The organism is Salinisphaera aquimarina (assembly GCF_042643355.1).
Taxonomy (GTDB): Bacteria; Pseudomonadota; Gammaproteobacteria; order Nevskiales; family Salinisphaeraceae; genus Salinisphaera; species Salinisphaera aquimarina.
The window spans coordinates 113813-228150 of the sequence record NZ_JBHRSS010000010.1 but is presented as its reverse complement, the minus strand read 5'-3'; the positions used below and the strand labels follow the sequence as shown (position 1 = coordinate 228150).

The 114338-nt window shown below is 64.8% G+C and carries 107 protein-coding genes and 2 riboswitches (2 of these 109 running past the window's edge); of the genes, 42 read left to right on the top strand and 65 right to left on the bottom strand.

Features of this window, described 5'->3' with window-relative positions; translation table 11 throughout:
• The 19 genes from ACFOSU_RS20415 to ACFOSU_RS20325 form a co-directional block, all read right to left on the bottom strand.
• On the bottom strand, window positions 1–39 hold the start of the coding sequence (locus ACFOSU_RS20415; RefSeq protein ID WP_380691864.1) for a dihydrofolate reductase. It extends 471 nt beyond the left edge of the window; the window shows 39 of its 510 coding nt (coding positions 1–39); it begins with the start codon at window positions 37–39; its stop codon lies beyond the left edge, outside the window.
• 94 nt (window positions 40–133) lie between these two features.
• Window positions 134–1672 (bottom strand): ATP-binding protein, encoded by a 1539-nt coding sequence (locus ACFOSU_RS20410; protein WP_380691862.1) that lies wholly within the window; start codon window positions 1670–1672, stop codon window positions 134–136.
• An 18-nt stretch (window positions 1673–1690) separates the two neighbouring features.
• Window positions 1691–3415 (bottom strand): putative bifunctional diguanylate cyclase/phosphodiesterase, encoded by a 1725-nt coding sequence (locus ACFOSU_RS20405; protein ID WP_380691861.1) that lies wholly within the window; start codon window positions 3413–3415, stop codon window positions 1691–1693.
• 243 nt (window positions 3416–3658) lie between these two features.
• Window positions 3659–4465, bottom strand: coding sequence for a thymidylate synthase (locus ACFOSU_RS20400; RefSeq protein ID WP_380691860.1), 807 nt, complete (start codon window positions 4463–4465; stop codon window positions 3659–3661).
• On the bottom strand, window positions 4462–5253 hold the full coding sequence (lgt, locus tag ACFOSU_RS20395) for a prolipoprotein diacylglyceryl transferase (protein WP_380691858.1): 792 nt from the start codon (window positions 5251–5253) through the stop codon (window positions 4462–4464). Before lgt ends, ACFOSU_RS20400 begins: the two co-directional genes overlap by 4 nt.
• Window positions 5254–5298: 45 nt before the next feature.
• Window positions 5299–5829, bottom strand: a complete 531-nt coding sequence (locus tag ACFOSU_RS20390; RefSeq protein WP_380691856.1) for a GNAT family N-acetyltransferase — start codon at window positions 5827–5829, stop codon at window positions 5299–5301.
• A gap of 38 nt (window positions 5830–5867) precedes the next feature.
• Complete coding sequence (locus ACFOSU_RS20385) at window positions 5868–6803, bottom strand: carbohydrate kinase family protein (RefSeq protein WP_380691855.1); 936 nt, start codon at window positions 6801–6803, stop codon at window positions 5868–5870.
• Between the two features lie 178 nt (window positions 6804–6981).
• Window positions 6982–8478: an aminomethyl-transferring glycine dehydrogenase subunit GcvPB gene (gcvPB, locus tag ACFOSU_RS20380; protein WP_380691853.1), complete on the bottom strand. Its 1497-nt coding sequence runs from the start codon at window positions 8476–8478 to the stop codon at window positions 6982–6984.
• Between the two features lie 225 nt (window positions 8479–8703).
• Window positions 8704–9210 (bottom strand): thiol peroxidase, encoded by a 507-nt coding sequence (gene tpx, locus ACFOSU_RS20375; RefSeq protein ID WP_380691852.1) that lies wholly within the window; start codon window positions 9208–9210, stop codon window positions 8704–8706.
• A gap of 32 nt (window positions 9211–9242) precedes the next feature.
• Window positions 9243–10628: an aminomethyl-transferring glycine dehydrogenase subunit GcvPA gene (gene gcvPA / locus ACFOSU_RS20370; protein ID WP_380691851.1), complete on the bottom strand. Its 1386-nt coding sequence runs from the start codon at window positions 10626–10628 to the stop codon at window positions 9243–9245.
• A 69-nt stretch (window positions 10629–10697) separates the two neighbouring features.
• Window positions 10698–11093 carry a glycine cleavage system protein GcvH gene (gcvH, locus tag ACFOSU_RS20365; protein WP_380691850.1) on the bottom strand — a complete coding sequence of 132 codons (396 nt, stop codon included), beginning with the start codon at window positions 11091–11093 and terminating at the stop codon, window positions 10698–10700.
• 62 nt (window positions 11094–11155) lie between these two features.
• Complete coding sequence (gene gcvT / locus ACFOSU_RS20360) at window positions 11156–12268, bottom strand: glycine cleavage system aminomethyltransferase GcvT (protein ID WP_380691848.1); 1113 nt, start codon at window positions 12266–12268, stop codon at window positions 11156–11158.
• A 56-nt stretch (window positions 12269–12324) separates the two neighbouring features.
• Window positions 12325–12405: riboswitch (glycine riboswitch) on the bottom strand.
• Between the two features lie 22 nt (window positions 12406–12427).
• A riboswitch (glycine riboswitch) is annotated at window positions 12428–12517 on the bottom strand.
• 58 nt (window positions 12518–12575) lie between these two features.
• Window positions 12576–13784 (bottom strand): UbiH/UbiF/VisC/COQ6 family ubiquinone biosynthesis hydroxylase, encoded by a 1209-nt coding sequence (locus ACFOSU_RS20355; RefSeq protein ID WP_380691846.1) that lies wholly within the window; start codon window positions 13782–13784, stop codon window positions 12576–12578.
• Window positions 13781–15028, bottom strand: a complete 1248-nt coding sequence (ubiH, locus tag ACFOSU_RS20350) for a 2-octaprenyl-6-methoxyphenyl hydroxylase (protein ID WP_380691845.1) — start codon at window positions 15026–15028, stop codon at window positions 13781–13783. The genes ACFOSU_RS20355 and ubiH overlap by 4 nt, the downstream gene beginning before the upstream one ends.
• Window positions 15025–16377 carry a Xaa-Pro aminopeptidase gene (pepP, locus tag ACFOSU_RS20345; RefSeq protein ID WP_380691844.1) on the bottom strand — a complete coding sequence of 451 codons (1353 nt, stop codon included), beginning with the start codon at window positions 16375–16377 and terminating at the stop codon, window positions 15025–15027. Before pepP ends, ubiH begins: the two co-directional genes overlap by 4 nt.
• Window positions 16377–16931, bottom strand: coding sequence for a UPF0149 family protein (locus tag ACFOSU_RS20340; RefSeq protein WP_380691843.1), 555 nt, complete (start codon window positions 16929–16931; stop codon window positions 16377–16379). The genes pepP and ACFOSU_RS20340 overlap by 1 nt, the downstream gene beginning before the upstream one ends.
• Window positions 16932–16998: 67 nt before the next feature.
• Entirely contained in the window at window positions 16999–17436 is a 438-nt protein-coding gene (mrtJ, locus tag ACFOSU_RS20335) for a JDVT-CTERM system glutamic-type intramembrane protease MrtJ (protein ID WP_380691842.1), read from the bottom strand.
• Window positions 17437–17441: 5 nt separating this feature from the next.
• A complete protein-coding gene (locus ACFOSU_RS20330; protein WP_380691840.1) occupies window positions 17442–18707 on the bottom strand; it encodes a JDVT-CTERM domain-containing protein in 1266 nt (421 codons plus the stop codon).
• On the bottom strand, window positions 18704–19078 hold the full coding sequence (locus ACFOSU_RS20325; RefSeq protein WP_380691839.1) for a hypothetical protein: 375 nt from the start codon (window positions 19076–19078) through the stop codon (window positions 18704–18706). Before ACFOSU_RS20325 ends, ACFOSU_RS20330 begins: the two co-directional genes overlap by 4 nt.
• Before the next feature lie 164 nt (window positions 19079–19242).
• Between ACFOSU_RS20325 and argE the strand changes: the two genes are divergently transcribed.
• The 10 genes from argE to ACFOSU_RS20275 all read left to right on the top strand — a co-directional run bounded on the left by argE (window position 19243) and on the right by ACFOSU_RS20275 (window position 27744).
• Window positions 19243–20412 carry an acetylornithine deacetylase gene (argE, locus tag ACFOSU_RS20320; RefSeq protein WP_380691838.1) on the top strand — a complete coding sequence of 390 codons (1170 nt, stop codon included), beginning with the start codon at window positions 19243–19245 and terminating at the stop codon, window positions 20410–20412.
• Between the two features lie 95 nt (window positions 20413–20507).
• Complete coding sequence (argA, locus tag ACFOSU_RS20315) at window positions 20508–21896, top strand: amino-acid N-acetyltransferase (protein WP_380691837.1); 1389 nt, start codon at window positions 20508–20510, stop codon at window positions 21894–21896.
• Between the two features lie 11 nt (window positions 21897–21907).
• Complete coding sequence (locus ACFOSU_RS20310; protein ID WP_380691836.1) at window positions 21908–22660, top strand: 16S rRNA (uracil(1498)-N(3))-methyltransferase; 753 nt, start codon at window positions 21908–21910, stop codon at window positions 22658–22660.
• A 292-nt stretch (window positions 22661–22952) separates the two neighbouring features.
• On the top strand, window positions 22953–23903 hold the full coding sequence (gene gshB, locus ACFOSU_RS20305) for a glutathione synthase (RefSeq protein WP_380691834.1): 951 nt from the start codon (window positions 22953–22955) through the stop codon (window positions 23901–23903).
• 9 nt (window positions 23904–23912) lie between these two features.
• Window positions 23913–24644 (top strand): energy transducer TonB, encoded by a 732-nt coding sequence (locus ACFOSU_RS20300; protein WP_380691833.1) that lies wholly within the window; start codon window positions 23913–23915, stop codon window positions 24642–24644.
• 110 nt (window positions 24645–24754) lie between these two features.
• Complete coding sequence (locus ACFOSU_RS20295; protein WP_380691832.1) at window positions 24755–25309, top strand: YqgE/AlgH family protein; 555 nt, start codon at window positions 24755–24757, stop codon at window positions 25307–25309.
• A gap of 32 nt (window positions 25310–25341) precedes the next feature.
• A complete protein-coding gene (gene ruvX, locus ACFOSU_RS20290; protein ID WP_380691831.1) occupies window positions 25342–25806 on the top strand; it encodes a Holliday junction resolvase RuvX in 465 nt (154 codons plus the stop codon).
• Entirely contained in the window at window positions 25803–26303 is a 501-nt protein-coding gene (pyrR, locus tag ACFOSU_RS20285; RefSeq protein WP_380691829.1) for a bifunctional pyr operon transcriptional regulator/uracil phosphoribosyltransferase PyrR, read from the top strand. The genes ruvX and pyrR overlap by 4 nt, the downstream gene beginning before the upstream one ends.
• Window positions 26300–26767 carry an ACT domain-containing protein gene (locus ACFOSU_RS20280; protein ID WP_380691828.1) on the top strand — a complete coding sequence of 156 codons (468 nt, stop codon included), beginning with the start codon at window positions 26300–26302 and terminating at the stop codon, window positions 26765–26767. Before pyrR ends, ACFOSU_RS20280 begins: the two co-directional genes overlap by 4 nt.
• Window positions 26764–27744 (top strand): aspartate carbamoyltransferase catalytic subunit, encoded by a 981-nt coding sequence (locus tag ACFOSU_RS20275; RefSeq protein ID WP_380691826.1) that lies wholly within the window; start codon window positions 26764–26766, stop codon window positions 27742–27744. The genes ACFOSU_RS20280 and ACFOSU_RS20275 overlap by 4 nt, the downstream gene beginning before the upstream one ends.
• 95 nt (window positions 27745–27839) lie before the next feature.
• On the opposite strand, the gene ACFOSU_RS20270 is transcribed toward ACFOSU_RS20275, so the two are convergent.
• Window positions 27840–28220, bottom strand: a complete 381-nt coding sequence (locus ACFOSU_RS20270) for a hypothetical protein (protein ID WP_380691993.1) — start codon at window positions 28218–28220, stop codon at window positions 27840–27842.
• Here ACFOSU_RS20270 and ACFOSU_RS20265 point away from each other — a divergent pair.
• On the top strand, window positions 28104–28754 hold the full coding sequence (locus ACFOSU_RS20265; RefSeq protein WP_380691985.1) for a DUF2726 domain-containing protein: 651 nt from the start codon (window positions 28104–28106) through the stop codon (window positions 28752–28754). The two genes, ACFOSU_RS20270 and ACFOSU_RS20265, sit on opposite strands and share 117 nt — an antisense overlap.
• A 61-nt stretch (window positions 28755–28815) precedes the next feature.
• On the opposite strand, the gene ACFOSU_RS20260 is transcribed toward ACFOSU_RS20265, so the two are convergent.
• The 6 genes from ACFOSU_RS20260 to ACFOSU_RS20235 all read right to left on the bottom strand — a co-directional run bounded on the left by ACFOSU_RS20260 (window position 28816) and on the right by ACFOSU_RS20235 (window position 34759).
• Entirely contained in the window at window positions 28816–29910 is a 1095-nt protein-coding gene (locus ACFOSU_RS20260; protein ID WP_380691825.1) for a succinylglutamate desuccinylase/aspartoacylase family protein, read from the bottom strand.
• Window positions 29911–29989: 79 nt separating this feature from the next.
• Window positions 29990–30895, bottom strand: coding sequence for a 30S ribosomal protein S6--L-glutamate ligase (gene rimK, locus ACFOSU_RS20255; protein ID WP_380691824.1), 906 nt, complete (start codon window positions 30893–30895; stop codon window positions 29990–29992).
• The gene (locus ACFOSU_RS20250; protein ID WP_380691823.1) at window positions 30892–31353 is read right to left on the bottom strand and encodes an ATP-dependent zinc protease family protein; all 462 of its coding nucleotides are present in this window, start codon (window positions 31351–31353) and stop codon (window positions 30892–30894) included. Before ACFOSU_RS20250 ends, rimK begins: the two co-directional genes overlap by 4 nt.
• 94 nt (window positions 31354–31447) lie before the next feature.
• Entirely contained in the window at window positions 31448–32542 is a 1095-nt protein-coding gene (locus ACFOSU_RS20245) for a PilT/PilU family type 4a pilus ATPase (protein WP_380691822.1), read from the bottom strand.
• Window positions 32532–33707 carry a PilT/PilU family type 4a pilus ATPase gene (locus ACFOSU_RS20240; RefSeq protein WP_380691821.1) on the bottom strand — a complete coding sequence of 392 codons (1176 nt, stop codon included), beginning with the start codon at window positions 33705–33707 and terminating at the stop codon, window positions 32532–32534. Before ACFOSU_RS20240 ends, ACFOSU_RS20245 begins: the two co-directional genes overlap by 11 nt.
• 5 nt (window positions 33708–33712) lie before the next feature.
• On the bottom strand, window positions 33713–34759 hold the full coding sequence (locus ACFOSU_RS20235; protein WP_380691820.1) for a type IV pilus twitching motility protein PilT: 1047 nt from the start codon (window positions 34757–34759) through the stop codon (window positions 33713–33715).
• A gap of 70 nt (window positions 34760–34829) precedes the next feature.
• On the opposite strand from ACFOSU_RS20235, the gene ACFOSU_RS20230 reads away from it, so the two are divergent.
• The 3 genes from ACFOSU_RS20230 to ACFOSU_RS20220 all read left to right on the top strand — a co-directional run bounded on the left by ACFOSU_RS20230 (window position 34830) and on the right by ACFOSU_RS20220 (window position 37236).
• Window positions 34830–35528: a YggS family pyridoxal phosphate-dependent enzyme gene (locus tag ACFOSU_RS20230; RefSeq protein ID WP_380691819.1), complete on the top strand. Its 699-nt coding sequence runs from the start codon at window positions 34830–34832 to the stop codon at window positions 35526–35528.
• Between the two features lie 151 nt (window positions 35529–35679).
• The gene (gene rpiA, locus ACFOSU_RS20225; protein ID WP_380691818.1) at window positions 35680–36342 is read left to right on the top strand and encodes a ribose-5-phosphate isomerase RpiA; all 663 of its coding nucleotides are present in this window, start codon (window positions 35680–35682) and stop codon (window positions 36340–36342) included.
• Between the two features lie 30 nt (window positions 36343–36372).
• Window positions 36373–37236, top strand: coding sequence for an MBL fold metallo-hydrolase (locus tag ACFOSU_RS20220; protein WP_380691817.1), 864 nt, complete (start codon window positions 36373–36375; stop codon window positions 37234–37236).
• A gap of 24 nt (window positions 37237–37260) precedes the next feature.
• Here ACFOSU_RS20220 and ACFOSU_RS20215 read toward each other — a convergent pair whose 3' ends face one another.
• From ACFOSU_RS20215 to ACFOSU_RS20205, 3 genes are read right to left on the bottom strand one after another with little or no spacing between them, the layout of a single operon-like run.
• Window positions 37261–38616, bottom strand: a complete 1356-nt coding sequence (locus tag ACFOSU_RS20215) for a sensor histidine kinase (RefSeq protein WP_380691816.1) — start codon at window positions 38614–38616, stop codon at window positions 37261–37263.
• Window positions 38613–39308 carry a response regulator transcription factor gene (locus ACFOSU_RS20210; protein ID WP_380691815.1) on the bottom strand — a complete coding sequence of 232 codons (696 nt, stop codon included), beginning with the start codon at window positions 39306–39308 and terminating at the stop codon, window positions 38613–38615. The genes ACFOSU_RS20215 and ACFOSU_RS20210 overlap by 4 nt, the downstream gene beginning before the upstream one ends.
• 53 nt (window positions 39309–39361) lie before the next feature.
• Window positions 39362–39730, bottom strand: a complete 369-nt coding sequence (locus tag ACFOSU_RS20205) for a PepSY domain-containing protein (RefSeq protein ID WP_380691814.1) — start codon at window positions 39728–39730, stop codon at window positions 39362–39364.
• Window positions 39731–39841: 111 nt separating this feature from the next.
• Between ACFOSU_RS20205 and ACFOSU_RS20200 the strand changes: the two genes are divergently transcribed.
• The 4 genes from ACFOSU_RS20200 (at window position 39842) to moaCB (ending at window position 43300) form a co-directional block, all read left to right on the top strand.
• Window positions 39842–40135: a PepSY domain-containing protein gene (locus tag ACFOSU_RS20200; protein WP_380691813.1), complete on the top strand. Its 294-nt coding sequence runs from the start codon at window positions 39842–39844 to the stop codon at window positions 40133–40135.
• A gap of 165 nt (window positions 40136–40300) precedes the next feature.
• Complete coding sequence (locus tag ACFOSU_RS20195) at window positions 40301–41527, top strand: MFS transporter (RefSeq protein ID WP_380691812.1); 1227 nt, start codon at window positions 40301–40303, stop codon at window positions 41525–41527.
• A 106-nt stretch (window positions 41528–41633) separates the two neighbouring features.
• The gene (locus ACFOSU_RS20190; RefSeq protein ID WP_380691811.1) at window positions 41634–42383 is read left to right on the top strand and encodes a molybdenum cofactor biosynthesis protein; all 750 of its coding nucleotides are present in this window, start codon (window positions 41634–41636) and stop codon (window positions 42381–42383) included.
• Entirely contained in the window at window positions 42380–43300 is a 921-nt protein-coding gene (gene moaCB, locus ACFOSU_RS20185) for a bifunctional molybdenum cofactor biosynthesis protein MoaC/MoaB (RefSeq protein ID WP_380691809.1), read from the top strand. Before ACFOSU_RS20190 ends, moaCB begins: the two co-directional genes overlap by 4 nt.
• Window positions 43301–43326: 26 nt before the next feature.
• Here moaCB and modC read toward each other — a convergent pair whose 3' ends face one another.
• From modC to modA, 3 genes are read right to left on the bottom strand one after another with little or no spacing between them, the layout of a single operon-like run.
• Entirely contained in the window at window positions 43327–44430 is a 1104-nt protein-coding gene (gene modC, locus ACFOSU_RS20180) for a molybdenum ABC transporter ATP-binding protein (RefSeq protein ID WP_380691984.1), read from the bottom strand.
• Window positions 44427–45116 carry a molybdate ABC transporter permease subunit gene (gene modB, locus ACFOSU_RS20175; RefSeq protein WP_380691807.1) on the bottom strand — a complete coding sequence of 230 codons (690 nt, stop codon included), beginning with the start codon at window positions 45114–45116 and terminating at the stop codon, window positions 44427–44429. Before modB ends, modC begins: the two co-directional genes overlap by 4 nt.
• A gap of 17 nt (window positions 45117–45133) precedes the next feature.
• Window positions 45134–45961 carry a molybdate ABC transporter substrate-binding protein gene (gene modA / locus ACFOSU_RS20170; RefSeq protein ID WP_380691806.1) on the bottom strand — a complete coding sequence of 276 codons (828 nt, stop codon included), beginning with the start codon at window positions 45959–45961 and terminating at the stop codon, window positions 45134–45136.
• A 302-nt stretch (window positions 45962–46263) separates the two neighbouring features.
• On the opposite strand from modA, the gene ACFOSU_RS20165 reads away from it, so the two are divergent.
• Window positions 46264–46566, top strand: a complete 303-nt coding sequence (locus ACFOSU_RS20165; protein ID WP_380691804.1) for a hypothetical protein — start codon at window positions 46264–46266, stop codon at window positions 46564–46566.
• 265 nt (window positions 46567–46831) lie between these two features.
• Window positions 46832–47350, top strand: a complete 519-nt coding sequence (locus ACFOSU_RS20160) for a hypothetical protein (RefSeq protein WP_380691803.1) — start codon at window positions 46832–46834, stop codon at window positions 47348–47350.
• Between the two features lie 105 nt (window positions 47351–47455).
• On the opposite strand, the gene ACFOSU_RS20155 is transcribed toward ACFOSU_RS20160, so the two are convergent.
• From ACFOSU_RS20155 to ACFOSU_RS20145, 3 genes are all read right to left on the bottom strand, one after another.
• The gene (locus ACFOSU_RS20155) at window positions 47456–48298 is read right to left on the bottom strand and encodes a DUF1223 domain-containing protein (RefSeq protein ID WP_380691802.1); all 843 of its coding nucleotides are present in this window, start codon (window positions 48296–48298) and stop codon (window positions 47456–47458) included.
• Between the two features lie 87 nt (window positions 48299–48385).
• On the bottom strand, window positions 48386–49864 hold the full coding sequence (locus tag ACFOSU_RS20150) for a sensor histidine kinase (RefSeq protein ID WP_380691801.1): 1479 nt from the start codon (window positions 49862–49864) through the stop codon (window positions 48386–48388).
• Window positions 49864–50616, bottom strand: a complete 753-nt coding sequence (locus ACFOSU_RS20145; RefSeq protein WP_380691800.1) for a winged helix-turn-helix domain-containing protein — start codon at window positions 50614–50616, stop codon at window positions 49864–49866. Before ACFOSU_RS20145 ends, ACFOSU_RS20150 begins: the two co-directional genes overlap by 1 nt.
• Before the next feature lie 237 nt (window positions 50617–50853).
• On the opposite strand from ACFOSU_RS20145, the gene ACFOSU_RS20140 reads away from it, so the two are divergent.
• The 16 genes from ACFOSU_RS20140 (at window position 50854) to ACFOSU_RS20065 (ending at window position 67654) form a co-directional block, all read left to right on the top strand.
• A complete protein-coding gene (locus ACFOSU_RS20140) occupies window positions 50854–51168 on the top strand; it encodes a pentapeptide MXKDX repeat protein (protein WP_380691799.1) in 315 nt (104 codons plus the stop codon).
• 87 nt (window positions 51169–51255) lie between these two features.
• Complete coding sequence (locus tag ACFOSU_RS20135) at window positions 51256–52116, top strand: cytochrome b/b6 domain-containing protein (RefSeq protein WP_380691983.1); 861 nt, start codon at window positions 51256–51258, stop codon at window positions 52114–52116.
• On the top strand, window positions 52109–52894 hold the full coding sequence (locus tag ACFOSU_RS20130) for a molybdopterin-binding protein (RefSeq protein ID WP_380691798.1): 786 nt from the start codon (window positions 52109–52111) through the stop codon (window positions 52892–52894). The genes ACFOSU_RS20135 and ACFOSU_RS20130 overlap by 8 nt, the downstream gene beginning before the upstream one ends.
• Entirely contained in the window at window positions 52891–53493 is a 603-nt protein-coding gene (gene msrB, locus ACFOSU_RS20125) for a peptide-methionine (R)-S-oxide reductase MsrB (protein WP_380691797.1), read from the top strand. Before ACFOSU_RS20130 ends, msrB begins: the two co-directional genes overlap by 4 nt.
• A gap of 52 nt (window positions 53494–53545) precedes the next feature.
• On the top strand, window positions 53546–54271 hold the full coding sequence (gene msrA, locus ACFOSU_RS20120; protein WP_380691795.1) for a peptide-methionine (S)-S-oxide reductase MsrA: 726 nt from the start codon (window positions 53546–53548) through the stop codon (window positions 54269–54271).
• A gap of 384 nt (window positions 54272–54655) precedes the next feature.
• Window positions 54656–56188 carry an NAD(P)H-dependent oxidoreductase gene (locus ACFOSU_RS20115; RefSeq protein ID WP_380691793.1) on the top strand — a complete coding sequence of 511 codons (1533 nt, stop codon included), beginning with the start codon at window positions 54656–54658 and terminating at the stop codon, window positions 56186–56188.
• On the top strand, window positions 56185–56859 hold the full coding sequence (locus tag ACFOSU_RS20110; protein ID WP_380691792.1) for an acetoacetate decarboxylase family protein: 675 nt from the start codon (window positions 56185–56187) through the stop codon (window positions 56857–56859). The genes ACFOSU_RS20115 and ACFOSU_RS20110 overlap by 4 nt, the downstream gene beginning before the upstream one ends.
• Before the next feature lie 319 nt (window positions 56860–57178).
• A complete protein-coding gene (gene dctP, locus ACFOSU_RS20105) occupies window positions 57179–58237 on the top strand; it encodes a TRAP transporter substrate-binding protein DctP (RefSeq protein ID WP_380691791.1) in 1059 nt (352 codons plus the stop codon).
• 69 nt (window positions 58238–58306) lie between these two features.
• Window positions 58307–58843 carry a TRAP transporter small permease subunit gene (locus ACFOSU_RS20100; RefSeq protein ID WP_380691790.1) on the top strand — a complete coding sequence of 179 codons (537 nt, stop codon included), beginning with the start codon at window positions 58307–58309 and terminating at the stop codon, window positions 58841–58843.
• Complete coding sequence (locus ACFOSU_RS20095) at window positions 58840–60150, top strand: TRAP transporter large permease (protein ID WP_380691789.1); 1311 nt, start codon at window positions 58840–58842, stop codon at window positions 60148–60150. Before ACFOSU_RS20100 ends, ACFOSU_RS20095 begins: the two co-directional genes overlap by 4 nt.
• A gap of 104 nt (window positions 60151–60254) precedes the next feature.
• Window positions 60255–61508, top strand: coding sequence for a cytosine permease (gene codB, locus ACFOSU_RS20090; RefSeq protein WP_380691788.1), 1254 nt, complete (start codon window positions 60255–60257; stop codon window positions 61506–61508).
• A 168-nt stretch (window positions 61509–61676) separates the two neighbouring features.
• Window positions 61677–63530, top strand: a complete 1854-nt coding sequence (locus ACFOSU_RS20085) for an ABC transporter ATP-binding protein (RefSeq protein ID WP_380691787.1) — start codon at window positions 61677–61679, stop codon at window positions 63528–63530.
• A gap of 111 nt (window positions 63531–63641) precedes the next feature.
• Window positions 63642–64721 carry an alpha/beta fold hydrolase gene (locus ACFOSU_RS20080; protein WP_380691786.1) on the top strand — a complete coding sequence of 360 codons (1080 nt, stop codon included), beginning with the start codon at window positions 63642–63644 and terminating at the stop codon, window positions 64719–64721.
• 50 nt (window positions 64722–64771) lie between these two features.
• A complete protein-coding gene (locus ACFOSU_RS20075; protein ID WP_380691982.1) occupies window positions 64772–65725 on the top strand; it encodes a DMT family transporter in 954 nt (317 codons plus the stop codon).
• Between the two features lie 109 nt (window positions 65726–65834).
• Window positions 65835–67103, top strand: a complete 1269-nt coding sequence (locus ACFOSU_RS20070) for an ATP-binding protein (protein WP_380691784.1) — start codon at window positions 65835–65837, stop codon at window positions 67101–67103.
• Window positions 67103–67654 carry a response regulator transcription factor gene (locus tag ACFOSU_RS20065; protein WP_380691783.1) on the top strand — a complete coding sequence of 184 codons (552 nt, stop codon included), beginning with the start codon at window positions 67103–67105 and terminating at the stop codon, window positions 67652–67654. The genes ACFOSU_RS20070 and ACFOSU_RS20065 overlap by 1 nt, the downstream gene beginning before the upstream one ends.
• Here ACFOSU_RS20065 and ACFOSU_RS20060 read toward each other — a convergent pair.
• The 4 genes from ACFOSU_RS20060 to ACFOSU_RS20045 form a co-directional block, all read right to left on the bottom strand.
• Window positions 67651–69069 (bottom strand): PepSY-associated TM helix domain-containing protein, encoded by a 1419-nt coding sequence (locus ACFOSU_RS20060; RefSeq protein WP_380691782.1) that lies wholly within the window; start codon window positions 69067–69069, stop codon window positions 67651–67653. The two genes, ACFOSU_RS20065 and ACFOSU_RS20060, sit on opposite strands and share 4 nt — an antisense overlap.
• Window positions 69066–71261 (bottom strand): TonB-dependent receptor, encoded by a 2196-nt coding sequence (locus ACFOSU_RS20055; RefSeq protein ID WP_380691781.1) that lies wholly within the window; start codon window positions 71259–71261, stop codon window positions 69066–69068. Before ACFOSU_RS20055 ends, ACFOSU_RS20060 begins: the two co-directional genes overlap by 4 nt.
• Before the next feature lie 87 nt (window positions 71262–71348).
• On the bottom strand, window positions 71349–72062 hold the full coding sequence (locus ACFOSU_RS20050; protein WP_380691780.1) for an RES family NAD+ phosphorylase: 714 nt from the start codon (window positions 72060–72062) through the stop codon (window positions 71349–71351).
• Entirely contained in the window at window positions 72059–72484 is a 426-nt protein-coding gene (locus ACFOSU_RS20045) for an antitoxin Xre/MbcA/ParS toxin-binding domain-containing protein (protein WP_380691779.1), read from the bottom strand. Before ACFOSU_RS20045 ends, ACFOSU_RS20050 begins: the two co-directional genes overlap by 4 nt.
• 158 nt (window positions 72485–72642) lie before the next feature.
• Between ACFOSU_RS20045 and ACFOSU_RS20040 the strand changes: the two genes are divergently transcribed.
• Both ACFOSU_RS20040 and ACFOSU_RS20035 read left to right on the top strand, forming a co-directional pair.
• A complete protein-coding gene (locus ACFOSU_RS20040; RefSeq protein WP_380691778.1) occupies window positions 72643–73893 on the top strand; it encodes a dienelactone hydrolase family protein in 1251 nt (416 codons plus the stop codon).
• Between the two features lie 52 nt (window positions 73894–73945).
• Window positions 73946–74827 (top strand): DMT family transporter, encoded by an 882-nt coding sequence (locus ACFOSU_RS20035; protein WP_380691777.1) that lies wholly within the window; start codon window positions 73946–73948, stop codon window positions 74825–74827.
• Window positions 74828–74876: 49 nt separating this feature from the next.
• On the opposite strand, the gene ACFOSU_RS20030 is transcribed toward ACFOSU_RS20035, so the two are convergent.
• From ACFOSU_RS20030 to ACFOSU_RS19995, 8 genes are all read right to left on the bottom strand, one after another.
• Window positions 74877–76523, bottom strand: coding sequence for an alpha-keto acid decarboxylase family protein (locus ACFOSU_RS20030; RefSeq protein ID WP_380691775.1), 1647 nt, complete (start codon window positions 76521–76523; stop codon window positions 74877–74879).
• Window positions 76524–76655: 132 nt separating this feature from the next.
• The gene (locus tag ACFOSU_RS20025; RefSeq protein WP_380691774.1) at window positions 76656–78452 is read right to left on the bottom strand and encodes an IucA/IucC family protein; all 1797 of its coding nucleotides are present in this window, start codon (window positions 78450–78452) and stop codon (window positions 76656–76658) included.
• 13 nt (window positions 78453–78465) lie between these two features.
• A complete protein-coding gene (locus ACFOSU_RS20020; protein ID WP_380691772.1) occupies window positions 78466–79041 on the bottom strand; it encodes a GNAT family N-acetyltransferase in 576 nt (191 codons plus the stop codon).
• Between the two features lie 55 nt (window positions 79042–79096).
• Window positions 79097–80437 (bottom strand): lysine N(6)-hydroxylase/L-ornithine N(5)-oxygenase family protein, encoded by a 1341-nt coding sequence (locus tag ACFOSU_RS20015; RefSeq protein WP_380691770.1) that lies wholly within the window; start codon window positions 80435–80437, stop codon window positions 79097–79099.
• On the bottom strand, window positions 80430–82016 hold the full coding sequence (locus ACFOSU_RS20010) for a pyridoxal phosphate-dependent decarboxylase family protein (protein ID WP_380691769.1): 1587 nt from the start codon (window positions 82014–82016) through the stop codon (window positions 80430–80432). Before ACFOSU_RS20010 ends, ACFOSU_RS20015 begins: the two co-directional genes overlap by 8 nt.
• A gap of 209 nt (window positions 82017–82225) precedes the next feature.
• The gene (locus ACFOSU_RS20005; RefSeq protein ID WP_380691768.1) at window positions 82226–84436 is read right to left on the bottom strand and encodes a TonB-dependent siderophore receptor; all 2211 of its coding nucleotides are present in this window, start codon (window positions 84434–84436) and stop codon (window positions 82226–82228) included.
• Window positions 84437–84930: 494 nt separating this feature from the next.
• Window positions 84931–85752, bottom strand: coding sequence for a thioesterase family protein (locus ACFOSU_RS20000; RefSeq protein ID WP_380691767.1), 822 nt, complete (start codon window positions 85750–85752; stop codon window positions 84931–84933).
• Window positions 85753–86004: 252 nt separating this feature from the next.
• On the bottom strand, window positions 86005–86661 hold the full coding sequence (locus ACFOSU_RS19995) for an HAD family hydrolase (RefSeq protein WP_380691766.1): 657 nt from the start codon (window positions 86659–86661) through the stop codon (window positions 86005–86007).
• Between the two features lie 175 nt (window positions 86662–86836).
• On the opposite strand from ACFOSU_RS19995, the gene ACFOSU_RS19990 reads away from it, so the two are divergent.
• Window positions 86837–87313, top strand: coding sequence for a septal ring lytic transglycosylase RlpA family protein (locus ACFOSU_RS19990; RefSeq protein WP_380691765.1), 477 nt, complete (start codon window positions 86837–86839; stop codon window positions 87311–87313).
• 12 nt (window positions 87314–87325) lie between these two features.
• Here the strand turns inward: ACFOSU_RS19990 and ACFOSU_RS19985 are convergent, their stop codons facing one another.
• The 18 genes from ACFOSU_RS19985 to ACFOSU_RS19900 form a co-directional block, all read right to left on the bottom strand.
• Window positions 87326–88984, bottom strand: coding sequence for an FAD-binding dehydrogenase (locus tag ACFOSU_RS19985; protein ID WP_380691763.1), 1659 nt, complete (start codon window positions 88982–88984; stop codon window positions 87326–87328).
• Between the two features lie 221 nt (window positions 88985–89205).
• Entirely contained in the window at window positions 89206–90000 is a 795-nt protein-coding gene (locus tag ACFOSU_RS19980; protein ID WP_380691981.1) for a M23 family metallopeptidase, read from the bottom strand.
• 129 nt (window positions 90001–90129) lie between these two features.
• The gene (locus ACFOSU_RS19975; protein ID WP_380691761.1) at window positions 90130–90540 is read right to left on the bottom strand and encodes an MAPEG family protein; all 411 of its coding nucleotides are present in this window, start codon (window positions 90538–90540) and stop codon (window positions 90130–90132) included.
• Between the two features lie 48 nt (window positions 90541–90588).
• Window positions 90589–91716, bottom strand: coding sequence for an acyl-CoA dehydrogenase family protein (locus tag ACFOSU_RS19970; RefSeq protein WP_380691760.1), 1128 nt, complete (start codon window positions 91714–91716; stop codon window positions 90589–90591).
• A 22-nt stretch (window positions 91717–91738) separates the two neighbouring features.
• The gene (locus ACFOSU_RS19965) at window positions 91739–92929 is read right to left on the bottom strand and encodes an acetyl-CoA C-acyltransferase (protein WP_380691759.1); all 1191 of its coding nucleotides are present in this window, start codon (window positions 92927–92929) and stop codon (window positions 91739–91741) included.
• 112 nt (window positions 92930–93041) lie between these two features.
• Window positions 93042–95927 (bottom strand): bifunctional diguanylate cyclase/phosphodiesterase, encoded by a 2886-nt coding sequence (locus tag ACFOSU_RS19960; protein WP_380691757.1) that lies wholly within the window; start codon window positions 95925–95927, stop codon window positions 93042–93044.
• A gap of 222 nt (window positions 95928–96149) precedes the next feature.
• Entirely contained in the window at window positions 96150–96941 is a 792-nt protein-coding gene (locus ACFOSU_RS19955; protein WP_380691756.1) for an Abi-alpha family protein, read from the bottom strand.
• A gap of 32 nt (window positions 96942–96973) precedes the next feature.
• Window positions 96974–98233 carry a DUF445 domain-containing protein gene (locus ACFOSU_RS19950; RefSeq protein WP_380691755.1) on the bottom strand — a complete coding sequence of 420 codons (1260 nt, stop codon included), beginning with the start codon at window positions 98231–98233 and terminating at the stop codon, window positions 96974–96976.
• Between the two features lie 199 nt (window positions 98234–98432).
• Entirely contained in the window at window positions 98433–100205 is a 1773-nt protein-coding gene (locus ACFOSU_RS19945) for a sodium:solute symporter family protein (protein ID WP_380691754.1), read from the bottom strand.
• A gap of 9 nt (window positions 100206–100214) precedes the next feature.
• Window positions 100215–100484: a DUF4212 domain-containing protein gene (locus ACFOSU_RS19940; protein WP_380691753.1), complete on the bottom strand. Its 270-nt coding sequence runs from the start codon at window positions 100482–100484 to the stop codon at window positions 100215–100217.
• A 303-nt stretch (window positions 100485–100787) separates the two neighbouring features.
• Window positions 100788–102956 (bottom strand): malate synthase G, encoded by a 2169-nt coding sequence (locus ACFOSU_RS19935; RefSeq protein WP_380691751.1) that lies wholly within the window; start codon window positions 102954–102956, stop codon window positions 100788–100790.
• A gap of 120 nt (window positions 102957–103076) precedes the next feature.
• A complete protein-coding gene (locus tag ACFOSU_RS19930; protein ID WP_380691750.1) occupies window positions 103077–104558 on the bottom strand; it encodes a RimK family protein in 1482 nt (493 codons plus the stop codon).
• Window positions 104559–104592: 34 nt separating this feature from the next.
• Window positions 104593–105057: a GNAT family N-acetyltransferase gene (locus tag ACFOSU_RS19925; RefSeq protein ID WP_380691749.1), complete on the bottom strand. Its 465-nt coding sequence runs from the start codon at window positions 105055–105057 to the stop codon at window positions 104593–104595.
• 74 nt (window positions 105058–105131) lie between these two features.
• Entirely contained in the window at window positions 105132–105815 is a 684-nt protein-coding gene (locus ACFOSU_RS19920; protein ID WP_380691748.1) for a type 1 glutamine amidotransferase domain-containing protein, read from the bottom strand.
• 57 nt (window positions 105816–105872) lie between these two features.
• The gene (locus ACFOSU_RS19915) at window positions 105873–106865 is read right to left on the bottom strand and encodes a zinc-dependent alcohol dehydrogenase family protein (protein WP_380691747.1); all 993 of its coding nucleotides are present in this window, start codon (window positions 106863–106865) and stop codon (window positions 105873–105875) included.
• Window positions 106866–106886: 21 nt separating this feature from the next.
• On the bottom strand, window positions 106887–108269 hold the full coding sequence (locus ACFOSU_RS19910; RefSeq protein WP_380691746.1) for a dihydrolipoyl dehydrogenase family protein: 1383 nt from the start codon (window positions 108267–108269) through the stop codon (window positions 106887–106889).
• 260 nt (window positions 108270–108529) lie between these two features.
• The gene (locus ACFOSU_RS19905; RefSeq protein WP_380691745.1) at window positions 108530–109867 is read right to left on the bottom strand and encodes an ATP-binding protein; all 1338 of its coding nucleotides are present in this window, start codon (window positions 109865–109867) and stop codon (window positions 108530–108532) included.
• Entirely contained in the window at window positions 109864–110595 is a 732-nt protein-coding gene (locus ACFOSU_RS19900) for a response regulator (RefSeq protein ID WP_380691743.1), read from the bottom strand. Before ACFOSU_RS19900 ends, ACFOSU_RS19905 begins: the two co-directional genes overlap by 4 nt.
• A gap of 218 nt (window positions 110596–110813) precedes the next feature.
• Between ACFOSU_RS19900 and ACFOSU_RS19895 the strand changes: the two genes are divergently transcribed.
• The 3 genes from ACFOSU_RS19895 to ACFOSU_RS19885 form a co-directional block, all read left to right on the top strand.
• Window positions 110814–111407, top strand: a complete 594-nt coding sequence (locus ACFOSU_RS19895) for an EF-hand domain-containing protein (RefSeq protein WP_380691742.1) — start codon at window positions 110814–110816, stop codon at window positions 111405–111407.
• Window positions 111408–111495: 88 nt separating this feature from the next.
• Entirely contained in the window at window positions 111496–113025 is a 1530-nt protein-coding gene (locus tag ACFOSU_RS19890) for an efflux transporter outer membrane subunit (protein WP_380691741.1), read from the top strand.
• Window positions 113022–114338 carry the 5' portion of an efflux RND transporter periplasmic adaptor subunit gene (locus tag ACFOSU_RS19885; RefSeq protein WP_380691740.1) on the top strand. The gene runs 36 nt beyond the window's last position, so only the first 1317 of its 1353 coding nucleotides appear in the window; it begins with the start codon at window positions 113022–113024; the stop codon falls past the right edge of the window. Before ACFOSU_RS19890 ends, ACFOSU_RS19885 begins: the two co-directional genes overlap by 4 nt.

Sequence of the window (114338 nt, the reverse complement as noted above, 5' to 3'; positions counted from 1 at the left end):
CGCCGCGATGAGCGTGATCCTGGGGGTTATCTTCGACATACAGGTCTTCGTTGCCAATCGAGCGGCGATCGGTGTTCATGTTCCCGACGCAGCCCGGCCGCGCCTCGCGCTGTGCCGACGCAAGCGCGCAAGCTCAGGCCGTGCTGCCGTCGTCGAGGTCGTTCAACGTGATCCGGAACCGCGTACCTTCATCACCGGTCTCCAGCACCCGCAGATCGCCGCCGTGGCGGCGACAGACGCGCTGGCACAGCGGCAGCCCGATACCGGTACTGTGGCCGCCGGCATCCTTGCTGTGGAACGGTGAAAACGCGACGTCCGGGGCGCTGATACCGCGCGCATTGTCGACGTAGTCGAGTTGCACGCGGTCCAGCTCGTCGGCGTCCTCGGGTATCGCGATGCGGATATGCGGAGGCACGCCGTCGCGCCGATAACGGATGCTGTTGTCGATGAGATTCTGAAACAGGGCCCGCAGCTGATCGGCGTCGCCGACCACGGTGCCCAGGGCACCCACGTCGAACTGGGCACCATGCTCTTCGATGAGCACCGCCAGATCGGCGCGTGCCTCGTCCACGACCGCCTTCACATCCAGACTCTGCCCGGCGGTCGTCGCGGTTTCGATTCGGGCCAACCGCAGCATGCCGCCGACCATCGACTGCATGCGCTCGGCCGCAGACTGCATACTCTCGAGCTGCCGGCGGCCATCGTCACTCAGGCGCGGCGCTTCCTTGGTCTGTAGTTGCTGCGCGTAGTGCTGCATCTTGCGCAGAGGCTCACGCAGATCGTGCGCCGCGGCGAGCAGACCACCGTCGCCGATCGATGCATTCGGGGTGCGATCCGCTGCCCGCGTCGCCGCCGCGGCCGGGCCGTTGCCCGACAGAATCACCAGCGTGAATCCATCGAGCCGGCCATCGGTGGCACGCAGGGGCAACAGGCTGGCATTGCGCACATGGCCGCCGCGCTCTTCCATGCTCTTCACGCGCAGTGTGACCGTTCCCTGCGGACGCACGCAGCGATGCAGCGCAACCGACCAATCGACGCCGTTGACCGGCATGAGGCAATCGGACAACAGCCGCCCGGGCGGGTCTTCGACATCGCAGCCCAGCCAGTCGGCGGCACTTTCACTCACGCGGCTGACACGACCGCCCAGATCGACGCCGATCCAGGCCGGCTCGTCGTCGGCACGGGCGAGATTGGTACGATGCGCGGCCACCAGATTGTCGTTGGAATTGATCGCGTCGAGTGCCCGGCCGGGCGCGGTCGCGCGAATCAGCACGATGAAGCCCATCACATCGTCGTTGGCGTCCATGCGCGGCTGCAGGTCGAGCGTGCACACGCGGCGCTGGCCGCTGCGGGTCATGAGCCCGCCGTCGACCCGAGCGCGCCCCCTGGCGCTGGCTTCGAACAACGCCCGCGGCAACACTGCCTCGAAACGTCGCTCTTCCGGAAACAGGGTTTCCAGGCGCTGAGTCTCGACCTGGCTGGCGATATGGCCGAGCAGTTTCTCGGCGCTGGCATGCCATTCTTCGATCACGCCGGTGGCATCGAGCAGACACACCGCCGCCCCCGGCAGTTGCTCGAGCAAGAGGGCGAGCGCAGCCGTTCCCAGCGACTGCGCGCGCGCGTCCGTATCATCGCTGAACATCGTGTTCACGGCGCTCTTTGCTTCTCCCATACCTGACGTCCGGTCGCGCTAGTGATTTGATACGCGCTGGTACGGCGCCCCAGCCTGCAACAGGCGCGTGCAATCTGCCACCGGCAGACCCGGCGCATAAAAAAATCCCTGGCCGAAAGCGCATTTGTTGTCGACCAGAAACTGGCGCTGATCATCGGTCTCGACACCTTCGGCTATCACCCGCAGACCGAGACTCGATCCAAGCGCGATAATCGCCCGTGCCATGGCTCGGTCGCGGGCATTGTCGGCCACCCCGCGCAGAAAACTCAGATCGATCTTCAGTGAATCCACCGGCAGCCGGGTTAGATAACTCAACGACGAATAGCCCTTGCCGAAATCATCTATAACGACCTGTACGCCCAAATTCTTTAGGTCTCCGACCAATGGGTTGGTATCGTTGGGCCCGAGCATGAGCGCGTTTTCGGTGAATTCCAGCTCCAGCAGCTGCGGCGGCATGGCCAGCGTCTTGAGCAGCTGCTGGACCATCGGCAGGAAATCCTCGTCGCGGGCATGCTGGGACGACACATTCACCGCCAGCACGACGTTGCGCTCGATCACGCCGGCGTCGCGCCACGACAGATACTGACTGCAGGCCGTGGTCAGCGCCCAGCGGGTCAGCGCCCGAATACAGCCGCGCGCCTCGGCCAGAGGCACGAACTCTTCCGGCGGAATCGCGCCGAGTCTGGGGTGCTGCCATCGCGCCAGCGCTTCGAGCCCGATCACACTGCCACTCTCGAGATCGAACTGCGGCTGGTAGACCAGATGCAGCTCGTTACCGTCGATCGCGGCGCGCAGTTCGTTTTCCAAGCCCACGCGCGACGAGCGCCGGCCATCGTTCTCGCCGTCGTACCAGTGAAACGTGTCGCGCCCGCCCTGCTTGGCCAGATACATGGCGGCATCGGCGTTGTTGATCAGCGTGCTGGCATCGCTGCCGTCCTGCGGATAGAGCGCGATACCGATCGACGTGGTCACGAAAATCGAATGGCTGTCGATCGACACCGGCTTGCGGAACATCTCCAGCACCGAATCGATCATCGCGTCGAGGGTCGCTCGATCGCCACTGTCGACGACGGCCACGAACTCATCGCCGCCGAGCCGCGCCAGCAGGGAGAATTCACCACATTCGGATTTCAACCGCCGCGCGGCTGTATAGAGCGCCTTGTCGCCGACGCCGTGGCCCAGGCTGTCGTTGATCGACTTGAAACCGTCGAGATCGAAATACATCACCGCGAAGGCATGCTGCTCGCGCTTGGGGCGATCGAGCATGAAGGCCATGCGTTCGAGCAGCACGCTGCGATTGAACAGGCCGGTGACCTGATCATGGCGCGCGAGATAGGTGAATTTCTTCTGGCTTTCGTGATGCTGGATCGAATAACGGATGGCCCGTTCCAGCAGCGCCGCGCTGAGCTCGCTCTTGGGCAGAAATTCGGCGGCGCCGGCTTCCATCACCGCGAGGTCGATTTCGTAGTCGTCATAGCCGCTCATGACCACGATCGGGGCATCGAAATTCGCAGCGGCCGGACTGCGGATGATGTCGAGGCCGGTATGGCCGTTGAGCTCGTAGTCCAGCAGGCAGATATCGAAGTCGCCCGTGCGCATGGCCGCGAGGCCATCGCTGTAATTGCCCACCATCGTCAGTTCGTATCGGCACCGCTGCGCACTGGACAATAAATCGGCGATCAGCAAGCGATCTTCAGGATCGTTGTCCACGATCAACACGCGTATCGTTCGGGATTGCGACATGAAAGCCGGGGCAGTCAGCGGAGATTCAGGCAAGTGTAGCCTGAAAAGTGCTTTCAAGTCGTGCCGGTGTCGATGTCAGCGCACATCTGTCAACCCGTCACAACAGCCGGTGTTACCCGGCGCCAGCCGAACCCGACTTTACCCGCGCTTATTGCCAGGCGTGATCGCGCCCACGCGCCGGCAGGCGAGCAAATGCATGTCGCGACATGCGCCGGACGAGCCGATGCGCGGCGACGTCGGCGATCACACTGCGATCGGTGCGCGAATACCCGCGTGGCTCTGGTAACCGTCGAGTCGTATGTCGTCGAACCGGAACGCGAACAGATCGTCGATATCCGGGTTGAGCCACAGCGTAGGTGCGTCCATGGGGCTGCGCTCAAGCTGACGATCGGCCTGCTCCAGATGATTCAGATACAGATGCGCATCGCCCAGCGTATGCACGAATTCACCCACGCCAAGCCCGCAGACCTGGGCGATCATGTGGGTCAGCAAGGCATAGGAGGCGATATTGAACGGTACGCCCAGAAAGATATCCGCGCTGCGCTGATACAACTGGCAGGACAGCCGGCCGTTGGCGACATAGAACTGGAACAGGGCATGACAGGGCGGCAACGCCATGTCGTCGACCTGGGCGGGATTCCAGGCGGAGACGATATGCCGGCGCGAATCCGGATTGCGCGTGATCGACTCGATCACTTTTGCCAGCTGATCCACGCTTTCGCCGTTCGGGGCCGGCCAACTGCGCCACTGATAGCCGTAGACCGGGCCCAGATCGCCGTTCTCGTCGGCCCACTCGTCCCAGATCGAGACCCGGTTGTCCTTGAGATAGGCGATGTTGGTATCGCCGGCGATAAACCACAGCAGTTCGTGAATGATCGAGCGCAGGTGCAGCTTCTTGGTGGTGATCGCCGGAAAACCTTGGGCCAGATCGAAGCGCATCTGGCGGCCGAACACCGAACGCGTACCGGTGCCGGTGCGATCGCCTTTCTCGATGCCGTGATCGCGCACCTCGCGCATCAGATCGAGATACGGCGCCTCCACGATGCTCATGCGGTGGCCTGTCGACGGCCATAGGCCAGCGCCAGCAACAAGATACCGCCGAGGATCATGGGCGTGCACAGCACCTGCCCCATGGTCATCCAGTCGAAGGCGACAAAGCCCAGGAACGAATCGGGCTGGCGAAAGAATTCGGCAAAGAAGCGCAGGCAGCCATAGCCGATGAGAAACAGCCCCGACACGGCCATGCGCGGGCGCGGTTTGCTGGCGAACCACCACAGAATCGCAAACAGCAACAGGCCTTCGAGGCCGGCTTCATACAACTCCGAGGGATGGCGCGGCTGGGGGCCGATATGCGGGTAGATCATCGCCCAGGGCACGTCGGCGACCCGGCCGACCAGTTCGCCGTTGATGAAGTTGGCGATGCGACCGAAGAACAGACCGATCGGCACGATGGGGGCGACGAAATCGGTGATATCGAAGAAATGTCGGTTGGTGGTGCGAGCGAACCAGCCGGCGGCGGCGAACACGCCCAGCATGCCGCCGTGAAAGGACATGCCGCCCTGCCAGATATAGAACAGTTGCAGCGGGTTATCGAGCAGCAGGCCGGGCTGATAGAACAGCATATAGCCCACGCGTCCGCCGATCACCACGCCAAGCACGACATAGAACAGGAAATCGCCGACTTCCTCGCGGCTCCAGTGCACATGCGGCTGCTTGGTGCGCACGATGCCCATGCCCCAGCCGATCAGAAAGCTGAGCAGGTACATCAGCCCGTACCAGTGCACGGCCAGCGGGCCGATGGCAAAGGCGACGGGGTCGATATCGGGGTGTACGAACATGGCAGCGGATTCTAGCAGGAGAGGATGACAGGCGGCGTGGCCGTTTCAGCGCGTCCAGGCATACATGTAGACATCACGGGGAATCCGGCTGTCATCGATGTTCGGCCGCTCGGACCAGCGGGCGAGCACGCCTTCGCAACGCATGCCGATTTTTTCCAGCACGCGGACCGAGGCCGTGTTTTCCACGTCGCAGGTAGCGGAGAAGCGATACACGTCATCGATGTCGCGGGCCGCGTCGAGCACCGCGCGCGCCGCCTCGGTAGCAAATCCCCGGCGCCAGTGATCCTTTGCGACCACGTAGCCCATCTGCATGCCATGTTCGTCGAACTGGCAGGCAATGGTGCCGATGATACGGGCTTCGTCGTAAAGCTCGATGCCCCAGCAGTAATCATCGCCATCGTCCCAGCCGGCGGTCACGTCTTCGATGAACGCCTCACTGTCGGCCAGGTCGACGTGCATTTCCCAGTCCATCAGGCGGGTCACCTCGCGGTCGCCGGCGAAAGCGAACACCGCCGGCGCGTCGGCGGCCACGAGCGGGCGCAACGTCAGCCGCTCGGTGCGACAGGTGGTCGGCATGAAGATCATCGCGGCGCTCGCAACGGGGCCGGCCAGCGCTAGCCTAGATCGCGGTCGAATTCCTGCTTGTAGCGGGCGGCGAAATCATCCATGGAAAACCGATGATTCTGAGTGCCGGGACGCTCGATCTTGATCGCGCCCATGAGTGAGGCGACCCGGCCGATGGTGTCCCAGTCCATGCCCTGCTGGAGACCATGAATGAGCCCGGCGCGATAGGCGTCGCCGCAGCCGGTGGGGTCGGCCAGCGCCGTGGGGGATGCGGACGGAATCTCGTAGGTCTGACCACCGGCGCGGATGATCGAGCCGCGCGGACCGCGGGTGATGATCAGGGCCTTGAGCTGGCCGGCCATCTCGTCCACCGACATGCCGGTGCGCTCGCGCATCATCTCGGACTCGTAGTCGTTGACCGCGACATAGCTGGCCTGCTCGATGAACGTCTTGAGTTCCGCGCCGTTGAACATGGGCAGACCCTGACCCGGATCGAAGATGAAATCGATACCGGCTTCGGCGAACTGGGCGGCGTGCTGGATCATGCCGTCGCGCCCGTCGGGCGAGACGATGCCCAGAGTGACGCTGCCGTCGGTCGGTACGGTCTGCTCGTGGGCGTAGTTCATCGCGCCCGGATGAAAAGCCGTGATCTGGTTGTCGTCGAGATCGGTGGTGATATAAGCCTGCGCGGTATAGGCGTTGTCGATCTGCTTGAGATGCGCGCGGCTGACCTCGTGCTTGTCCATCCACTCGGCGTAGTCGTCGAAATCGCTGCCGACGGTACCCATGGGTGCGCCTTCGCCGCCCAGCAGCTTGAGGCTGTAAGCGATGTTGCCAGCACAGCCGCCGAACTCGCGGCGCAATTCCGGCACCAGGAACGACACATTCAGCATGTGCACGCGATCCGGCAGGATCTCGTTCTTGAAGTGGCCGGTATAGACCATGATGGTGTCGTAGGCGAAAGAGCCACAGATCAAGGCAGACATAGACTGTCCTTAAGATAAATCGAATGTATATCGCGCTCTCGGCATGACACCGCGAGCACGACCAGAGAGGAGCGCGAGCGCCTCCCTCCTTCGGAAACCCATTCCTGAAGTGCCCGCTGCAAGCGGCAGGGACATTCGTGAATCAGCCGACCATGATGCCATAGTCGGCGCGCCGCGATCAGGCGTCGGCCGCGATCGCCGATTGCGCTCGCAGATCCAGGTTCTTGGCAGCCGCGACTTCGTCGAGCCGGCGTACCGGCAGGCTCACCGGCGCGTTCTTGAGAATCTGCGCATCGTCCCTGGCCTCGGCCCAGATCGCCACCATCGCAGCGACAAAACCGTCCAGTGTCTCGCGCGACTCGCTCTCGGTCGGCTCGATGAGAAAACACTCCGGCACGAGCAGCGGGAAATAGATGGTCGGCGCATGAAACCCATAGTCGAGCAGGCGCTTGGCGAAATCGGTGGCGGTGACGTCGAGCTGCTGTTTCTGGCGCTTGAGCGTGACGATGAACTCGTGGCTGGCCCGGCGTTCGGGGAAAGCCACGTCGAAGCCGTGCTCGCGCAGGCGTGCCATCAGATAGTTCGAGTTGAGGGTGGCAAACTCGGCCACCCGGGTCATGCCTTCGGCACCCAGAAGACGCGCATAGACATAGGCACGCAGCAGTACGCCCGCGTTGCCCATGAACGCCGACAACCGGCCGATGGTATGGGGCACGTCATGTTCGGTAAGCCAGCGATAGCGCGCGCCATCGTCCTCACCGTCCTTGCCGACGACCGGAATCGGCATGAAATCGCGCAGGCGCTTGCCCACCCCGATCGCGCCCGAGCCCGGCCCGCCACCACCGTGCGGCGTGGAAAACGTCTTGTGCAGGTTCATGTGGATGACATCGAAGCCCATGTCACCCGGACGGACCTTGCCCAGAATCGCGTTGAGGTTGGCGCCGTCGTAGTAGAGCAGCCCGCCGGCCTCGTGCACGATCCTGGCGATCTCGAGGATGTCCTGCTCGAACACGCCCAGCGTGGACGGATTGGTGAGCATGATGCCGGCGGTCCTGGGCCCGACCGCCTGCTTGAGCGCGGCCACGTCGACGTCGCCATCCGAATCGGTGGGGATCTCGCGCACGGTGCATCCGCACATCACGGCGGTGGCCGGATTGGTGCCGTGGGCGGCGTCCGGCACCAGAATCTCGGTGCGCTCGGTATCACCACGCGACTCGTGATAGGCCTTGATCATGGCCACGCCGGCAAACTCGCCCTGCGCGCCGGCCATCGGAGTGAGCGACACGGCGGCCATGCCGGTGACCGTGGTCAGCATCTGCTGGAGATCGAACAGACAGGCCATGAAGCCCTGGCCGTGACTCACCGGCGCCAACGGATGACGATTCAGGAAACCGGGCAGCGATGCCAGCGTGTTACAGGCCCGCGGGTTGTGCTTCATCGTGCACGAGCCCAGCGGGTAGAAATGCGTGTCGATAGAGAAATTGAGCTGCGACAGCCGCGTGTAGTGGCGTACCGCATCCATCTCCGAGACCTCCGGCAGCCCGAGCACGGATGTGCGCCGCAGCGCCGCCGGTACGTTCGCCATCGCCTGCTCGCGGCTCGGCGCATGGGCCGGCGCCTGGGCACGGGCCTGGCGACCGGGACGGCTGTATTCGAAGATCAGTTTTTCGGTCATGGCGTTTCGACTGCAGCGTTTGCTGATATGTGGGTTTGCGGCCGGGAATACTTTTTATCCGCAGATGAACGCAGATAGACGCAGATGAAGAAAGTCAGCGCGCCACTCGCGGATGATGGCTGACCCGTCGAGCGTTGCGCTTGGAAAAATCTTTCTATCCCGCTCTTTCTCTTGTATCTGCGTTTATCTGCGAACAGATTTCTTCAGACGTATTCCCGGAGAAGCTCAGACCTTGAGCGCGGCCAATGCGTCTTCATACTTCGGTTCCTGAGCGAGTTCAGGCACCAGTTCGCTGTGCAGCACCACGTCGTGCTCGTCGGCGACGATCACTGCGCGCGCACATATGCCGGCCATCGGCCCCTCGGCCATGAGCACGCCGTAGTCCTCGGCGAAGCGCTTGTCGCGCATCATCGACAGGGCCACGCCGTTGTCCAGCCCTTCAGCGGTACAGAAACGGCTGTGCGCGAACGGGAGATCCGCCGAGATCTGGAACAGCACGACATTGTCCAGCGCGTCGACCTCGGCGTTGAAGCGCTTGACCGAGAGCGCGCAGGTCGGCGTATCCATGCTCGGAAAGATATTGAATATCTTGCGCTTGCCCGCGTAATCGGCGAGCGAGACATCAGCCAGCTTGGCGGTGGTCAGGGTGAAATCGGCGAGGCTGTCGCCGGGCGCAGGCAGTGTGCCGGCCACGGCACAGGGGGTACCGCGCAGGGTGATGGTCTGGCTCATGAACAATCCTTGTAACGGGGTATGACGAAAAATCAGGCCACCGAGGCCGCGGCGCGCGCGTCGAGCACATCGCTCAAAGCACGGGCGTAGGCATCGAGGTCGGCATCGGTCTTGGTTTCGGTCGCGCAGACAAGCACGCAGTTTTCGAGCGAGCCAAAGAAGGGCCGGAGTGCGAGACCGCCGAAGATATCCTTCTCGGCCAGCGCCTCGAGCACCGCGTCGGCAGCGGCCGGCAGTCGCAGCACGCACTCGTGGAAACAGGGGCCATCGAAGACTCGCTCGACGCCGTCGATCGCAGTCAGCCGCTCGACCAGCGCCTGGGTGTTGGCCACCGACGCCGCCGCCACGCTTTCCAGCCCCTGCGGCCCGAGCAGGCTCATATGGATGGTCGCCGCGGTGACCAACAGGCCCTGATTGGTGCAGATATTCGAAGTCGCCTTGGAGCGACGGATATGCTGTTCGCGCGGCTGCAGGGTGAGTACATAACCGTCCCTGCCCTCGATATCCTGGGTGCGTCCGACCACGCGGCCCGGCATCTGGCGTACATGCTTTTTGCGACAGCAGAGAATGCCGAAATACGGGCCGCCGCCGGCCATCGGCGCGCCCAGCGGCTGGCCTTCGCCAACCACGATATCCGCGCCCTCGCCGCTGCCCCAGCGCCCCGGCTCGGCGAGCAGCGCCAGCGCGACCGGATTGATCACGCCGATGGCAATGGCGCCGTTGGTGTGGGCCCAATCGGTGAGCGTGTTCACGTCTTCGAGCCCGCCGAAGAAATTCGGCTGCGGTATCACCAGCGCGGTCACGTCCTCCCCGGCCCAGCGCTCGAGCGCGTTCAAATCGACGGTACCGCTGGCAGGCTCGTATTCCAGGGCTTCGAACACGACGCCCTGATTGGCACAGATGTTGTGCGCGACCTCGCGATAGAACGGATGCACGCCGGCCGGCATGAGCACGCGATTGGACCTGGACTTGCGGTTGGCGCGCACGGCCATGAGCACGGCCTCGGCCAGCGCGGACGCGCCGTCATAGAGCGAGGCGTTGGCCACGTCCATGCCGGTAAGCCCGCACATCATGGTCTGGTATTCATAGACCAGCTGCAGCGTGCCCTGGCTGGCTTCGGGCTGATACGGCGTATAGGCGCTGTAGAACTCGCCACGGGTCGCCACTTCCCAGACCGCCGCCGGAACATGATGCTCATAGGCGCCGGCACCGATAAAGCACAGCCCGCCGGCGTCGCGCGCGGCGCGCTCGTGCATGAGCCGGGTGATCGCCTGTTCGCTGGCGCCCTCGGGAATGCCGTCGAGCGAGACGTTGCGCAGGCTGGGGTCGATCTCGTCGAACAGATCGTCGATCGCCGCCACGCCCACCGCAGTGAGCATGGTCTGGATATCATCATCGGTATGCGGAATGAACGGCATGATGTCTCGTGAATTCGCGGAACGCGCAGCGCCAGCGGCTGCGTCCATAGGGCCAGTGCGGGCGGTGGATCAGTCTTCCTCGTCCTCGACCACGGCCTGATAGGCGTCGGAATCGAGCAGATCATCGAGCGCGTCTTCGTCCTCGACGCTGAGCTTGAACAGCCAGCCTTCGCCGAACGGATCCTCGTTGACCAGTTCCGGCGAATCCGCCAGTTGCTCGTTGATCTCCGCGATCTCGCCGGCCACCGGCGCATAGATATCCGACGCGGCCTTGACCGACTCGACCACGGCGACGCCGTCGCCGGCACTGACCTTGGTTCCGGTTTCGGGCAGTTCCACGAATACCAGGTCGCCGAGCGCCGACTGCGCGTAGTCGGTGATGCCGACCGTGACCGTGCCGTCGCCGTCATTGCCGATCCATTCGTGGGTCTTGGTATAGAACAGTTCCTTGGGGATATCGCTCATGGTTATTCCTTGTAATGGCTCGTGTCCGACACAGGTCAGGCCAAGGTTAGTGGTAAAGGATGTCAGTCGTCGATACGGCTCTTGCCGTTACGCACAAAGGGATAGGCGACGATACGCGCGGGCAGCCACTTGTCGCGGATCTGTACCTGAACGCTGTCCTGCCAGTCGACGGGCACACGGGCCAGGCCGATCGAGCGCGACAGGGTGGGCGCGTAGCTGCCGCTGGTGACCTCGCCTTCGGCAGCCTTGGCGTCGTCGTTCTCGCTGTCGGCCTCGCGCACGGCAGAATGCGAGCGCATCACGCCACGACCTTCGAGCACCAGCCCCACGAGCTTCATGGGCACGCCCTCGGCCTTGGCGTGTTCGAGTGCGTCGCGGCCGATGAATTCGCGCCCCTCGGGGTCGAACGCCACGGTCCAGCCCAGCCCGGATTCGAGCGGGGTGCGGTCCTCGTCCATGTCCTGGCCGTAGAGATTGAGCCCGGCCTCCAGGCGCAGCGTGTCGCGCGCACCCAGACCCACCGGCGCCACGCCGGCCTGGCGCAGGCGTTTCCACATGCCGGGCGCGTCGGCAACGGGCAGCACGATTTCGTAGCCGTCTTCGCCGGTATAGCCGGTGCGACCGACCGAGATATCGCCTTCGACCACGGCATTGAACGGTTTGAGCTTCGCGGCGCGCGCGGCGAGATCGTCGTCGAGCACCTCGCCGGCGAGCTCACGGGCGCGCGGGCCCTGCACGGCGATGATCGCCAGATCCTCGCGATGATCGATCTCGACCTGGCGCTCGCGCGCCTGGCTCTGCAGCCAGGCCAGGTCCTTTTTCGTGGTCGCCGCATTGACGACGACGCGATAGAAGCCGCCGCCCAAGTGGTAGACGATCAGATCGTCGATCACGCCACCGCGGGTATTGAGCATGCAGGTGTAGATCGCGCGGCCGGCGTCGTCCGCCTTGGCAATATCGTTGGCCATGACATAGCGCAGAAACTCGCGCGCCTCGTCGCCGTGGATATCGACCACCGCCATATGCGAGACATCGAACATGCCGGCGTTATCGCGCACGGCCTTGTGCTCGGCAATCTGGGAACCGTAGTCGATGGGCATGTCCCAGCCGGCGAAATCGACCATCTTGGCCTCGAGAGCGACATGCGCGTCGTAAAGCGGAGTGCGTTTGGCCATGCGGGTTCTCTCGTTACCAGGAAATGACGGACACGAAACGACCAAGGCTTTTGCCCTGTCGCCCCTCTGTCCTGGCACCTGAGAGATTTGCCCCGTCGGTGAACCGCTCGCGGCGGCTGCTCTCCAGAGTCGATCTTGTCCGGCCGTTGTTATCAGCCGGACGGTCGCGCGGTCCGTGTTGCCTGAGCGTTTCCGGGCGGTGTGCGCCTTCGGCGGCGGGTCCAGCCCGCTCTCTCCCACGCGATTCGCGATCGAAACCCGACTATACCGATGCGCTCACGCCGCGCCAAGCCGGTAAAGACCCGGCTCAGCGCAGCAGACGCGGGCCGTCGGCCGCCAGACCCACCGCATGATGGATCATCAGCTGGCGGACGGGCGCCAGCCCGGCCGCGCTGGCGATCGCCTGTTCGCGCAGCTGTCGCAGCCACGGCAGGCGACTGCCATAGACCCGCTTGAGCGCGTCGGTGGCGCCCATCATCAACAGGTTTTCGGCCATGCGCGCACGCTGATAGCGCTTGAGATAAGTCAGATCACCGGCATCGCGACCCGCCTCGCGGCCGGCCTCGAGCGCGCCCACCAGTTCGGCCACGTCGAGCAGACCCAGGTTGACCCCCTGCCCGGCCATCGGATGCAGCACATGGGCGGCGTCACCGGCCAGCGCGATGCGGTGATCACAGTAGCGTTTTGCGTGCAGCAGTTTCAGCGGAAACGCCGCGCGCGTATCCATCTTCTCGATTTTGCCCAGCACCCCGCCGCTGGCCTCGGTCAGACGCGCACAGAAAGCATCGTGATCGAGTGCTTTCAACTCGTCGGCCAGCGCCTCGTCGGCGTGCCAGGCCAGCGAGCAGCGCCCGTCCGACAACGGCAGGAAAGCGACCGGCCCGGTTTCGGTGAAGCGTTGCCAGGCGATATGGCGATGATGCTTCTCGGGGGTCACCGCGCCGACCGTGCAGCGCTGGCCATAGGCCCAGCCGGTCGTCTCGATGCCGGCAAAACCGCGCACCGGCGAATTGGCGCCTTCCGCGCCGACCACCAGCGCAGCGGTGATCACGCTATCGTCATCCAGGCGCAGGCAGGCGCGATCGGGCTCGATCTCCAGATCCGCGAGCATGGCCGGACAGAACACATCGACGCTGCCCAGCGTCTGCCAAGCGGTGTCCACCACCAGTTCGTTCTCGACGATATGACCGAGTTCGGGCAGGCCGATGGCCGTGTGTTCGAGAAACAGTTCGGCATGGCCACCCGCATCCCAGACCTTCATCCCGGTGAAGGCACAGGCGCGGGTGCGCTCGACCGTCTCCCACAGCCCCAGATTGGCGAGCACGCGTCGCGGGCCCGGCGCGATCGCCGACAGGCGCAGATCGTAATCGGCCTGGGCATCGAAGCGGCCGGGCTGTTTCGCCTCGATCAGGGCCACCGCAAATCCGGTCTGTTCGAGCGCGACCGCGAGCACCGCGCCCACCATGCCACCGCCGACCACGGCAACGTCGTAGCGGGGTGCGCCGGCGCGGCTCATGACGACACACCGGAGTCGATACCGGGCGCCACGGCCATGCCCATGCTGCGACGGGCCATGTCGTGACGGATCGCGGGCAGCAGCGACAACCCGACCAGCCCGGCCGCGCGGGCGCCGCCCAGGCCCGGCAGGCGGTTGGAAAAAACGCGCACGATCGCATCGGTGAAATTGGCGACCCGATGCTGATCGGGCGCGCGCGCCTCGGCCCAGGCCGCGAGCAGATCCGCATTGCCCGGGTCGAGATCCGGGTCCGCATCCAGGCGTTCGCGCAGCATGGCGGCCAGCACCAGCGCATCGCGAATAGCCAGGTTGAAGCCCTGGGCGGCCGCCGGGTGCAGCGAATGCCCGGCGTTGCCGATCAGCGCCGCGCGCGTGGAAACCGCGCGATCGCAGAGCACGCGGGCCAGCGGGTAGCTGCCGCGCGGGCCGTCGAGGGTGAGCTGGCCCAGACGCTGCCCGAAAGCCTCCTGCAGCGCGGCGGTGAAGGCGTCGTCGTCGATCGCGCACATGCGTTCGGCGGCTTCCGTTGGCAGCGTCCATACCACCGCACAGCTGTCGCGGCTACGCGGCAACACGGCGACCGGGCCGTCCGGGGTGAAGCGCTCAAAGGCACAGCCGTCGTGCGGGCGCTCGGGGCGCACGATGGTGATCAGCGCGCGCTGGTGGTAATCGTCCACGCGCGCGCCGATCCCCAGCGCTTCGCGCACCGAGGATTTCGCCCCGTCGGCACCGATGAGCAGGCGCGCGCTCAGAGTCTGCGGCGCCTCGGTTTCGGCGTGGGTGAGCGTGATCTCGACCTGCTCGCCGCCCTCGGGATAACGCAACGCCTGGAAACGCGCCGGCGCGATCACGTCGACTTTCTCCAGCTCGGCGAGGCGCGCGCGCAGCGCCGCGATCATGGCCAGATTGGGCAATACATAGCCCAGCGCCGGCAGATCGTATTCGTCGGCAGCCACGCGCACCGTGCCGAAGCTCGCTTTCTGGGATACATGCAGGCGCTTGATAGGCGCGGCATCGCGGGCCATGGCCGACCACAGATCCAGGCGCTCGAACAGTGCCCGCGTGCCCCAGGCGATGGCCGTGGTGCGCGCGGCCATATTGGCATCGGCGGGCGCGTCGAACGGCACCGCCTCGATGAGCGCGATCGACAGTCCGCTGTCGGCAAGCGCACAGGCCAGACTGGCGCCGGCCAGGCCGCCGCCCACCACCGCGATATCGTATTCGCGCTGCCGCGATCCGCTCATCCGTCGGTGCCCGCCATCAGCGCCTCGATGGCGTCGATGTCCTTGGGCACATCAGCCGTAAGCACCTCGCAGCCGTCGTCGGTAATGACGACGTCGTCTTCCACGCGAATACCGAGGTTCCAGTACGCCGACGGCGCGGTTTCGCTGCCGGCGCGCACGTACAGTCCCGGCTCGACGGTCAGCACCATGCCCGGTTCGAGCAGGCGCCATTCCTCGTCGCTCTTGTAGTCGCCCACGTCGTGCACGTCCATGCCCAGCCAATGGCTGGTGCCGTGCATGAAAAACGCACGATAGCGCTCGGTTTCGATGACGTCGTCGGCGTCTCCGGCGAGCAGGCCCAGCTCGATCATGCCCTCGACCAGCACCCGCAGCGCGGCCTGATGCGGCGCGTTGGCGGGCACGCCGGGGCGGGCCGCGGCGATCGCTGCCTTGTTGGCCGCCAGTACGACGGCATAGAGCCGACGCTGGGCATCGCTGAACGTGCCGTTGACCGGAAACGTGCGGGTGATGTCGCCGGCATAGCCGCGATATTCGGCGCCGGCATCGATGAGCACCAGATCGCCGTCCGCGATCTGGGCGCTGTTCTCGATATAGTGCAGCACACAGCCGTTGGCGCCCGCGCCGACGATGCTGGGGTAGGCCCAGCTCATGCCATCGCGCTCGAACTCATAGTGCAGCACGGCCGCCAGCTGGTACTCGTACATGCCGGGCGTGGCGGCCTGCATCGCGGCGACGTGGGCGCGCGCCGAGGTGGCGGCGGCTTCGCGCAGCAGGCGGATCTCGTCGGACGACTTGCGCAGACGCATCTCGTGGAGAATCTTGTCGAGCGCGACGATATGCTCGGGCGGCTCGCCCCGCCGGCCCTGGCTGCGCATGTTTTCCAGCGCGCGCAGTACGCCGTGCTCGAAATCCGGGTGCTCGCCGAGGGTGATATAGAGCCGTTTGCGGCCGTTGAACAGGCGTGGCAGCCAGGTATCGAAATCGTCGATCGCCAGTGCCTTGTCGGCGCCGTACCAGGCCATGGCGCCCTCGACGCCGGCGCGATGGCCGACCCAGGTCTCCTGCTCGACGTTGCGCTCGCGACAGAACAGCAGATAGTCGCCCTCGGCAAAGCCCGGCGCGAGTACCGCCACCGCTTCCGGTTCACAGAACCCGGTCAGGTAGCGAAAATCGCTGTTGGGCCGGTAGGGATAGTCCACATCGTTGTTGCGATTGCGTTCCGGCGTGGCCGCGATCACGGCGATGCCGTCGTCACCGAGGATCTGTCTGAGCCGGCGTCGGCGGGCGCTGTGATCGGGCTGATGATCGACATGGCGCAGATGGCTCTGGTCGCGTAGCGGCGCAGCCATCAATGCAGCGACTCCCGCTTGGCCGGGCCTTCGCGTTTGGGCTGCAGTTCCAGGAAAATCATCTGTACCCCGACGCGCACGTATTCCACCAGCTCGGCGTAGTCGCCTTCGGCCGACTCGCCGTCGCTGTCTTCGGCGGTCAGACCGGCGCGCGACAACTCGGTGAGATCACCGACCACTTCGCGCACCTCGGCCGACAGCCGCGACAGATCGAATTCGCCGTCGGCGCTCAGACCATAGAGAAAGCCCGCACACCAGCGCGCCAACGCCTGCACCCGGCGTTCGAGTTCGACCTCGTCGTCGGGCAGCAGCGGCTTGAAACTCAGGTCGGGGTCGAACAGTCCTTCCAGCGTCATCTCGCGCAGGGCGTCGAGCGCGCTGTCGAGCATGTCGGACTCGACGTCCTCGACCGCCTGGGCGCCTCGCGCCGCGTTGTCGATACACAGCATGCCGGTGAGCGTGCCGTGGACCTCGCCCGGTGTCTGTACCGACTTGGCCTGGGTCAAGCCGTGCTGAAGCGCTTCGAAAATATTGCTGGAACTGGATTCGGTCATTTATTGCCTCTTTTGCAGAGGCGAATGGTATCAAAGCCACTGCGCAACGGGCGCCGCGTACGACCGGCTACGCCGGCGACAGCAACACCAGATAAGCGAGATTGTAGAGCGCGTGCAGCAGGATCGGCGCCACCAGCCGCGGATGACGTTCATAGGCCCAGCCGAAAACCAGCGCCGGCACGATCGTCGCCAGCGCCCAGGCCGGCGCGTGCCGGAACAGATGCACGAGACAGAACATCAACGCTGTCAGGACGTTGGCCAGAGTCAGGCCGGCCAGACGATAGCTGCCGCGTGTAGCCAGGGCGTCCTGCAACCCGGCCCGGAACACGATCTCCTCGAGTACCGGTGTCACCAAGATCAGCAGCACGATCGGCGTCCAGCCCGGCCAGTGCAACGCCAGTTGCAGTGGCGTGATCCCGGCGATGATCGCCACCGCCGGCAAGGCCGCCGCCAGGGCCGCGAGATACAGCGGATCGGCCCACAAAGCCGGCCGAGGTGCCGGCACGTGAATCAGCCGCGGCGTCTACGCCGCAGTCCCAGCGCGCCCGCTGCGCACAACAGCAGGGCAAACCAGAGCGGGTCGAAGCGCGCATCCGCAGCGATGGTGCAACCACCACCACCGCCGCCGTTATTGTCATCATCGTCGCCGCTGCGCGCCGTGCCGTTACCCGAATCGCCGGCCACGTTGACCGTGTTGACATCGCGGCTGACATCGTCGGGCGCGCCCGCAATCGCCGCGCTGTCCACGTCCGGACAGCGGGTGCCGTTGATCAGCTGCCAGCCGATATCCTCCAGCACGCAGGCGGACAGGCCGATGCCGCTGGTGACGCCGTCGTGCCCGGTGGCGACCGGTTCCATGATCTGGTCCGGATCGAGCGATGTGTCCCAGTGGGAAATCGAGCTGCCCGGCTCGACGGTCGCCGGCGCGTACAGCATGACGCGTCCCTGGTTGAAGCCGGCGTCGAGCAGCGTCGCCGCCTGGCTGGAGGTGTTGGCATCACTCCAGACGACGTTCGGGCCGTTGGTGAGCGACTGCCGGCGCTGGGCATCTGTGAGCGCCGGCCACAGCGGCTGATTCGCAAACGACAGATCCTGGATGAAGCTACTGAAGATATCGGGCAGTCGGGCCCCGTTACGCGCGGTCGCGGGGAACTGGCCCGCCTGTATGTTCGACGTATCCTGCAAGGCCACCAGCGAGACGAATCCCAGACCATGGGTAAGCTCGTGCACGGCCGTACTGATGAAGTTCACCTGCCCGCGCGGACGCGCGCCATCGAGGCCGTAATACCAGGTGGTGCCCTGCAGACAGGTCGCATCACCTGCATCCAGCGCCGAATTGAATACCGCGCCGATATCGTCGCGGGTACCGCTCAAGCGCGAACCGCTCTGCGCATTGGCCAGGGCCACAGGGTAGAAGACATCGCTACGTCGCGCGCCGGCAAAATTGGCGGTCGAGATGGTGGGCGCCGCGCTGCCCAACTGGGCCTGATTGAGGCGACAGCCCATATTGTTGAACTGTGCGGCGATACGAATCGGCACGGCGCTCGCAATACGACTGCCGAGGATGTCCGCGGCATACTGCAGCGCGATCAGACGTTGTTGGCCCAGGGTCTCACCCCGGTTGCCCCCGATCGGCGCCACCGGCGTCGGGTTGTTGAGACCTTCGTTCTGACCGTCGCCAACCACCACGTTCATGGTAGCCGCCTGCGCGCTGCCGAGAACGCTCCCCATCAAGAGAATCAGACACTTGATCCGCATGCGATAGCCGTGGGTCATTCAGGTTTGCCCTCACACAACGTCCGTCGTGATTGCCGGCCGTTCGATGACTGCGTATGCCCCATACGCAGACTACCGTCGGCGCAATGCACCGCCTGGGTGGCGGGCGCGTCGTCCGGATCGAGCGTGAGCATGTCGGCCCCCTGCGAATTGGTCCAGGCTTTGGGGCCGGACGACTCGGCGCCGGGCTCGGTCGTGCTCCTGCGCGCACTGCCGGTATCGTCGGCCTGCGCCGGCGGCGCGTTCAGCGCATCGCCGGTCTCCGGATCCAGATAGATCTTCTGGCCGCTGTCGTCGCCGGCGGCGGCTGCGATCGACATGAAAGCCAGACACGCCATCAGCGCTGTCGTGACAAGAACAGTTCGACTCATCGGTGCATTCCTGTTGGAACAATTGTCGGGAACACGAGAACGCTGCACACGGCCATACCTCAAGCCGACCAGCCCATGATCGGGTATATCATGCCAGCACGCGTGCGGACGCGCCGAACGCGTCGCAGGCCGAACGACTCAGCGACAACTTCAGGATACGACTCATGTCCGTTCCAGACTGGCAACAGACCCTGGCCGAGCTGATCGGTCATTGCACCATCAGCAGCGGTGATCCGGCCCTCGACTGCGGCAATCGTGAAGCGGTCGAGGCCCTCGCCGACCGGCTCGACGCCCGCGGCTTCGATTGCAGCATCACGGCGATGCCCGAGCGCGAGGACAAGGTCAATCTCGTGGCACGCCTGGGCCCGGCCGAGCGCGCCGCCGAGCACGGCCTGGTGTTCGCCGGCCATATCGACACCGTGCCCTGCGACGCCGACGGCTGGGACAGCGATCCGTTCACGCTAGACGAGCGCGAGGGCCGCCTGTTCGGCCTGGGCAGCTGCGACATGAAAGGCTTCATCGCGCTCGCCGCCGGCGTGGCCGGCGAATATGCCAACCATCAACTCGCCGCGCCGGTCAGTCTGCTCGTGAGCGCGGACGAGGAATGCGGCATGGACGGCGCGCGTGCCCTGCTGATGGCACAGAACGACCACGGCGAACGCCCCGGGCGTTTCTGCGTGATCGGCGAACCCACCGGTCTGCAGCCGATCCGCCGCCACAAGGGCATCTTCATGGAAACCATCGAGGTGCACGGGGCCTCCGGCCATTCCAGCAACCCCGCACTCGGCGCCAACGCCATCGATGCCATGCACGTGGCGACCACGGCGATCCGGCAACTGCGTGACGAACTGGCCACGCGTCAGCAGGCCGACGGCTTTCCGGTGCCCCACGCCACCCTGAATCTCGGCGCGATCCACGGCGGCGACAATGCAAACCGCATTCCGGCGCGCTGCCGCCTCGATATCGACCTGCGCTTTCTGCCCGGCATGACCATCGACGATCTGCGTGCCGAACTGCGTGAGCGCGTGGCGGCCGCCCTCGACGGCAGCGACTGTACGGTCGAATTCCGCGAGCTGTTCACCGGCACGCCGGCGTTCGAGACCGCAGCCGACTCACCCATTGTCACCGCCTGCGAGCACCTGTCGGGCAAACCGGTCGGCGCGGTCGATTTCGGCACCGAGGGCGCGTTCTACAGTCGTATGGGCATGGACAGCGTCGTGCTCGGTCCCGGTGATATCGCCCAGGCCCACCAGCCCAACGAGTATCTCGGGCTGGAACGCATCGAGCCCATGCAGAAGATCCTGCGCGGCCTGGTCGAACGCTTCTGTCTGTAGCGCCCGCCGTCGTCTGGGCCCGACGCCGCGCCATACTGGCGGGGATAATTCACGCCTGATCACACCGATGCGCTCTATTTTGCTCTAATAGCGCCATGAGCCAGAAGCCCGCCACCGCCGCTACGCCGGACGACGCTGTCGTGCCGGCACACCACCACGCCGCCGACCCGACCGGCCTGGTCGCCGCGCTGCGCGCCAGCGCGCCGTACGTGCACGCCCATCGCGGGCGCACCTTCGTGATCAATCTGCCCGGCGAGGCCGCCCAGTCGAGCGCATTCGCCGATCTGGTCTACGACATCGCTCTGCTCGCCAGCCTCGGCGTGCGGCTGGTGATCGTGTTCGGCGCGCGGCCGCAGATCGATGCCGCGCTGGCTGACGCCGGGCTGGAAACCCGGTTCATCGACGGCGTGCGGGTCACCGACAGCGCCTCGCTTGCCTGTGTGAAGGCCGCGGTCGGCAGTCTGCAGATGGAACTCGAAGCGCTGCTGTCGACCAGCCTCGCCAGCACGCCGATGGGCGGTGCGCGCATCGTCACCGCGAGCGGCAATCTGGTCACCGCCCGGCCGGTGGGCGTGGTCGCGGGCGTGGACCACCGCCATACCGGCGAGGTGCGGCGCGTGGATGTGGCCAGCATCAATGCGCAGCTCGCGCGTGGCGCGATCGTGTTGTTGTCGTGCATCGGTTATTCCCCCTCGGGCGAGATCTTCAATCTGTTCGCCGAGGAAGTCGCGACGGCCACCGCGACCGCGCTGACCGCCGACAAGTTCGTGCTGCTGCATCCGGGCGATGCCCTGCACGAGCGCTTCGCCGACACCCCCGCCGAGCTGCGCCCGGACGCAGCCCGGCGCCTGCTCGCCGATACCGATGCCGCGCTGACCGCGGCCGACCGTGCGCGCCTCGGCGCGGCCGTAGCCGCCTGTGGTGCGGGCGTGGCTCGCGCGCATCTGGTCAGCTTCGAGCGCGACGGCGCGCTGCTGCGCGAGCTGTATTCGCGTGACGGCGTCGGCACCATGATCGCGGCCGACACCTATGACACCACCCGACCCGCCACCCCGGAGGATCTGGGCGGCGTACTCGCGTTGATCGAGCCGCTGGCGGCCGCCGGTATTCTGGTCGCGCGTTCGCGCGAGGCGATCGAACTCGATATCGAGCATTATCTGGTGATGGAGCGCGATGGGCTCATCACTGCCTGCTGCGCGCTCATGCCCTACCCCGACGAGGCCATCGGCGAACTCGCCTGTGTCGCCGTGCACCCGGACTATCGCACCCAGGACCGGGCGGCGACGCTGCTCGCAGAGACCGAAAAACGCGCTCGCGCGGCCGGCCTGGAACGGTTGTTCGCGCTCACGACCAAGGCGCCCCACTGGTTCGTCGAACACGGTTTCAAGACCGCCGATATCGACAGCCTGCCACTGGCCAAGCGCACGCTCTACAATTACCAGCGCAATTCGGCGGTGTTCATCAAGACGCTCGCGCCGGTCTGACGGCGGGCATCGTGGCCCGTCAAAAACACACCCCGCGCGTGTACGTGGACGCGCCGCTGGCCGTAGGCGAGCGCCTCGAATTGCCGGAGGCCAAGCGTCACCATCTGGCCACGGTACTGCGCCTGTCGGCCGACGATGACCTGACGCTGTTCAACGGCGACGGCGGTGAATATGCCGCTCGCGTGCTCGAGGCCACGCGCAAACGACTGGTCGTTGCTGTCGAAACCCGGCATACACCGACCCGCGAATCCGCGCTCGATCTGACCCTGGTCCAGGCCGTCGCTCGCGGTGACCGCATGGACTTCGCCCTGGCCAAGGCGGTGGAGCTGGGGGTGCGCCGTATTCGCCCGCTGTTCACCGCCCGCGGCCAGGTCAGGCTCGACGGCGAGCGGCTGGCCAAGAAACAGGCGCACTGGCAGGCGGTTGCCGAGTCGGCCGCCGAGCAGAGCGGTCGTCTGGTCTGCCCCACCGTCGACCCGGCCGTCGACATGGCGCAGTTATTGAACGAACCGGCCGAGCCAGGCGAGACGCTGCGACTGATGCTCGCCCCCGAAGCCGCGCGCAGCCTGTCAAAGATCGCGCCCGCGATGCGCGTCGCGTTGCTCATCGGCCCCGAGTCCGGCCTGTCGCACGACGAGATCGAGCGCGCCGCGGCCGCCAACTGGCAGGCGCTGACGCTGGGCCCGCGCATCCTGCGCACCGAAACCGCCGGCATGGCAGCAATCGCCGCATTGCAGACGGCCTGGGGTGATCTGGCTGGATGAGTAAGGCACCGTTCCATCAAGCCGGAATACAAGCCCGTTTTATCCGCAGATGAACACAGATTGACGCAGATGAAGACGCCGGTCAGCGCCTGTCTCCACGCACAACCCCCAGCGTAAGCGACGAACACCGCGCGCTCGCTTCTCGTTGTCCTGCTTGTATCCGCGTTCATCTGCGTCGATCTGCGGGCCGTTGCCTGTATGTCTTTATCCGAACGCCACAGCCTGCGCTAACATGCGCAGCAATCATTTATTGGAACGGCCGATTAAAAACCGGCGTTCACAAGGAGCCCGCATGGCCTACAAGCTCGGCGTCGTGATGGACCCGATCGAAGACATCACGCCCTACAAGGACACCACCCTCGCCCTGCTGCTCGAAGCCCAGCGGCGCGGCTACGAGATTCACTATTTCACCATGAGCGATCTGTTCGTGGCCGACGGCGTCGGCTATGGGCACGGCCGCGGCCTGGACGTACGCGACGACAACGACGACTGGTTCGACTACACCAGCGAACCGGCGGTGATGAAGCTCGCCGAGTTGGACACGATCCTGATGCGCAAGGATCCGCCCTTCGATACCGAGTACATCTACGCCACCTATATCCTCGAGCTGGCCGAGAACGAGGGCACGCTGGTGGTCAATCGCTGCGACGCCCTGCGCGACGTCAACGAGAAGATGGCCATCAATCGCTTCGCGCATCTGTGCGGGCCGACGCTGGTGGCCCGGCGCGCGGTCGATTTCAAACGCTTCATCGCCGAGCACAAGGACGTGGTGGTCAAACCGCTCGACGGCATGGGCGGCTCGCGCATCTTCCGCGTGCAGCAGGGCGACGGCAACACCAGCGTGGTACTGGAAGTGCTCACTGAACACGGCAGCAACTATGCGATGGCACAGGCCTACCTGCCGGCGATCACCGACGGCGACAAGCGCATTCTGCTGGTCGACGGCGAGCACGTCGGCTATGCGCTGGCGCGGGTGCCGGCCGACGGCGAGCTGCGCGGCAATCTCGCGGCCGGTGGACGCGGCGTGGGCCGCGAGCTGACCGAGGCGGACAAGCGCATCGCCGCCGAGATCGGCCCCTATGTGCGCGACAAGGGCCTGCTGTTCGTGGGCCTGGACGTGATCGGCGAGAACCTGACCGAGATCAACGTCACCAGCCCGACCTGCGTGCGCGAGCTCGATGCCCAGTTCGGCATCAACATCGCGGGCAAGCTTTTCGACGCGGTCGAGAAACGCCTGACCTGACGCCACCCGATGTCCGACAACCGCATCCGCTTCATCATCTGTGTTGCGCTGGCGCTGGCCGCGCATGCGGTATTGCTCGGCTGGACCACGGATACCGGACGGGCATCGTCGCAGTCATTGCTCGAGGTCACCCGCAACGCCGATGACGCGGCCACGCCTCGGTCCCGCGATATCCTGGCGGTGCAGGATCAGCGCGGTGACGACAGCTACTCGCAGCAGCAGCGCAGCGGCGACTCGAGCCCGATGTCGGCTCAATCGGCGCAGGCCGGCCGCACCCCGACAGTCACGCGCTTCGTGATGGTCGCCAGGCGCCCGCAAACGCCCGAAGGCACCAACCGTGAACGGATCACGGCTACGGATGCCGGCGCGAACCAGATCCCGCGGGACGGTAAGACCATGGATGCCAGCGGCGATCCCCGTGCTGCCTATCTGGCGGACTGGCAACAGCAGATCGAGGCGCGCGGCAGCCGTCAGTATCCGAGTACGCTGCTCGCCGACGGCCAGCCACGACGCCTGACCATGGCGGTGCGGCTCAACGCCGACGGCAGCCTGCAGGCGGTGCGCGTGGTGCACTCCTCCGGCAGCCACGCACTCGATCGCGCGGCGGAGTCGATCGTGCGCGACGCGGCTCCCTTCACGCCGTTCGACACCCGATTGGGCGATAGCGCGGGCGCACTGAGCTTCGTCTACGACTGGCTGTTCGAGCCGGGCGCCGATACCCGGCTTCGCCCCTCCGGTTGACCCGGCGGTCGCGCCAGGCGGCGATAATCAGGCAAGTCTGCGACATCCCCCCAACCGGCGCCGGCCCCGGCATTTGCCCGTATCAGATCGCACAGCGGATAATGGCAGCCATGAATCATGGAATATTTCGTAATCAGTTCCTGCTCGCGATGCCGGGACGCGTGGGCGGCGATTTCGCCAACAGCGTCACCTTCATCGCGGAGCACAACGACGACGGCGCCATGGGCCTGGTGATCAACAAGCCCAGTGACCTGGCGGTGCGCGACATGCTCGCGCACATGGATATCGAGGCGCACGTCGATAAAGGCCTGCCGGTGTTCTGGGGCGGGCCGGTCCAACCCGAGCGCGGCTTCGTGCTGCATCGGGACGAAGGCGACTGGGAGTCGTCGCTGAAGGTCGGCGGCGACCTCGCGATCACCACCTCGCGCGATATTCTCGAGGCGATCGGCAACGGCTTCGGCCCCAGCGCCTATCTGATCACGCTTGGCTACGCCGGCTGGGGCGACGGGCAACTGGAGAGCGAGATGCTCTCGAACAGCTGGCTGAGTACCCCCACCAGCGAACAGATCATCTTCGACGCGCCCGCAGAAACCCGCTGGGCGGCCGCCGCGCGCCTGCTCGGGCTCGAGGCGCATCAATTATCGGGGCTGGCCGGTCATGCCTAGACAGCCTTTCGACCATGCACGGACGAGCCTCCATGGCCGGTAGCGCCGACGTCATGCTGGGCTTCGATTTCGGCACCAAACGCATCGGCGTGGCCGTGGGCAATGCCATTACCGGCAATGCCCAGGCGCTGACCACCCTGCACAACCGCAACAGCGACGGCGGCGGCCCGGACTGGCAGGGCCTGACCCGGATCGTGGCGGAATGGCGCCCCGGCGCGCTGGTCGTCGGTCTGCCGCTGGCCGCGGACGGCAGCAGCCAGACCATGACCGAAAATGCCCGCCACTTCATGGATCAGCTCGGCGCGCATTTCGATATCCCCGTCCACGCCATGGACGAACGTTTTTCCACCATCGAAGCCATGGAGCGCCTGCGCACCGCGCGCGCCAGCGGCAGCCGCGGCAAGCGCCTGGCCAAGGGCGATTCGGATTCGATGGCGGCTCAGGTCATTCTCGAAGGCTGGCTCGCCAGCGGCGGCACGGATACCCTCCCGACATGAACAATTCCGAGCAGAGTTTCGACGTCGATGCGGCGCTGGCCGCGCTGCGCGCCCAGCTCGCCCCGATCGTGGCCCGCACCCCCGACGCGGTGATGGTCGGCGTCGAGACCGGTGGCGCCTGGATCGCCGAGCGCCTGCACGCCGAGTTCGGCCTCGCCGCACCGCTGGGCACGCTCAACATCAGCTTCTATCGCGACGATTTTTCCACTATCGGCCTGCATCCGAGCGTGGGGCCGTCGAAGATCGAGGCCGATATCGACGGCCGGACCGTCATCCTGGTCGACGACGTGCTCTATACCGGACGCACCGTGCGCGCTGCGCTCAACGAGCTGTTCGACTACGGGCGCCCGGCCGCGGTGAAGCTCGCGGTGCTGGTCGACCGCGGCGCGCGTGAACTGCCGTTCGCGCCCGACGCCGTGGGACTCAATATCGATATCGAGCGCGGCCGCCAGATCAAGCTCACCGGCCCCGAGCCGCTGCGCCTGGAGATGCGATGACGGCGGTCGCCGGCAACGCGTCTACGAAGACTTCCCTACTGCTGGCCCAGCTGGCGCCGATTCGGCAACCGGGCATCTATGTCTTCGCGCGGATCGCCGATGACGTTCATATCGACCCGGGCGCCTGCCTGTGCGTGATGAACGAACCCGAAGGCCGGTCGATCATCGCCGATATCCAACACCTGCCCGTCGGCGCCGTGATGACCGACTATCGCGCCGCGTGGATCACGCTGGCGGTGGCATCGCGGCTCGAGGACGTAGGTCTCACTGCCGCCGTCGCCCAGTGCCTGGCCACCGCCGGCATCAGCTGCAACGTCGTGGCCGGCGTCCGCCACGACCATCTGTTCGTGCCGCTTGAAGCCGCCGACCGGACCCTGTCGCTGCTTGAAACCCTGCAACACGAGGCGCGGGACGCACTAGCCCGCGCCGACATCCGGGCCGCCGAATCGGGAGCGCCGACATGAATACCCTCCAGATCGACTCGGACGGCCGGCTGCGCCATCTGCTGACCACAGAAGGCCTGCCCCGCGCGCTGATCCAGCGGATTCTCGACACCGCCGAAACATTCGTACCGGCACTCGGGGCACCGCCGAAGAAGGTACCGCTGCTGCGCGGAAAGACAGTATTCAATCTGTTCTTCGAGAACTCCACCCGGACCCGAACCACCTTCGAGCTGGCCGCCAAGCGGCTGTCCGCGGACGTAATCAACATGGACGTCGCGCATTCGTCGAAATCCAAGGGCGAGGACGACCTCGATACCCTGTTCACCCTCGAGGCCATGGGCGCCGATATCTTCGCTATTCGTCACCCCGAAAACGGCGCCGCGGCCCGCTTTGCCGCCAACGCCGCGCCGCATGTGTCGATCATCAACGCCGGCGACGGCAGTCACGCCCATCCCACCCAGGGGCTGCTGGACGTGTTCACCATTCGCCGGCACCGCCCCGACTTCGAAAAACTCACGGTGGCGATCGTCGGCGACGTGCGGCATTCACGGGTCGCCCATTCCACCATCCACGCGCTGAAAACACTCGGTACCACGGATATCCGGGTGGTCGGCCCCGAGCGTTTTCTGCCCGACAACGCGCAGCATCTGGGCGTGAGCATCACCGACGATGTCAGCGCCGGGCTCGACGGTGCCGACGTGGTCATGGGCCTGCGTATCCAGCGCGAGCGCATCGAGGGCGACGCGCTCGCCGGGGTGGCCGACTACCACAGCCGATTCGGCCTCAACGCGCCGAATCTCGCCCATGCGAAGGACGACGCGCTGGTCATGCATCCGGGCCCGATCAACCGCGGCGTGGAGATCAATGCCGACATCGCCTACGGCGATCAGTCGGTGATTCTGGAGCAGGTCCGAAACGGCATCGCCGTGCGTATGGCGGTCATGGCCCTGATCGCCGGCAACCGTGCGGTCCACAGCCACGCAACGGCCACGACCTAAAGATATAGCCGGCCAGGCCGATAGTGATGGGAACGAGCGCACACCGGTCGTGGCAGCTGCGGGCGAGCACATCCGCCCGCTTGCAAGGCACGGCGTCACGACGGCTGCGCTGAGCGCTGGCCAAAGCATGCGCCATCGCCATTCGGCCGATAGTGACCACGGTGTTTTTCATGACGATCGCCATACTGGCTGCCATTCTCGTTGTTCTGGTCCCAGTTCTGGTTCTGGCGAGCATCGTGGCGAAAGCCCGGCGCCAACAGCAGCTGCCGGATGATCAGGACGAGGCCTACCCCTACCGGTTGACCGGGCAGTTCCTGACCCCCGCCGAGCGATCGTTCTTCGGCGTACTGCAGCAAGCAATCGGCGAACACGCCTTCATCTTCGCCAAACCGCGTATCGCCGATGTGCTCAAGCCCGAGACCGGCTTGAGCCGGTCCCAGAACATGACCGCCTTCAACAAGATCAAGGCCAAGCATTTCGACTTCCTGATCTGTGATCCGCGTCATCTGCAGCCGACTGTCGCCATCGAACTCGACGACGCCTCCCATGACCGAGAAACACGCGATCAACGCGATACCTTCCTGAATCAGGCCAGTGCCGCGGCCGGGCTATCGCTCGTACGGATAAGCGCGAGCCGGAATTACGCGATCGCGACCCTGCGCGCGCAGCTGGCGCCGTATCTGGGTCTCGCAACCGAGGCTGAGGCTGAGGCTGAGGCTGAGGCTGAGGCTGAGGCTGAGGCTGAGGCTGAGGCTGAGGCTGAGGCTGAGGCTGAGGCCGAGACCGAAGCCGAAGCCGAAGCCGAAGCCGAAGCCGAAAATCATGCGACGGCCGACCCGGCGCCGGAAACTTCGACGTCGAACGAGAATGCTGGCGAGATGCCGCAATGTCCCCTGTGCAGCCACGGCATGACACGCCGCGCGGGCGAAACCGGCGTGCTTGCGGGCAAGGCCTTCTGGATATGCGAATCCTATCCCCACTGCCGCGGCATGCGACCGGCAGACAGCTAGGGACTGCTAGCCGATGGCCTAGCGCTGACAACCGTCCTCGCTACGTTCCACAGCAGTCGGACTAGACGATCGGCGGCTCGCCGGATTCTCCGGTCTGACTGGCCTGATCGGGTTCGTTCGCGGACTGAAATGCCTCGACCCGGCTGGCGAGTTTCTGGGCGCCTTTCACGCGCGCCACGTGATACAGCGCATCGCCGGCATGAGCCAGCGGCAGGAAGGATCGGCCGATGACAATGCCGGCATGCTCTGACTTGAGCTCGATCTCGGTCTCGCCGAACGGATCGGCGATATAGGCCAGCACCTGGTCCTTGCTGACGTATTCGCCCAGCTCGACCAGCGAGCGCAGGATGCCGGACTCGGGCGCCCGTTCCCAGTTGGAGTCCAGCGCGACGACCGGCTTCTGGGGCGTTCGGCTGCGCGTGCGCTTTGGCAACATGCCCAGTTCACGCATGACGTTGGAGATGCCACGCACGCCGGCACGAATCGAGAATTCGTCGAAGCGCAGCGCTTCCCCTGCTTCGTAGAGCAGCAACGGCACGCCCTTGCGATCGGCGTACTCGCGCAGCGAGCCTTCGCGCAGACCGGCATCGATGAGCAGCGGACAACCGAACGCATCGGCCAGCCGCTTGACCGTCTCCTGAGACAGGTCGGCCCGGATCTGCGGCAGATTGGAGCGATGGATCGCCCCGGTATGCAGATCGATGCCGTAATCCGATTTCATCACGATCTCGTCGACGAACACCTTGGCCAGGCGTGCGGCCACGGAGCCGTTTGCCGAGCCGGGAAACGAGCGGTTGAGATCGCGCCGGTCCGGCAGATAGCGCGAATGGCGCAGAAAACCGTGCACGTTGACGATGGGCACGGCGATCAACGTGCCGCGCAGCTGCTTGAGCCCGCGCAGCTTGAGCAGGCGACGGATGATCTCCACACCGTTGAGTTCGTCACCGTGTACCGCCGCGGAGACGAACAGCACCGGCCCGGCGCGCTTGCCGCGGATGACGTTGACCGGCATGGTCAGCTTCGCGTGCGTATACAGATCCGCCACCGGGATATCGACCGTGGTACGGGTGCCGGCCTCGATCGTCTGGCCGCCGATCTCCAGCGGCTTGATCGGCCTGGATTTGGCAGACTCTGTAGGGCTGGACTCGTCGCTCATGACTTTCGGGGCGGTTCACGCCGGACAAACAAAAAACGGCAGTGCCGAGGCACTGCCGCTATCGATTATAGCGCGCCGATCAGCCGCCGCCGCGGGTGCGGGTCTTGCCGTGCTTGGAATAGGTCTCGATGAAACTGATGATCTGACCGGCGATGTCCTTGCCGGTGGCGCCTTCGATGCCCTCGAGACCGGGCGAGGAATTGACCTCCATCACCACCGGGCCGTGGTTGGAGCGCAGCAGATCCACACCCGCCACGTTCAGGCCCATGATCTTGGCCGCACGCACCGCGGTCGAACGTTCTTCCGGCGTGATCTTGATCACGGTCGCGCTACCGCCACGGTGCAGGTTGGAACGGAACTCGCCTTCCTTGCCCTGACGTTTCATGGAGGCAACCACCTTGTCGCCGATCACGAAGCAGCGGATGTCCGCGCCCTTGGCTTCCTTGACGAATTCCTGGACCAGAAAATGCGCGTCCAGACCGCGGAAGGCGTCGATCACCGATTCCGCGGCACCGCGGGTTTCGGTGAGCACCACGCCCTTGCCCTGCGTGCCTTCGGTGAGCTTGATGACGTACTGATTGCCACCCACCAGATCCAGCAGGTCGTCGGTGTCGTCGGGCGAATGCGCGAAACCGGTCACGGGCAGGCCGATACCCTTGCGGCACAGCAGCTGCATGGAACGCAGCTTGTCGCGGGAGCGGGAGATGGCCACCGACTCGTTGAGCGGATACACGCCGATCATCTCGAACTGGCGCAGTACCGCCGTGGCGTAGAACGTGATCGACGCGCCGATACGGGGAATGACCGCATCGATGTTTTCGATCTTGCGGCCCTTGTAGTGCATCTCCGGCGCATGCGGGACGATGTTCATGTAGCAGCGCAGCGGGTCCACGACGGTGACCTCGTGATCACGCGCATTGCCTGCCTCGATCAACCGCCGCGTGGAATACAGATTCTTGTTACGCGACATGATCACGATATTCATACTTGTTCTCCTGGACCTGGGCCAGTCACAAAGGATGCAAAAGGGTCTACGCACAGCGAACGCATGGCGGTTCGGCCTACGAGCATGCGGAAAAGCATTGTATCGCGTGCCGTCAAGGTAAGTTCGATTTCCCATTCACGCTGCGCCATCGCCACGGGCGTGGCGATCACGAACCGCCATTCCTTATGGCCACCCGAATCGCGCACGCTGCGTTCGTCCACGACCGGCGCGGTGCACCAGACGACGGTATCGGTATCGCGCTGCAACGGATGCACGCCGAAGCGTGCGACTTTGCGGCCGCCGTCGTGGGCCACATCCAGCGAGAAGGTATGCAACGCCGAAGTTCTTGCGCCGGTATCGATCTTCGCCTTGATGAAATCGATCCCCAGCTCCGGCAGGCACAGCCATTCTCTCCAGCCGATCACCGTCTTATGTGATGTGGAACGGGTGTCGTCCATAGTCTGTCTGTCCAATTCGGAAATCAGGGCCTGTCGTTGCTTCGGTCACAGACCACGCAAACGACTGCGATCCTGTGCGCGCGGCCCGGCACGGTCATATCTGCACAAAGGCCAGCCGGCTCTGGAGATTGTCGCGCGAATCGGCGTACGACAGCGCCTGCTCCTGGGAAATCCGCTTGCCGCGAACGAGTTCGAGCAACGAGTCGTCGAACGTCGCCATGCCGTCCGCGCCGTCACCCTCGGCCATGGCCTCGCGCACGCTGTCGATACGGCCCTTGCGGATCAGATCGGCAATATACGGCGTATTGAGCAGCACTTCATAGGCCGCCACGCGCCTGCCGTTGATACCGGTCACCAGTCGCTGCGAGACGATGGCACGCAGATTCAGCGACAGATCCATGAACAACGCCTCGCGCGCGGCCTCCGGAAACAGTGAAATCAGGCGTTGCAGGCACTGATAGGCATTGTTGCCGTGCAGGGTGGTGAGCGCCAGATGGCCGGTGCCGGCCAGTTGGATACAGGCTTCAGCGGTCGCGAAGTCACGAATCTCACCGATCTGGACTACGTCCGGCGCTTCGCGCATGGCCGAGCGAATCGCCCGCGCGAAACCGCGCGTGTCCACCCCCAGTTCACGCTGATTGACGATCGAGCGCTTGTGGCGATACAGGAATTCGATCGGGTCCTCGATGGTGAGAATATGCCCGTTCGCGTTTTCATTGCGATGATTGATCATTGCCGCGAGCGTGGTCGATTTGCCCGAGCCGGTGGCACCCACCACCATCACCAGCCCGCGTTTCTGCATGGACAGGCGCTTGAGCACGTCCGGCATGTCGAAATCGTCGAAACTCGGCACGTTGCCGATATTGCGCAATACGATCGCCGCGGAACCGCGCTGGCGAAACACGTTGACGCGAAAGCGTCCGTGGTCGCCAAAGCGAAAAGAGAAATCGATCTCCTGTTCGCGCTCGAATTCGTCGCGCTGACGCTCGTCCATCAGCTCGAACGCCAGCGCTTCCACGGTCGCCGGCGTCAGCGTCTGGCGCGCCTTGCTCTTGACCGGATAGATCTCGCCCTCAACGCGCAGCATGACCGGCGCGTGGGTGGTGACATAAATATCCGATGCCCTCTTGTCTATGGCGAGTTGCAGATAGGGATCGAGGCTTTCGCTCTCGGCACCGCTATCGCTCATGGGCATCACCATCGCCGTCGTCATCTTCGTCGTCATGCATGGTCAACGCATCGACACCGGCATCGGCGCGCAGGTCCTGGCGACCGCGCTCGCTGTTGAGCTTGATGTTGAGCCGCAGCTCGTTCTGCGAATCGGCGTTGCGCAGCGCTTCGGTGTAGTCGATCAGGCCGGCCTCGAACAGCTGGAACAGCGACTGGTCGAAGGTGTTCATGCCCTGCTCGTTGCCCCGCGCCATGGTCTCCTTGAGCTCGCCCACCTTGCCCTTGAAGATCATGTCGGACACCAGCGGCGTGTTGAGCAGAATCTCGGTGGCCGCGGTGCGTCCGCCGCCGACCTTGCGCACCAGACGCTGCGAGATCAGCGCACGCAGGTTGAGCGACATGTCCATGAGCAACTGCTCGCGCCGGGTCTCCTCGAAGAAGTTGATGATGCGATCGAGCGCCTGGTTGGCGCTGTTGGCGTGCATGGTGCACAGCACGAGATGGCCGGTCTCGGCGAAATTGATCGCGTACTCCATGGTCTCGCGGGTGCGCACCTCGCCGATCAGGATCACGTTCGGCGCCTGACGCAGCGTATTCTTGAGTGCGTTGTCCCAGGACTGCGTGTCCACGCCGACCTCGCGCTGGGTAACGATCGACTTGCCGTGCGGATGCACGAACTCGATCGGATCCTCGATGCTGATGATATGTCCGGCCGAATTGGCGTTGCGGTAGCCCAGCATCGCCGCCAGGGACGTGGATTTGCCGGAGCCGGTCGCGCCGGCGAAGATCACCAGGCCGCGCTCGCCCATGACCACATCCTTGAGCCCGGGCGGCAGGCCGAGCTCGTCGAAATCCGGAATCTCGGTATTGATCACGCGCATGACCGCACCGATGCGGCCCTGCTGCACGAACGCCGATACACGAAACCGCCCCGAAGGCGGCGAAATCGCGAACTGGCACTCCTTGAATTCATCGAACTCACGCGCCTGGCGATCGTTCATGATCGAGCGCACGATCAGCGCCGACTGCTCGTGGGTGAGCGGGCGTTCCATGAGCGGCGAGATCTGGCCATCCTTCTTGATCGCCGGCGGAAAGCCGCTGGTGATGAACAGATCCGACCCGCCTTCGGCGGTCAGCCGCTCGAGCAGCACGGTCAGCAGTTTTGTCGCCTGGCCTCTATCCATTACGGCTATCCGGTGGCGGCCAGGGCATCGCGATTGGCGGCACGCCGGCCGGCCTCTTCGCGATTGACCACGCCGCGGCGCACCAGATCCTGCAGACACTGATCGAGCGTCTGCATGCCGACCGACTGGCCGGTCTGAATCGAGGAATACATCTGTGCCACCTTGCCCTCGCGGATGAGGTTACGGATCGCCGGCGTGCCGATCATGATCTCGTGGGCGGCAACCCGACCACCCGCCTTCTTCTTGAGCAGCGTCTGTGAAATCACCGCGCGCAGCGACTCGGACAACATCGATCGCACCATATCCTTCTCCGCGCCCGGAAACACGTCGATGATGCGGTCGATGGTCTTGGCCGCGGAGCTGGTATGCAGCGTGCCGAACACCAGATGCCCGGTCTCCGCGGCCGTCAGCGCCAGGCGGATGGTTTCCAGATCGCGCAGCTCGCCGACCAGAATGGTGTCCGGATCCTCGCGCAGCGCCGAGCGCAGCGCGGCGGCGAACGAATGCGTATCGCGGGCGACTTCACGCTGATTGATCAGGCACTTGCGCGAGCTGTGCACGAACTCGATCGGATCCTCGACGGTGAGAATATGGCCGAGCTCGGTTTCGTTCTTGTGGTTGACCATTGCCGCGAGCGTGGTCGACTTGCCGGAGCCGGTCGGGCCGGTGACCAGCACCAGACCGCGCGGCAGGCTGGCGATATCGCGAAAGCTCTTGGGCGCATCGAGATCCTCGAGCGTGAGCACTTCGGAGGGAATCGTGCGAAAAACGGCCGCCGAGCCACGATTCTGATAGAACACGTTGACACGAAAACGCGCCAGGTCCGGAATCTCGAACGAGAAATCGGTCTCCAGATTCTCGTCGTAATCCTTGCGCTGGCGATCGTTCATGATGTCGTAGACGAGATCGAACACTTCCTTGTGTTCCATCGACGGCAGATTGATTCGCCGCATGTCGCCATCGACACGGATCATCGGCGGCAGGCCGGCCGACAGATGCAGATCCGATGCGTTCTGCTTGACCGAAAAAGCCAGTAACTGAGAAATATCCATGAGCCCCCGATGTCCATCGCTGCAAGCTTGTCGCGTACTCTAACCGTACCCGATGCCAAAAACATAACCGATGACCGATACCCGCCCCGACGATATTGCTGCCAATCTCGACGCGGTTCGCGCGCGTATCGCGCACGCCGCGCGCGATTGCCATCGCGCTGCCGACGAGATCCGGCTCGTCGCGGTCAGCAAGACCAAGCCGGTGGCACTGGTGGCGGCCGCACTCGACGCCGGCCAGCTCGATTTCGGTGAAAACTATCTCCAGGACGCGCTGGCCAAGATCGACGCACTCGCCGCTCGCCAACCCGTCTGGCACTTTATCGGCGACATTCAGTCAAACAAGACCCGCGATATTGCCGCGCACTTCGCCTGGGCCCATGCGGTCGACCGTTTCAAGATCGCGCGCCGGCTTTCCGACCAGCGTCCCGACGGCATGGCGCCACTGAATATCTGCATCCAGGTCAACGTCGACGACGAGGACAGCAAGTCCGGCATCGCCGCCGACGCACTGCCGGCGCTGGCCGCGCAGATCGCCGAATTGCCCAACCTGCGCCTGCGCGGACTGATGACCATCCCCACCTACAGCGACGACTACGACAGCCAGCGCCGGCCGTTCGCGACACTGCGCGAACTCATGGAAGGCCTCAACGCCGACGGCCATCGGCTGGATACCCTCTCGATCGGCATGAGCGCCGACCTGGAAGCCGCGATCGCCGAAGGCGCAACCCACGTGCGTGTGGGTACCGACATCTTCGGCGCGCGCGGCTGACGCCTATAAACCGAAGGCGACACGCTCGCCGTCCAGCCGCGCGCGAGGCGTGCCACGGCTAGGCCGCGCCCCGTGTCCGGCCCCGTGCGCCACCGACAATACCGCCCGGCAACTGCGTTAGAATCGGCGCAAATCGATACCGGAACGAGCAATGAGCAAGCAGGAAGAACTCAAGCGTGCGGCCGCCGAGGCGGCCTATGAACACGTGCGCGACGGCGAATATCTGGGGGTCGGCACCGGCTCGACGGTCAATCATTTCATCGACGTACTGGCCGAGCGCAAGCCCGAGATTCCGGGCTGCGTGTCCAGTTCCAAGGCCACTACGGAGCGCCTGCGCGCGGCCGGCTTCGACGTGGTCGATCTCAACAGCAGCGGCGCGCTCGGCGTCTATATCGACGGCGCCGACGAAGCCAATGCACATCTCGAACTGATCAAGGGCGGCGGCGGCGCGCTCACCCGCGAGAAGATCATCGCCGGCGCGGCCCGCACCTTCGTATGCATGGTCGACGACTCCAAACGCGTCGACCTGCTGGGCCGTTTTCCGCTGCCGGTGGAAGTCATCGAAATGGCCCGCTCGAGCGTGGCCCGTGCCCTGGTCAAGCTCGGCGGCGAACCGGAGCTGCGCACCGGATTCATCAGCGACAACGGTCATCCGATTCTGGACGTGCACAACCTCGAGATCATGAATCCGATCGAACTCGAGGACGCGATCAATGCCCTGCCCGGCGTGGTCACTGTCGGCCTGTTCGCGCGCCGGCCGGCGGACGTGCTCATCGTCGGCGCCAAGGGCGGCGTCGATGTCATTACCCGTTAGAAGTCACGATCCGCGTCGAGCCCGCTGCCCATGACGGACGCCATCCCCGAAGTCGTAGCCTTCTTCGATGACAACACGTTCAGCGTCCAGTATGTGGTGATCGACCCGGCCACGGCGCATTGTGCGGTGATCGATCCGGTCTGGGATTTCGACCCGGCTTCGGGCCGCACCAGCACCGAATCGGCCGATGAAATCATCGCCTTCATCCGCGGCCGCGGCCTGAGCGTCGATTGGATACTCGACACCCACCCGCACGCGGATCATTTCTCGGCTGCCGTGTATCTGGCCGACCTGCTGGACGCGCCGCGGGCGATCGGCGACCGGATCACCGCGGTCCAGGCGCTGTGGAAGGACATTCATAACCTGCCCGACCTGGCCACCGACGGCCGGCAGTGGGATCACCTGTTCGCGGACGGCGACAGCTTCCGGCTCGGCGCATTGCAGGGCCGAGTGCTGTTCTCGCCCGGCCATACGCTGGCCTCGATCACTTATGTGATCGGCGACGCGGCCTTTGTACACGACACCCTGTTCATGCCCGATTTCGGCAGTGCGCGGGCCGATTTCCCGGGCGGCAGCGCGCGCGATCTGTATCGTTCCATCCAGCAGATTCTGGAGCTGCCGGCCGCCACGCGCCTGTTCACCGGCCACGACTACATGCCCGACGGCCGCGAGCCGCGCTGGGAGTCCACCGTGGCCGAGCAGCGCGCACACAATCCGCATGTGCGGGGCCTGGACGAGCCCGCCTATGTTGCCCTGCGCGAAGCGCGTGACGCGGAACTACCGCTGCCGGCGCGGATGCTGGCTGCCCTGCAGGTCAATATCCGGGGCGGACGTCTGCCCGAGCCCGAAGACAACGGCACCTCGTACCTGAAAATACCGCTCAATCGTTTTTGAGACCAAGACCCGGATGAGCCATCGCTAGCCGGCTGCCGGCAGCCAGAGCTGGGCGGACAGCCCGCCGAGTGCGGCGGCTTCCAGTACCAGGGCGCCGTCGTAGGCCGCCGCCAGATCACTGACGATCGCCAGCCCCAGCCCCGAACCGGGCGTGGTTTCGTCGAACCGCTGGCCGCGCACGAGCGCCTGCTCGCGCTGCGCCGTGTCCAGCCCGTGGCCATCGTCATCCACGCACAGGCACAGGCGCCCGTCCTCGCGCAGCACGCGGACCTCGATCACGCCGCGTGCCCACTTGCAGGCGTTATCCATCAGATTGCCGAGCATCTGCTCGAGATCCTGGCTTTCGCCGGCGAAGACCAGCGCGTCGTCACAATCCACGTCGATTACCAGACCGGCCTCGCCGTGCAGCCGTTGCAGCGTGCGCTGCAGACGCGCGAGTACCGGCGCGACCGGCGTGGCGAGACCGGCGCGCCGGGTGCCGGCGATCCGGGTACGGGCCAGATGCCAGTCGACCTGGCGCCGCATCGCCTGCACCTCGCGCTGCAGGCGCGTGGCGCGCACGGTATCGCCCTCTCGGCCCAGGCGATCGGCCTCGTTGCCGATCACCGACAGCGGGGTCTTCAGGGCATGGGCCAGATTGCCGGCCTGATCGCGGGCCCGCTCGATGAGGCTTTCGTTGGCGGCGAGCACGGTGTTCAGATCAGCCACCAGCGGCGCGACCTCGCCGGGATAATCGCCCGACACCCGCGTACTGGCGGCACGCCGGATGGCGCCCAGTTCGGCACGCAGACGCCGCAACGGGCGCAGGCCCAGGCCGACCTGGAGCGCGGCCGCCGCAATCAGCCCCAGTGCCAGCACCCCGAGCGCCAGCATCAGTGCGCCGATGAATGAATGCACCGCGTTCTCGACGGGGCGCAGATCGGCGGCGACGGTCAGGCGCAGGGCGCCGGCGCGGCGCGGCAGGGTGATGTCCCGGGCGATGGCCAGCAGCGGCGTGGCGCGAACCCCGACGATACGGCGCGGGCCGCTCGCCGCGTCACTCTCGCCGCTGTCCAGGCGGTGTTGCCACAGCGAGCGTGAACGCAGCAAAGGTTCGGCCGCGCCGCCGGCCTCGGCGCTGTCGACCTGCCAGTAGCGCCCGGAAAACACGCGCTGATAGAGCGGATCGCTCATCGGCCGCGCCTGCACCAGCCGACCGTTCGCGTCGACGCTCAGCTGCGAGACAAGCTGCAGAAAATCCGCGTCCAGACGGCGCGCGAGTTCATCTTCGAGGTGTTGACGAAAAAGCAGCGACAACACCAGTCCGGTGACCACCAGCGCGACCACGATCCACGCCAGCGCGCCGAGAAACAATCGCCGTTGCAGCGATGCGCGTCTCAATCGTCGCCCTCGCCGTTGTTGCCGGCCACTGCCTCGTGCACGGCAAAGCGATAGCCGAAACCGCGTTCGGTGACGATGACTTCGCCGCCGAGCTTGCTGCGCAGCCGCCGGATGAAGACTTCGATGGTGTTGGAGTCGCGATCGAAATCCTGTGCATAGATATGGTCGATGAGTTCGCTGCGCGACACGATCTCGCCGGCATGGTGCATCAGGTAGGACAACACGCGATATTCATGGCCGGTGAGCCTGACCGGTCGATCGGCCACGCTCACCCGCGCGGTACGCGTATCCAGTGTCACCCCGCCGCGCTCGAGCACGGCCGAGGCACTGCCACTGGCCCGGCGAATCAACGCCCGCAGGCGCGCCAGCAGTTCTTCCATGCGGAATGGCTTGGCCAGATAATCGTCGGCGCCGGCGTCCATGCCGTCGACCTTCTCATGCCATTCACCGCGCGCGGTGAGTACCAGCACCGGCACATCGATCAGTTCTGTCCGCCAGCGCCGCAGCACGCTCAGGCCGTCCAGGCGCGGCAGGCCCAGATCGAGCACGATCGCGTCGTAGGGCTCGGTGGCGCCGCGGTAGGCGGCGTCCTCGCCGTCGCCGGATACATCCACCGCATAGCCGGCCTCGGCCAGCGCCTCGCCGAGCTGCTCGGCGAGCGTGGGTTCGTCTTCGACCACGAGCAGCCGCATCTAATCCACCCCGGATATGTTCATAAGCCCCTGTCTGCCAGCGATCGGGCCGGTCAGTCCGGCGTGCCCGGCGGCACGCAGTCGAGCAGGTCCAACCGTCGGCCTTCGGCCTCGACCAGCGCGAAATCGCGGGCGTCGTATTCCAGCTCGGCCACATCACCGCGCGGCCCGAGCAACTTTATTTCATAGATCCAGAGGCCGTCGTCGCGTTCCAGTTCCATTTCCACGAAGCGGCCCCGGCATTCGCGCTCGACCTTTGCCAGCAGCGCGTCGAGCGGACGAATATCGCCGGCCGCCAGCGCCGCTCGCGCCGCATCCATGTCGTCGTCATCGTCGTCGGCCCGCGACGCGGCCACCGGCAGCATGACGATTGCGCACAGGAGCGCCAGCGCGACGCGCCACGATGTCGAAGTATTTCGCATGGCCTCATTGGATGAGCACCGCGATGAATTGGCGATTAACGCGACGTTCACCCCGAATTCGACGCACGCGGCGCAGCATCGCTTTCGAACTCACCCAATGGAGACCTATCCATGATCAAACGCACACGCATCGCCCTGACCGCCGCCACCGCCCTCACACTGGCCAGCGGCGTTGCCCTTGCCCAGAACAGTAGCCAGGACAGCACATCGGGCAGCAGCTCGATGATGTCGATTGCCAAGACCGTGGAGATGCTCGAGGGCAAGGGCTATACCGATATCGACAGCATCGACCGGGAACTGGATCGCTACGACGTCGATGCCACCGCCCCCAGCGGCCAGCGCGTCGAGATAACCGTCGACGGCAAGACCGGCGAGGTATTGCGTAGCGAGCGCGACGACGACTGATCGTCTACCGCTTCAGAATACCGCGCGCGGCGCGGCACGGCCCGCCCGACTGATGTCCGGCGGGCTTTTTTAACGTGGCGCCGGAATTTTCGTGCACCGCGATTTCGTCGCTGCATCATGCATCGTTAAACTGTTGCGCTTGCCTGTCGCCCGCCAAGAGCCTCCGTGACCGATCAACGATCAACGAACAGCCCGCCCCCTCTGACACCGTCCACCCCGCTCGTCTGGCTCATGGCCGTGGCCTGCGGCCTGTCGGTGGGCGGCATCTATTACGCCCAGCCCCTGCTCGATCTGCTGGCGCGCACCTTCGACGTCTCCAGTGCCGCGGCGGCGAGCATTGTCACCGTCACCCAGCTGGGATTCGTGGCGGGCCTGGTATTCCTGGTTCCGCTGGGCGATTTCTTCAATCGGCGCCGACTGGTGCCGATGGTGAGCGTGGGTGCCTGCCTGTCGCTGGCCTGCGCCGCCTTCGCGCCGGGGTTCTACGGGTTCCTGCTCGCCAGTTTCCTGATTGGCCTGACCTCGACCGCGGCCCAGATCATGGTGCCCATGGCGGCGCATCTGGCCGCCGACGATCAGCGCGGCGCGGTGGTCGGCCGGGTGATGAGCGGTCTGCTGATCGGCATCCTGCTGGCGCGGGCGTTCTCCGGCCTGATTGCCGATGTCGCCGGCTGGCGCGCGGTCTTCGGCTGCGCGTCGGTGGTGCTGCTGGTGCTGGCCTATCTGCTTCATCGCGTGCTGCCGGATACCCAGGCCACGGGCGAACGCATGCATTACGGCCGCGTGCTCGGCTCGATCGCGGGCCTGATCGTGGATGAGCCGGTCCTGCGCCGGCGCATCGTCTACGGCACGCTCGGCTTTGCCTCGTTCACGATCATGTGGACCACGCTGCCTTTTCTGCTGGCGCCCGCGCCCTACGGCTACAGCGAAACCACCATCGGCCTGTTCAGCCTGCTGGGTGCGGCCGGCGCGATCGGCGCTTCGCTGGCCGGACGTCTGCACGACGGCGGGCGCAGTCAGCTGGGCACGGCCGGATTCATCGTATCGGCACTGCTCGCGTTCGTGCTCATGGCGGCGCTGCCGCACAGTCTGATCGCGCTGGTGATCGGCATCCTGCTGATGGACCTGGGCGTGCAGGGCGTGCAGATTCTCAATCAGAGCATGATCTATACCCTGCGCCCGGAAGCACGCAGCCGGATCACCACCGCTTATATGAGTTGCTTCTTTCTCGGCGGTGCGGCCGGCTCGCTGATGGCCGGGGTGGCCTACGATATCGCCGGCTGGCCGGGTGCGATGACGGTGGCCGGCGTACTCGAAGCCGCCGCGCTTGTGTTCTGGTGGACCGAGCCACGCCGAACTGCCGTTGCCGATACCGCGGCCACGGGCCAGTAGTCGGCGCCGTACTTCATCGCGAGTCGCGACGGCCGCAATTGCGCGGCCCGCGCCCGGCGTCTAGCCTTGCCGCAGAACAACCGCCTTTAAGGCAACGATTAAAATCATGAGCCAGATCATTGACGTCACCGTCGAATGCTTCGGCGAGCTGCAGTCGCTGATGGGCGCCGACCAGGTCCCGGTGGCCGTACAGGCGCCCTTCACGCCGTCGGCTCTCATCCACGGCGCACAGCTCCAGTATCCCAACGCGGCCGCGCTGCTGGAGCGCACGGCCTGCGCCCGCGACGATACGTTGCTCGCAGCCGATGCCACGCTTGCCGACGGCGATCGTATCGCCCTGATTCCGCCGGTCTCCGGCGGCCAGCCCGAGGTCGCCATCGAACGCCATCTGAGCGCGCAGGAACTCGACCTCGCAGCCCTGATGGCCGAAACCGAAGACGAGACCTGCGGCGCGCTGGTGGTCTTCGGCGGCACCGTTCGGCTGGCCAATCAAGGCCGTGAAGTCGTCTCCATGGACTACTCTGCCTACGGCCCGCTGGCCGCGAAGACGCTGGCCGATATCGAGCACGAGGCGATGGAGAAATTCGACGCCCACGCCTGTCGTATCCAGCACCGCACCGGTCAGCTCGGGCTCGGCGAAGTCAGCGTCTATGTAGTGGTGCGCTCGGTGCACCGCGCCCAGGCCTTCGACGCCGCGCGCTACGCGCTCGAAGAACTCAAGGCGCGGGTCGCGGTCTGGAAAAACGAATACTATGCCGACGGCTCGAGTGCCTATCTCGAAGGCACCGAAGTGCCGCGGCCCGAGCGCCCGCGCAACGACGACGCGGCTGATTCATCTTCCGGTTCCCAGGTATGAAAGACGTTGGCATGAAGCCCGAGACCCTGCGCTCGGCCACCGCGACCGCGACCTTCCACGCACCGACGCACTGCATCGAACGTATTCGCGATCGCGATACCGAAAAAGGCGATCCACAGGCCACCGCCCGTATCGCGGGCATTCTCGCCGCCAAGCGCACTGACGAACTGCTGCCGCTGTGTCATCCGCTGCCGATCCATGCCGCGGAAGTGCATTTTGCGTTCGAGGAACAGCGCGTGGTGATCGAGGCCGAAGTCCACACCATCGGCCCCACCGGCGTGGAAATGGAAGCGCTGACCGCGGCCAGCATGGCCGCGCTCACCCTCTACGACATGCTCAAGCCCTATGCCGAGCCGGCGGAACTGGCCATCGGCGAGACCCGTCTGCTCGACAAGACCGGCGGCAAGAGTCATTACAAGCGCACGCTCAAGAAGCCGCTGAGCGCGACCGTGCTGATGGTCTCCAATCCGGTCGCCGACGGCAACAAGCCGGACACGGCGGGCAAACAGGTCGCCGAAGGTCTGGAAAAAGCCGGCTTTGCCCCGCTCGACTACCAGATCCTGCCCGACGATCAGCAGCGGGTGGGCGATGCCGTGCGCGCGGCCATGGCCAGCAACACCCACCTGATCGTCACCGTGGGCGGCACCGGCATCGGCCCGAAGGACCGCGTGGTCGAGACCGTGGAACCGCTGCTGACCACGCCCATGCCCGGTCTGATGGAAGCCGCCCGTGCCTTCGGCCAGCGGCGCACGCCCTATGCCGTGCTCTCGCGCGGGGTCTCCGGCTTTGCCCATAACAGTCTGGTGCTCACTTTCCCCGGCAGCCGCTCGGGCTCGAAGGAAACCCTGACTGCACTGCTGCCGAGCCTGATCCACGTACTGGAAATCCACGAGCGTTTTGCCGAGCACGCCGGCTAGGCCAGAGCGCTCTGTTCGGCGGGCCGCTACAACCCGGCCAGCCGCTGCCAGGACTGCTCGGCCAGCGCCAGGCTCTTGACCACGGCAAACAGAAGCTGGCCCACGCGCAGGTCCAGAGCCTCGGCCGAGCGCCGGGTGACCCGTGCTTCCAGACGTTGATGGCCGATCGCGAGCATCACATTGACCGCATAGTCTCCATCGGCGGTGACCGATTCGACATGGCCGGCGAGCACATTCAGAGCGCTGATGCCCGCCGGACGCTCGCGCGCCAGCATCACGTCACGGGCGCGTACATGCAGCGTCACCGGGCTGGCGATGTCCTGTTCCAGATGGGGCACGAACAACGACTGGTTCTCGCAGTCGAGCACCGACAGCCCGTGTTCCGGCACATGCCGCCCTACCTGCGCACGCAGCAGCGCACCCGCGTCGCGGGCATGTTCGGCCCCCAGCAATTCGGGACGCGCGAGAAAATCCGCGGTCGGACCGGAAAAAGCAATACGCCCCTCGCTGACCGCCACCACATGGCGATTGGCCAGACGCAGCATTTCGTCCAGTTGGTGACTGACGAACACGATCGGCAGCGCCGATTCCTGGCTGAGCCGCTCGATATAGGGCAGCACTTCGGCCTTGCGGGTCGCGTCCAGCGACGCCAGCGGTTCGTCGAGCAGCAGCATCGCGGGATCGGACAGCAAGGCCCGGCCGATGGCGATCCGCTGCTGCTCGCCGCCGGACAGCCCGGCGATGCGGCGTTCCAGCAACGGGCCGATGTCGAGCATGTCGACGACGCGATCGAAATCCGCTGCGCGTCGGTGTGCGCGCGCGAACCAGGCCCCGTAACCCAGATTGTGGCGGACGTTCAGGTGCGCGAACAGGCGCGCCTGCTGGAACACATAGCCGATACGCCGGCGATGCGCGGGGATACGGATACCCCGCTCGCTATCGAAGACACAACGCCCGGCCAGCACGATGCGCCCGCGCGCGGGCGTGATCAGGCCGGCGAGAATGCGCAGCAGCGTGCTCTTGCCCGCGCCCGACGGGCCGAACAGACCGGTGACCCGTTCCGCGCTCGCGAACGCGCAATCCAGCGAAAAATCTCCGAGCCGGTGGCTGACATCAATCTCGAGCATCAGCGCACCGCCTGTCTGCGCTTGATATAGCGCGCCATCAGTTCCGAGGCGAACAGGGCCCCGAACGAGACCGCCACCGAGATCAGGATCAGCTGCAGCGCCTGGCCTTCCCCGCCGGGCACCTGGATGAAACTGTAGATCGCGAGCGGCAGCGTGCGTGTCTCGCCGGGGATATTGGCGGCGAAGGTAATGGTGGCGCCGAATTCGCCCAGGGCCCGGGCGAAGGCCAGCACCAGGCCGGCGATCACGCCGGGCAGCGCCAGCGGCAGGGTGATGCTCAGCCAGACCCACACCGGGCCGGCCCCGAGCGTGGCCGCGGCGTCCTCGACCCGGCTGTCGATCGCTTCCAGCGACAGCCGGATCGGGCGCACCAGCAACGGAAAACCCATGATCGCGCCGGCCAGCGCCGCGCCGGTCCAGCGAAAGGCGAAAACGAGGCCGAAGGTATCGGCCAGCCAGCCGCCGATCAGGCTATTGCGACCCAGGCCGATGAGCAGCAGATAACCAGTGACCACCGGCGGCAGTACCAGCGGCAGATGCACCAGCGCATCCACCACCATCTTGCCGCGCCAGCGCGAGCGGGCGAGAAACCAGCCAACGGCCAGCGCAAAGGGCAGACTGCAGGCGACGGCGGTGATCGCCACCCAAAGACTCAGCCGAAGCACCTCGGCCTGGGCCGGATCAAGCATCGGTCACGCGCGCGCTTTCATTGGGGCTTCGCGGCGCTGCTTCCGGCCAGGCGAAAACCCCATTGCTTGAAAATGCCGGCGGCGGTGTCGGTTTGCAGGAACGCGAGAAAACGCTGCGCCTGCGGATTGTCCACGCCCGTCAGTATCGCCGCCGGATAGATGATCGGCTTATGGCTGGCGGCGGGAAACGTATCGACCACCTGCACATCCTTTTCTGCCACTGCGTCGCTGGAATAGACCACGCCCAGCGGCGCCTCGCCGCGGGCCACCAGCGCGAGCGCGGCGCGCACGTCGTCGGCCTGGGCGATATGGCCCTGCAAGCCGTCCCAGACGTGCAGGAACTCGAGCGCCTGACGGCCGTAGATACCGGCCGGCACCGCGTCGGTGTTGGCCATGGCCAGATAGCGGTCGCCGAGCGCGGCCACGATGTCGAAATCGGGCGCGATCTCGAGCCGCGTGTCGCTGTCCGCAGGCGCGACCAGCACCAGCGAATTGGCCAACAGATCGACCCGTGAGGCGCTGTCGACGCGTTCATCAGCGTCGAGTCGGTCCATCCAGTCCTGGTTGGCCGAGACATAGACATCGGCCGGCGCGCCCTGCTCGATCTGGCGGGCAAGCGTGGAACTGCCCGCATAGCTGACCTTTACGTCCACCGGATGATCTTTCTCGTAGGCGACGACGACGCCGTCCATCGCGTTCTTGAGGCTCGCCGCGGCGAATACCAGCAGCGACGAGTCTTGCGCATCGGCGGCGCGTGCCGATAGCGGCGCGACAACCAGTGCCGACAGAACAATGAGCACAAAGCCGGTGAATACACTCCGCCCAAGATTACGGTACCGCGACATGGCGCCCTCTCGCTTGACTGATGGTGAAGGCGTCGGTGCCCGGGTTGGGCATATCGCATAGCCGATATCGGCACTCGACGCATCCAGCGTTATATAGCTTACTACATAGCGAACGCAGCGCGTAGCGGTCGCGATACACCGCAGCGTAGGCATCGGATAGTTCTTGCCGCGAGCCCATTATTTACGTTGCGAGCAATTGATTTCTACACAATTAGTCGCATATAGAGAAGCAGATGGCAGTACTCGCGCCGCTTTTTCCGGCTCGAGCCGCCCTTTTTCCCCGCAAAGCAAGGACTTCAAGCATGCATTTCAGAGCCCCTCTCATCGCCGCCCTCCTGCTGGCCGTCGCCAGCACCGCCACATTCGCGGCCGGCACCGCCGATCATCAGGTCACGCAGAGCGACCGCCACGCCGAGGCCGGCGGCGCCAACGACAACTACGGCACCTCCGGGGTCGAGGTCGAGGATAACTTCTCGCAGTCGGACCGACCCGCCGCCACCCAGGCGGCCAATAACGCCCGCGCCTCTTTCGGCGATCGCAGCAACGTCAGTGTGGACAGCATGTCCAACCGTCGTGACAGCATGCCCAACGACAACGACATGTAGAGCCAACAAGCGCTACGGCGCAGAGCCGCACGACCCCGGACATCAGGCAGATGCCCGATGCCTCGGGATCGTCGCGGCGGTTACCGCGAACCTGCCCTCGGGAGGCACCGGGGCATCCGTGGAAACCCGGATATTGCATTTCCGGCAGCTGTAACCATTGTCTGGCAAGGCGCGAAGGCGTTCAGTCATACGCCGTTCAGTTGCGTAAGGCATAATTTTGGTCGATAGGACGAACAAGTCCGGACGATAGTTCAAGAGGTTTTATATGAAGCGTTCCACAAAGATTTCCGCACGTACCGCCGTATCGTCGATGATATGCGCAGGCGCCCTGATTTTCGGCTCCAGCGCATTGGCGGCGGAAAGCGGTAATACCAGCGAACACAGCATGTCGGGCGAGACCACCCTGTCCACCGACAGCAGCACATCGGCTGAGTCCAAATCGTCCAACGGCTCGATGTCCGGTGGCGACTATCAGTCCGGCGGCAACAATACCGAAGCCGGCGGTAGCAACGACGATTACGGCCACTCGGCCGACGATATCGAAGACGGCAACAGCTCGATGTCGGGCTCCGGCCACGGCGACGAAGACACCATGTCCGGCGACGACTACAAGTCGGGCGGCAATGGCATGCACAGTGAAGCTGGCGGCGCCAACGACGCGAACGGCCATTCGGCCGACGACCTGGAAGACGAGGACTCCATGAGCAGTCCTGACAACAGTTCCAAGAACGGTTCCATGTCGGGCGGCGACTACGAGTCGGGCGGCAACAGCTCGGCCCGTTAAAGCACCGGCAGGTAAGCCGCATCGGCACCCTGTGCCGTCGGTAATACTATTGAAAAAAGGGCAGCCGCGAGGCTGCCCTTTTTTTCGACCATGCGCCTGAAAAACTCAGTGCACGATTGACGCCAGTTCCTGCTGCGTGGGTGACGCCTTCAGCGACAGCGAAGTCTGCGACAGCGGCGTGCGCGTCGCCCCCACGATGGCACGCGACGGCACCCGCTGTACGAACGCCACCACCGCGAGTGATGCTACCGGCGCGCGCGACGGCAGCGACAACTGGGCGCTGTAGCGCTGCTGGCCCGCCACGACCTGCGCCGGCACCAGTTGGTGCACCACGCCATCTTCATGCAACGAACGGCCCCCGTTCTCGCCGCCGCCGACTTGGGTGACGACATCGTCCTGGGTCATCGCCAGCCATACCTGCACGGCGCCATCGCGGGCATTACCGCCCAGATCGACCGTCGCGGTCACCGCGCGCGCGCCATCGCGGGCGATGTTCAGCGTCACCGGCAGGTTCGCCGCGTCGGCCTGCGCCTTGATCGCGGCGGTCACCTCTCCGCGGCGGCTCCCCACCATCTCGCGCTGGCCGTCGACGACCAGCTGCGGCGTATATACACGGCCACTGCCGAACACATTGCGTGCATAACCGCGCTGGCGGTCGGTGTACTTGGCCCCCGAGAACGGATCGACCCAACCCAGATTGTCCCAGTAGTCCACATGCTGATTGAGAAGAATCAGCTCGATGTCGTCGGCGGGCGGATTCTCGCGCAGGTCACTGAGCAATGCGTAGGCCGGCGGACAGCTGGAGCAGCCGTTGGACGTGAACAGTTCCAGCACCACCGGACGCGGCGCGGCCCATGCGGTGGCCGCGGGCACGAGCAGTGCCAGCGCCGCGACCAGCAGCCGCCATCTTCTGCCCGGCGATCGCGTTGTCTTGATGAAATTCGCCATGACTAGCCTCGTGGGTTGACAGCCGGTAGGGGCCCGGCCGGAATCCTCACACTGACGGCTGCCGGCGCTCAAAACCTCACGATTCGATCACGCCAGGGGCAGATCGAAGCGCACCCGGGTTCCCGCGCCGGGCGTGCTCTGGATGCGCAGGCGCGAACCGTGGCGGGTACAGATCTCGTCGACGATGGACAGCCCCAGACCCGAGCCTTCGCCGCGCGCACGGCCCGCGCTGGTGCGATAGAAGCGCTGGGTGACCAGCGCGATATCGTCCTTGTCGAGCCCGAACCCGGTATCGCCGATACAGACTTGCACCACATCGCCCTGCGCCTCGGCGGTCAACCACACCTGCCCGCCCGAAGGCGTCGCGTTCAGGGCGTTGTCGAGCAGGTTGGCCAGTACCCGGTCGATGAGCGCCAGATCGGCGCTGACCATTGCCGGCGTGGGCACGCGTTGCACTTCCAGCGCCACGCCGGCCGCGCGCGCCTGGGGCTGGAACTTGCCGACGATGTCGTAGGCCAGTTCGGCCAGCGAGAACGGCTCGATACACAGCGGCTTTTCATGAGCATCCACGCGTGCCAGCGTCGACAATTGCTGGGCGAGCTGGGTCAGACGCCGGGCGTTGGCGAGAATGGCATCCAGATGTTCGTGCTTGACCACCAGGGCGAGATCATCCCGGCTGCGCAGCTGTTCGGCATACCCCTGCAGCGAGGTCAGCGGGGTGCGGAAATCGTGCGACAGATTGGCCACCAGCTCGCGCCGCTGCCGGTCGTTTTCGCGCAGCGCGTTGAGTTGCACCTCGATGGTGGCGGCCATGTCGTTGAAGGCACGCCCCAGGCGGCCGATCTCGTCGTCCCGAACCGGCTCGATGCGCTGTTCATAATCGCCCTCGGCAAAACGCTGCACGGCCTCGATCAGCCGCGAAAAACGCCGCGTGAGCAAGGCGAACAGGAACAGCCCTACCGCGCCCGACAGCAGCAGCGCCAGTACACCGGCCGCGATCAGCGTGCGCGTGATCGTGCTGGTACGCAGCATGGCGTACATGGACATCCGCGTGCCCGCATCGAGCACCGCGAACAGATAGCCCGGCGTATCCGCCGCGCCGTACTGGATACGCGCCACCGAAAACACGCTGGCCTGGCGCGTGCAGGGGGCCGAGGCGAACACCGGCAGCATCGGCGTCTCGCCGAGCAGATTGTTGAGCGCATCGACATCGACCTGGGCGTCGTCGCCACAGTTCGGATCGGCATAGTCGCCGACCACCCGGCCCTCGGCATCGAGCACGTACAGCGACAGCGACGGGTTGATCGACAGAATCAGGCGCGCGGCATCGCTTGCCCCGGCGCTTTGCGGGCCCTGCCGCAGCGGCTCCCGCATCACCTGAGCCAGATTGTCGGCCAGATCGATCTGCATGCGCTGCTGGAATTCGCGCCCGAGCTGGTCGAACTGGCTGACCGCGATCCAGGCGGCGGCCACCGAGAGCACCAGCAGGCTCGTGAGATAGACCAGCGCGATACGCGCGTAGAGACTGCGCCAGAGATTGCCCAGCCCACGCCAGAGGCTAAGCATTACGAAGACGCGCTGCCGCGCTCGTGCACCGCTTCGCTGACTTCATCGGCAAACCGATAGCCGACGCCCCACACGGTATGGATATAGCGCGGCTGGGCCGGGTCGGCTTCGATCTTGCCGCGCAGACGATTGATATGGGTGTTGACGGTATGGTCGAAGCCGTCGAACTCGGGCCCCCACACTTCGTCGAGCAGTTCGCCGCGGGTGAATCCGCGGCCCGGGTGGCGGGCAAACAATGACAGCAGGGCGAACTCCTTGGCCGTGAGCGACAACGGCTCACCGGCCAGGGTAACGCGATGGGCCGCGGTATCGATGGCCAGATCGCCGACCACCAGTGGCGGCGGATCGGCCGCGTCGGTGGCCGGCTGGCTGCTGGCCAACTCGCGATCATGCGCGCGGCGACGCAGCAGCGCCTGCACGCGAGCCAGCAGAATCCGCGACTCGAACGGCTTGGTCATGTAGTCGTCAGCGCCGATCTCCAGCCCGGTCACCACATCCGACGTACCCGCTTTTGCGGTCAGCATGATCAGCGGCACTGCGGTGTCGGTGGCTCGGATCTCGCGGCATACGGAAAGGCCGTCGATGCCGGGCAGCATGAGGTCGAGCACCACGAGCGCGGCGTCGGGCCAGCGTTCCAGCGCCTGCTCACCGGTCTGGACCCAATCCGCGGGGTAACCGGCCTCGCCGAAGATGGCGACCAGCAGGCGGCCGATATCGGGGTCGTCCTCGACGCACAGAATTCGTTCCGCCATGGTGCTGCCTCGATCCGCTGTTGGCCATGCAGCCTACTGTAGCGATCACCACGCGCGAGCACATCACGAAACCGTAACTCCGGAACCCTACCTCGCGCCGTTATCGATTCGTGATGATTGGTTCCGGTACTCCTTCTAACGTGCATGCAGGTCGTAGCGAACCGTTACGACTGTCGCAGTGATCGCAGGCAATCGCCGTGCGCTCTGCGGCCACTAAAAATCAAAGGAGTTTCGGATATGTCCTCACTCAAACAGATCAAGCCCGTCGCCCTGCTCAGTGCCGTCGTCTGCGCCAGCTGCCTGTTCTTCGCGGTATCCGCGAGTGCGATGGATGACGATAGTATGTCGCATGACAAGAGCATGTCGCATGACCAGACCAACGGCATGCAGGACAACAAGGCTGCCGAAGGCATGGAAAACAAGGACAGCATGTCGCACGACAGCATGAAAAAAGACGGCATGTCGCACGATGGCATGGAGAAGAAAGACAGCATGTCCGGTGGCGAGAGCATGTCTCACGACGACGGCATGAAGAAAGAAGACAAGATGTAAGAAGTCGCGCCCGCCGGCGGCAATCGGGTCGCCGGCGGGCATTTCTACGCAAGCGAGCACACGATGAATGCAACCACGACCGAGTCGATGAGTGAGGCCCCGGCCAGCGCGGCGCGACGCAGTTCCGACGCGCCCGCGGTGATCAAGCGCCACGGCATCGCGACCCGCCTGTGGCACTGGGTCAATCTCGTGTGCCTGATCCTGCTCCTGATGAGCGGACTGCAGATTTTCAACGCCCATCCGGCCCTCTACTGGGGCAACGATTCGACGTTCGATGCCCCGCTGCTCGCGATCGGCTCGATGCGCGGCCCGGACGGCGAACCGATGGGCGCGCTGCGTATCGCCGGACATACCTTCGACACCACCGGTGTCCTCGGACTGTCCAGCTTCAACGGCCAGCTTTCCCAGCGCGGTTTTCCGGCGTGGGCGACGCTGCCCGGCCCGCAGTGGCTGGCAATGGGCCGCTACTGGCATTTTTTCACCGCCTGGATCTTCGCCCCGTCGCTGTTCGCCTATCTGCTGTACACGCTGATAAGTCGGCGCCGGCGCCAGATGATGTTCCCCACGGGGTCACAGCTGCGCGGCCTGCCCGCGACGATCTGGCACCACATGCGCTTCAAGTTCGACCACAAGCGCGACTACAACGGCCTGCAGAAGCTCACCTATATTCTGGTGCTGTTCATTCTGCTGCCGCTGATGGTCTTCACCGGGCTGACCATGTCACCCACCATGAACGCGGCCTGGCCGTGGCTGCTGGATGTGTTCGGCGGTCGCCAGAGCGCGCGCACAATTCATTTCATCTGCGCCTTCGGGCTGATCGGCTTCTTCATCGTGCATCTGCTGCTCGTGCTGATATCCGGCGTGTTCAACAATCTGCGCTCGATGACCACGGGCGGCTACAAGATCAGCCAATCCGACGACCACAGGGAGACCCGGCGTCATGGGTAATCGCAAGCTCATTGTTCCCGACCCGCGTCGTCGGCGTCTGATCACCGGCCTCGGCGCGCTCGGCGCCGGCGCATTGCTCACGGGCTGCGACAGTCTGTCGCGCAACGAACAGGTCCAGGACGCGCTCGGCCAGGTCGATCGCCTGACCCGCGCGGCCCAGCGCCTGGTGTCGTCGCGGCAATCGCTGGCCCGCGAATTCGACAAGAGCCAGATCGCACCGTCGTTCCGGGGCAACGGCACCACCGATCCGTCGAACACGGCATACCGGCAGATGGCGGCGAACAATTTCGCCGACTACCGACTCCGGATCGACGGTCTGGTCCGCAACCCGGGGCAATTCTCGCTCGACGATCTCAAGGCCATGCCCTCGCGCACCCAGATCACGCGCCACGACTGCGTGGAGGGCTGGAGTTGCATCGGCCAATGGACCGGCGCCGTACTCGGCGGCGTACTCGACCGGGTCAAGCCGACCGCCGATGCCCGCTTCGTGGTCTTTCACTGCGCCGACAACACCTATGGCGGGCCGGACAAGTACTACGAAAGCCTCGACATGGTCGAGGCCTATCACCCGCAGACGCTGCTCGCCTACGGGCTGAACGGCGATACGCTGCCGGTGACCAATGGCGCGCCGATACGTCTGCGCGCGGAACGCCAGCTGGGTTACAAGCAGGCGAAATACATCATGCATATCGAATTGGTCAACAGTTTCGCGGATATCCAGGGCGGCAACGGCGGCTACTGGGAAGATCGCGGCTACGAATGGTGGGGTGGCATATGAAACATCTGAATTCACGACCCGTCGGTAGCGAACCGGCGGACGCCCGCCGCCGACAGCTGCTCAAGATGATCGGCCTGGGCGGCGGTGCTCTGCTGATCGGCTCGGTGACTCTGGCCCGGATTGCGCAGGCCGCCGACGCCGACACGGTCGAGCTGGTCGTGTTCGACGAACACGGAAAGCGCGTGGGCGAACGCAGGATGCCCAAGGTGAAGAAGACCGCCGCCGAGTGGAAGAAACAGCTCTCGAGTGCGTCCTACAACGTGACCCGAGAGGACGGCACCGAGCGCCCCTACAGCGGCGACTACGACAAGCCGGATGAAGCCGGCATCTATCGTTGTATCGCCTGCGATACGGCGCTCTACGACGCCGCCACGATGTTTCACTCCGGCACCGGGTGGCCCAGCTTCTGGCAACCGATCGCCAAGCAAAACGTGGTCGAGACCACGGACAGCACGTTCGGCATGCAGCGCACGGAGATCTCCTGCGCGCGCTGCGACAGCCATCTCGGCCACGTCTTCCACGACGGCCCGAAGCCGACCGGGCTGCGGTACTGCATGAATTCAGTGGCCCTGCGTTTCGTGCCCAACGCCACCGCCTGAACAAATCGGACGCCCTGACAAGGGGCGACCATCCAAACCCGAGGGTTTCAATATGTCCACGCAAGAAAAGAACCCAACACGCCATGCCGGGCTGCTGCTCTCCGGCGCGATCTTCCTGGGCGGCGCGATCTGGATGTATACGGCCGCCGCGGCCAGCAAGGGCGGCGTGGCCATACCCGCCGCGGCCCAGACTGCGTCGCAGACCCCCATCGACGGGACACGGACGGCAGTGCTTGCCGGCGGCTGTTTCTGGGGCATGGAGTCGGTGTTCGAACACGTCGACGGGGTCACCGACGTGGTTTCGGGCTACGCCGGCGGCACCGAGGAACACGCCAATTATCGCGACTCGAGCTCCGGGCGCTACGACGACGCCGAGGCCGTGCGCATCAGCTACGACCCCGAACAGATCAGCTACGCCGATCTGCTGCAGATCTATTTCTCGGTCGCCCATGATCCGACCCAGGTCAACCGCCAGGGTCCGGACCGCGGCCCGCAGTACCGCTCGGAAATCTTCGCCGCCAATCCCGCACAGGCCGAGGTGGCGAACGCCTATATCGAGCAGCTCACGCAGGCCGACGTGTTCAGCCGGCCGATCGCGACGAAAGTGTCGGTGGGTGAGCACTTCTTCCCGGCCGAGTCCTACCACCAGAATTACGCCGATCTGCACCCGAACAGCATGTATATCCGCATCAACGACGCGCCCAAGGTGGAAGCTCTCAAAAGTCGTTTCGGTCAGCGCTATCGCGAGCGGCCCGCGAACCTGGCCGCCAACGGCTGAACGGGCACAGCCAAGCACCGGCGCTCAGGCGTCGGCGCTTCGGCCATAGCGCCGCAACTGGGCCGGGCGATCCAAACGGATACCCGGCCCTTTTCGCGTCTCGCCCCTGTTGCCGAAATACGCACACGCCAGCAGGCGACCCGCGCTCCTTGTACTCGACCGGTCAAGGGCACTAGATTGGGTTCAGGCATCAGCGGATATGTCATGACCCATCGCGTTCGTTATTTTTCCAACTCAGATCGGCCCGCTCCACCACAGCCACTGTCCGGCCTGACCGACAGCGAGCCTGGGTTGACGTCATTGTGATCCAATACGTCTGCCTGCCGGCGCCAGGCGTCATCGCCGCGGCGGTGCGATCGGAAAACAGGCCATGAACACGTCGTCATGAACAGTCCGCGGCCGCTACGTGTGCTGCTGATTCTCGGTCATCCCCGCGGCGACAGCCTTTGCGGTGCGCTGGCAACCGCCTATCGTGACGGCGCCACACGCGCGGGTGCCGAGGTCGTCACGCTCGCGCTCGGCGATCTGGCATTTGCCCACGACGTCGTCGCCGATTCGCCGGAAAACCAGCCGCTCGAGCCGGATCTGCAACGCGCCCGCGATCTGCTCGACTGGGCCGAACATCTGGTGTTCGTCTATCCGACCTGGTGGGGCACGATGCCGGCGCTGCTGAAGGGTTTTCTGGATCGGCTGGTCGCGCCAGGCTTTGCGTTTCGCTTCTATGGTCCGGGTGCTGCCGAATGGGAGGGTCTGTGGAAGGGCAAATCGGCCCAGCTGATCACCACGATGGATACGCCACCGCCGATCTATAAATGGCTGTTTCGTGCGCCGGGCACCAACGCGATGCGCCGAGCCACCCTCGGCTTCTGCGGCGTCGCACCCGTACATGTGCTCACCTGCGGGTCGGTGCGCACCTCGGATATCGATCAACTCGAACGCTGGATCGAACGCGCCCGGCGCGCCGGCTTTGCGCTGCGCTCGGGCGTGCATTCGCCGATTGGTCGCGTTGCACGTCGGGCCACGCCCTGGCTCAAGGCGCTGCGCCTGCAGTTCTATCCGATGAGCTGGGCCGCCTACAGCGTCGGCGCGCTACTCGGCGCGGCGGCGGGCCTCGATTGGTCTGCCTATCTGTGGGGCTATCTGCTGATCTTCTGTCTGGAAGCGGCCACCGTGTTCTGCAACGAGCGGGCCGACATCGATACCGATCGCGCCAATCAGAACTACGGCCCGTTCACGGGCGGTTCACGCGTGCTGCTCGACGGCGGCCTCTCGCCGGCGCGCCTGCGGCGTGCGGTCGGCTATCTGCTGGTCGCCGCGTTCATGGCCGCAGGGCTGGCGCTGGCCAGCGGCCCGGCCGGCACGGGCGTCGTGCTCTGGATGCTGCTGGCCACGGTCATCACCCTCGGCTACACGGTCTATCCGTTGAAACTGAGCTATCGCAGCCTGGGCGAACTGGATGTCGCCTTCACCCACAGCGCGCTGGTGCTACTGCTTGGCGTGCTCTTGCAGGGCGGCGCGTTCGGCGCACCTGAACCCTGGCTGCTGTCGCTCGCCCTGGGCCTGGCGATCCTGCCGTCGATCATCCTCGCCGGCGTGCCGGACCGCGCCGCCGATGCACGCGTCGGCAAGCACACCCTGGCGGAACGCTGGGGCAACGCAGTGGCCCTGCGGCTGGCCGGCGCGGCAGTAATCACCTCCGCCCTGCTGGCGCTGCTGTGCGACCAGACGAGCCTCGGTGGCGGCCTGTTCCATGGCATGAGCCTGGTGGTCATTCCCCATGCCGCGCTGTGCCTGGCCCTGCTCTGGCATGCACGATCGCGCGGCCCGGAAACACTCGCGCGTATCGACGGGCTGCTGATCGCCGCGCTCACCTATATGCTCTGGTTCGTGATCATTCCCGGCTATCACCTGCTATGACCGACGACAGCGACAGCCCGGCGCCGTGGCAACTCACCGGCCACGGCTATGTGCAGGCGCTGCGCTGCAGCCGCGAGTTCGGCGAACAGTGTCTGCGCGCGTGCCCCGAGTTCGAGGGCCGCGCGCTCGGCGGCATGGGCGCGCTGATGTATATCGACTACGCCAGTTCCAACGTGGGCCCGTATCGAGAGCTGCTGCTCAGTCCGGGCACGTTCGAGATCGGCGGCCGCCGGGCCGCGGCGATCACGCATATATGGGTATCGAGCCCGGCAAGCGTGGCCAACGGCCGCCGCAACTGGGGCCTGCCCAAGGAACAGGCCGTGTTCGAGTCCGCGTACAACGCCGACGGCAGTGAAACGGTTCGCGTCCATCGCGACACGGCCCCGCCGTTGTCGTTGACGTTCGCCGCACGCGGGCCCGCCCTGCCGGTGACCACGGCCATCCTGCCGCGGCGTTGGCGCACGCTCGAGCAGCCCTGGCACGGCCAGCTCTACCGGACCGCGATCCAGGCACGCGGCAGGGCCCGCATCGCGGCCCTGCGCGAGGTCAGCAATCCGGCAGGCAGCGGTTTTCCGGATTTTTCCGAGCAGACCCGAATCGTCACCGTGGCCGCGTCCGCCTTCGAGCTCGTCTTCCCGGTGCCGACCATCCGCACACTCGCGTCGACGTAGCGCGGTGCGCCGCGTCTATCGCGGCCTGTCTCGACGCCCTGACCGATTTACAGCAGACGCTGGACCCAGTCCGGCGGCGAGCGGACGCATGCAAGACAACGGCCTGTTCGCCGGAACGCGTCGACCGCTGCGCGTGAAACGCCGCGCCGGTTACATGCATCAGCCACCGAGAATCGTAGTCCCCAATGTGCCTGTGCTAGGTTTCAAAACGCGGTTTCACTAGTTTCGCAAATCGCCGACAAAGCCGCTCCAGACGGCAAAATCGGGCGTCCCCCGTGGTTACGGGCCGCTGCTATAAAACCATAATGAGGAGAGACTCATGCACTCGAAACTTCTGTCGCGCCTGGGTTCGATAACGGCGATTGGCGCCGTCTTGGCAGCCACCGCCCTGCTTTCGTCCGGCAGCGCTTTCGCACAGGATGCCAAGACCACGACATGGCGGGTGCAATCGCACTGGCCGACCGCCAGCAGTTCCTATGACGACAGCCTGGTGCGCATCAAGAACATCATCGAGGAGCGCACCGAAGGTCGCCTCAAGCTCAAGCTATATCCGGCCGGTGCCTTGTTCAAGGCGCAGCAGACGTTCAACGCAGTCAAGCGCGGCACCATCGAAATGGGCACCATCTCGCCGGCCTACGCCCAGAACCAGATGAGCCTGGCCGGGATCGCATCCGGTCTGCCGTTCGCGTTCCGCAATGTCTGGGAAGTCGCCTATTTCCACAAGAATCTGGGCTTCGAGGACATGCTGCGCGAAGAGGCCGCCGAACACGGCGTGTATTACTCCACCGACAAGGTCTATCCGACCGAGATGGTGGTCAACAAGCCGATCAACAGCTATGCCGATTTCAAGGGCCTCAAGATTCGTTCCTCCGGCGCGCTGGAGACGTTTCTGACCAAGGCCGGCGCCTCGGCGAGCTATATCCCCGGCGGCGAGCTCTATACCGCGTTGTCGAGCGGTGTGGTCGATGGCGCGCATTGGGGCGCGGCCCAGGGCGCGGCGAGCATGAGCCTGTACGAAGTCGCCAAGTATCACGTCAAACCGGCCCTGAACATTGCCGGCACGGATGCCTTCATCATCAATCAGGAAGCGCTCGACGCGCTCTCCGAGGCCGACGCCAAGATCGTGCGCGACGCGCTGGATGAGCAGTTCTGGTATCGCACCAACGAGTATCTGTATCTCGAACGTCTGGCGCTGTCCAAGGCGATGGCCAATGACGGCGTCAAGATCACCACACTGCCGCCCGAAGTCCAGAAGAAGCTGACGGCGGTCGCCCGGGAGTCCTGGGACGAGATGGGCAAACGCAGCGACAAGGCCGGCGAAGCCCTGGACAAGCTCGAGAACATGCTCCAGCAGCTGGGCTATATCGAAGCCTCCTGAAACCCGCACGATCGCAGACCGTCATGGGCGCGAGCCAGCCCGTGACGGTCTGCGCCGGGGAGTGTGCCCATGCCCGTGCTCTACGCCTTCATCAATGGCGTGACCCGTCTCAACGCCTGGATCGGACGGATCGCGTCGCTGCTGATCTTCGCGATGTTCGGCATCCTGCTGCTGGGCGTGTTCTATCGCTACGCGCTGGATGCACCGACCGTCTGGACCACCGAGCTGACCCAGTTCCTGTTCGGTCTGTATGCGGTGCTCTCCGGCGGCTATGTCATGGCCCATCGCGGCCACGTCAACGTCGACATCGTCTACGCGCGCTTCTCGCCGCGCGCCCGAGCGGTGCTGGATATCATCACGTCGGTGCTGTTCTTCCTGTTCACCGGCGCGGTGCTCTATTTCGGCGGCCTGATCGCCTGGGAATCGATCGACAGCATGGAAACGACGTATTCGTCGTGGAATCCGCCGGTATATCCGTTCAAGGCGGCGATTCCGGTGGCGGCTTTTCTGCTGTTGCTGCAGGGGCTGGCCAAGCTGTTCGAGGACATCGCGATCGCGCTGGGGCGGATGACGCCCGAACCGGATAACGCCGAGCACAGGCCATGAGCATCGAACTGACCACGCTGCTGTTCTTCGGCTCGCTGATCTTCTTTCTGGTTCTCGGGCTGCCGCTGGCCTTCGTGCTCGGTGGCGTGTCGGTGATCTTTCTCTATTTCACCTGGGGCATCGATTCGTTCTATCTGGTCGCTTCCCAGATCTGGGGCACGATGGAGAGCTTCACGCTCGTCGCCATTCCCCTGTTCGTGTTCATGGCCATGGTGCTCGAACGCACCGGGGTGGCCAACGCACTCTACCGGATGATGTATCTGTGGTCCGGCGGCGTGCGCGGCGGCCTGGCGATCGGCACGGTGTTCATCTGCGCGATTTTCGCTGCGATGTGCGGCATCAGCGGCGCGGCCGTGGTCGCCATGGGCACCATCGCCCTGCCCTCGATGCTGGAGCGCGGCTACGACAAGCATCTGGCCCTGGGTGCGATCAACATCGGCGGCGGCCTGGGCATTCTCATTCCGCCCAGCGTGATCATGATCCTGTATTCGCTGATCACCGGCGTATCGGTCGGCAAGATGTTCGCCGCCGGCGTGTTGCCGGGCCTGCTGCTGGTCGTGCTGGTGGCGATCTATATCATCGTGCGCTGCTATTTCCAGCCCGAGCTGGCGCCGGCGCTGCCGCCCGAGGAGCGCGCCGAATGGCCGGAGAAATTGCGCGCGCTGCGCTCGGTGCTGCTGCCAATCCTGATCGTGGTGATGGTGCTCGGCTCGATCATGGCCGGCATCGCCACCCCGACCGAGGCCGCGGCCGTGGGCGTGCTCGGCGCGCTGATTTCGTCGGTCGTGCATCGGCAGTTCACGTGGCAGCTGCTCTACGACGCGGCGCTGCGCACGTTCTCGCTCACCGGCATGATCATGTGGATCCTGTTCGCCGCGCACGCGTTCAGCGCCGCCTACCAGAGCATGGATGCACAGACGCTGATCGAAGGATTGATGGCGAATATTCCCGGCGGCCCCTGGGGCACGATCATCGTCATGCAGGTCATCCTGTTCCTGCTCGCAATGGTGCTCGACCCCATCGGCATCATGTTGATCACGCTGCCGGTATTCATGCCGATCGTGACCAGCCTGGGTTTCGACCCGATCTGGTTCGGCATCCTGTTCGTGATCAACATGGAAATCGGCTACATGACGCCGCCGTTCGGCTTCAACCTGTTCTACCTGAAAGGCGTGGTGCCCCCCAGTATCACGATGCCCGATATCTACCGATCGGTGGTGCCCTATGTGCTGGTCGGCATTGTCGGGCTGGCGATCGTGATGATCTTCCCGGTCATCGCGACCTATCTGCCCGACCGGCTGTTCTGAGTACCGACCACTTGCTGTAGGGTTTGATTTCCTGGCCGAGGCGCCGTGTTTGGCGCAGCTTTTGCTTGCTCGGCGGGGTGTGCCACAGCAAAGAGTCAGACCCCATGCGCCTGGAAAACGAGCCGAATAGCGACTACGAACTCTCCGCGGTTCCCGCTCAAGCTGGCCGCGGCTTCTGGACCATGCTGGCGGTGATGCTGGGTTTCACCTTCTTCTCGGCGAGCATGTGGGCCGGCGGAACGCTCGGCCAGGGCTTGTCGCTGGCCCGTTTCGCTGCCGTTGTACTGCTGGGCAATCTGGTGCTCGGCCTTTATGCGGCTTTTCTGGCGTATATCGCCAGCCGCACCGGCCTGTCGACCCATCTGATCAGCCGCTACGCGTTCGGCGTGCGCGGTTCATGGTTACCCTCGGCACTGCTGGGTGGGACCCAGGTGGGCTGGTTCGGCGTGGGCGTGGTGATGTTCGCCCTGCCGGTGCAGGTCGCCACCGGCATCAACAGCTATGTGCTGATCGTGATCGGCGGTGCGCTCATGACCGCGACCGCCTATCTGGGTTTCAAGGCGCTGGCGGTGTTGAGCTTCGTCGCTGTGCCGGCGATCTTCGTGCTCGGCAATCTGTCGGTCGGCCTGGCCGTCAGCAAGGTCGGCGGCTTCGACGCACTGGCCGCGATCCAGCCGGACAGCCCGATCACCCTGGCGGTGGCGCTGACGACCTGTATCGGCTCGTTCATCAGCGGGGCCACCCTCACCCCGGATTTCGTGCGCTTCGCACGATCGCCGAAGATCGGCGTGAGTACGACGCTGATCGCCTTCTTCCTCGGCAATTCGCTGATGTTCACCTTCGGCACGGTGGGCGCGCTGGTCTACGGCGAGTCCGATATCTCGCAGGTGATGTTCGCCCAGGGCCTGATCATCGCGGCCGTTGTCGTGCTCGGGCTCAATATCTGGACCACCAACGACAACGCGCTGTACGCGTCGTCGCTGGGCTTCGCCAACATCACGCGTGCGCCCAAGAACCTCATCGTGCTGGTCAATGGTGCGATCGGCACGGTGCTGGCGATGTGGCTGTACAACAATTTCGTGGGCTGGCTGGCGTTTCTCAGTTCTGCCCTGCCGCCGATCGGTGCCATCCTGATCGCCGATTTCTTCGTGCTGGCACGGGGTCGCTACGCGGCGTTCGAACAGGCCGTGGTGCGCGATGTGAACTGGACGGCCATCGGCGCCTGGGGCGTGGGTTTTGCCGCGGCCAATCTGCTGCCCGGCATCCCGCCGCTCAACGCCATTGTCAGCGCATTCGTGGTCTATATCGGCGCCAGTTTTGCGTTGAACCAAGTCGGCGAGCGCCGCGTGAACGCCTGACGTCGCCACGCTGGAGATATTTCGGGTGCGCTGGCGTGGCTCGCCAGGCGCGGTGAATCGTCATGAGGGTCGCCATGGCGCCGAAAATAATGCTTCGAATTGGCCACCCGGGACACTAAACTGCCGCACTGATTGAAACGGGCGCGCGCCGGCGCGCGTAGATCGCGGATGTTTTCCTTCTTCGAACGCCTGGTCGCGCCTTTTCCGGACGACGATCGAACGCCGCCACAGGACGGGCTGCTGCGTTTCATCGTCTTCTATGCGCGGCCGGTATGGCCGCTGCTGGTGGCGATGGCGGTGCTCACCGCCGCGATCTCGGTGATCGAGGTGTCGCTGTTCGCGTTCCTCGGCCATATCGTCGACTGGTTCGCCAACAGCCCGCGCGACACCTTCCTGTCGGATAACGCGCTGGCGCTCAGCGGCATGGCCGTCGTGGTGCTGATCGTGCTGCCGCTGCTGGTGTTCATCGAAGGGCTGGTGACGTTTCAGGCCCTGTCCGGCAACTTCCCCATGCGTTTTCGCTGGCAGGTGCACCGCTGGCTGCTCGGCCAGTCGCTGACCTTCTTTCAGGACGAGTTCGCCGGGCGCATCGCCACCAAGCTGATGCAGACGGCGCTGGCCGTACGCGAAACGGTGATGAAATTCCTCGACGTGATGCTCTATGTCGCGGTCTATTTCACCGGCATCGTCGTGCTCGTGGCGGGCGCAGACTGGCGGCTGGCACTGCCGTTTCTGGCCTGGTTGGCGGGCTATGTCGCCCTGCTGCGCTATTTCGTGCCACGCCTGGGGCGCGTGGCCGAACGCCAGGCCGACGCGCGCGCCGAGATGACCGGGCGCGTGGTCGATGCCTATACCAATATCGCCACCGTCAAGCTGTTCGCCCATACCCGACGCGAAGGCGACTATGCGCGCACCAGCATGCAGACGTTCCTGGCGACGGTGTATGCCCAGATGCGCCAGGTCAACGGCTTCTACGCCAGCCTGTATCTGCTCAACTCGCTGCTGCTGATCGCGGTCGCGGGGCTCGGGATCATGCTGTGGCAATCGGCGCTGATCAGCGCAGGCGCCATCGCCGCGGCGATCGGGCTGGTGCTGCGCATCAACGGCATGGCGCAGTGGATCATGTGGGAGGTCTCGCAGCTGTTCGAGAACATTGGCACTCTGCGGGATGGCATGGCCACGTTCGCGCGCACCCAGGCGATCGCGGACGCGGACAATGCCAGTACGCTGGACGTGCACCACGGCGCCCTCCTGTTCGACCGTATCCGTTTTCACTACGGCCGCGGCGCCGGCGTGATCGAGGATTTCTCGCTATCGATCGCGCCGGGCGAGAAGATCGGCCTGATCGGGCGTTCCGGGGCCGGCAAATCGACACTGCTGTCGCTACTGCTTCGTTTTCACGAACTGGAAGGCGGCCGCATTCTCATCGACGATCAGGACATCGCCGGCATCACCCAGCAATCACTGCGCGCCAGCATCGGCATGGTCACGCAGGACACTGCCCTGCTGCATCGTTCGGTGGGCGACAACATCCGCTACGGCCGCCCGGACGCCAGTGACGCCGACCTGCAGGCCGCGATCGAGGCCGCCCATGCCGGCGATTTCATCGACTCGCTGGTGGACGTGCACGGCAACCGCGGTCTCGAGGCACAGGTGGGCGAACGCGGGGTCAAGCTCTCCGGCGGCCAGCGCCAACGCATCGCGCTCGCCCGCGTCATGCTCAAGAACGCGCCGATCCTGCTGCTCGATGAAGCGACCTCGGCACTCGATTCCGAAGTCGAAGCCGCCATCACCGAGAATCTTCACCGCCTCATGGCCGGCAAGACCGTGATCGCTGTCGCCCACCGGTTGTCGACCATCGCCGCGCTCGATCGTCTGATCGTCATCGACGAAGGCGCGATCGTGGAAAGCGGCACGCACGCCCAGTTGCTCGCCCACGACGGTCTCTATGCGCGGCTCTGGGCCATGCAGTCCGGGGGCTTCATAGGCGAGGCGCCACTGCACGCGTGTCATGCCGGCTGACGATCTCGGCATCACCGCAAGCAATACCACCGCCAGCTAACACTAAGGTTGAGTATGCAACCATCCACATGCGGGTTACTGCTGTAACCACGACACGCAGCCATCGCCGCCATGAAGTCCACGCCTGCAATCCGCGCCCTCGGGTTCTTCTTTGCCCTGCTCGCGCTATCCGCGCCCGCTTTTTGTGCCGACTATCCGACCCCGGTGCAGCATGATTTCGTGATCCAGAACTTCACCTTTCATGACGGCGAGCAACTGGAGCAACTCAAGATCCACTACGCCACCGTAGGCAGCCCGGACGGCGAACCCGTGCTCATGCTTCACGGCACCACCGGCTCCGGCAACGGCATGCTGCGCGACGGCTTTGCGGGCGCGCTGTTCGGCCCCGGCCAGGCCCTGGACGCGAGTCGCTACTACATCATCCTGCCTGACGCGATCGGCGCCGGTGACAGCAGCAAACCGTCGGATGGCCTGCGCGCCGAGTTCCCCGACTACAACTATGACGACATGGTCAAGGCGCAGTATCTGCTGATCAAGGACGGCCTGAACATGGACCACCTGCGGCTGGTCATGGGCTATTCGATGGGCGGCATGCAGACCTGGCTGTGGGGGATCTATCACCCCGATTACATGGATGCGCTGGTGCCAATGGCATCGCTGCCCGGGCCGATGTCCGGGCGCAACTGGATGCTGCGTCGCATGATGGTGGATGCGGTACGCACCGACCCGGCCTGGGATCACGGCAACTACACCGAACAGCCGCCGAATCTACGCACCATGGCGGTCTGGTTCTCGCTGGCGAGCACCGGCGGCACCCAGCGACTGCATAGACTCGGGCCCACGGGCGAAAAAGCAGACGCTTACGTCGATGAAAAACTGGCCGACGCGAAGGTCGGCGACGCCAACGACACGCTGTATCAATGGAAATCGTCCAAGGACTTCGATCCCTCGGCTGAACTCGGCCGGATCAAGGCGCCCCTGCTCGCGATCAATTCCGCCGACGACGAACGCAACCCCGAGGAACTGGGCGTGATGCAAGCCGGCCTTGAGCAGATCCCACAGGGTCAGTTCTACCAGGTGCCGGGCAGTCCGCAGACCACGGGGCACGGCACCGTGTTTCTGTCGGCGGCGCTGTATGAACCGCGTCTTGCCGCGTTTATGGCACAACTGCCGCAACACGAGGGACAATAGCGGGCCAATATTTCAGGCCCCGCACAGCGGCGGCAAAGGCCAGCGGACCCATTCAGCAATCAAGCGAACGAAAGACGGCTGCCCGGCGTGACGGCCGAGGCGCACTGACAGCGCCCAGCGCCTACCGTGCCTACGCGCTGCTCGTGCTGACCACCATGTGCTGGGGCGCGAACGCGGTCGCCGGGAAGTTCGCGGTGGGGCATATCAGCCCACTGCTGCTGACCAACCTGCGCTGGGGCATTGCCGGGCTGGTGGCGCTGCCGTTCGCGTGGCCGTATCTCAAGCGCGACCTGCCTGTCCTGCGCAAGCATGTGCTGCTGCTGGCGGCCTACGGCGGCATCGGTTTCGCCGGTTTCAATGCCGCGCTCTACAGTGCGCTCAACTACACGAGCACGCTCAACGTAGTCATCGAACAGGCTGGAATGCCGGGCGTGATCTTCGCACTCAATTTCCTTGTGCTCCGCTCCCGGGTGCGGGCCGCGCAGCTGCTCGGTTTCCTGATGACCGTCGCCGGCGTGGCGCTGACCGTGTCCAACGGCAGCCTGACCCGGCTACTCGCCCTCGATCTCAACCGCGGCGACGCGCTCATGCTGCTGGCCATCCTCTGCTATGGCGGCTATACCGCGGCCCTGCGGATCAAGCCGCCGGTGCACTGGCTGAGTTTCGTGACCTGCATCTGCGGTGCCGCCTGGCTGTGCTCGCTACCTCTGGCGGGTTGGGAGATCGCCAGTCACAGCGGCATCGTTCCCGATATCCGGGGCATCGCCGTCGTGCTGTTCGCCGCCCTGCTGCCCGGCTTGATCGCCCAGAGTATGTTCATCCGCGCCAACGAACTGATTGGCAGCAACCGCGCCGGAATCTTCGTCAACATGGTGCCGATCTTTGGCGCACTGTTCTCGGTCGTGCTGATCGGCGAAACGCTGCATCTTTATCATCTCGTCGCCCTGGGTCTGGTACTGGCCGGCATCGCGCTGGCCGAACAGCGCCGCGCCAAGTCCGAATAGCAATAACGGGAACAGTAGCGCGCACACATACAGCGACAAATTGTCGCGCTCCACCGTCGGTGCGCCGGTGGCGGTATCCTTGGCGCGAGAATCGCCGCCCCGACGCCCTATGCAGGCCGTAGTCCAACTGACCCCGCAGAAACTGCTGACCTGGCTTTATCGCCTGCGCTGGGGCGCAGTGATGTTTGTACTGCTGGCGATCGTGAGCGACTCGTTCGTGCCCGGGGTGGCACTGGCTGTCGGCCCCCTGCTTGCGATCGCGACGTTGCTGGCGATCATCAACGTCGCAATCGGGCTGAGCCTGCGCCGGGCGCGCGCCGCTACCGAGCTGGAGCTGCTGGGCCATCTGGCCCTGGATACCCTCGCCCTGAGCGCGATTCTGTTCTGGGCCGGCGGCTCCGCGAGCCCGTTCGTGTCGCTCTATCTGTTACCGATCGCAATCGCCGCGGCGGCCCTGCCGCGCATGTACGCCTGGGCAATCGCCGTGCTGGCCACCGGCGCATACAGCGCGCTGCTGCTGCGCTTTTTCTATCCGGTACACACCGAGCACGGCAGCTTTGCCATGCATGTGCTGGGCATGTGGGCGACGTTCCTCATCAGTGCGATCGTACTGGTGGTGTTTGTCAGCGGCATGGCCGCCGCCGTGCGCCGCCGCGATTTGTCCCTGGCACGGGCGCGTGAACAGATGCTGCGTAACGAGCAGGTGACGGCGCTGGGCGCACTCGCCGCGGGTGCCGCACACGAACTGGGCACGCCGCTGTCGACCATGGCCATCATCATTTCGGAACTGCGCGACCAGTATGGCCACGATCAGGAGCTGACCGGAGAACTGGTCGTACTCGCGGAACAGATCGACCTGTGCACCGATCAGATCACGCAGCTGCTGGGCACGGCCGGCGACCCGCGCGCACAGGATGCGCGCCCGATCGCAGTGGCGGATTGGCTCGGGAGCGTGATCGCACGCTGGCGCCTGATGCGCCCCGAGATCCAGGCCCGGTCACGCTTCGACGCCGCGCTGGACGGCCGCCAGATCCACCCCGACGCCGCGATCGCGCAATCCTTGATCAATCTGTTGAACAACGCCGCCGACGCGTCGGTCGCCAATGCCCGCACCGGAATCAGCGTTGCGGTGACGTGCAGGCAAGAGCGTCTGCTGATTGTTATCGAGGACGAAGGCAACGGCATCGATCGCCAGGACATGGCGCGCGCCGGGCGCCTGCGTTTTTCCACCAAGCCGGAAGGTCGCGGTCTCGGTCTGGTGCTGTCGCACGTCAGTCTGGAACGCGTGGGCGGCGAAGTCAGCCTGGCTCCGCGTATCGAAGGTGGCACGCGCACCCGGATCAGCCTGCCGCTCGATCGACTCGAGGTGCCGGCCTGATGCCAGGCCGCGAGATCGACACGATGAAAGTGCTGCTCATCGATGATGACGCCACGTTCTCAGCCACGCTGGCACGCGCGCTGGGCCGGCGCGGCCTGGACGTACAGGTCGCGGCGGCGCCGGTCGAGGCACTGGCCACGGCGCGCGCGTGGCAGCCGACCCATGTGGTGCTCGATCTGAATCTGGGCTGCGAGACCTCGGGACTGGATCTGATCGAGCCACTGCTGCGAATCGCAGCCGATCCGCGCATCATCGTGCTCACCGGCTACGCCAGTATCGCCACCACGGTGACCGCCATTCAGCGCGGCGCGGCCGACTATCTGGCCAAGCCGGTCGATGCCCAGGCCGTACTCGGCGCGCTGCACGACAACGCGAGCGAACGGCATACGCTCACGCCGACCGAGCGCATGTCGCTCAAGCGCCTCGAATGGGAACATATCCAGCGCGTGCTGGCCGAGCACGACGGCAATATCTCGGAAGCCGCGCGCAGCCTCGGCCTGCATCGGCGCACGCTGCAGCGCAAGCTCGACAAGCGCCCGGTGAAGTTCTAGCCGGTCGCCGGACGGCCCATGCGCACGCGTTGTAGAAATCGGTCAGCAATCAGCACGACCACAAGGCTCGCACCGGCCAGCGGAAACAGGATGACCATCGCCACCACGATCGCGCCCAGATAACGCCCGCGCAGCGGCGCACGCCGGGGCGGCGCGCCGAGTCCGCGGGCCGGCCGGCGCCGCCACCACATCGTGAGTCCGCTGATCACCAGAACGACGATCGCAATACAGGTCGCCAGCATCACCGCCTGGTTGATCCGGCCGAAATAATTGCCCATATGCAGGGCCACGCCGAGTTCCACTGCCTTGCCGACCGGGCCGTACTGGGCAAAACCGATATCGCCGAGCACCGCACCGTTGTAGCGATCGAGATAGACAGTGCGCTGGCCCTGCGGCCGGTCGGGGTAGGCAAGCGCGCTGTAGACACCGTTCGGGCCGGCCGGCAACGTCAGCCGGTAACCGGCGCCCATGCCCTGCGCAGCCAGTATCCGCATGGCGCGATCGACGCCGATATCGGTACCGGCCAGCGCCTCGCCGATGGTCGCGCCCGCTTGCCCGTGGTGGGCATGGCCGCCGGATTGCGGCTCGGGCACGGTCTCCAGCGTCCACGGTCGGCCACGGCCGGCCGGTGTCCCGGGCGGCTCGCGCATCGACTGCGGCGAGGTGCGCGCCCCCGAATAGCCCAGGCCCAGACTCTGGATGGCCGGGTTGAGCAACTGGCCGCCCCAGACGCCGGCCCAGGGCAGGCCGGTGAGCACCAGAAACAGCACGAAGGCGGCAACATAGACGCCGGTCACGACATGCAGGTCGCGCCAGAAGCGCCGCCCGCGCGCCTGTAGCCGGGGATACCACACACCCTCGCGTTTTCGCCCGCCACGCGGCCACCACAGATAGGCGCCGGTGACGAGCAGGATCACGGTCCAGCAGGCCGCGATCTCCACGATCGCGTCGCCGACCGCGCCGAGCATGAGCGAGCCGTGCACCGTATCGGCGAAGCCGACCAGCGTGTATTCATAGACGAACGAGCCGAGCACCGACGCGCTGTACGGGTCGACGAACACGCGACGAGGATCGCCCGACGCGGGGGTGACGAACAGCATGGCGCTGCGCCCGGCTTCGCCGGGCATGTCGATGCGGGTGACCCGCGCGCCCGGGAACGCGGCCTCGGCGCCGGCCACCCAGCGGCTGGCGGGTAGCGTTTCGCCGGTCTGCGGCACGAACATCAGATCGGGATAGATCGCGTCGTTGATCTCGGTATTGAACAGGTAGATCGCGCCGGTCACGGCCAGGATCAACAGGAATGGCGCAACCAGCAGGCCGGCATAGAAATGCCAGCGCCAGACCGTCGCATACCAGCGCCCGGCCGGGCGCACGATGCCTGCCGCCGCGCCTTGCGCTACGACGGAGGCGCTCAAAACGAGCCGGTCCAGGCCAGCTCGACACTGCGCGGCGCGCCGATATAGATCTGGCTGGCACTGTAGCCGGACCATTCGCCGTAGAGTTCGTTTGTGAGGTTGCGTCCACGCAGCGTCAATCTACCGCCCGCGACCGGATAACTCGCAGATGCGGCCAGCGTGGTGTGGCCATCGACCCGGATGGTGTTGGCCGTATCGGTATAGAAATCGCCCGCATGCTGGGCGTCGACGCCGAGTGTGAGCGGCAGCCGCGCCAGCGTATAGAACGTGGCGAGATTGGCCACGCGTTCGGGCACGTTGATCGGCGTGTTGCCCGCCAGATTCGTGCCGTTGCCGTCGACCAGCGTCGAATACTCGGCGTCGAGCACGGCGACGTTGGCATCGACCCGCCAGCGCGGCGTGAGATCCAGGCCCAGATCGACCTCCACCCCGCGCGACTGCAGGCTGCCACCCTGCACGACCTGCTGCGGATCGTTCGGATCACGGGTGAGGATATCGTCCTGCTTGATCTGGTAGAGCGATGTGGTCAGCGTCGCCCGCTCGTCCCAGAAGCCGGACCGCAGGCCGATCTCGATGGAGTCGCCCTCGGACAGATCGAACGCGGCATTCGCGGTGCTGGAGAGCAGGAAGCTGGAAACCGGCGATACCGCATGGTTGTACTGGGCGTAGAGCTGGTTGTTTTCGCTCAGTTCGTAGACCGCGCCTAGGCGCCACGATACCGGGTCGAAACCGCGCCCGAAGCGTTCGGTAGTGTCGGCCTGGAGATCGTCGATACGGCGCTCGAGATCGATATGCTCGTAGCGCAGGCCGGCCACGGCGATGAAATCATCGGTGAGGTTCAGCGCGTTCTCGGCGAACACGCCGACGCTGTCGACCTCGCTGTCGTAGTCGACCCGCGTATCGAAATTGGCGGCAGTATCACTCGGCACGCTGCCCCGGTCGGGGTCATGAACGCTGACAGACGTGCCGGTGCCAAAGCGGCGCGGCGTGCGAAATTCCGTGTGCTTGTATTCACCGCCCAGGGTGAAACGATTGCGCAGCCCGAGCACCTCGCCGTCGAAGCGCGTATAGGCCCGTTCGCTCACAAAATCCTGATGGTGGGCGATGATGCCGGTGGAGCGGTCGAGCAGGCCCGTGGCGTCGTTGTAGGTAGTGCTGTCGGTTTCACGCCAGAGCCGATCGGCGGTGTAATAGGACAGTTCATTGATGAATTCCCACGCGTCGCTCAACGCGTAGGCGGCACGCGTGCGCAGCCAGTGGCTGTCGGACTTCATCAGCGCATTGCGCGGGTTGTAGTTGGTATGGCGCTCGGCGGCGTCGATCACCATGTCGCCCGGCCCCGTGGCTACGTCCGACGGATCGCGTGCCGCCGATCGCGGCACCAGCGGCGCGCCGTAATAGGACGCCGCATGGTTGTCGCGAAAGTAATCGTAGGAGGCCGACAGCGATAGCCGGTCGGTGGCTTCGAAAAGAACGCCGGTGGTCAGCTGGGTGGTGCGCGAGTCGTTGTCGTCGATGAAGCCATCGGAGCGGCTGTGCGACAGATCAGCGCGCACCGCGACCCGGTCGGAGAGCACGCGATTACCGCCGATGCCTGCCCGTAGCGTGTCGAAAGACCCGTAGCTGACCAGACCGTCCGCACTGTTACCTTCCAGCGAGGGCTTTCTGGTGACGAAATTGACCGTCCCGGCAAGGCCGCCCTCGCCGTGCAGCACCGACGACGGGCCCTTGAGGATCTCGATACGCTCGAAGTTGAAGGTGTCGAAATCCCGCGCCAGCAGCGCCGAATCGGTGGCCCGCATGCCGTCGAACAGATAGCCAACGTTGCTGCCGGCGAAGCCGCGCATCGCCAGCGACGCGGGTGAGCCCGGAATATTGCCGGCGGTCACGCCCGGTAGCGTGCGGGTGGCTTCGGTGACGGTACGCAAACCGCGTCGCTGCATCTGCTCCTGCGTACGCACGTCGACGGTCGCGGGGGACTCTTCGGGCGCCAGGCCAAGCCGGTTGCTGATCTCGGTATCGCCCGGCAACGCCGGCTCTATCGCCACACCTTCCACCGTCAGGGCATCCAGCGTGGCCGAATCCACAGCCGTCGATTGCGCCGCGGCCGGAGGCATGACCGTGAACATTACGAGGGCCGAACCGGCCACCGGAAACGCGTACCGCAACGCGCGGCGAGACTGAGAAGGCATGCATCGAGCCACCGAAGAAGTGAGCTCGAAATTCTAGTCGCGGCGCGCAGTTACGCCGATAGGACATATTGTCGCAGGCGGGCGCGCTCAGCCGTGCGGCGCGATACCGCTTTCGCCCAGGGTCACCACGTCGGTGATCTGCTGCCCGTCCCAGATATAGCCGAAATGCCGGCCCTGCACCGCCGGCGCCAGAACGCGCGGCCGGAACACGGCCACACACTCGCCGTGCGGGTCGCGCACGCTCGGGTAGACGATGCCGTCGCCGCCGTTGGCTCGCTCGGCGCCCCCGAACACCTGGGCGGCGCGGTAGTCGTCGGCATCGAGCAGTGGGCACGTAGCGGCCGTGCCGGCGCGCAGATCGCGCAGCGCGCCGGCGACATCGACCTGATAGACACGCATCTCGACGGTCATCGGCGGCTGCGCGCTGTCAGCCAGGAAGCGCTCACGATGAAAAACCGTCTCGCGCACCGCGGTCGCTTCGCTGTGCGCGGCATAGAACACGCCGAAGGAGCCGTCGGAGAACCGCGAACCGGCCGGATTGAGATGGGTGAAGGCCGCCATCACCGGCGTCGTGCCCGGCCCGGCCAGACGTTCGGCTTTGGGCACAAGCGACAGGTCGCCCACTTCGTCGCGCAGGCGGTCGTTGGTTAGCGACTCGACCGCGATCGTGGCGTCGAGATCGGCCGGGTCAGATACTCGGTCGAACAGCCCGCGCGGCGGGAAGCGCGACGGCACGATCCGGTGGCTCGGCCGCCAGTCGACCCGAGCCGTCGGAAAATCGTTTGGACGCGGCCGCGTCATGCCCAGCCGCCGCGTTCGGCATCCAGATGGCGGCGCACGGTGGACAGGTCCTCGATATGGCCGGCCAACATGCGCTTCAGCGGCGTCGCGCCGCCGAAGATCGGGTTGCTGTTCGGCCGCTTGATCCACGCATCGGCCGCATCCGCGCGCGGCAACAGCATTTCCAGGCCCTTGTAGATCCCCAGCAGCAGCGACAGGCGCTCGATCTGGCCGACGTCGAGCGTCACGTCGGGCCTGCGCTTCCAGCGTCGATACGTGCTTGCCGGTGTGCCCAGCAGGCGCGCGGCCTGCACATCGGTGAGCGCCCATTGTTTGGCGATCCCGAACCAGGTCCGTAGCGCGCCCGGGCTCATCCGCCGGCGCAGTTGCGCATCGTGGATATCGGGGCTTGTGTCGAGCCGTTCAGCAGCCTGGGAAGCCATGGTGTCGACCTCGCGTGTAACTCATATGATCACTTTATACTATTTATTGATCATTTGATAATTCACTGCCAGCGGCCCGTCGTGCGGATTCAGGGCTTTGCACCGATTCCGTCCTGCCTCGATAATGCGACGCCGTTGTATAAGCCAAGAGAATTCTCATGACCGCCGACACGATCACTATCGACGCCCCCGACGGCAGCCGTTTCGATGCCTACCGCGCCCTGCCGGAATGCGGCCACGGGCCGGCGGTGATCGTGCTGCAGGAGATCTTCGGCGTGAATCGGCATATCCGCGAGGTCTGTGACTTCTATGCCGAGGAAGGTTATGTCGCGATCGCGCCCGACCTGTTTCACCAGTTCGATGCAGGCATCGAACTCGGCTACGAACCCGCCGATTTCGAACAGGCTTTCGGCTACTTCCAGCGCCTGGACGTGGATCGCACCGTCGCCGATATCGGCGCGACCGTGGCCACCGCCCGGGCGATGGACGCCGTGGTCGCCGACGATCAGGCCGGCGGCGTGGGCGTGGTCGGCTTCTGCCTGGGCGGCAAGCTGGCCTATCTCGCCGCCGCGCGATGCGACGTGGATGCCGCGGTGGGCTACTACGGCGTCGGTATCGACGATGCGCTCGATCTGGCCGACAAGATCCGTTGCCCGATGGCCCTGCATTTCGGCGGGCTGGACAAGTTCTCGCCGCCGGAAACGATCAAGGAAATCCGCACGGCCTTCGCCGGGCACAACGACGTGCAGGTCTTCGTCTACGACAACGCCGATCACGCCTTCAACCGCTGGGGCAACGACCACTACAACCCGGGTGCGGCGCGCCTGGCGCATACCCGCACCCTTGCCGTGCTGCGCTCGGCCCTCGGGCCGCACTACGATCTGGCCGCCCTCGCCGACCATCACTTCGAACTCGAATTCGCCGCCCGCGACGTGGACGAGACGATGAAGACCATGGTCGCCGAGCCTTACGTCAATCACGTGCCGACCATGACCGGCGGCACCGGCTACGAAAACCTCAAGCGCTTCTACAAGCACCACTTCATTCCGAAGAACCCGGCCGATCTGCAGATGAAACCGATCTCGCGCACCGTCGGCGTCGATCGCATGGTCGATGAGTTCGTACTCTGCTTCACCCACGACTGCGAAATCGACTGGCTGCTGCCCGGCATCGAGCCGACCGGCAAATATGTGGAGATTCCGTTCGTGGTGATCGTGGCCTTTCGCGGCGACAAGCTCTACAACGAGCACATCTACTGGGATCAGGCGTCGCTGCTGGTACAGATCGGCAAGCTCGACCCCGCCGGCTTGCCGATCGCCGGCATCGAGACCGCGCGCAAGCTGCTCGACAAGGACCAGCCCAGCAATGATCTGATGCCCAACTGGGCCACCAGCGCGGACAAGGATTAAACCGTGCGACGCCAATATCCTGCTCACATCGGGTACAGATCGTGATGCGACCATGAATTTCGAACGCGTCATGCCGCTGGCCTTCGTCGGCATCTGGGCGACCGGCTTCATCGCGGCACGGCTGGTCGCGCCCTACACCGACCCGCTGACGTTCCTGTCGTACCGCTACCTGTTAAGCGCCGCAGCATTCATCGTGATCGCGATCGGCCTCCGTGCACCGTGGCCGCAAGGCGCTCGCGCCTGGGGCAACGCCCTGTTCGCCGGCGTGCTGCTGCAGGGCATCTATCTCGGCGGCGTGTTCTGGGCCGTGCGCCACGGCCTGCCCGCCGGAATCGCCGCATTGATCGTCGGGCTGCAACCGCTGCTCACCGCGCTGCTGGCTTTTCCGCTGCTCGGCGAAACCGTGGGGCTGCGTAAATGGGTCGGCATTCTGCTCGGCTTCGGCGGCGCCCTGCTGGTGCTCGAGCCGCAACTGCATGTCGGCACGCAGGGCGTGGCCGCTGGCCCGTTGATCGCTATCGTTGCGGCGATGCTCGGCATCACCCTCGGCACCATCTGGCAGAAACGCATCGGCGCGACCGCCGATATTCGAACCGGCGCCGCCGCCCAGTTCATCGGCGCGGCCGTGGTCACCATCCCGATCGCGCTGCTCACCGAAACCGGCCGCTTCGAGATGGTCTGGCAATCGTGGGTCGGCCTGTTGTGGTCCGTCTTCGGCCTGTCGGTCGGCGCGATCTCGCTGCTGCTGTTCATGATCCGCCGTGGTTCGGTGGCCAGCGTGGCCTCGCTGTTCTATCTCGTGCCGCCGGTGGTCGCGGTCTTCGCCTATCTGTTATTCGACGAAACGCTCAACGGGCTGCAGATCGCGGGCATGCTGATCGCCGCCGCCGGCGTTGCCATCGCCAGTCGCGGCCCGCGGGCCGCGACTCGATAGCGCCTCTCCGGTAGCAATCGACAAGCCGAATCGATTGATGCGGGGCCCGTCAGTCCTCGCGCCCGAGCCGTGCCTTGAGATGCGCGCCGAGGCGCTGCATGGCCGGCGAGGCGTCGCGCGGTTCCAACCGCACGTTGATGATGCTGGCGGTGTCGGTGTTCGCAACGGCCGCGGTCAGCGCTTGTTCAAACGCGCATTCGTCGGGCGCGTCGTAGCCGTCGAGCGGTCCGAACAATTCGCCCAGACGATGAAACTGCCATTCCGCAATATCGTTGAACGGCCCGTCGAGGATGAAACGCTCGGTCGAATAACCGCGGTTGTTGAACACGATCACGATCGGCGCAAGGCCCTGCCGGCAGTGGCTGGTCAGTTCGGTGCCGGTCATCTGAAAAGCACCGTCGCCGACCAGGATCAGTGCACGCCGCTGCGGACGGGCAACCTGCGCGCCAAGCGCTGCCGGCACTGCATAACCCATGGTGGTGTAGTAGGCGGACGCCAGGAATTCGGTCTGATCGTGCACGCGCAGTTCGACGCCGGCGAACAGGCAGTCGCCGGTATCGCAGACCACCATCATGTCGGGCGTAATGGCCGCGTTGAGCCGGCCGATGAGCCGCGCAATGGTCATCGCACGATCCTTCTCCGGGAAATTGGTGGCCTCGGGCCCGGTGGTGAATCGGGGCAGCGCCTCGGTTCGCGGGCGCCCCGTGCGGTTGAGCGCGGTAAGAAAATCATTGAGCGGCGCGCCGGGGTAGCGATGATGGCGGATGAACACATCGCCCTGGGCGGCGCGGATCATCTGCTGTGGATTGAGCTGGATGGTATAGCCGCCGGTATCGATATCGTTGAGCGTCATGCCGAGCATGAGGATGCAGTCGGAATCCTCGACCACGCGGCGGGCGTCGTCGTTGCTCAGCGCGCCGCTGTAGATGCCCAGGTAATTCGGGTGGCGTTCGCGGATCACCGACTTGCCGGTGAGCGTCGCCGCGACCGGCAGATTCGCGTGCTCGATGAAATCCAGCAGCGGCTTCTGTAAGCCGCGCCGGTGGATCTCGACGCCGGCTATCACCACGGGCGATTTGGAATGCGCCAGCAGTTCGACAGTCTCGGCGACCGCTTCGGCGAGCGCGGCGTCGTCGCGGGCCTCCATCTGCTCGTCGGGCGGTGCGGCGACTTCGACACCGGGCTGTTCGACCAGGTCACGCGGCAGCTCGATATAAACCGGCTTGCGATGGCGCAGCGCAGCGGCCAGCGCGCGATCGATCTGGCGAAAGGCGAGCACCGGATCGTCGATCACAGCGGTCGCGCAGGTGATGCGTTCGAAGATCTCGCGCTGGAAAGTGAACGGCCCGAAGCGATGATGCAGCATCGGGTCGTTCTGGACCTCGTTGGTGCCGGGCGCGCCGCTGATCACGACCACCGGCGCGGATTCGGCATAGGCGCCGGCGATGGGATTCACGACGCTGAGCGCGCCGACGCCGTAGGTCACCGCCAGCGCGCCGAGGCCGTTGCAGCGCGCATAGCCGTCGGCAGCGAAGGCCGCGGTGTCTTCGCGCGTGGTGCCGACGTGGCTTACCGAACTGTGCTCCATCTGATCGTAGAAACCGAGCACATAGTCGCCGGGCACGCCGAACACATGCTTGACGCCCAACTCCGACAGGCGGTTGAGCAGGTAATGCCCTATTGCCGTTTCACTCATCGTCTGTCGACCATAGCGCAAGGCGGGGCGCGCTGCCAACGAAAGAGAAAATGTCGCGGATGAGCGTCTTCAGTACACTGAAATGCGAGACAAATGCGTGCGGGTCGAGGCCTCGACCTGCACGCTACGGCATCACGGGTTCGCGATCGGGTTCTGCAAGGTGCCGGCGAACTGCAGATTGCCGGCCGGATCGTCGAGATCGATCATCTGGGCGTTGTTGCGCAGCTGCAGGCGGTTGAGACAGGAGCGCTTGAACTCGGGTGCGAACAGGTCGTATTTCGCGAACTTGTCGGCGAACTGCGGGTGGGTCTGCTGATAGTTGTGTACGCAGTTCGCGACCTGCTGCCAGAACGCTTCCTGCGGATAACCGCGCTCGGTATGCAGGATCGCGCCGATATAGCGAAAGATCAGGTCGAACAGATCGGTGAACAGACTGAGCACCTTCAGCTCTTCGGGCACCTCGACCGACAGCCGCGCCACCTCGCCGGGCAGATCGACTTCGGTGTTCATGATGCCGACCTCTTCGGCGATGTCCTTCATGATCGCGCGCACCGGCACGTTGTCTTCGAGCACCAGAATGATGTTCTCACCATGCGGCATGAACACGAGATCGTGCGCAAAGAAACAGTGCAGCAGCGGGCTCATGTAGGCGTCGAGATAACGCGCCAGCCAGGCATCGGTGTCCAGGCCCGAGGCGTCGATGAGCGCACCGATCACCGAGGCGTCGTCGGCGTCGCGGTGCAATAGCGCGGCCATGGTCATCAGACGCTGGCCGTCGTCGATCTGGGCGATCGGGCTTTCCCGCCAGAGTGCGGCCAGCATCTTGTTGTAGGCGTCGGTCTTGGGCGCGGCGGCCTCGAGCTGCGGATGCCGGTAGCCGATGGAGGCGACCTCGCGCAGGATTGAAAAGCCCTTGCTTTGCAGGTAGGCGTCGCCGCGCACAAGCTGATCGATCCAGTCGTTGATCTCCGGCGTGCCGCGCATGTAGTACGGCGACAGGCCGCGGGTGAAGCCCATGTTGAGGATCGACAGCGCCATCTTCACGTAGCAGCGCGTCGAATTGTCGCGGTTGAAAAGCGTACGAATGGATTGCTGAGCCTGGTAGGCGTCCTGGCCGAAGCCGAGATAGACCAGATGCTGCGAGGCGATTTCGCCGGCGAACAGATAGACGAGCTTGTTGTGCCATTGCCAGGGGTGCACCGGCATGAACAGATAATTGCCGGCATCCAGACCGCGCTCGGCCAGCCGCTCGGCGAAGGCCGCACGATTGGCATCGTCCAGCTCGTCAGCCATATGACTGGCATAGCTGCGTTGTGAACTGCAGGCGAACTCGGCGCGGCTGCGATGCGCGGCGATCCAGACCAGCCGGATCGGCGCGGCCGCTTCCGGCGTATAGGCGCGATAGTCGACGCTGTCGAAACCGATGCGTCCGCTGTTGGCAACGAACGCCGGGTGGCCTTCGGTCATCGCGGCTTCGATCTGCTGGAAATCGCCGTCGACGAAATCGCTCGCCGCCGGGCCGCCGTGGGCAATCTTGTAGGCAATGCTGTAGAGCGTGGCGGTGATCTCTTCCAGATAGATCGGCAACGCGCCCGGCCCGATGCCCAGACTATCCTGCAGTTCAGTGATCAGGGTCACGGCATCCAGCGCCGCGGGCTGCCCGTCAACGGTCTTTTCCAACGTTCCCGGTTCGATATGCCAGTGCTCGAGTTCGAGCACGCGCGCGCAAAAGCGATAGCGCACGGCACCGTCGTCCGGCGTGAGCGTATAAATACCGCTGTCTTCATCCTCGGCCACGGGCGTGATCAGCAGTTCGTGGCAGAACTCGCTGAGCATTTTCGTGACCATACGAGCGTTGGCGGCGGCCCAGGTTTCGGGATCGAGATGGGCGACGGCCTGTTCGGTGGCGGTGATCGGCATGCGGGTCATCGGATGGTGTCCTTTAAAGAGAAGCGCTGAGCGCCGCGGCGTAGTCGTCGCGCGTGCAGGTCGCCAGCCACGCGGTCTTGCCCGGCAATTCGACCTGACGGTGATAGACGAAACCGGCACGGCGGTTGATCGGGTGGATGCCTTCGTTGGCCACGTCCGGCTCGACCACGACGCGTTCGACGGCGGTATCGCTGAACAGGAAATCCATGATCTGGACGAACACCACCCAGGTGAAACCGGGAATGCGTTTTTCGCCGGGCGCGACCAGCACATGCATACCGACATCACCGGGCTGAACGTCGTAGTGGTCGCCGATGGCTTCCGCGGCCGGCGCATAGCGTTCCATGAGGAAGGTCGGGCGGTCGTCGTGCAGCCCGATGAAGGCATCGAAATCGTCGGAGGCGGCGAGCTGTTGGAAATAGTCGCGAATCTGATCGGCGTTCAGCGACTTCATGCCCCAAAACCGGGCATGGTCGCTGCGCAGCCAGGCATGGGCGGTCGGCGTATGGCGCTCGATATCGAACGGCACGATCGCCAGTTCGCCGATACCGGGAATCTGGCGGGCCTGAAGAACGCGTGTATCGCTCAAGCTCGTCTCCTCGTTGAATCTGTAACAGGGGTAATCCGGCGCAATGCGCCGAACCTCAGGCCGGGGTGCGGCGACGCCCGGACGCCGTCGGTTCCGGCTCGCCCACGGCGAAATGCTGAAACGCGATACGCCGCTCGATCGGGTAATGCTCGACGCCGGTGAGCGCACGCAGGATGCAGGCGTTGCGATAGCAGGCCATGCCCAGGTCCGGAGTCACGAAACCGTGGGTATGAATCTCGGCGTTCTGGACGAAGATCTCGGCGTTGTCGTGATCGACCGCATAGTGGCGCGAGGCGTCGAAACGCCCCTGTGCATCCCAGCGGATACGATCGGCGATGCCGGCAACATAGCCCGGCACGCGATAGGCGAAGCCGGTGGCAAGCACGACTGAATCGCTGCGATGCGTGAACGCCGCGCCCTGTTCGTGCTGGAAGAAATCCAGTTCGATGGCGTCGCTGCCGGGCTCGTGGCGCGCGTCGCGCAGTTCCACGTTCGCCTGCAGGCCGACATCCAGCGTGCCGGCCACATCGCGCTCGTACATGAGATCGTAGATCGCGTTGATCAGCGACTCGTCGATGCCCTTGTAGAGTGCCTTGTGTTCCTCGCCGAGCTTGTGGCGGCGGTGTTCCGACAGGCCATGGAAGTAGTCGACATATTCCGGCGACGTCATCTCCAGGGTGAGCTTGTCGTACTGCAACGAAAAGAAACGCGGCGAGCGGGTGAACCAGTCGAGCCGGTAGCCATGACGTTCCTGATCCGCCAGCAGTTCGTGGAACACCTCGGCCGCGCTCTGGCCGCTGCCGACCACGGTGATCGAATCGCTGGCCTGCAACGTGTCGCGTGCATGGGCGAATTCGCGGGCGTGGACAACAGAGCCGCCCAGATCGCGACAGCATTCCGGCACGTGCACGCTCGGCCCGGTGCCCAGCACCAGCGACCGCGCACGCAGTTCGCGGCGCGCGCCGCTGGCCGTGTCTTCGAGCGTCAGCACGTAGCAGCCGACCGCTCCGTCATAAGCCGTGGCGACAACGCGCGTCGCGAATACGAGGCTGTCCAAACGCTCCGCGACCCAGCGGCAGTACTGGTTGTACTCGCGCCGCAGCATGAAGAAGTTCTCGCGGATATAGAACGCGTAGATCCGCCCGGTCTGCTTCAGATAGTTGAGGAAACTGAATTGGCTGGTCGGGTCGGCGAGCGTGACCAGGTCGGCCATGAACGGCGTCTGCAGGGTCGCGCCTTCCAGCAGCAGGCCCGGATGCCAGTCGAACTGATCGTTTTCGTCGATGAACACCGCATCGAGGTTCTCGATGGGTGCGGCCAGCGCAGCCAGGCCGAGATTGAACGGTCCGATACCGATACCGGCCACGTCGTGAATATGCGTATTGCGTTTATCCATGACGACGATACGCCCGGTTCGCCGCGGGCACGGCCGCGACCAACTGGGCGTTGCGATCGTTGGCCATGCCGTAGGTCACGACGAGATCGACAATCTCGCGCATCTGCTCGACCGTGGTCGCCGGGTTGAGCAGCGTGAACTTCAGGTAGCGCCGGCCATCGACCTTGGTGCCGGCAACCATGGCCTCGCCGTCACGGGCGAGCTGCGCGCGAATCGTGGCATTGAGTGCGTCCAGTTCGGCTTCGGACGTGGTCAGACACGGCCGGTAGCGGAACACGATGGTACTCAGTTCCGGCCGGTGGAGCAGTTCCAGCCGCGGCTCGGCGAGCATCAGTTCGTAGGTCGCGCGGGCAAGCGCCACGGCGCCATCGAATGCGTCGCCAATGGCATCGGGACCGATGGTGCGCAGGGTCAGCCACAGCTTGAGCGCGTCGAAACGCTTGGTCGTCTGCAGCGACTTGTTGACCTGATCCGGCGTGCCTGCCGCAGCCGCTTCGGCCGGGTTCAGATAATCCGCGTGGTGGGTGATCAGTCCGAGATCCGCCCCGTTGTTGACGATGAACGCGCTGCAACTGACTGGCTGGAAGAAGGCCTTGTGGTAATCGACCGTCAACGAGTCTGCATTCTCGATGCCGGCTAGCTTGTGCCGATGCCGATTCGAAACCAGCAGCCCACAGCCATAGGCCGCGTCCACGTGCATCCAGAGCTTTTCCGCACGACAGATCACGCCGATGGCCGTCATGTCGTCGACGCTGCCGAAATCGGTCGTGCCACAGGTGGCGGCGACGGCGATCGGGATATTGCCCTCGGCACGGCAGGCAGCAATCGCGACGGCGAGCGCCTCAGTATCCATGCGTTTGGCCGCGTCGCAGGGCACGCTCACTACCGCGTCATGCCCCAGGCCCAGCAGCGCGGCCGCCTTCGACAGGCTGAAATGGCTGACCTCGGACACAAAAACGCGCAGGCGTGACGCCTCGGTCGGCAGGCCCTGTTTCTGCACCGTCCCGTGGCCGTATTCGCGGGCACACCAGGCATCGCGCATCAGCAGCATGGCCATCAGGTTCGACTGCGTGCCACCGCTGGTGAACACGCCGTCGGCGGCGTCGCCCAGACCCGCCCGTTTGGCCGTCCAGGCAATCAGCTTCTGCTCGATGAAGGTGCCGCCCGCACTCTGATCCCAGGTGTCCAGCGACGAGTTGATCGCGCTCAGCACCACCTCGGCCGCGATCGACGGCACCAGCACCGGGCAGTTCAGGTGTGCCGCATAGCGCGGGTGATGGAAATACACCGCGTGGTCGAGATAGAGGCGGCGCAGTTCCTCGAGCGCCGCGGGCATGTCGCCGCAGGCGTCGTCCAGATCGAGTGCCTCGAACGCCGGCGCCAGTTCACTCGGGCGCACACCACTATGCACCTGCTTCGCGCGCCGCACGGCGGCCGTCACCGCGTCGGCGGCCTGGTCGACCTGATCACGGTAGAGATCGAGATTGTGTTCGTTGAATATCTGGGCGCTACGGCCAATGGCCTGGCCACTGGGCAGGCTATCCTTGGCATCGCGGCTGTCGGTGCGGGTGGTTCGCATGAGGGTCAGCATCCTTTTTCGAGACAAAAACATCTGTCCCGCGCTCAGAGCACGGGTTCTTCCCCTCGTTCATGAATCGCCGCGCCGTTGCTGCGGCGCGGTCGGGCTGCGCGCGCCGCGGTGATTCCGCGACGCGCGCTGTCGTTGCATTGGCGGCGGCCGTCGCCCGAACCGGTTACGGTGGCAGTGATCGCAGGCGTTGATAGCCCCTAGAAGTTGTAATCCAGGGTCGCGGTCACGTTGCGTACGTCGCCCCAGTAGCAATAGGTGTCGTTGAAACAGCCGCTGACATACTCCTTGTCGAATATGTTGTTGGCGTTGATGCGCAGCGTGGCGCCGTCGAGCGGCTTGCTGTAATGACCCAGATCAAAGCTCACGAACGCATCGGCCAGGGTGTAGTCCGGCACCCGGGTCTCGTTGAGGTCGCTGGTCCAGCTCTTGCCCATATAGCGCACGCCGGCGCCGGCATCGATGCCGTGGCCGATGTCGTACTGGCCCCACAGCGAGGCCATGTGCTCCGGCGCAAGCGTGGGCGAATTACCCTCGCGATCCGGCGTCGAGTTGGTGTACTCGATGTCGGTATAGGCATAGCCGGCCAGCACCGACAGGCGATCGGTGAGCGCCGCACGCGCATCGAGTTCGACGCCGCGTGAACGCACTTCGCCCACCGGCTCGTAGACCGCGCTTTGCACCGTCGTGCGCGAGGCCACGTTTTCCTGGGTGAGTTCGTAGACAGCCAGCGAGACGATGTTCTCGGTGCCCGGATGCTGATACTTGATGCCCGCCTCGTACTGATGACTGGTCATCGGCTCGAGCAACTGGCCGTTCTCATCGGTGTAGGAGCTGGGCGAGAAGCCTTCGCTGTAGCTCACGTACGGCGACAGGCCGATATCGCTCTTGTAGAGCAGGCCCGCGCGACCTGAAAAGCTGTCCGCGTTCACGCTCGAGGTGGTGTTGTTGGTGAGATCGAGATTGTCGGCATCGAGCCAGTCCTGGCGACCGCTCAGGGTCAGGCGCCAGTTCGCCAGGCTCAGCTGGTCCTGGAGATAGACGCCCATCTGGTCGAGCTTGCGGTTCGCCGGACTGGAGAAGATCGGCCCGGTGAGCGGGTCGCCGTCATAGACCGGATCGAACGCATCGATGGACGTGGCCGGCGCGCTGTCGAAGCGCACGCGGTTCTGACGATTCTGGTAGTCGAAGCCGACCAGCAGCTGATGGCCGATGACGCCGGTGTCGAAATCGAACTGGGCCTGATTGTCGATCGAGAACGCCTTCAGGTCCTCGTCCGAACCCGAGTAATACCGGTTGAGCGTCGAGGAACCCGGCCCGGCGAAACCGATCTGATAGACCTGTTCCAGTTCCACGTCCATATCCAGGTAGCTGGCGTTCTGGCGCAGGGTGACGTTGTCGTTGACACGATGTTCGAGCTGATAGCTGAACAGCCGCTGCGCGCGCTCGAATTTCTCGCGATCCGGGTCACCGTCGTAGAAGGACGGCCCGACCTTGCGGCCGTTCTGGCTGTCGTTGATGCTGATGCCGGCCGGCACCGCGCCGTGATAATCGCCTTCCGGCGTCTTGGTGAAATACGCCTGCAGCAACAGATCGGTGTCGTCGGAGAGCTTGAACGACGCCGACGGCATGATGCCGTAGTTCTCGCGCTCGGCGACGTCGAACTGGGTGTCGCTGTGGCGACCGACCGCCACCACGCGATAGGCAGCGGTGTCGCTGTCGCCGATCGGGCCGGTCACATCCAGCCCCCCGCCGATCTGGTCGTGCGAGCCGCCGTAGATGCGGACCTGTCGCTTGTCCTCGAACTGCGGCTTCTTGCTGGTCAGCGCGACCAGACCGCCGGGAATCGCGCGGCCGTAAAGCACCGAAGACGGCCCCTTGACCACATCGATACGCTCCAGGAAATAGGGGTCGATCTGGACCGCGGAATAACTGCCCGGATCGGTCTGCAGACGCAGCCCGTCGAGAAAGGTGTTGTTCACGTCGCCGCCGTGAAACCCGCGCAACGCCACCGTGTCGGAACGCTTGGAGGCGCCGGCCAGTCCGGTGAACACGCCGGGGGTATAACGCAGCGCGTCGTTGATGTTGGTGGAAGCCTGATTATCGAGCTGCTCGCGGGTGATGACGTTGATCGTCTGCGGGGTCTCGATCAGCGGGGTGTCGGTCTTGGTCGCGCCGCGGCTGGAATCCACGGTATAGCCTTCGGTCGGCGCGTCCGCGTTGCCGATCTCGCTGCCACTGACGACCAGCGGCGCGAGCTGGCTCTGCGACCCATTGCTCTGAGCCAGGCTCACCCCGTAGTGACCGAGGCCGCCGACGACCACTGCGCCCAGGATAAGCGCCCTGGCATTCATTGCCCGACGCTTTGCGTCGACGCCCGGCAGAGTGCTCGCTTCGATTCCCATGTACATCCAACCCCCTTTCAAAATTATCGTCGTATCGATGAACAAGAACGGTCGCCGAGCCGCGCGGTATGCAGCGCTTCGGCATCGTCTGCAGGTCATGCCGACGCATGGCGCCGTTTGGGTCGCGTCCCCGACTACGCGGACCGATCTTTATAGCGCTCGACATACGGCCTGTTTGCGAATGCGACTGATTATCATTAATGAGACGATTCCCGTCAACCGCATGGCATCGGCATAGCGCTCTCTTCGACGCCAATGCGCAGGAAGGAGGATATGGTTAATCGAGTGGCCGAGGCGGGCCGGACCCGGGATTCAGGCGCTCGGACAACGGCACCACAGCCCGGTCGTGCGACGAGCGCGCCCGACACGGGCGATCGATCACCGCCGCGACGACAAGCGCATCAACGCCTTCGGAACACGCCATCGACGCAACGCCCGGTCGTATCAACAACGCCCCGGCCAGCCGTGCGAGCCGAGCCGTATGCGCCGCGTCTCCGCTGCTAATAAAAGATAGCGATATTCTGGCGGCCGATGACGACCAGTTCGCCGACCGTGTTCCAGATCGTCATTGCCTGCGCGGAATAACCGTCCTCGGTGTATTCAGCGCTGCTGCGGCACAGCCACCAACCGTCCACGGTGCTGGGCGCGGCCTGCAGCACGTCGAACATCCAGGTCATGGTGCTGATCGGGGCGCGTTCGCCGAAACAGGCCATGGCGGCGGGCGGCAATGCATCGGCCAGGGCCGTCAGACCGACCAGCGACTCGCGCGATGCCGGGTCCTTGTGCTGCAGCCAGACAGTGAATTCGGGCTGTTCGGCAGCGGCGACGGGCAGACCGCCGTCGGCCAGCCGGCTGTTGAAATGCTGCGCAAAATTCGGCCCCGCGTTGCGCCCGTCACGGCCTTCGAAGAACGCGCCGCAGGCGTCGACGGACGGCACTGCCGGCGCGTCGTGATTTGCAATCGCAAGGCGCGACTCGCGAGCCTTGCCGAAACAGAAGGTCGTGCGCGCGGCCAGCTTGTCGTCGCTGTACATGTCGACGGTGACGAACGCGGTCGATTTGCCCTGGCGCACCACTTGCGGGTAGATATCCACCTCGCTGGTGGCCGGGCCGATGAAACTGGTCTGCACCGATCGCAGCGGCGGCAGTCCATCGCCGATTACGTTCTGCGTCGCCTGCAGACTCAGCGCCACCGACAGGCCGCCGTAGACCGCCCTGCCCTGCAGCCAGTCCGGCGTGATGTGCACGCGCGCACCGCCGTCGATGGGGGTCATCGACGACAGCAGATCGGAAAGAGGCATACGGGTGTCGGTATCGGTCATGAAAACAGTCCGGGTGAAGTCGAAATCGATGCGCGCAGATTAGCGCAATACGCCGGCGTACGGGCACCCGCCGGTTTTTTTATCAACCCATTGGAAAAATGAACCACTTGCTGGGCAGGTGACGCGGGCGCGATATCGCGGCTGCGCCCCGATCCGCCGTCGCACAACCGGACCCAAGCGGAGCGCGCCATGCGCCGGCCCTGATTCCACCGCCGTCTACAACAGCTGTCCGTGTCGGTTCGGATTCCTAACTCACACACGACAGGCGCGCAGCGCGCGATCCAGTTCGTCGAGGGTGTCGAAGAAATAATCCGGCGCCTCGGCCAGCAGTTCCTCGCGGCTGCCGTAGCCGTAGCCCACGGCCGCGTTGGCCACGCCGTTGTGGCGCGCGCCGATCAGATCGAACTTGCGATCGCCGATCATCAGCGTCTGTGCCACATCGAGTTTCTCTTCTCTCAGGATATGCGCGATCAGGGCATGTTTTTCGGTGCGCGTGCCGTCGAGTTCGCTGCCGTAGACGCGCCCGAAATATTCGTCGAGGCCGAAATGGGTGACGATCTGGCGTGCATAGAACCAGGGTTTGGAGGTCGCCACGAACAGCTGCCGACCGCTGCGCTTGAGCGCGATCAACAGATCGACCATGCCCGCGTAGAGCTTGTTTTCGAACATGCCGAGCGCGCCGAAACGCTCGCGATAGTCGGCAACGGCGCGCTCCGCAGCGGCGGAGTTCATGCCGTAGAACTCCATGAAGGACTGCTTGAGCGGCGGCCCGATAAAGCATTCGAGCTGGCCCAGATCCGGCACGTCGACGCCCTGGCGCGCGAGCGCATGCTGCACACAGCGCGTGATGCCCTCGCGCGGATCCGTGAGCGTGCCGTCGAGATCGAACAATAGAACCTTGTAGCGCATACCCACCTTTCGTTTTTCAGCCACTACAGCCAGTCGTCATGTTTTCACACATTGCTGCGGGTGGTGCCTGTCTACTCTGCCCGTATGCAAAAACCCCGCCCATTCGATGTTGCAGCCGAATCACGCGGCCGGTGATAAAGTCTCGGTGCATTCCAAGACACGGAGCGGGGGCGCGATGAGCACTGCATTGGCCTGGATCGGGCGGCGCGGCAACCTGCACGGGATCTGCTGCCATGCGCTGCTCTTGTCCGGCCTGTTCGCGACATGTGTGCTCACGGGCTGTGCGACAGAGCGTGCACCACGTCCGGCGCCCGATTCGCCCGCGCCGCCGGCCGAATCGCCTACCGAAGACACGCGACCCGTATTTCAAACGGGCGAGGCGAGTTTCTATGCGCATTCGTTCGACGGCAAACGCACGGCAAACGGCGAAACCTATTCATCCAAGCGCCTGACGGCCGCCCATCGCACGCTGGCGTTCGGCACCCGCGTGCGCGTGACCAACGTCGACAATGGCCGTCACGTCAACGTACGCATCAACGACCGTGGCCCCTACGCGCAGGACCGCATCATCGATCTGTCACCGCGCGCAGCGAAGCGCCTCGGCATGACCGAGGACGGCGTCGCTACCGTAGAACTGCGGATACTCAAGTAAACGATCGGCCGCTTATAGATTGGCCGCGGCGTGGCGACCGGCGCACCGCCCTGAAAAGATGCAGCCGCCCAGGAACGTGCCCTCCAGCGCGTTGTAGCCGTGATAGCCGCCACCACCGAAACCCGCCACTTCGCCGGCCGCATACAGGCCGCCGATCGGCTCGCCGCCGGCATCGAGCACCTGCCCGTCCAGATTGGTGTGCAGCCCGCCCAGCGTCTTGCGGGTAAGGACATGCAGGCGCACCGCAATCAGCGGTCCGTTGGCCGGATCCAGAAAACGATGCGGCGTCGCGGTGCGGAACAGCTTGTCGCCGATATAGCGGCGGGCACCGTGAATCGCCGTGATCTGGGCGTCCTTGCTGTAGGGGTTGTCGATCTGCAGATCACGCGCGGCAATTTGTGTGCGTAGCGCATCGTGGTCGATACGCGAATCGCCAACCAGTTCGTTCATGCCGGCTACCAGCGCCTGCAGATTGTCGGCGACCACGAAATCCTCACCGTGCTGCTTGAACGCCTCCACCGGCGGCGGTGCGCCTTTCGACAGCCGGCTCTTGAGCACCTCTTTCCATTTTTCCGAGGTCATGTCCGGGTTCTGTTCGGAGCCGGACAGGGCGAATTCCTTTTCGATGATCTTCTGGGTGAGCACGAACCAGGAATAGTCGTGCCCCGTCGCGAGTATCTCGCGCAGCGTGGAGAGCGTGTCGAAACCGGGCAGACACGGCGCGGGCAATCGTCGACCGTCGGCATCGAACCACAGCGACGACGGCCCCGGAATGATGCGGATGCCGTGCTTCGGCCAGATCGGATTCCAGTTCTTGATCCCTTCGGTGTAATGCCACATGCGATCGCTGTTGATGATCGCGGCACCGGCGTCGTGGGTGATCCCGAGCATGCGCCCGTCCACGTGATGTGGCACGCCGGAGATCATATGTGCGGGCGGCTTGCCCAGCCGCTCGACCGGCCAGTTCTCGCGCACCAGATCGTGGTTGCCGCCGATTCCGCCCGCGGTGACGAGCACCGCGCCGGCGGCATATTCGAAATCGCCGATCACCTCGCGATTGGATTGCTCACCGCGCTCGACCGTACTCACCGCCAGGCGCTCGCCGGCCACCCCGGTCACGCGCCCGTCGGCAACCGTCAGCCGGCTGACCTGATGACGGAATTCGATGATGATGCGCCCGCCCCGCATGTGCTCGCGCACGCGCCGCTCGAAGGGTGCGACCACGCCCGGGCCGGTGCCCCAGCTCAGATGAAAACGCGGCGCCGAATTGCCGTGAGCGTGGGCGGTCGAGCCGCCGCGCTCGGCCCAGCCGACCACGGGAAACCAGCGCATGCCCTGCTCGTACAACCAGGGCCGCATTTCACCGGCGGCGAAATGCACGAAGGCCTCGGCGACCTTGCGCGGCCAGTAGTCCTCGGGGCGATCGAACTGGGCCGAACCCATCCAGTCGGCCAGCGCCAGATCGACGCTGTCGTGGATACGCATGCGCCGCTGCTCAGGGCTGTCGACGAAGAACAAACCGCCCAGCGACCAGAACGCCTGGCCGCCGATGGAGTTCTCGCCTTCCTGCTCGACGATAAGCACCGACTTGCCGGCATCGGCCAGTTCGGCGGCGGCCACCAGACCGGCGAGACCTGCCCCCACCACGATCGCATCTGCCCTGTTGTCCACGCGCTCTCCCCCGTCCTCGGCAGCCTGAATAAAGACTGCAGGCTGAAAAACATCGGTTTTCAGCTTAGCCACAAGTGGCAGCGGCCGCCATGCGGCGTTCTGATTATTTTTTAGGCTCGGCCGGCCAATGGTCTCGGCTTTTTTACGAAAACAATGGTTGGTCAAATGACGCGATCTACGCCATGGGCGGACTTCCCCCCACGGCATTTCAACGCGGCCGCTCAACCGCCGGCGCGGCCCAGCACCAGCAACGGATCGATGCGCACGTCATACCAGGTCATGCCCCAATGCAGATGCGGGCCCGTGGCCCGGCCGGTCGAACCGACCTTGCCGATCACGTCACCCTGCTTGACCCGATCCCCGACTTTCACATCGAGCTGCGACATATGCAGAAAGTTGGACCCGATGCCGTGGCCGTGGTCGATGAGCACGGTGCCGCCGGTGAGATAGAGATCGGGCTCGGCGAGCACCACCACGCCCGCTGCCGGCGCTTTCACGGACGTGCCCGTGGCCGCTGCGATATCCATGCCCGAATGCGCGGAGCCCGGCGTACCGTTGTAGACACGCTGGTTGCCAAAGCGACCGCTGATCCGGCCCTTGACCGGCCAGATGAAATGCTCCGCGAAACCGATGCCGTCGTTGCTGTGCGCGCGTGCCCGGCTGACCTCGGCGCGCTCGCGGGCAATCCGGCGAGCCACGGCCGGCGGCGGCGAGACCGTCTTCGGCGGCACACCGTCGACGCGCTCGATGGGCCAGTCGCGCGCGCGAATCGAGATTCGGGCAAGCCGCTCGGACTCACCGGGCGGGGTCACCCGCACGCTCGCCACGCCCTGCGCATCCCGTCCGATACCCAACACCACGGTGCCGTAGTCGGTCACGCGCAGGGTCCGGCCGTTGTATTGCACCCGGCTGCCGGGCGGTACCCGCCCGATGACCATGGCGCCCTGCTGTACGTGGGCAGGAAAACTCATCGCGGGGCCGTTCGCCGCCAGCGCGCTTTTGCCCACGCCGAACATGAACAGCACGACAAGGATCATCAGCACGCGGCGGGATGATTCCAAACACCCCCCTGTCCGTGCAGGTGCAATGTCGACTGGAACCAAGATCAACTCCTTTGAACGGCTTACCGGACGCCAACGTCCATCTCAGCCCAGCAACTGTATCGCCATATAGAGCATCAGAAATATCTGGATCAGGAAGAACGTCGCACGCGCGGCGATCAGTACGAAGGACGTGCCAACCAGATGACAGATGCTCTGCGCCAGACGGGCATAAAGCACATAAGCGGCAAGCGCATCGACGATCGTGTTCTCGCCAAGCGCCACGGCCCCAAGCACTACGGCCGCGAACAGCGGCAGGTTCTCGACGCAGTTCAGATGGGCGGCCTTGGCGCGCTGGAGTACCGCCGGGTCATCCACCGGCTCGCTGCTGTTGCGCTCCCAGTGGCTCGCCTTGTGGCGACCGGTCAGAATCATCGGCACGCGATAGGTTGCATAGCTCAGCGCCAGCACAGCGGTCCAGATCACAAAAGCCATCAACGCAGAAATCGCGGTCATCGGTATATCTCCCAAGAGTGGTACTTGTTTTTATCGTTACGCTTCCGGCTACAGGCTACGCGCGATCACCATACGCTGCACATCGCTGGTGCCCTCGTAGATCTGGCACACGCGCACGTCGCGGTAGATGCGCTCGATGCCGTAGTCCTCCAGATAACCATAGCCGCCGAGGGTCTGGATGGCGTCGGAGCAGACCCGCTCGGCCATTTCCGATGCGAACAGCTTGGCCATGCAGGCCTGATCGAGGCCCGGCTCACCCGCGGCCCGAAGTGCGGCGGCGTGCAACATGAGTTGGCGTGCCGCGCTGATCTGCGTGGCCATGTCCGCGAGCCGGAACGCCACGGCCTGATGTTCGATGATGGGTTTGCCGAAGCTGGTGCGTTCGCGCGCGTAATCGCGCGCCGCCTCGTACGCGGCGCGCGCCATGCCGATCGCCTGGGCGGCGATGCCGATGCGCCCGCCCTCCAGATTGGACAGGGCAATACGATAGCCGGCGCCCTCCTCGCCAAGCAGACAGTCGGCCGGCAGGCGCATGTCGTCGAAATTGAGCACGCAGGTGTCGGAGGCGCGCTGGCCGAGCTTGTGCTCGACGCGCGCCACGCTGAAACCGGGCGTGTCGGTGGGCACGATGAAGGCGCTGATGGCGTTTTTCGTACCCGCTGCGCCGGTGCGCGCGAACACGTTGACGACATCGGCGTGCGCGCCCGAGGTGATGAACTGTTTGGCGCCGTTGAGGACATAGTGATCGCCGTCGCGACGCGCGGTGGTGATGATGTTGCTCGCGTCCGAACCGGCCTGCGGCTCGGTGAGCGCAAACGCGCCGAGCATCTCGCCGCTGGCCAGCGGCCGCAGGAAACGCTCTTTCTGGGCGTCGCTGCCGAACTTGAGGATAGGCACACAGCCGACCGAGTTATGCACGCTGACAATCGTCGAGCAGGAGCCGTCGCCCGCGGCGATCTCTTCGAGCGCCATGGCATAGGCGACGTAGTCCATCTCGGAACCGCCCCAGTGCTCGGGCACCAGCATGCCGAGCAGACCCAGTGCCGCCATCTCGCGCAGGGCGTCGGCGGGGAAGCGATGCTCGCGATCCCACTCCGCGGCGAACGGCTTGAGCCGGGCCTGGGAGAAATCGCGAACCGCGTCGACGATCTGCTGTTGCTCGGCATTGATCAGCATGGTCGAAACTCCGGCGTCGTTATTATTGTTCGCAAAGCTCAAGGGCGAGTGCGGTCGCCTCGCCGCCGCCGATACAGATCGATGCCACGCCGCGCCTGGCATGGCGTTCGCGCATGGCCGATAGCAGCGTGACCACAATACGCGCGCCGGATGCGCCGATGGGATGACCCAGGGCGCAGGCACCGCCGCGCACGTTGACCTTCTCGTGCGGCAGATCGAAGGCCTTCATCGCCGCCATCGCAACCACCGCGAAGGCCTCATTGATTTCGAACAGATCCACGTCCGCAAGGTCCCAGCCGACGCGCTCGCGCAGGCGCTTCATGGCACCGATCGGGGCGGTCGGAAACAGGCCCGGCTTGTCGGCGAACGCGGCATGGCCACGAATGACGGCCAGCGGCGCCAGGCCACGCGCCTCGGCCTGGGAACGACGCATGAGCAGCAGCGCGGCGGCGCCGTCTGATATCGAACTGGCATTGGCGGCGGTGACGCTGCCGTTGTCACGAAAGGCAGGCTTGAGCTGGGGCACCCGCTCGATACTGGCCTTGTGCGGTTGCTCGTCGGTGTCGACGGTCACGGTTTCGCGCCGGGTTGTCGCCTCGACCGGCACGATCTCGTCAGCAAACGCGCCGGACTCGATAGCCGCGCGCGCACGTTCCAGCGACGCGATCGCGAACGCGTCCTGATCGGCGCGCGAAAAACCCTGCGTCTCGGCGCAGTCTTCGGCGTAGGTGCCCATCAGCCGGCCAGGCTCATAGGCGTCTTCCAGACCGTCCAGAAACATGTGATCGACTACACGGCCGTGACCCATGCGATAGCCGGCGCGCGCCCGATCCAGCAGATACGGCGCGTTGGACATGCTCTCCATGCCGCCGGCGACCACGACCTCGGCGCTGCCGGCCGCCAGCGTGTCATGGGCCAGAATCATCGCCTGCATGCCCGAGCCGCACATCTTGTTGAGCGTGGTGCAGCAGGTGGCCTCGGACAGGCCGGCGCCGAGCGCGGCCTGGCGCGCAGGCGCCTGGCCAAGCCCGGCCGGCAGCACGCAGCCCATCATCGCCTGCTCGACCGCATCGGCAACAACACCACTACGAGCAAGCGCGGCACGAATGGCGGCCGCGCCCAGGGCCGGCGCGGTCATATCGCGCAGCGCGCCCTGGAAACTGCCCATCGGCGTGCGCACGGCGGCGACGATGACTACGGGATCTTCTTGCATGGTTCCAACTCTTTGCAGCCACGGCATACCTGAAGCACATGACCGTGAAGCCAATCGAATGACGCCCGCCAGTCTACCCGGACCGGATCAGCCGATGGGCCGGCGCGTTACATCACGCCGGCGCAAATTGAGTTCGTGCCTGCAACAGCGCCGCCGCGGCCGGCTCCGGACGATGGAACAGAAACCCCTGGAAGCCGTCGACGCCGGCACGACGCAGCAGTTCGAACACTTCCGGTGTCTCCACACCTTCGGCCGTCACCTGCAGCTTGAGCGCATTGGCCACGTCACCGATGGAGCGGATCACCGCACGATCGATCGGATCCTGTTCGATACCCAGAACGAACGATCGGTCGATTTTCAAACCGTCGACGGCGGCGCGCTTGAGCATGTCGAAACTGTTATAGCCGCTAGCGAAGTCGTCCAGCCACACATGAGAGCCGCGATCTCGCAACTGCTGGATCAATTGCGGATAGTGGGCGCCGAACAGTGCATCGCTCTCGATTATCTCGAACACGATGCGCCCAACGTCGAGCTGGCGCTGATCCAACGCGGTCACGAGTTCTGCATGAAACTTGGGGTCAGCCAGACTAACCGGGCTGAGATTGATGCTCAGATAGCAATCCTGCGGCCATAGTCCCCGTCGATCGTATTCCTCGACCATATTCAATGCTTCGGTGACCACCCAGCGATCGATACGCGTCATCATGCCGAGCCGTTTTGCGGCCGGCAGAAAATCATCCGGGCCGACGACGCCGTTCGGGCCTTCGAAACGCAGCAGCGCCTCGTATCCGACCCGCACGCCGTCGGCATCGACGATCGCCTGCAGATACAGTGCGAACAGGTTCTGTTCCAGACCGCTTTGCAGCAGTTGCGCGGTATTCAGGTACGCCGCAGCCGTCGTGCCCTGATCGTCCTCATGTTCGGGCTGATAGACGTGATAGCGGCCACGACCCGAATCTTTTGCCGCATAGAGCGCCGCATCGGCGTGCATCAACGCGGCCTCGGTCGATGCCAGATGAGTGCCAAGCGCGGCGATGCCCACACTGACGCCGACGGCGTAGCTGCGTCCTTCGAAGGTGAAGCCCAGATCGCCCGCCGCTCGAATGAATTTTTCGGCCACAATCTGCGCGCCCTCGACATCCTTGGACAGGACAATGGCCGCGAATTCGTCGCCGCCCAAGCGTGCAAGCACATCGGTTTCGCGCAACATGGAGCGGAACGCCAGCGCGACCTGGCGCAGCAGCTCATCGCCGGCGGCATGCCCGCAGGTATCGTTGACGATCTTGAAATGATCGAGATCCAGGTACATCACGAAGGCGGGCAGCAGACTGGTACGCACACGTTTCCAGGCACGCTCGAGGGCTTCTTCGAAGCCGCGCCGGTTGGGCAGCCCGGTCAATGCATCGTGGCTGGCCTGGTGAACCAGTTCCTCGGTCATCCGCCGCGCATCGCTGATGTCCTGGAATACAAACACCGCCCCCCGCACCGACCCGTCTTCGTGGTGGATCGGCGAAATGGAATCCACGATCGACAGAGAACTTCCGTCCCGGCGACGCAGGCGAGTGAAAATCGGCACCCGCACACGCTCGCCGGTTTCCAGCACCTCGCTGATCGGATCGGCCAGGCGCTCTTCGCGATCGGCATCGAAGAATTCGACCACGTCACCGAAGCAATGGCCGATAACTCGGTCGGTACAGGCGCCGTCGGATGCGACCATGCCCAGCAACGAGTAGGCCGCAGAATTGGCATCGGTGATACGGCCGCTGGCGTCGACTCGAATCACGCCCTCGCCGATGGCCTCGAATGTCACCTCGGCCAGCTCTCGGGCTTCGAACAACTCCAGATGGTCTCGCTTGCGCTCGGTTATATCCTGAATCTGCGAGATGAAATGCAGCGGCTGACCCATCTCGTCGCGCAGCAGCGAAACATCGAGCTGGATATCCACGATATTCCCGTTCTTGTGGAAATAGCGTTTTTCCATCCGATAACTGCGCTTACGTCCGGCCAGCAGATCCTGTACGTGAGCGATATCGGTTTCCAGATCGTCCGGATGGGTGATGTCCTGGAAGGTCAGCAAGAGCAGCTCGTCCTCGCTGTAGCCGACCATGTCGCACAGCGCCCGGTTAACCGTAAGCCAGCGGCCTTCGGTGCTCACGAGCGCGATACCGATCGGGGCATTGCGCAACGTCTGCTCTAGGCGCCGCCAGGCTTCCTGCACCTGCTGCTGATCCTTGCGGCGCTCGGTAATATCCGACAGCGTGCCGATCAGGCGCTCGCCAGCGGCGTCGCGAACACAGCGGCCGGTCTGCTTCACCCATACTTCGCCCTTGTCCGGCAGACACAGTCGAAACTCGGCCAGATGCAGCGGTCGCTCCCCGGCCCGATGCGCGTCGAGATCGGCCTGATAGGCGGCTCGGTCCTCCGGGTGAATCGTGTTCAGCCAGGCGTCGTGGGATATATCGCCGTTGTCATCGTGGGTCAACGCCAGCCACTGGCCCATCGGCCCGGAGAGTCGATATCGCGATGTCGGGAAATCGATATCGACGATACCCAGCCCCATGTTCTCGCCAGCGAGCTTCCAACGCGCGTTCTCATCGATCAGTCTCTGCTTGAGCCGTTCACGCTTGGCCCGCAGACGCATCTGCGCGTGGACATCGAAAAACGCGCCCGCGATCAGCGGCTCGCGCCCCTCACGCGGTTCGACCATGCCGATCGCCTGCACGAATCGCTTTGCGCCGTCCGCGCGAACGATCTGCAGTGTGAGGTTCCAGCCCGTGCCCGCCTCGATCGCCTTTTCGATCGCCGACTCGACCAATGCCCTGGACTCGGGCTCGTAGTAGGTCAGGGCAGTATCGATCGAGGGCGGACCCGCATCGGGGTCAAGTCCATGGAGCTTATAGATACCGCGCGACCACCACAGCTCGTTGGTTTCCCGATCAAACCACCACGTCCCGCCGCGCGCGTATTTTTCGAAGACGTCGATGGCAGTGTTGATCATGGATTACGCTCGTCGGCCCTGGCCGACTTGAGTCTATGCGGAATATTTACTATCGCACCGGTCGGACAATCTGCTGGAAGATATTGTTCCAAAAGCCTGATTCGGACCGCGCCATGATCGCGCAAAGCCGCTCAAGCTTCAATTAGAGCGCTCCGATCGCCGCGTGAACAGTGAACCGGCCGGGCAAGGACAGCCGTGGGCGGGCGCCGGCCAGCCCGGCGCTCATCTGGCGTCTGAAGCCGTCCCGCCCAAAGCCGCGCTACTGACACCGTGCCCGGGCAGCGCGGCCGCACACAGGGCCAGGCCGAATTCCGACAGTCGGATCGAACAGCGTTCGATTTGCGCGTGCCGATTCAGATCCTCGGTGACATAGGCCATCGCGTCACGCACCAGCGTGTCAGCCTCGAGTATCTCATAGGCCGGCTCCTGCTCGCTGTCCTGCGCGCCCACGGTCAACAGCCCCAGTGAATCCATATGGGCCAGGAAATGCGGCACCTGCGCGCGCAGCAGTACGCCCGCCTCCTTGCCGGCGCTGGAGGCATAGGACAGGATGCGTTCGCTGCCCGTGCCCACGATCGACGTCGCGCAGACATGCACCATGGGCCAGACGCCGCCATCGGACATGAGCACGAGAATACGCGCCTGCGACGGGTTGAGCTGGCGCAGCACACGCACATAGAAATCGTGCTCGATCGCATTCTGGTCGGTCCCGCGGGAAGCGCGCAGCAGTGCCTGCATGATCTGCGCCGGGTCCACGTCGCTGTCACTCTCTGCCGTGGTGCCCAGCGGATCGGGCGGCGCGCCACCCGAGCGTTCGAGGCGCTGCTTGAGTTCGATGAGCATCCAGCTTTCCGCGCGACGCAGGGCACGAAGACCCAGCCCCGCCACTGGCCGCTCGGCCAGCTTGAGCGCGACCCGGTGAAGCGCGAGCAGCGGCAGCGGGGCGCGCCGCGCGGTGTCGAAGTGGCTCCCGTAATCGGGACCGTTGTCGTCGGAATCGAATGAGTCGCTCAATGAACCCCTCCCTGCAATCGGCTGCGAGCCGCTCAACCGGCACCGCCGCCGAACAATACGATGAACTGGAAAATACCGACCATCAGACCGAGTACCGCGCCGACGGTGATCAGGATCCACTCGTCCTCTTCAAAGGCCGGCCTCAGCATGCCCTCGAATTCACGCGGCGGCAGTTCACGCATGCGCTCGACCAGTGTCGTCTCGATGGCCATGGTTTCGTTGGTGTATTCCATGAATTCCCGCAGTGCGGCCGAGCGGTCGTCATGTACATCGGGGGTCTGTTCGATCAGGCGATTGACCGCGGTCTGCTTGAGCTGGATATAGTTCAGATCGCCCACGGTCCAGGTCATGAACGGACGCGCGATGCCCGCGGTTTCATCGATAGCCTCGCCCACGCGGTGGGCGATGATGGAAAAGATGCGATCCGAATAGGGCCCCTTGAGCACCTGCTGGAGGATATTCTTGGGCGACAGCACTTCGTTGGCCACCAGATCCCCGTAGGCGCGCGCCACGTCGCGCTGGCGCTTGAAGAACAGGCCATGCAGCGTGAACGGGCCGACGGCGTGCTTCTGCTTGGGGTTGAAGATCATCTTCAATGCGGCCCAGTTGGTGATATAACCCACCGCCAGCCCGAAGGCCGGCAACAGCCACCACGGCTGATAGAACATCCACACGATCATCTGAATCACGCCCAGCGGAAAACCAAAATAGGCGCCGGAACGGGCGATGAAGGTGAACTCCTTGTCTCCCGTTTCCAGAAAGATCCGGTTCATCAGCTCCTTGTGATGCACCAGATTGGTGACCACCATGTCCTTGAGGTCGAACACCTGATTCACGTCGGTGCGCAGGTCACGCACGGTATCGGCAATCGCCTGCGGCACCGCCGCCTGTACGCGCGCCACGATCGTGTCGCGTGCGCTCTTGGGCGTGCGCGCCCAGATATCGGGGTGATGGGTGGTCATCACCTCGTCAACCAGTTCTGCCGCCAGTTCGTTGAGCGGCACGGACAGTTTCCGGGCGACTGCGTCGGGATCCAGTCGCGCGAATATCTCTTCGCTGTCGATCAGATTCCGGGTAATGGTGTCGGTGGCGATCGCCGACATCTTCGCAGCCTTGCGCGGCACGATGCCCTGCCAGCCGAGATACGGCTTGAACACGCCGAAGAACTCGATCGGATGAAACATCATCTTGATCGCGACCACGTTGGTCACGTAACCGATGACCGCGCTGATCACCGGCATCGAGGCATATTTCCAGAACGTCGCCGTTCCGAGAAAAGCGAAATCGATCATGCGGCCCGTCTCCTCATAATCCACTGCGGGCGAGTTTCGCGATTCATGTTGGTGGCGCTTAAAGGCGGAAAAGATCGCATTTCGCTTTACAATACACGGACCGGGTCACGCCTGTCCTGTCGGCCCTCGGAATCCTGCGCGGCCACAAAAAAGCCCCGCCGAGGCGGGGCCTTGAATCCACTCGCGTGGCCAGAGAACGCTACGCCTCGCGCAGCGCGCCCGGGATACGGATGTCTTCGACCATCCGGTCTATATGCGCAGGCGGCGGCGGGGTCACGCGGGACACCAGCAAGGCGACCACGAAGTTGACCAGCGCACCGATCGCGCCAAACGACTCGGGCTGGATACCGAACAGCCAATAGCCGGCTTCATCCGGGAACAGGTTGGTGTCGGGTATGAAGAACATGCCCTTGTAGATGAAGATATAGGCGACGGTCGTGAACAGACCCGCCAGCATGCCGGCAATCGCGCCTTCGCGATTCATGCGTTTGACGAAAATACCCATCAGCAACACCGGGAACAGCGACGATGCGGCCAGGCCGAAGGCCAGCGCCACCACCTCCGCGGCAAAGCCCGGTGGATTGATACCCAGATACCCCGCGACCAGAATCGCCCCCACCATGGCGATGCGCCCGGCCAGGAGTTCGTTCTTCTCCGAAATATTGGGCCGAAGCATACTCTTGAGCAGGTCATGCGAGATGGCCGACGAAATCGCCAGCAGCAGACCCGCCGCCGTCGACAGGGCCGCGGCCACGCCACCCGCGGCTACCAGCGCGATCACCCAGGACGGCAGATCGGCGATTTCGGGGTTGGCCAGCACCATGATGTCCCTGTCGACCGTGGTCATCTCGTTGCCATTCCAGCCAAAGCCCGCGGCGGTATCCATGAACGCCGGATTGGCGTCGTTGTAATACTGGATACGGCCGTCGCCGTTCTTGTCCTCGAATGCCAGCAGGCCGGTCGACTCCCAGGTCCTGAACCAGTCCGGTCGCTCGGCGTATTCCAGATTGCCGCTCTCTTCGCCGACCGGGCCGGTCTGGACCGTCTGCATGAGATTCAGACGTGCCATGGCGCCGACCGCGGGGGCCGTCGTGTAGAGAATGGCGATGAAGAACAACGCCCAGCCCACCGATTTACGGGCATCGGTGACCTTGCGCACGGTGAAGAAACGGATGATCACATGCGGCAGACCCGCGGTACCGATCATCAGCGACAGCGTCAGCAGGAAGATGTTGAGCGTCGAATGACCCGGCTCGGTGAATTTGGAGAACCCGAGTTCGGTGACCACCGTGTCGAGCTTGTCGAGCAGGAACAGCCCGCTGCCGTCGGCCATCGTCGAACCCAACCCGATCTGCGGCAGCGGAATACCGGTCAGCTGGATGGAGATGAATACCGCCGGCACCGTGAACGCGAAGATCAGCACGATGTACTGCGCGATCTGGGTGTAGGTAATGCCTTTCATGCCGCCGAGCACGGCATAGACGAACACGACACCCATGCCGATCAGCACGCCGGTCTCGAATTCGACTTCGAGGAAGCGCCCGAAGGCCACGCCCACGCCCTTCATTTGCCCGATGACATAGGTCACCGACGCGATGATCAGACAGATGATGGCCACGGTACGGGCCACGTTCGAATAGTAACGCTCACCGATGAACGCCGGCACGGTGAAGCTGCCGTACTTGCGCAGATACGGTGCCAGCAGCAAAGCGAGCAGCACGAAGCCACCCGTCCAGCCCATCAGATAGGGCGAGGCGTTATAGCCGAGAAACGCAATCAGGCCCGCCATCGAAATGAACGACGCCGCGCTCATCCAGTCCGCGGCCGTGGCCATTCCGTTGGCAACCGGACCGATGCCGCCGCCCGCCACGTAGAACTCTTCCGTAGTGCCCGCACGCGCGAGAATGGCAATCACGAAATACAGCAGAAAACTGCCGCCGACCGCCAGATAAATCCATGTCTGGGTATCCATTCCTGCTCCCTATTCCTTTTCGTCGACGCCGAATTCCCGATCCAGCCTGTTCATCCGCCAGGCATAGAAGAAGATCAGAAACAGAAAGACATAGATGGCGCCCTGCTGGGCAAAGAAATAACCCAACGGATAGCCACCGATATGAAAATTGTTCAACACGTCCACGAGAAGAATCCCGCAGCCGTAGGAAACCACGAACCACACGACCAGGAGTTTGAGCAAAAGTCGAATATTGGCCTGCCAGTAGGCGGCCGCCGCGCCGCCGGGGCGATCAGACATAAGTTATCCCCATCATTGATTTTGTGACCGCGCACAGCGTGCGTCAGCCGTTGCTGCACGGCAATGCGACTTTTGGCTATTTAAAACTATTTTAAAAGAATTGCATGTACCATGGATTATCTTAATTGTTTTAGTCGACGGTACACGGTGGCGGGGGCAGCGATGAGTCGAACTATGCAATCGGCGAACATGCCACCGGCGACCTGAAAACGGGCGTTGGAAGCAGCACTACGAAAAGCCGATTCATGGACATAAAAAAACCCGGCCGAAGCCGGGTTCTTGCAATCAACGAACGCGCTGGACTCAGCCGGCGCGTTGCGCCTTGAGCTCCCGGCGACGGGCATGCAGGACCGGTTCGGTGTAACCGGAGGGCTGCTCGAGACCCTTGAAGATCAGATCCGAGGCAGCCTGGAAGGCGATCGAGGCGTCGAAGTCAGCCGACATCGGCGTGTAATCAGGGTCGCCCTCGTTCTGGCGATCGACCACCTTGGCCATGCGCTTGAGTGTTTCGCGTACATCGTTTTCGTTGGCGATGCCGTGGTGCAGCCAGTTGGCCACGTGCTGCGAGGAGATACGGCAGGTCGCGCGATCCTCCATGAGCTGGGTATCGCTGATGTCCGGCACCTTGGAGCAGCCCACGCCGTGGTCGATCCAGCGCACGACATAACCCAGGATGCCCTGGCAGTTGTTGTCGAGCTCGTTCTGGATTTCCTGCTCCGACAGCTCGCGATCGAGCAGCGGAATGGTGAGCAGGTCGTTGAGATAATCCTCGTGGCGCGATTCGAGTTCGCCCTGACGGGCCAGCACGTCACAACGATGGTAGTGGATCGCGTGCAGGGTAGCGGCGGTCGGCGACGGCACCCAGGCGCAGTTGGCGCCGGCTTTCGGATGGCCGATCTTGGCCTGCATCATGTCGGCCATGTTGTCCGGCGCGGGCCACATGCCCTTGCCGATCTGGGCCTTGCCACGCAGGCCGCACTGCAGACCGGTGTCGACGTTGTTGTCCTCGTAGGACTTCAGCCAGGGCTGGGACTTCATCTCGCCCTTGGGCAGCATCGGGCCGGCTTCCATCGAGGTGTGCATCTCGTCGCCGGTGCGATCGAGAAAGCCGGTGTTGATGAAGATGGTGCGTTCGCGGGCCTCGTGGATACAGGCCTTGAGGTTGAGCGAAGTACGTCGCTCTTCGTCCATGATGCCCATCTTGAGGGTGTTGGGCTTCATGCCGATGGCGTTTTCGATGTGCTCGAAGACCTTGACCGTGAAGTTGACCTCGGCCGGGCCGTGCATCTTGGGCTTGACGATATAGACGCTGCCGGCACGGCTGTTGGAACGCGGGCCATTGCCTTTCAGGTCGTGCAGGGCGATGGTGCCGGTGCACAGCGCGTCGAGAATACCTTCCGGGATCTCGTTGCCTTCGGCATCGAGCACGGCCGGCGTGGTCATCAGATGGCCGACGTTGCGCACCAGCATCAGGCTGCGGCCCGGCAGGGTGAGCGTGGAGCCGTCGGCCGCGGTGTATTCGCGATCGGCGTTGAGCTTGCGGGTGATGGTCTTGCCACCCTTTTCCATGGTCTCTTCCAGATCGCCCTTCATCAGGCCAAGCCAGTTGCCGTAGACCAGCGCCTTGTCCTCGGCGTCGACCGCGGCCACGGAATCCTCGCAGTCCTGGATCGCGGTGATCGCGGCTTCCATGAGCACGTCTTTCACGCCCGCGGCGTGGTCCTTGCCGATGGGCGCGCTCTTGTCGATCTGAATTTCCGAATGCAGGGCGTTGTTGACCAGCAGCACCGCGGTCGGCGCGCCCGCGTCACCCTGATAACCGGCGAACTGTTTCGGCTCCTTGAGTGCCGAATGGCTGCCGCCGACATCCACGGACAGCTTGCCGTTGTCGATCTTGTAGGCGGTGGCGTCGGCATGCGAGCCCTCGGCCAGCGGGAAGCTGTCGTCGAGGAACTTCGCGGCCCAGGCGACGACCTTGACGCCGCGCTTGGGGTTGTAGCTCGTGCCCTTCTCGGCGCCGTCGTCTTCGGGAATGATGTCGGCGCCGTAGAGCGCATCGTACAAACTGCCCCAGCGCGCGTTGGCCGCGTTGAGCGAAAAACGGGCGTTGGTGATCGGCACCACCAGCTGCGGGCCTGGCACGGTGGCGATCTCGGGGTCGACGTTGTCGGTCGAGACCTTGAAGTCGCCGGTGTCGGCAACGAGATAGTCCAGTTCCTGCAGCAGCTTCTTGTATTCGTTGAAATCGAACTTGTCGCCGCGGTGCTCGCGATGCCATTTGTCCAGCGTTTCCTGGATATCCTCGCGATGCTTGAGCAACGCGGCGTTATGCGGACCGAACTCGGCCACCAGATCGGCCAGTTCCTGCCAGAACACGTCGGATGTCACGCCGGTGCCCGGCAGTGCTTTCTCGATCAGGTCGTACAGCGGCTTGCCGATCTGCAGGCCCGATTTTTCGATACGGTCAGTCATATCTCGCCTTGGTTTTGGGTTACGGCCGTGTCTGACCACGCGCCGAGAAACAACAGGCAGGCATCATAACAAAAGGCCTGGGAACACGACCCGCGCCGGCTTCATCTGAGCCGACGAGGATCAGCCATGCCGGCGCGGTCGTGCTTCGGTGCGGCGCTCGAGCCGTTTCAGGAATTCGCCCATGATGCGTTCATACAGGACGTCGCCAAGCACCGCGTCCTCGATACCGGCGTCGATGCTCGGATTGTCGTTGACCTCGATCACCTTCAGGCCGTGCGCCGTCTGCTTGAGATCGACCCCATAGAGGCCGTCGCCAATGAGATTGGCCGCGCGTACCGCCGTGCGCACCACGTTCGCCGGCGCGTCCTCCACCGCAAGCGTGCGCGAGTCGCCTTCGCTGACCCCGCCCTCGGCGGCATAATCGACGATCTGCCAATGACCGCCGGCCATCAGGTACTGGCAGACGTACAGGGCCTTGCCGCCGAGTACGCCGATACGCCAGTCGAATTCGGTGGGCATGAACTCCTGGGCCAGCGCCAGTTCCGACTCGTCCAGCAGTTCGGCGGCAATACGCTCGAGCTCGGCGACGTTGTCGGCCTTGAACACACCCTTGGAAAACGCGCCTTCCGGGGCCTTGAGTACCATCGGAAAGCCGAGCATGTCGGGCAGCCGGGCGATCTCGTTGTCGCCGAAGATGCAGGCCTTGGGTGCGGCGACCTTGTGACGGGTCAGCAGTTCGGCCAGATAGACCTTGTTGGTACAACGCAGAATGGATGTGGGGTCGTCCATGACCACCAGCCCTTCCTGCTCGGCGCGGCGTGAGAACGCGTAGGTGTAGTGATTCAGGCGCGTGGTTTCGCGGATGAACAGCGCATCGAACTCGGCCAGGCGGCCGAAATCACGCTTGCCGATCTGCTCGACTTCCAGACCCAGCTTGCGACCGGCGGCGACGAAGGCCTTGAGCGCGGCGCGGTTGGACGGCGGCTGGTCTTCATCGGGGTCGACCAGCATGGCGACATCGAAACGCGAAGTCCGGCGCTTGCGCGCGGTGCGCCAGCCGCGGGTCACATAGGCCGCCACGGCGTCGGCGAGAAAATCCGCCTCGCTGCGCTCCAGCGCGCGAATAGACAGCGTGCGAAGCCCGACCACGCGCACCACGCCGTCGCGATAGCGCAGTTCCACATCCAGCAGCGGCACCGCGAACTGTTCGAACAGGCGCCGTGCCAGCGGCGCCAGATGGCTGTTCTCGCACTGACCGAGAAACACATGGCAATGCTCCGGCAAGCTCTGTCGGGTGGCGGCGTCCAACCGATCGAGATAGCGCGCGAGCGCCGGAATCTCGCTGCCGTAGAGAATCTTGCGGCTCAGGTCCTGGAGCGTGGCCACGGAGGCCAGCACGCGATGCCCGCGCGCCTCGGCCAGCAACGAACAGTAGTAACCCAGGCTCTGGTAGCGCGTGCTCCGGCACAGATTGATGACATGCAGCCCGCTTTCGGCGAACGCCGGATCGGCGAGGTAGTCGTCGGCCTCCACCAGCCGCACGGGCGCAGTTGCGGCTTTCCAATCCCGCAGCGATTCAACGACGACGATCGGCTCAGCCATATGTCCATTCCGTGATCTACAAGATAGGCCAAGGCTACTCCGGCAACGGCTTCTCCAGCCGCACGCCGTCCTCGCCGTCAGGGTAATAAGCAGGCAGTGAAGCGCCGCGTCGATAGCCGGCACGTTCGAACAAGGCCAGCGAGCCCGTATTGGAAACCCGTGCTTCCGCGCGCAGCGTCCGGCAGCCCCGGCCAACCGCGACATCCTGTGCCGCGCCTAGCAACGCCGTCCCTACGCCCTGCCCGCGCGCGCGCGCCGCCACAGCAATCGAATACACCCGCGCCACCAGGGCACCGCGCCGGTAGAGCACGATCACACTACCGCGCAGGCCCTCGATGGATTCAGCCAGGAGGACATCGGCGTTTGCCTGGCCGATCAGATGAGACAAGCTGCGCCGGCTCTGCGCATCGACGCTGAAACAATCGCGCTCGAGCGCCTCGACCGCGCCGAGGTCACCGGCTTTGGCGGGACGAAAGAACAGATGCGATGCAGACGTCATCACAAAATTATACGCGCGAAATCAGCCCGTACAGCAGCTCCGGCGACAGGATTTTCGAGCCCGCGACCGCAGCGTTACTTCGGCTGCAGCTGGGCGAGCAGAATCTTGGCGGCAGCGGCAGAGGACGCCGGGTTCTGGCCGGTGACGAGATTGCCCGCCGTCACCACATGCGATGCCCAGTCGTCGCCGCGCACGTAGTTGCCGCCGTTGTCCTTGAGCGCGTCTTCGACCAGAAAAGGCACGATCTCGGTCAGGCCGACGGCCTCTTCTTCCGAGTTGCTGAAACCGGTCACGCGCAGGCCATGCACCAGCGGCCCGCCGTTCGCGTTCTTCGTGCGGCGCAGCACACCGGGCGCGTGGCATACCAGGCCCAGCGGGACACCGTCGGCATAGGTCTTTTCGATCAGCGCGATCGAGTCGGAGTCCTCGGCCAGATCCCAAAGCGGGCCGTGGCCGCCGGGATAGAAGACCGCATCGTAGCGCTGGCTGGCGACGTCGGCGAGTTTCTGCGTGCTCGCCAGCGCCCGCTGGGCGTCATCGTCCTGCTTGAACCGCTCGGTGGCCTGGGTCTGCGCTCCTTCCGCGTCACTGCGCGGATCCAGCGGCGGCTGGCCGCCGGCCGGCGAGGCAATGACCACCTCGGCGTCCGCGTCCTTGAACACGTAGTACGGCGCGGCGAATTCTTCCAGCCAGAAGCCGGTCTTTTCGCCGCTATCGCCGAGGGTGTCGTGCGACGTCAGTACCATCAGTATCTTCATGGTGTCCTCGCTTCGTGTCTAACGATCAATTCGCGGGTTCGGTGTCTACTGACGACCTCAGGGCACCGTCACCACGATCTTGCCGAGCTGCTGGTTGGATTCCATATACCTGTGGGCCTCGACCATGTCGGCGAAGTCGAAAGTGCGATCCACGGTCGGCACCAGATCGCCGGCTTCGATACCCTTGTAGATAAAAGCCTTGGCACGCTCCATCCGGCCCGCGTCACCCACCACTTCGAACAGCGTGTAACCGCGCACCGACAACCCCTTGCCGAGGGCGGCGAACAGCGGGAACGGCGTGGCGTCGCCGCTGAGGGCGCCATACTGGAAAATGATGCCGCCCTGACCCATGGCGTTGGCCAGCGTCTCCACCATCGGCCCGGCCACCGGATCGAACGTCAGGCGCGCACCGGCACCGTCGGTGATCTTCATCACTTCGGCAACCAGATCCTGTTCTTCGGTCGCGATCACGTGCGCGGCGCCGGCTTCACGCAGGCGGTCGGCCTTGGCCGACGTGCGGGTGGCGGCAATCGAGATCGCACCCACGCTGTTGGCGATCTGGATCGCGGCCAGGCCGACGCTGCTGGAGGCCGCCGGAATGATGATCGCCTCGCCCGCGGACAGCTTGCCGATATCTATGAGCGCGCCGTAGGCGGTCAGATACGGCATCCACACCGCCGACGCCTGTACCGCATCCAGGCCCTTGGGCCGCGGCGTGACCGCATGGGCGGGCACGATCGCCTGCTCGGCATAGAAGTTGTAGTCGTTCATCGAAAAAGCCGGCATGACGCTCACCGCGTCGCCTTCGGCGATGCCGTCGACGCCGGCGCCGACCGCCTCGACCACGCCCGCGCCTTCATAGCCCAGACCGGCCGGCAGCTTCGGGTCTTCCAGATACTGGCCGTAGCGGAACATCACCTCGGCGCGGTTGAGGCCGATCGCCTCGACGCGAACGCGGACTTCGCCCTCGCCCGGGGCGCCGACCTCGGCGTCCTCGAACCTGAGGACGTCCGGGCCGCCGGTGTCGTGAAAACGGATCGCTTTCGTCATGGTGATCTCCTTGCAAGCCGGTCAAGTCTGGTCGAACAAGGTACCGACCAGTTCCGACAGGCTCGGATGAATATGAATGGCACGGCGCACGAGACTGGCGTCGGCCGCTGTCGTATTCATGGCTACGACCACCTCGTGAATCAATAGCGCGGCGTCGGGGCCGACGATATGACAGCCCAGAATCCGTTCGCTGTCGTTCTCTATCAGCAGCTTGGCAAAGCCGGCGGGCGCGCCGACGATTTTGCCCTTGGCGATATCGGCGTAGTGCAGCGTCGAGACCCGGTAATCCTGCCCCTGTTTGTCGCACTCGGCCTCGGTCAGGCCGACGGCCGCGACCTCGGGGTCGCTAAACACCGCATGCGGGTTGGCGCGGTAGGACATGGCTCGATCGGCGCGATGGTCATCGTTCTGGGAATTGCGATAGGCCAGTTCGCCCTCGGCGCTCGAGGTGTGCTTGAACATGCCCTGGCCGATCACGTCGCCATAGGCATAGATATCGGCATGGTCGGTACGCAGATGCGCGTCGACCTGGATCGCGCCGCGCTCGTCGACCTGCACGCCGGTCGCCGCGAGGTTGAGGCTCTGCGTGTTGGGCTGGCGCCCGGTCGCGACCAGAATCTGTTCGGCCTCGATGCTATGGCTGTGGCCGGCGCCGTCTGCCACCTCGACTCGCTTGCCGGCATCGGTTCGCGTGGCCCGCTTTGCGCGGCCAGTCACGAGCCGCGCCCGCTTGCCGAATTCGCGCGTGAACAACTCGCGCACGTCGTCGTCCTCGGCGAGCAGTTTGTCGTCGGGGTTGATCACCGTGACCTCGGTGCCGAGCGCGGCGAAGAAATAACCCAGTTCGACGCCGATATAGCCGCCGCCGATCACGATCAGGCTCGCCGGTTGTTCGATCAATTCGAGCACGTCCTCGTTGGTCCAGTAACCGGTGTCTGCCAATCCGTCGATGGGCGGAATCGCGGCGCGCGCCCCGCTGGCGATGAACAGCTTGTCGCCGGTGATACGTCTGCCGTCCTCGGTTTCCAGCAGCTTGTCGCCGACAAAACGCACCGGGCTGAAGAACGGCGTCATCGCCGACTCGACCCATCGCCGCGCGCCGGCGGCGTTATCAGCACGGGCCGCGCGCATGTTGTTCATGATGCCGGCGAAATCGATCCGTAACGTACGCAGGTCGACGTGCACGCCGAAACTCGCGGTGCTGCGGATCACGTCGACGGCACGCGCGGATTGCACCAGCGTCTTGGTGGGGATGCAGCCGAAGTTCACGCAGGTGCCGCCGATGGCCTCCGGCCGATCGGTGATCAGGGCGACGGACCTGTTGTCCTGACCTGCGAAATAAGCAGCGGTCAGACCCGAGCCGCCGCCGATGACAACCACCTCGAAATGCTGTGTTTCAGTCATGGGAAGATGTCCTGTCTGGATCGCGATGACACGAACTGGTGTCCTGTAACGTAAGTTCGCAGACGCACATTCCGAGTGATTCCATGTGTCAGGCAGGGCGCGGCAACGAGTCATGGCTGTCGCCACGGCGAGGCGTCGCAACGCCGCATGGCGCAAAAAAGCACCGAAATCATGAAGTGCATTTGCGTTACAGGACACGAGCCTGTCACGACAACCGTGACGACACTAGCGTCGCACACGCACCACATGACCACGACCTGCTACACGCGCCGCTCCCGCGGCAGCCATATACGCACCGATAACCCGCCGGCCTCCGGATTGGCGAGCACGATCTCGCCGCCGTGGCCCTGGACCACCGAGCGGGCGATCGACAGGCCCAGGCCGGTACCGCCGGTATCGCGATTGCGCGAGTCCTCCAGGCGCACGAACGGGTCGAACACCCGCAACCGATCGGCCTCGGCGATGCCCGGGCCGTCGTCGGCCACCTCGAGAACGACATGCTCGCCGTCTTCGGTCAGGCTCAGCCGGGCGCGCTCGCCATAGGCCAGCGCGTTGTCGATGAGGTTGCGCAACGCGCGCCGGATCGCCACCGGCCGGCATACCAGGGTGATCCGTGCCGACGGCTCGAAATCGACGTCGGAGCCGGTGGCGCGGTAGTCCTCGCACAGCGCGTCCACCAGGGCGCTCATATCCACCTTGCGGGTCGGCTCGGCGGCAGCATCCTCGCGCATGAAGGTCAGCGACGCCTCGCTCATGCGGGCCATGTCGTCGAGCGTGGCCGCCATGGCGCGCGTATTGTCGTCTTCGGGTAGAAACTCGAGGCGCAGCCGCAGCGCGGTAATCGGGGTGCGCAGATCATGCGCGATCGCCGCGATCAGGCGGGTGCGATCGGCCACGAATCGCACCAGTCGTTCGCGCATGCGGTTGAAGGCCGCGATCGAACGCCGGATTTCCTCGGGGCCGCGTTCGGCCAGCGGCTCGATCGTCTCGCCGCGACCAAAGCGCTCCGCGGCACCGGCAAGCGCACGCAACGGCCGGGTCATGCGGCGCCCGACCAGCACCACGATCACCAGCATCACCAGGGCGCTCACCACGAGCGTGGTCAGCGACGCGCGCGCCCAGTGGGCGGTCGGGTCGAACAGGCGCTGGCGGGCCAGCAGCCAGCGGCCGTCGTCGAGACGCACCCACAGCATCAGCGCATCGCCGGCCTTGCGGCTTGGCCCGCGTGCCAGACCGGGGCCGATGGCGACCCGCACGCGCTCCTCGTCCACGCTCAGACTGCGGGCGAGCTCGCGCGCAAACGGCGCGGCGCGCGGGTCCTGATGCGTATCGACACGCGGTTCGTCCTGGAGTCGAAAACGCAGCCCGCGCGTGGACATGGCCCGCAGTGCGGCGCCGCGCTGACCCGGCGGGACATAGTCGAGCGCCCGGGTAGCCGCGGCCACGTTCTCGCTCATGTTACCCAGCACCACGCGCTCGATGAAGCGGTCACGCTCGTGCACGAAGATGAAGAAACTCACCATCTGCGAAATCAGCAGCGCCAGCAGCGTGAGCGCCACGATGCGCCCGAACAGGCTGTGCGGCAACAGCCGTTTCATGCCGGCTCGCCGTCGTCGGCCGCAGTCGCGCTGAACCGGTAGCCACCGCCCCAGACGGTCTTGATCAGGCGCGGGTTGGCGGGATCGCGCTCGATCTTGCGGCGCAGCCGGCTGACCTGATTGTCGACGCTGCGATCGAAGACCTCGGCCTCGCGGCCCTGGGTCAGATCGAGCAGCTGCTCGCGCGAGAGCACCCGATTGGGATGACGCACGAACGCCAGCAGCATGCGGTATTCGCCGGTCGACAGCGCCACCGCGACGCCGTCGTCACCGACCAGCTCCTGCTGAGCGGCATGAAAGACCCAGCGATCGAAACGGATCGGCGCGTCCTCCGGCTGATCACGCTGGGCCGGCAGGGCCGTGGCCCGGCGCAGCACGGCGCGCACGCGGGCGAGCAGCTCGCGCGGCGAGAACGGCTTGGTGATGTAGTCGTCGGCGCCCATCTCCAGACCGATCACGCGATCCATCTCGTCGGCCACCGCGGTCAGCAGAATGACCGGAATTTCGGTGGTTTCGCGCAGCCAGCGGCACAGGCTGAGGCCGTCTTCCCCGGGCATCATGATATCGAGCACGACCAGATCCAGGGCCGAATCACGCACGATCCGCCGGGCCGCGGCCGCATCGGCCGCGCTCGACAGACGAAAACCGTGATCGCGCAGATAGCGAGTGAGCGAATCGCGGATATCGCGATGGTCGTCGACGACCAGAATATGCGGCTGTTCGGCCATGGCACGGCTGCGCGGAAGAACGGGTCGCCAATATAACGCGCGCTGCATCGCTTGATCGGCCGATTGTGTATCGGTCTCTGGCAATAGCGGTCGCTGACACACTTTGCGACAAAGTCGTGCCCGCTCGACAGACTTGGACGACATTTATGCGCGCTAATAGCCCTGTACCGCCGCGACACCTCTGCCGCGAGCGGCTTCATCCATCACGGAGATGACTCATGAAGAACAGCGCACTACTCACCGCACTCGCCCTCGGCGTCGTCGGCTTCGGCGTCGCGAATGCTCAGCCGCCTCAGGACGGTGCCGCCGATGCCGGCGACAAGGGCAGCAAGATGTTCACGATGCTCGACAGCGACGACAACGGCAGCCTGAGCGCCGATGAACTCAAGCAGATGCGTGCCAAGATGGCTCAGATGCGCTTCGACAAGGCCGATACCAACGGCGACGGCAGCATCGACCAGGACGAATTCATGGCCCAGGCCAACAAGCGCGCCGAGGCGATGTTCAAGCATATGGACAAGAACGACGACGGCAGCCTGGACAGCGACGAAGCCAGGCCGCCCCGCCACGGTTGGCACGGCAAGGGTGGCGCTCACAAGCGCGACCACGACAAGAGCGGCATGTCGCAGAATGAGTCCGGCAGCGACAAGGGCGACGACTGCAAGAAAGGCCGCAAGGGTGACCACAAGCGCCACGGCGACATCATGAAACGCCTGGACACCGACGGCAACGGCTCGGTTTCGCGCGCGGAGTGGGATGCCGGCATGCAGAAGATGCACGATCGCCATCATGGTGACCGCGACGCGGGCTAGAACGACACGTGACCACAGACGCCGGCGCGGTTTCGCGCCGGCGTCATTGTTGCGAAATATCAATACCCGGAAAACCAATGGCAGCAGCATGACGCACCCGCGCACCGCGCCTCGAACCGCAGGCAACGCTTTCCCGACGATCGCGTTGCTCACCGGAATTGCGCTGCTTGCCGGCTGTGCCACCACGCCGCTGCCGCAACTGGCCGAACCGGCCTTTCAGATGCCGCAGCGTTTTGCCAGCCGCGGCGATGCGCCCCTGCAGCAGCAATGGTGGATGGCCTTCGACGATTCCGGGCTCGACACCCTCGTCCAGCGCGCACTCACCAGCAACTTCACCCTGCAGTCCGCTTACGCGCGTGTCGAACAGGCCCGCGCCACGCTTGCGAGTCAGGGGGCGCAACTGTTTCCCAGCGTCGATGCCAGTCTCGACCAGAGTGCGACGCGCCAATCCGACCAGGGCAACAGCTTCACCGGCAGCACGACCGGCAACTCTTTTTCGTTGAACCAGGACAGCTCCAAATGGAGCGAAACCCGCAGCCTGCAGTTCTCCGCCAGCTACGAGCTGGATCTATGGGGCCGCGTGCGCAACACGCGTAGCGCCGCCGCCTACGATGCCCAGGCCAGCGCCGCCGATCTGCAGGCGGCGGCGGTGTCGCTGGCCGGCGATATCGCCAGCGACTGGTACCAGCTGCAGGAACTGCGCGCGCGCGTCGATCTGCTCAACAGCCAGGTCGATACCAATCAGGACGTGCTCGATCTGACCACGTTCTCCTTCAATCATGGCCAGGCCGCGGCCGCCGATGTATTGCGCCAGCGCCAGGCCGTGGAATCGGTACGCGGCCAACTGGAGCAGACCCAGGCCAGCGCCGACGTGATGAAACACGCGCTGGCCGTGCTGGTCGGCGAGGCGCCCGAGCATTTCGTCGCGCCGACCGGCCGGCTCGCCGATCTGCCGCCGCTGCCCGACACGGGCGTGCCGGTCGCCGCGCTCATGCGCCGGCCGGATGTGCGCCAGCAGTTCTATGCGCTGGCCGCCGCCGATCGGCGCGTGGCCGTGGCCGTGGCCGATCGCTACCCGCAGCTGTCGCTGTCGGCGACGCTGTCCACGAGCACCGACTCGGCGGCCCTGTTCAGCAACTGGATCACCCAGCTGGGCGCGAATCTGACCCAGCCTCTGTTCGATGGCGGCGCGCGCGCCGCCGAGGTCGACCGAACCCGCGCGGTGGTCGATGAAGAAGTCGCCGACTATCAGCAGGCGCTGCTCGACGGCTTGCAGGAAACCGAGGACGCGCTCACCAACGAGTATCGCCAGAAACGCTATCTGGTACGCCTCGACAAGCAACTCGCGCTATCCAAGGAGACGGTCGACAACCTGCGCCTGCGCTATCTGCGCGGTGCGACCGACTATCTGGACGTGCTCGATGCCCTGCTCACACGCCAGAATCTGCAGGTCGACAAACTGACCGCTCAGCGCCAGCTGCTCGACTACCGCATCAACCTCTATCGCGCCCTCGCCGGCGGCGTCGGCGATGCGTCGATCGCCGGCCACGACCGCCCGCCCCTGAGTGCACCCGACGTGCCGATCCAACCCGCCTCTGACAGCGACAACGCCTCATGAACACGCCCCGCAAACAACGCAGCCCGATCAAACGCGTATTGACGCTGATCCTGCCGGTGATCGTGATCGCGGCAAGCGTGGTCGTGGCCTTCATGGTGCTGGAGAGCAAGCCCACCGCCACGCGTGCACCCGCCAAAGCGCGTCAGGCGCGCCTGGTCACCGTGACCCCGGCGGAAGCCGCGCCGGCGACGCTCACCCTGCACGCCAACGGCACGGTCGAGGCCGCGGATTCCACCGAACTGCGGGCGCGCGTATCCGGCCAGATCGTGGCCCTGCAGGACAAGCTCGCACCCGGCACGCGCTTCTCCAGGGGCGACGTGCTCGCCCGCATCGACGACAGCGATTACCGGCTGGCGCTGACCAGCGCCAAGACCGATCTGGCCGGCGCCCGCGCATCGCTACGGGTGGAGGAGGGCCAGCAGGCCGTGGCCAGACGCGAGCTCGCGCTGGTGGGCAGCAAGGTCAGCGCGAACGAGCGCGATCTGGCATTGCGCGGGCCACAGCTGGAGCAGGCCAAGGCGGATGTGCAGGCGGCGCAGACCGCGGTTGAACAGGCCCAGCTCGACCTGAACCGAACCCAGGTACGCGCCCCCTTCGACGGCATCGTCACCGAGCGCAGCGCCTCGCTCGGCGACGTGGTCGCCACCAGCGACACGCTCGCCACAGTCGCCGCGACCGATGTCTACTGGGTCGATGTCTCGCTGCCGGTCGATCAGCTGCGCTGGCTTAAGGCCGCGCACGCAGACAGTGCCGGCTCGCCGGCGGACATCCACTACGCCGATGCCTGGGGCACCGGGCCGTCGATGCCCGCCGAGGTATTGCGTATCCAGCCAGGGCTGGAAACCGACGGCCGCATGGCGCGCGTGATCCTGCGCGTGGCCGATCCGCTGGGCGCCGATGCGCCCGACGGCGCGCAGCTGCTGCTCGGCGCGTATGTCGAGGCCGGTCTCCAGGCCAGTATTCCCACGAACAGCGTCCTCATCGATGCCGCCTTCGTTCACGAGAACAACCAGATCTGGGTGATGACCGCGGGCGACACGCTGGATATCCGCAGCGTGAACATCGCCTATCGCGACAACACCCAGGCGGTGATCGTCGCCGGCCTGCAGCCGGGCGACAACGTGATCACCAGTGAGCTGACCGCGCCCATCCAGGGCATGCCGGTACGAGTCGAATCCAGCACCGCCGACGCGACACCAGCGCCAGCCGAAACCGAGGCCACATCGGCAGCCAACGCCGCCAGCCCCAACCCGGAGCGCAGCCTGCAGCTGCGTCTGGCCGAGCTTCCGGACCCCGAACCGGGCCGGCGCCAG

Bases quoted from the DNA above. Each gene is read 5' to 3' on its own strand.
- ACFOSU_RS20410 (WP_380691862.1), bottom strand. From the start codon at position 1,672: ATGGGAGAAGCAAAGAGCGCCGTGAACACGATGTTCAGCGATGATACG.
- ACFOSU_RS20405 (WP_380691861.1), bottom strand. From the start codon at position 3,415: ATGTCGCAATCCCGAACGATACGCGTGTTGATCGTGGACAACGATCCT.
- ACFOSU_RS20400 (WP_380691860.1), bottom strand. From the start codon at position 4,465: ATGAGCATCGTGGAGGCGCCGTATCTCGATCTGATGCGCGAGGTGCGC.
- lgt (WP_380691858.1), bottom strand. From the start codon at position 5,253: ATGTTCGTACACCCCGATATCGACCCCGTCGCCTTTGCCATCGGCCCG.
- ACFOSU_RS20390 (WP_380691856.1), bottom strand. From the start codon at position 5,829: ATGCCGACCACCTGTCGCACCGAGCGGCTGACGTTGCGCCCGCTCGTG.
- ACFOSU_RS20385 (WP_380691855.1), bottom strand. From the start codon at position 6,803: ATGTCTGCCTTGATCTGTGGCTCTTTCGCCTACGACACCATCATGGTC.
- gcvPB (WP_380691853.1), bottom strand. From the start codon at position 8,478: ATGACCGAAAAACTGATCTTCGAATACAGCCGTCCCGGTCGCCAGGCC.
- tpx (WP_380691852.1), bottom strand. From the start codon at position 9,210: ATGAGCCAGACCATCACCCTGCGCGGTACCCCCTGTGCCGTGGCCGGC.
- gcvPA (WP_380691851.1), bottom strand. From the start codon at position 10,628: ATGCCGTTCATTCCGCATACCGATGATGATATCCAGACCATGCTCACT.
- gcvH (WP_380691850.1), bottom strand. From the start codon at position 11,093: ATGAGCGATATCCCCAAGGAACTGTTCTATACCAAGACCCACGAATGG.
- gcvT (WP_380691848.1), bottom strand. From the start codon at position 12,268: ATGGCCAAACGCACTCCGCTTTACGACGCGCATGTCGCTCTCGAGGCC.
- ACFOSU_RS20355 (WP_380691846.1), bottom strand. From the start codon at position 13,784: ATGAGCCGCGCCGGCGCACCCCGCTACGACGTTGCCGTGGTCGGCGGT.
- ubiH (WP_380691845.1), bottom strand. From the start codon at position 15,028: ATGAGCGGATCGCGGCAGCGCGAATACGATATCGCGGTGGTGGGCGGC.
- pepP (WP_380691844.1), bottom strand. From the start codon at position 16,377: ATGGCTGCGCCGCTACGCGACCAGAGCCATCTGCGCCATGTCGATCAT.
- ACFOSU_RS20340 (WP_380691843.1), bottom strand. From the start codon at position 16,931: ATGACCGAATCCAGTTCCAGCAATATTTTCGAAGCGCTTCAGCACGGC.
- ACFOSU_RS20330 (WP_380691840.1), bottom strand. From the start codon at position 18,707: ATGACCCACGGCTATCGCATGCGGATCAAGTGTCTGATTCTCTTGATG.
- ACFOSU_RS20325 (WP_380691839.1), bottom strand. From the start codon at position 19,078: ATGAGTCGAACTGTTCTTGTCACGACAGCGCTGATGGCGTGTCTGGCT.
- argE (WP_380691838.1), top strand. From the start codon at position 19,243: ATGTCCGTTCCAGACTGGCAACAGACCCTGGCCGAGCTGATCGGTCAT.
- argA (WP_380691837.1), top strand. From the start codon at position 20,508: ATGAGCCAGAAGCCCGCCACCGCCGCTACGCCGGACGACGCTGTCGTG.
- gshB (WP_380691834.1), top strand. From the start codon at position 22,953: ATGGCCTACAAGCTCGGCGTCGTGATGGACCCGATCGAAGACATCACG.
- ACFOSU_RS20300 (WP_380691833.1), top strand. From the start codon at position 23,913: ATGTCCGACAACCGCATCCGCTTCATCATCTGTGTTGCGCTGGCGCTG.
- ACFOSU_RS20295 (WP_380691832.1), top strand. From the start codon at position 24,755: ATGAATCATGGAATATTTCGTAATCAGTTCCTGCTCGCGATGCCGGGA.
- ruvX (WP_380691831.1), top strand. From the start codon at position 25,342: ATGGCCGGTAGCGCCGACGTCATGCTGGGCTTCGATTTCGGCACCAAA.
- pyrR (WP_380691829.1), top strand. From the start codon at position 25,803: ATGAACAATTCCGAGCAGAGTTTCGACGTCGATGCGGCGCTGGCCGCG.
- ACFOSU_RS20280 (WP_380691828.1), top strand. From the start codon at position 26,300: ATGACGGCGGTCGCCGGCAACGCGTCTACGAAGACTTCCCTACTGCTG.
- ACFOSU_RS20275 (WP_380691826.1), top strand. From the start codon at position 26,764: ATGAATACCCTCCAGATCGACTCGGACGGCCGGCTGCGCCATCTGCTG.
- ACFOSU_RS20270 (WP_380691993.1), bottom strand. From the start codon at position 28,220: ATGCTTGGCCTTGATCTTGTTGAAGGCGGTCATGTTCTGGGACCGGCT.
- ACFOSU_RS20260 (WP_380691825.1), bottom strand. From the start codon at position 29,910: ATGAGCGACGAGTCCAGCCCTACAGAGTCTGCCAAATCCAGGCCGATC.
- rimK (WP_380691824.1), bottom strand. From the start codon at position 30,895: ATGAATATCGTGATCATGTCGCGTAACAAGAATCTGTATTCCACGCGG.
- ACFOSU_RS20250 (WP_380691823.1), bottom strand. From the start codon at position 31,353: ATGGACGACACCCGTTCCACATCACATAAGACGGTGATCGGCTGGAGA.
- ACFOSU_RS20245 (WP_380691822.1), bottom strand. From the start codon at position 32,542: ATGAGCGATAGCGGTGCCGAGAGCGAAAGCCTCGATCCCTATCTGCAA.
- ACFOSU_RS20240 (WP_380691821.1), bottom strand. From the start codon at position 33,707: ATGGATAGAGGCCAGGCGACAAAACTGCTGACCGTGCTGCTCGAGCGG.
- ACFOSU_RS20235 (WP_380691820.1), bottom strand. From the start codon at position 34,759: ATGGATATTTCTCAGTTACTGGCTTTTTCGGTCAAGCAGAACGCATCG.
- ACFOSU_RS20230 (WP_380691819.1), top strand. From the start codon at position 34,830: ATGACCGATACCCGCCCCGACGATATTGCTGCCAATCTCGACGCGGTT.
- rpiA (WP_380691818.1), top strand. From the start codon at position 35,680: ATGAGCAAGCAGGAAGAACTCAAGCGTGCGGCCGCCGAGGCGGCCTAT.
- ACFOSU_RS20220 (WP_380691817.1), top strand. From the start codon at position 36,373: ATGACGGACGCCATCCCCGAAGTCGTAGCCTTCTTCGATGACAACACG.
- ACFOSU_RS20210 (WP_380691815.1), bottom strand. From the start codon at position 39,308: ATGCGGCTGCTCGTGGTCGAAGACGAACCCACGCTCGCCGAGCAGCTC.
- ACFOSU_RS20205 (WP_380691814.1), bottom strand. From the start codon at position 39,730: ATGCGAAATACTTCGACATCGTGGCGCGTCGCGCTGGCGCTCCTGTGC.
- ACFOSU_RS20200 (WP_380691813.1), top strand. From the start codon at position 39,842: ATGATCAAACGCACACGCATCGCCCTGACCGCCGCCACCGCCCTCACA.
- ACFOSU_RS20190 (WP_380691811.1), top strand. From the start codon at position 41,634: ATGAGCCAGATCATTGACGTCACCGTCGAATGCTTCGGCGAGCTGCAG.
- moaCB (WP_380691809.1), top strand. From the start codon at position 42,380: ATGAAAGACGTTGGCATGAAGCCCGAGACCCTGCGCTCGGCCACCGCG.
- modB (WP_380691807.1), bottom strand. From the start codon at position 45,116: ATGCTTGATCCGGCCCAGGCCGAGGTGCTTCGGCTGAGTCTTTGGGTG.
- modA (WP_380691806.1), bottom strand. From the start codon at position 45,961: ATGTCGCGGTACCGTAATCTTGGGCGGAGTGTATTCACCGGCTTTGTG.
- ACFOSU_RS20165 (WP_380691804.1), top strand. From the start codon at position 46,264: ATGCATTTCAGAGCCCCTCTCATCGCCGCCCTCCTGCTGGCCGTCGCC.
- ACFOSU_RS20160 (WP_380691803.1), top strand. From the start codon at position 46,832: ATGAAGCGTTCCACAAAGATTTCCGCACGTACCGCCGTATCGTCGATG.
- ACFOSU_RS20155 (WP_380691802.1), bottom strand. From the start codon at position 48,298: ATGGCGAATTTCATCAAGACAACGCGATCGCCGGGCAGAAGATGGCGG.
- ACFOSU_RS20150 (WP_380691801.1), bottom strand. From the start codon at position 49,864: ATGCTTAGCCTCTGGCGTGGGCTGGGCAATCTCTGGCGCAGTCTCTAC.
- ACFOSU_RS20145 (WP_380691800.1), bottom strand. From the start codon at position 50,616: ATGGCGGAACGAATTCTGTGCGTCGAGGACGACCCCGATATCGGCCGC.
- ACFOSU_RS20140 (WP_380691799.1), top strand. From the start codon at position 50,854: ATGTCCTCACTCAAACAGATCAAGCCCGTCGCCCTGCTCAGTGCCGTC.
- ACFOSU_RS20135 (WP_380691983.1), top strand. From the start codon at position 51,256: ATGAGTGAGGCCCCGGCCAGCGCGGCGCGACGCAGTTCCGACGCGCCC.
- ACFOSU_RS20130 (WP_380691798.1), top strand. From the start codon at position 52,109: ATGGGTAATCGCAAGCTCATTGTTCCCGACCCGCGTCGTCGGCGTCTG.
- msrB (WP_380691797.1), top strand. From the start codon at position 52,891: ATGAAACATCTGAATTCACGACCCGTCGGTAGCGAACCGGCGGACGCC.
- msrA (WP_380691795.1), top strand. From the start codon at position 53,546: ATGTCCACGCAAGAAAAGAACCCAACACGCCATGCCGGGCTGCTGCTC.
- ACFOSU_RS20115 (WP_380691793.1), top strand. From the start codon at position 54,656: ATGAACAGTCCGCGGCCGCTACGTGTGCTGCTGATTCTCGGTCATCCC.
- ACFOSU_RS20110 (WP_380691792.1), top strand. From the start codon at position 56,185: ATGACCGACGACAGCGACAGCCCGGCGCCGTGGCAACTCACCGGCCAC.
- dctP (WP_380691791.1), top strand. From the start codon at position 57,179: ATGCACTCGAAACTTCTGTCGCGCCTGGGTTCGATAACGGCGATTGGC.
- ACFOSU_RS20100 (WP_380691790.1), top strand. From the start codon at position 58,307: ATGCCCGTGCTCTACGCCTTCATCAATGGCGTGACCCGTCTCAACGCC.
- ACFOSU_RS20095 (WP_380691789.1), top strand. From the start codon at position 58,840: ATGAGCATCGAACTGACCACGCTGCTGTTCTTCGGCTCGCTGATCTTC.
- codB (WP_380691788.1), top strand. From the start codon at position 60,255: ATGCGCCTGGAAAACGAGCCGAATAGCGACTACGAACTCTCCGCGGTT.
- ACFOSU_RS20085 (WP_380691787.1), top strand. From the start codon at position 61,677: ATGTTTTCCTTCTTCGAACGCCTGGTCGCGCCTTTTCCGGACGACGAT.
- ACFOSU_RS20080 (WP_380691786.1), top strand. From the start codon at position 63,642: ATGAAGTCCACGCCTGCAATCCGCGCCCTCGGGTTCTTCTTTGCCCTG.
- ACFOSU_RS20070 (WP_380691784.1), top strand. From the start codon at position 65,835: ATGCAGGCCGTAGTCCAACTGACCCCGCAGAAACTGCTGACCTGGCTT.
- ACFOSU_RS20065 (WP_380691783.1), top strand. From the start codon at position 67,103: ATGCCAGGCCGCGAGATCGACACGATGAAAGTGCTGCTCATCGATGAT.
- ACFOSU_RS20055 (WP_380691781.1), bottom strand. From the start codon at position 71,261: ATGCCTTCTCAGTCTCGCCGCGCGTTGCGGTACGCGTTTCCGGTGGCC.
- ACFOSU_RS20050 (WP_380691780.1), bottom strand. From the start codon at position 72,062: ATGACGCGGCCGCGTCCAAACGATTTTCCGACGGCTCGGGTCGACTGG.
- ACFOSU_RS20045 (WP_380691779.1), bottom strand. From the start codon at position 72,484: ATGGCTTCCCAGGCTGCTGAACGGCTCGACACAAGCCCCGATATCCAC.
- ACFOSU_RS20040 (WP_380691778.1), top strand. From the start codon at position 72,643: ATGACCGCCGACACGATCACTATCGACGCCCCCGACGGCAGCCGTTTC.
- ACFOSU_RS20035 (WP_380691777.1), top strand. From the start codon at position 73,946: ATGAATTTCGAACGCGTCATGCCGCTGGCCTTCGTCGGCATCTGGGCG.
- ACFOSU_RS20030 (WP_380691775.1), bottom strand. From the start codon at position 76,523: ATGAGTGAAACGGCAATAGGGCATTACCTGCTCAACCGCCTGTCGGAG.
- ACFOSU_RS20025 (WP_380691774.1), bottom strand. From the start codon at position 78,452: ATGACCCGCATGCCGATCACCGCCACCGAACAGGCCGTCGCCCATCTC.
- ACFOSU_RS20015 (WP_380691770.1), bottom strand. From the start codon at position 80,437: ATGGATAAACGCAATACGCATATTCACGACGTGGCCGGTATCGGTATC.
- ACFOSU_RS20010 (WP_380691769.1), bottom strand. From the start codon at position 82,016: ATGCGAACCACCCGCACCGACAGCCGCGATGCCAAGGATAGCCTGCCC.
- ACFOSU_RS20005 (WP_380691768.1), bottom strand. From the start codon at position 84,436: ATGTACATGGGAATCGAAGCGAGCACTCTGCCGGGCGTCGACGCAAAG.
- ACFOSU_RS20000 (WP_380691767.1), bottom strand. From the start codon at position 85,752: ATGACCGATACCGACACCCGTATGCCTCTTTCCGATCTGCTGTCGTCG.
- ACFOSU_RS19995 (WP_380691766.1), bottom strand. From the start codon at position 86,661: ATGCGCTACAAGGTTCTATTGTTCGATCTCGACGGCACGCTCACGGAT.
- ACFOSU_RS19990 (WP_380691765.1), top strand. From the start codon at position 86,837: ATGAGCACTGCATTGGCCTGGATCGGGCGGCGCGGCAACCTGCACGGG.
- ACFOSU_RS19980 (WP_380691981.1), bottom strand. From the start codon at position 90,000: ATGTTCGGCGTGGGCAAAAGCGCGCTGGCGGCGAACGGCCCCGCGATG.
- ACFOSU_RS19975 (WP_380691761.1), bottom strand. From the start codon at position 90,540: ATGACCGCGATTTCTGCGTTGATGGCTTTTGTGATCTGGACCGCTGTG.
- ACFOSU_RS19970 (WP_380691760.1), bottom strand. From the start codon at position 91,716: ATGCTGATCAATGCCGAGCAACAGCAGATCGTCGACGCGGTTCGCGAT.
- ACFOSU_RS19965 (WP_380691759.1), bottom strand. From the start codon at position 92,929: ATGCAAGAAGATCCCGTAGTCATCGTCGCCGCCGTGCGCACGCCGATG.
- ACFOSU_RS19960 (WP_380691757.1), bottom strand. From the start codon at position 95,927: ATGATCAACACTGCCATCGACGTCTTCGAAAAATACGCGCGCGGCGGG.
- ACFOSU_RS19950 (WP_380691755.1), bottom strand. From the start codon at position 98,233: ATGATCGATTTCGCTTTTCTCGGAACGGCGACGTTCTGGAAATATGCC.
- ACFOSU_RS19945 (WP_380691754.1), bottom strand. From the start codon at position 100,205: ATGGATACCCAGACATGGATTTATCTGGCGGTCGGCGGCAGTTTTCTG.
- ACFOSU_RS19940 (WP_380691753.1), bottom strand. From the start codon at position 100,484: ATGTCTGATCGCCCCGGCGGCGCGGCGGCCGCCTACTGGCAGGCCAAT.
- ACFOSU_RS19935 (WP_380691751.1), bottom strand. From the start codon at position 102,956: ATGACTGACCGTATCGAAAAATCGGGCCTGCAGATCGGCAAGCCGCTG.
- ACFOSU_RS19930 (WP_380691750.1), bottom strand. From the start codon at position 104,558: ATGGCTGAGCCGATCGTCGTCGTTGAATCGCTGCGGGATTGGAAAGCC.
- ACFOSU_RS19925 (WP_380691749.1), bottom strand. From the start codon at position 105,057: ATGACGTCTGCATCGCATCTGTTCTTTCGTCCCGCCAAAGCCGGTGAC.
- ACFOSU_RS19920 (WP_380691748.1), bottom strand. From the start codon at position 105,815: ATGAAGATACTGATGGTACTGACGTCGCACGACACCCTCGGCGATAGC.
- ACFOSU_RS19915 (WP_380691747.1), bottom strand. From the start codon at position 106,865: ATGACGAAAGCGATCCGTTTTCACGACACCGGCGGCCCGGACGTCCTC.
- ACFOSU_RS19910 (WP_380691746.1), bottom strand. From the start codon at position 108,269: ATGACTGAAACACAGCATTTCGAGGTGGTTGTCATCGGCGGCGGCTCG.
- ACFOSU_RS19905 (WP_380691745.1), bottom strand. From the start codon at position 109,867: ATGAAACGGCTGTTGCCGCACAGCCTGTTCGGGCGCATCGTGGCGCTC.
- ACFOSU_RS19900 (WP_380691743.1), bottom strand. From the start codon at position 110,595: ATGGCCGAACAGCCGCATATTCTGGTCGTCGACGACCATCGCGATATC.
- ACFOSU_RS19895 (WP_380691742.1), top strand. From the start codon at position 110,814: ATGAAGAACAGCGCACTACTCACCGCACTCGCCCTCGGCGTCGTCGGC.
- ACFOSU_RS19890 (WP_380691741.1), top strand. From the start codon at position 111,496: ATGACGCACCCGCGCACCGCGCCTCGAACCGCAGGCAACGCTTTCCCG.